The 114,087-nt window shown below is 73.3% G+C and carries 100 protein-coding genes, 2 tRNA genes and 1 pseudogene (1 of these 103 cut by a window edge); 61 read left to right on the top strand and 42 right to left on the bottom strand.

Annotated elements, in window-relative coordinates:
• The 7 genes and pseudogenes from ACFSJS_RS05440 to ACFSJS_RS05470 form a co-directional block, all read left to right on the top strand.
• Positions 1–252: pseudogene (locus tag ACFSJS_RS05440) on the top strand (hypothetical protein); the annotation flags it as partial.
• An 89-nt stretch (positions 253–341) separates the two neighbouring features.
• On the top strand, positions 342–1,211 hold the full coding sequence (locus tag ACFSJS_RS05445) for an SURF1 family protein (protein ID WP_380897304.1): 870 nt from the start codon (positions 342–344) through the stop codon (positions 1,209–1,211).
• 291 nt (positions 1,212–1,502) lie between these two features.
• Entirely contained in the window at positions 1,503–2,147 is a 645-nt protein-coding gene (locus ACFSJS_RS05450) for a Crp/Fnr family transcriptional regulator (protein WP_380897306.1), read from the top strand.
• A gap of 132 nt (positions 2,148–2,279) precedes the next feature.
• Positions 2,280–3,173, top strand: coding sequence for a hypothetical protein (locus ACFSJS_RS05455; protein ID WP_380897308.1), 894 nt, complete (start codon positions 2,280–2,282; stop codon positions 3,171–3,173).
• Positions 3,170–5,212 (top strand): hypothetical protein, encoded by a 2,043-nt coding sequence (locus tag ACFSJS_RS05460; RefSeq protein WP_380897310.1) that lies wholly within the window; start codon positions 3,170–3,172, stop codon positions 5,210–5,212. The genes ACFSJS_RS05455 and ACFSJS_RS05460 overlap by 4 nt, the downstream gene beginning before the upstream one ends.
• The gene (locus ACFSJS_RS05465; RefSeq protein WP_380897312.1) at positions 5,209–6,129 is read left to right on the top strand and encodes a hypothetical protein; all 921 of its coding nucleotides are present in this window, start codon (positions 5,209–5,211) and stop codon (positions 6,127–6,129) included. Before ACFSJS_RS05460 ends, ACFSJS_RS05465 begins: the two co-directional genes overlap by 4 nt.
• Positions 6,126–6,671: a Pycsar system effector family protein gene (locus ACFSJS_RS05470; RefSeq protein ID WP_465269790.1), complete on the top strand. Its 546-nt coding sequence runs from the start codon at positions 6,126–6,128 to the stop codon at positions 6,669–6,671. The genes ACFSJS_RS05465 and ACFSJS_RS05470 overlap by 4 nt, the downstream gene beginning before the upstream one ends.
• 124 nt (positions 6,672–6,795) lie before the next feature.
• On the opposite strand, the gene ACFSJS_RS05475 is transcribed toward ACFSJS_RS05470, so the two are convergent.
• Both ACFSJS_RS05475 and ACFSJS_RS05480 read right to left on the bottom strand, forming a co-directional pair.
• Positions 6,796–6,869: transfer RNA gene (locus ACFSJS_RS05475), tRNA-Pro, on the bottom strand.
• Between the two features lie 94 nt (positions 6,870–6,963).
• A complete protein-coding gene (locus ACFSJS_RS05480) occupies positions 6,964–7,905 on the bottom strand; it encodes a metallophosphoesterase (RefSeq protein ID WP_380897315.1) in 942 nt (313 codons plus the stop codon).
• A 107-nt stretch (positions 7,906–8,012) separates the two neighbouring features.
• On the opposite strand from ACFSJS_RS05480, the gene ACFSJS_RS05485 reads away from it, so the two are divergent.
• The gene (locus tag ACFSJS_RS05485) at positions 8,013–8,477 is read left to right on the top strand and encodes a GatB/YqeY domain-containing protein (RefSeq protein WP_380897318.1); all 465 of its coding nucleotides are present in this window, start codon (positions 8,013–8,015) and stop codon (positions 8,475–8,477) included.
• A 140-nt stretch (positions 8,478–8,617) separates the two neighbouring features.
• Here ACFSJS_RS05485 and ACFSJS_RS05490 read toward each other — a convergent pair whose 3' ends face one another.
• Positions 8,618–11,032: a transglycosylase domain-containing protein gene (locus ACFSJS_RS05490; RefSeq protein ID WP_380897321.1), complete on the bottom strand. Its 2,415-nt coding sequence runs from the start codon at positions 11,030–11,032 to the stop codon at positions 8,618–8,620.
• A gap of 397 nt (positions 11,033–11,429) precedes the next feature.
• On the opposite strand from ACFSJS_RS05490, the gene ACFSJS_RS05495 reads away from it, so the two are divergent.
• Positions 11,430–11,789: a WhiB family transcriptional regulator gene (locus ACFSJS_RS05495; protein ID WP_380897323.1), complete on the top strand. Its 360-nt coding sequence runs from the start codon at positions 11,430–11,432 to the stop codon at positions 11,787–11,789.
• A 283-nt stretch (positions 11,790–12,072) separates the two neighbouring features.
• On the opposite strand, the gene bagB is transcribed toward ACFSJS_RS05495, so the two are convergent.
• Entirely contained in the window at positions 12,073–13,383 is a 1,311-nt protein-coding gene (gene bagB, locus ACFSJS_RS05500; RefSeq protein WP_380897598.1) for an ATPase BagB, read from the bottom strand.
• A 71-nt stretch (positions 13,384–13,454) separates the two neighbouring features.
• Entirely contained in the window at positions 13,455–14,432 is a 978-nt protein-coding gene (gene bagA / locus ACFSJS_RS05505) for an ATPase BagA (RefSeq protein ID WP_380897325.1), read from the bottom strand.
• Positions 14,433–14,605: 173 nt separating this feature from the next.
• On the opposite strand from bagA, the gene ACFSJS_RS05510 reads away from it, so the two are divergent.
• The 4 genes from ACFSJS_RS05510 to ACFSJS_RS05525 all read left to right on the top strand — a co-directional run bounded on the left by ACFSJS_RS05510 (position 14,606) and on the right by ACFSJS_RS05525 (position 17,179).
• Positions 14,606–14,761, top strand: a complete 156-nt coding sequence (locus ACFSJS_RS05510; RefSeq protein ID WP_100202903.1) for a DUF4177 domain-containing protein — start codon at positions 14,606–14,608, stop codon at positions 14,759–14,761.
• A complete protein-coding gene (locus ACFSJS_RS05515; protein ID WP_380897327.1) occupies positions 14,758–15,252 on the top strand; it encodes a RidA family protein in 495 nt (164 codons plus the stop codon). The genes ACFSJS_RS05510 and ACFSJS_RS05515 overlap by 4 nt, the downstream gene beginning before the upstream one ends.
• Before the next feature lie 89 nt (positions 15,253–15,341).
• Positions 15,342–16,352 (top strand): NUDIX hydrolase, encoded by a 1,011-nt coding sequence (locus tag ACFSJS_RS05520; protein WP_380897329.1) that lies wholly within the window; start codon positions 15,342–15,344, stop codon positions 16,350–16,352.
• The gene (locus tag ACFSJS_RS05525) at positions 16,349–17,179 is read left to right on the top strand and encodes an MBL fold metallo-hydrolase (protein WP_380897331.1); all 831 of its coding nucleotides are present in this window, start codon (positions 16,349–16,351) and stop codon (positions 17,177–17,179) included. The genes ACFSJS_RS05520 and ACFSJS_RS05525 overlap by 4 nt, the downstream gene beginning before the upstream one ends.
• Positions 17,180–17,294: 115 nt before the next feature.
• Here the strand turns inward: ACFSJS_RS05525 and ACFSJS_RS05530 are convergent, their stop codons facing one another.
• Positions 17,295–17,969 (bottom strand): Crp/Fnr family transcriptional regulator, encoded by a 675-nt coding sequence (locus tag ACFSJS_RS05530; RefSeq protein WP_380897333.1) that lies wholly within the window; start codon positions 17,967–17,969, stop codon positions 17,295–17,297.
• A gap of 331 nt (positions 17,970–18,300) precedes the next feature.
• On the opposite strand from ACFSJS_RS05530, the gene nth reads away from it, so the two are divergent.
• Genes nth through ACFSJS_RS05545 form a run of 3 tightly spaced genes read left to right on the top strand, consistent with a single transcriptional unit; the run spans position 18,301 to position 21,189 of the window.
• Positions 18,301–19,212 (top strand): endonuclease III, encoded by a 912-nt coding sequence (nth, locus tag ACFSJS_RS05535; protein ID WP_380897335.1) that lies wholly within the window; start codon positions 18,301–18,303, stop codon positions 19,210–19,212.
• Positions 19,213–19,226: 14 nt separating this feature from the next.
• Entirely contained in the window at positions 19,227–19,976 is a 750-nt protein-coding gene (locus ACFSJS_RS05540; RefSeq protein ID WP_380897337.1) for an NUDIX hydrolase, read from the top strand.
• A gap of 13 nt (positions 19,977–19,989) precedes the next feature.
• Positions 19,990–21,189, top strand: coding sequence for a MarP family serine protease (locus ACFSJS_RS05545; RefSeq protein ID WP_380897339.1), 1,200 nt, complete (start codon positions 19,990–19,992; stop codon positions 21,187–21,189).
• Between the two features lie 240 nt (positions 21,190–21,429).
• Here the strand turns inward: ACFSJS_RS05545 and ACFSJS_RS05550 are convergent, their stop codons facing one another.
• The 5 genes from ACFSJS_RS05550 to ACFSJS_RS05570 form a co-directional block, all read right to left on the bottom strand.
• The gene (locus ACFSJS_RS05550; protein WP_380897341.1) at positions 21,430–21,624 is read right to left on the bottom strand and encodes a hypothetical protein; all 195 of its coding nucleotides are present in this window, start codon (positions 21,622–21,624) and stop codon (positions 21,430–21,432) included.
• Between the two features lie 149 nt (positions 21,625–21,773).
• Positions 21,774–22,730, bottom strand: coding sequence for an alpha/beta fold hydrolase (locus ACFSJS_RS05555; protein WP_380897343.1), 957 nt, complete (start codon positions 22,728–22,730; stop codon positions 21,774–21,776).
• A complete protein-coding gene (locus ACFSJS_RS05560) occupies positions 22,727–23,188 on the bottom strand; it encodes a phage holin family protein (RefSeq protein WP_380897346.1) in 462 nt (153 codons plus the stop codon). The genes ACFSJS_RS05555 and ACFSJS_RS05560 overlap by 4 nt, the downstream gene beginning before the upstream one ends.
• 219 nt (positions 23,189–23,407) lie before the next feature.
• The gene (gene acs / locus ACFSJS_RS05565) at positions 23,408–25,372 is read right to left on the bottom strand and encodes an acetate--CoA ligase (RefSeq protein WP_380897348.1); all 1,965 of its coding nucleotides are present in this window, start codon (positions 25,370–25,372) and stop codon (positions 23,408–23,410) included.
• 212 nt (positions 25,373–25,584) lie between these two features.
• A complete protein-coding gene (locus ACFSJS_RS05570; protein ID WP_380897349.1) occupies positions 25,585–28,101 on the bottom strand; it encodes a SulP family inorganic anion transporter in 2,517 nt (838 codons plus the stop codon).
• Between the two features lie 251 nt (positions 28,102–28,352).
• Here ACFSJS_RS05570 and ACFSJS_RS05575 point away from each other — a divergent pair, with 251 nt between their 5' ends.
• A complete protein-coding gene (locus ACFSJS_RS05575; protein ID WP_380897351.1) occupies positions 28,353–29,594 on the top strand; it encodes a polysaccharide deacetylase family protein in 1,242 nt (413 codons plus the stop codon).
• Positions 29,595–29,696: 102 nt separating this feature from the next.
• Here the strand turns inward: ACFSJS_RS05575 and ACFSJS_RS05580 are convergent, their stop codons facing one another.
• Positions 29,697–30,698, bottom strand: coding sequence for an ATP-binding protein (locus ACFSJS_RS05580; RefSeq protein ID WP_380897353.1), 1,002 nt, complete (start codon positions 30,696–30,698; stop codon positions 29,697–29,699).
• Between the two features lie 105 nt (positions 30,699–30,803).
• Between ACFSJS_RS05580 and ACFSJS_RS05585 the strand changes: the two genes are divergently transcribed.
• Entirely contained in the window at positions 30,804–31,658 is an 855-nt protein-coding gene (locus ACFSJS_RS05585; RefSeq protein WP_380897354.1) for a Fic family protein, read from the top strand.
• 420 nt (positions 31,659–32,078) lie between these two features.
• On the opposite strand, the gene ACFSJS_RS05590 is transcribed toward ACFSJS_RS05585, so the two are convergent.
• A complete protein-coding gene (locus ACFSJS_RS05590; RefSeq protein WP_380897355.1) occupies positions 32,079–32,936 on the bottom strand; it encodes an HAD family hydrolase in 858 nt (285 codons plus the stop codon).
• Between the two features lie 441 nt (positions 32,937–33,377).
• On the opposite strand from ACFSJS_RS05590, the gene ssd reads away from it, so the two are divergent.
• From ssd to ACFSJS_RS05625, 7 genes are all read left to right on the top strand, one after another.
• On the top strand, positions 33,378–34,481 hold the full coding sequence (gene ssd / locus ACFSJS_RS05595; protein WP_380897357.1) for a septum site-determining protein Ssd: 1,104 nt from the start codon (positions 33,378–33,380) through the stop codon (positions 34,479–34,481).
• Positions 34,478–35,719, top strand: coding sequence for a TadA family conjugal transfer-associated ATPase (locus ACFSJS_RS05600; protein WP_380897359.1), 1,242 nt, complete (start codon positions 34,478–34,480; stop codon positions 35,717–35,719). The genes ssd and ACFSJS_RS05600 overlap by 4 nt, the downstream gene beginning before the upstream one ends.
• Positions 35,720–35,778: 59 nt before the next feature.
• Positions 35,779–36,672 (top strand): type II secretion system F family protein, encoded by an 894-nt coding sequence (locus tag ACFSJS_RS05605; RefSeq protein ID WP_380897600.1) that lies wholly within the window; start codon positions 35,779–35,781, stop codon positions 36,670–36,672.
• Between the two features lie 434 nt (positions 36,673–37,106).
• Complete coding sequence (locus ACFSJS_RS05610; protein ID WP_380897361.1) at positions 37,107–37,547, top strand: type II secretion system F family protein; 441 nt, start codon at positions 37,107–37,109, stop codon at positions 37,545–37,547.
• Positions 37,548–37,665: 118 nt separating this feature from the next.
• Positions 37,666–37,899, top strand: coding sequence for a DUF4244 domain-containing protein (locus tag ACFSJS_RS05615; protein ID WP_380897364.1), 234 nt, complete (start codon positions 37,666–37,668; stop codon positions 37,897–37,899).
• A 64-nt stretch (positions 37,900–37,963) separates the two neighbouring features.
• The gene (locus ACFSJS_RS05620) at positions 37,964–38,278 is read left to right on the top strand and encodes a TadE family type IV pilus minor pilin (protein ID WP_380897366.1); all 315 of its coding nucleotides are present in this window, start codon (positions 37,964–37,966) and stop codon (positions 38,276–38,278) included.
• On the top strand, positions 38,262–38,690 hold the full coding sequence (locus tag ACFSJS_RS05625) for an Rv3654c family TadE-like protein (RefSeq protein ID WP_380897368.1): 429 nt from the start codon (positions 38,262–38,264) through the stop codon (positions 38,688–38,690). Before ACFSJS_RS05620 ends, ACFSJS_RS05625 begins: the two co-directional genes overlap by 17 nt.
• Here ACFSJS_RS05625 and ACFSJS_RS05630 read toward each other — a convergent pair.
• On the bottom strand, positions 38,614–41,025 hold the full coding sequence (locus tag ACFSJS_RS05630; protein WP_380897370.1) for a DEAD/DEAH box helicase: 2,412 nt from the start codon (positions 41,023–41,025) through the stop codon (positions 38,614–38,616). The genes ACFSJS_RS05625 and ACFSJS_RS05630 overlap by 77 nt on opposite strands.
• Before the next feature lie 211 nt (positions 41,026–41,236).
• Between ACFSJS_RS05630 and bldG the strand changes: the two genes are divergently transcribed.
• The 6 genes from bldG (at position 41,237) to ACFSJS_RS05660 (ending at position 47,936) form a co-directional block, all read left to right on the top strand.
• Complete coding sequence (bldG, locus tag ACFSJS_RS05635) at positions 41,237–41,578, top strand: anti-sigma factor antagonist BldG (protein WP_093657489.1); 342 nt, start codon at positions 41,237–41,239, stop codon at positions 41,576–41,578.
• A 136-nt stretch (positions 41,579–41,714) separates the two neighbouring features.
• Entirely contained in the window at positions 41,715–42,143 is a 429-nt protein-coding gene (locus ACFSJS_RS05640; RefSeq protein ID WP_380897372.1) for an ATP-binding protein, read from the top strand.
• Between the two features lie 538 nt (positions 42,144–42,681).
• Complete coding sequence (locus ACFSJS_RS05645) at positions 42,682–45,132, top strand: sodium-translocating pyrophosphatase (RefSeq protein ID WP_380897374.1); 2,451 nt, start codon at positions 42,682–42,684, stop codon at positions 45,130–45,132.
• Positions 45,133–45,340: 208 nt separating this feature from the next.
• A complete protein-coding gene (locus ACFSJS_RS05650) occupies positions 45,341–45,922 on the top strand; it encodes a small secreted protein (protein WP_380897376.1) in 582 nt (193 codons plus the stop codon).
• A 78-nt stretch (positions 45,923–46,000) separates the two neighbouring features.
• The gene (locus ACFSJS_RS05655; RefSeq protein ID WP_380897378.1) at positions 46,001–47,596 is read left to right on the top strand and encodes a DUF7059 domain-containing protein; all 1,596 of its coding nucleotides are present in this window, start codon (positions 46,001–46,003) and stop codon (positions 47,594–47,596) included.
• A 142-nt stretch (positions 47,597–47,738) separates the two neighbouring features.
• Positions 47,739–47,936: a hypothetical protein gene (locus tag ACFSJS_RS05660; RefSeq protein ID WP_380897380.1), complete on the top strand. Its 198-nt coding sequence runs from the start codon at positions 47,739–47,741 to the stop codon at positions 47,934–47,936.
• A gap of 91 nt (positions 47,937–48,027) precedes the next feature.
• Here ACFSJS_RS05660 and ACFSJS_RS05665 read toward each other — a convergent pair whose 3' ends face one another.
• From ACFSJS_RS05665 to ACFSJS_RS05675, 3 genes are all read right to left on the bottom strand, one after another.
• Positions 48,028–48,273: a TM2 domain-containing protein gene (locus tag ACFSJS_RS05665; RefSeq protein WP_380897382.1), complete on the bottom strand. Its 246-nt coding sequence runs from the start codon at positions 48,271–48,273 to the stop codon at positions 48,028–48,030.
• A 256-nt stretch (positions 48,274–48,529) separates the two neighbouring features.
• Entirely contained in the window at positions 48,530–48,937 is a 408-nt protein-coding gene (locus ACFSJS_RS05670; protein WP_380897602.1) for a DUF2752 domain-containing protein, read from the bottom strand.
• Between the two features lie 54 nt (positions 48,938–48,991).
• Positions 48,992–49,408: a TM2 domain-containing protein gene (locus ACFSJS_RS05675; protein ID WP_380897385.1), complete on the bottom strand. Its 417-nt coding sequence runs from the start codon at positions 49,406–49,408 to the stop codon at positions 48,992–48,994.
• A gap of 327 nt (positions 49,409–49,735) precedes the next feature.
• On the opposite strand from ACFSJS_RS05675, the gene topA reads away from it, so the two are divergent.
• The 5 genes from topA to ACFSJS_RS05700 all read left to right on the top strand — a co-directional run bounded on the left by topA (position 49,736) and on the right by ACFSJS_RS05700 (position 59,384).
• Entirely contained in the window at positions 49,736–52,579 is a 2,844-nt protein-coding gene (topA, locus tag ACFSJS_RS05680; RefSeq protein ID WP_380897387.1) for a type I DNA topoisomerase, read from the top strand.
• A 204-nt stretch (positions 52,580–52,783) separates the two neighbouring features.
• Complete coding sequence (tmk, locus tag ACFSJS_RS05685; protein WP_380897389.1) at positions 52,784–56,092, top strand: dTMP kinase; 3,309 nt, start codon at positions 52,784–52,786, stop codon at positions 56,090–56,092.
• Positions 56,093–56,267: 175 nt separating this feature from the next.
• Entirely contained in the window at positions 56,268–57,476 is a 1,209-nt protein-coding gene (locus tag ACFSJS_RS05690; RefSeq protein ID WP_380897391.1) for a DNA polymerase III subunit delta', read from the top strand.
• 153 nt (positions 57,477–57,629) lie between these two features.
• On the top strand, positions 57,630–59,234 hold the full coding sequence (locus tag ACFSJS_RS05695) for an alpha/beta hydrolase (protein WP_380897393.1): 1,605 nt from the start codon (positions 57,630–57,632) through the stop codon (positions 59,232–59,234).
• A gap of 76 nt (positions 59,235–59,310) precedes the next feature.
• Positions 59,311–59,384 (top strand) — tRNA-Thr (locus tag ACFSJS_RS05700).
• A 48-nt stretch (positions 59,385–59,432) separates the two neighbouring features.
• Here the strand turns inward: ACFSJS_RS05700 and ACFSJS_RS05705 are convergent.
• From ACFSJS_RS05705 to ACFSJS_RS05755, 11 genes are all read right to left on the bottom strand, one after another.
• Positions 59,433–60,803 carry a tyrosine-type recombinase/integrase gene (locus ACFSJS_RS05705; RefSeq protein ID WP_380897395.1) on the bottom strand — a complete coding sequence of 457 codons (1,371 nt, stop codon included), beginning with the start codon at positions 60,801–60,803 and terminating at the stop codon, positions 59,433–59,435.
• Between the two features lie 75 nt (positions 60,804–60,878).
• The gene (locus tag ACFSJS_RS05710) at positions 60,879–61,079 is read right to left on the bottom strand and encodes a helix-turn-helix domain-containing protein (protein ID WP_380897397.1); all 201 of its coding nucleotides are present in this window, start codon (positions 61,077–61,079) and stop codon (positions 60,879–60,881) included.
• Between the two features lie 152 nt (positions 61,080–61,231).
• Complete coding sequence (locus ACFSJS_RS05715) at positions 61,232–62,482, bottom strand: DUF3631 domain-containing protein (protein WP_380897399.1); 1,251 nt, start codon at positions 62,480–62,482, stop codon at positions 61,232–61,234.
• Positions 62,479–62,829 (bottom strand): hypothetical protein, encoded by a 351-nt coding sequence (locus ACFSJS_RS05720; protein WP_380897402.1) that lies wholly within the window; start codon positions 62,827–62,829, stop codon positions 62,479–62,481. The genes ACFSJS_RS05715 and ACFSJS_RS05720 overlap by 4 nt, the downstream gene beginning before the upstream one ends.
• A complete protein-coding gene (locus ACFSJS_RS05725) occupies positions 62,826–63,731 on the bottom strand; it encodes a bifunctional DNA primase/polymerase (protein WP_380897404.1) in 906 nt (301 codons plus the stop codon). The genes ACFSJS_RS05720 and ACFSJS_RS05725 overlap by 4 nt, the downstream gene beginning before the upstream one ends.
• A gap of 90 nt (positions 63,732–63,821) precedes the next feature.
• Positions 63,822–64,118: a hypothetical protein gene (locus ACFSJS_RS05730; protein ID WP_380897406.1), complete on the bottom strand. Its 297-nt coding sequence runs from the start codon at positions 64,116–64,118 to the stop codon at positions 63,822–63,824.
• Positions 64,119–64,348: 230 nt separating this feature from the next.
• Positions 64,349–66,457, bottom strand: coding sequence for a hypothetical protein (locus tag ACFSJS_RS05735; protein WP_380897604.1), 2,109 nt, complete (start codon positions 66,455–66,457; stop codon positions 64,349–64,351).
• A 2-nt stretch (positions 66,458–66,459) separates the two neighbouring features.
• A complete protein-coding gene (locus tag ACFSJS_RS05740) occupies positions 66,460–68,028 on the bottom strand; it encodes a hypothetical protein (RefSeq protein WP_380897408.1) in 1,569 nt (522 codons plus the stop codon).
• Positions 68,029–68,182: 154 nt separating this feature from the next.
• Entirely contained in the window at positions 68,183–69,211 is a 1,029-nt protein-coding gene (locus ACFSJS_RS05745; protein ID WP_380897410.1) for a DUF2637 domain-containing protein, read from the bottom strand.
• Positions 69,208–69,486 (bottom strand): DUF6303 family protein, encoded by a 279-nt coding sequence (locus ACFSJS_RS05750; RefSeq protein WP_380897412.1) that lies wholly within the window; start codon positions 69,484–69,486, stop codon positions 69,208–69,210. The genes ACFSJS_RS05745 and ACFSJS_RS05750 overlap by 4 nt, the downstream gene beginning before the upstream one ends.
• Positions 69,486–69,749, bottom strand: a complete 264-nt coding sequence (locus ACFSJS_RS05755; protein WP_380897413.1) for a DUF6284 family protein — start codon at positions 69,747–69,749, stop codon at positions 69,486–69,488. Before ACFSJS_RS05755 ends, ACFSJS_RS05750 begins: the two co-directional genes overlap by 1 nt.
• A gap of 563 nt (positions 69,750–70,312) precedes the next feature.
• Here ACFSJS_RS05755 and ACFSJS_RS05760 point away from each other — a divergent pair.
• Positions 70,313–71,107 (top strand): GntR family transcriptional regulator, encoded by a 795-nt coding sequence (locus ACFSJS_RS05760; protein WP_380897415.1) that lies wholly within the window; start codon positions 70,313–70,315, stop codon positions 71,105–71,107.
• On the top strand, positions 71,104–71,763 hold the full coding sequence (locus ACFSJS_RS05765; RefSeq protein WP_380897417.1) for a YdcF family protein: 660 nt from the start codon (positions 71,104–71,106) through the stop codon (positions 71,761–71,763). Before ACFSJS_RS05760 ends, ACFSJS_RS05765 begins: the two co-directional genes overlap by 4 nt.
• A 542-nt stretch (positions 71,764–72,305) precedes the next feature.
• On the opposite strand, the gene ACFSJS_RS05770 is transcribed toward ACFSJS_RS05765, so the two are convergent.
• The 4 genes from ACFSJS_RS05770 to ACFSJS_RS05785 form a co-directional block, all read right to left on the bottom strand.
• Positions 72,306–76,076: an NACHT domain-containing protein gene (locus tag ACFSJS_RS05770; protein WP_380897419.1), complete on the bottom strand. Its 3,771-nt coding sequence runs from the start codon at positions 76,074–76,076 to the stop codon at positions 72,306–72,308.
• A gap of 1,789 nt (positions 76,077–77,865) precedes the next feature.
• Positions 77,866–80,292, bottom strand: coding sequence for a SpoIIE family protein phosphatase (locus ACFSJS_RS05775; protein ID WP_380897421.1), 2,427 nt, complete (start codon positions 80,290–80,292; stop codon positions 77,866–77,868).
• A 128-nt stretch (positions 80,293–80,420) separates the two neighbouring features.
• Positions 80,421–80,861 (bottom strand): DUF2267 domain-containing protein, encoded by a 441-nt coding sequence (locus tag ACFSJS_RS05780; RefSeq protein ID WP_380897422.1) that lies wholly within the window; start codon positions 80,859–80,861, stop codon positions 80,421–80,423.
• A 254-nt stretch (positions 80,862–81,115) separates the two neighbouring features.
• A complete protein-coding gene (locus ACFSJS_RS05785; RefSeq protein WP_380897424.1) occupies positions 81,116–81,835 on the bottom strand; it encodes a class I SAM-dependent methyltransferase in 720 nt (239 codons plus the stop codon).
• 189 nt (positions 81,836–82,024) lie between these two features.
• Between ACFSJS_RS05785 and ACFSJS_RS05790 the strand changes: the two genes are divergently transcribed.
• Positions 82,025–82,693 carry a lytic polysaccharide monooxygenase auxiliary activity family 9 protein gene (locus ACFSJS_RS05790; RefSeq protein WP_380897426.1) on the top strand — a complete coding sequence of 223 codons (669 nt, stop codon included), beginning with the start codon at positions 82,025–82,027 and terminating at the stop codon, positions 82,691–82,693.
• Between the two features lie 174 nt (positions 82,694–82,867).
• The gene (locus ACFSJS_RS05795; protein ID WP_380897428.1) at positions 82,868–84,343 is read left to right on the top strand and encodes a DUF6882 domain-containing protein; all 1,476 of its coding nucleotides are present in this window, start codon (positions 82,868–82,870) and stop codon (positions 84,341–84,343) included.
• A gap of 41 nt (positions 84,344–84,384) precedes the next feature.
• Here the strand turns inward: ACFSJS_RS05795 and ACFSJS_RS05800 are convergent, their stop codons facing one another.
• Positions 84,385–85,740 (bottom strand): PP2C family protein-serine/threonine phosphatase, encoded by a 1,356-nt coding sequence (locus tag ACFSJS_RS05800; protein ID WP_380897430.1) that lies wholly within the window; start codon positions 85,738–85,740, stop codon positions 84,385–84,387.
• A gap of 285 nt (positions 85,741–86,025) precedes the next feature.
• Between ACFSJS_RS05800 and ACFSJS_RS05805 the strand changes: the two genes are divergently transcribed.
• A complete protein-coding gene (locus ACFSJS_RS05805; protein WP_380897432.1) occupies positions 86,026–86,706 on the top strand; it encodes an enoyl-CoA hydratase-related protein in 681 nt (226 codons plus the stop codon).
• A 28-nt stretch (positions 86,707–86,734) separates the two neighbouring features.
• Here the strand turns inward: ACFSJS_RS05805 and ACFSJS_RS05810 are convergent, their stop codons facing one another.
• Positions 86,735–87,079 carry a MerR family transcriptional regulator gene (locus tag ACFSJS_RS05810; protein ID WP_380897434.1) on the bottom strand — a complete coding sequence of 115 codons (345 nt, stop codon included), beginning with the start codon at positions 87,077–87,079 and terminating at the stop codon, positions 86,735–86,737.
• 142 nt (positions 87,080–87,221) lie between these two features.
• Between ACFSJS_RS05810 and ACFSJS_RS05815 the strand changes: the two genes are divergently transcribed.
• The gene (locus ACFSJS_RS05815; RefSeq protein WP_380897436.1) at positions 87,222–88,025 is read left to right on the top strand and encodes an aminotransferase class IV family protein; all 804 of its coding nucleotides are present in this window, start codon (positions 87,222–87,224) and stop codon (positions 88,023–88,025) included.
• Between the two features lie 221 nt (positions 88,026–88,246).
• On the opposite strand, the gene ACFSJS_RS05820 is transcribed toward ACFSJS_RS05815, so the two are convergent.
• The 4 genes from ACFSJS_RS05820 to ACFSJS_RS05835 form a co-directional block, all read right to left on the bottom strand.
• Complete coding sequence (locus ACFSJS_RS05820) at positions 88,247–89,317, bottom strand: serine hydrolase domain-containing protein (protein ID WP_380897437.1); 1,071 nt, start codon at positions 89,315–89,317, stop codon at positions 88,247–88,249.
• A 5-nt stretch (positions 89,318–89,322) separates the two neighbouring features.
• The gene (locus ACFSJS_RS05825) at positions 89,323–90,261 is read right to left on the bottom strand and encodes a DUF6895 family protein (RefSeq protein WP_380897439.1); all 939 of its coding nucleotides are present in this window, start codon (positions 90,259–90,261) and stop codon (positions 89,323–89,325) included.
• On the bottom strand, positions 90,258–91,109 hold the full coding sequence (locus tag ACFSJS_RS05830; protein ID WP_380897441.1) for a hypothetical protein: 852 nt from the start codon (positions 91,107–91,109) through the stop codon (positions 90,258–90,260). Before ACFSJS_RS05830 ends, ACFSJS_RS05825 begins: the two co-directional genes overlap by 4 nt.
• A 106-nt stretch (positions 91,110–91,215) precedes the next feature.
• A complete protein-coding gene (locus tag ACFSJS_RS05835; RefSeq protein WP_380897443.1) occupies positions 91,216–91,401 on the bottom strand; it encodes a hypothetical protein in 186 nt (61 codons plus the stop codon).
• Between the two features lie 545 nt (positions 91,402–91,946).
• On the opposite strand from ACFSJS_RS05835, the gene ACFSJS_RS05840 reads away from it, so the two are divergent.
• The gene (locus ACFSJS_RS05840) at positions 91,947–92,666 is read left to right on the top strand and encodes an SRPBCC family protein (RefSeq protein ID WP_380897445.1); all 720 of its coding nucleotides are present in this window, start codon (positions 91,947–91,949) and stop codon (positions 92,664–92,666) included.
• A 121-nt stretch (positions 92,667–92,787) separates the two neighbouring features.
• Here the strand turns inward: ACFSJS_RS05840 and mreB are convergent, their stop codons facing one another.
• Positions 92,788–93,816 (bottom strand): rod shape-determining protein MreB, encoded by a 1,029-nt coding sequence (gene mreB / locus ACFSJS_RS05845; protein WP_380897447.1) that lies wholly within the window; start codon positions 93,814–93,816, stop codon positions 92,788–92,790.
• A gap of 168 nt (positions 93,817–93,984) precedes the next feature.
• Positions 93,985–95,907, bottom strand: coding sequence for an ABC transporter ATP-binding protein (locus tag ACFSJS_RS05850; RefSeq protein ID WP_380897449.1), 1,923 nt, complete (start codon positions 95,905–95,907; stop codon positions 93,985–93,987).
• A gap of 252 nt (positions 95,908–96,159) precedes the next feature.
• Between ACFSJS_RS05850 and ACFSJS_RS05855 the strand changes: the two genes are divergently transcribed.
• Together ACFSJS_RS05855 and ACFSJS_RS05860 are read left to right on the top strand one after the other, a co-directional pair.
• Entirely contained in the window at positions 96,160–96,522 is a 363-nt protein-coding gene (locus ACFSJS_RS05855; RefSeq protein ID WP_380897451.1) for an ArsR/SmtB family transcription factor, read from the top strand.
• A gap of 255 nt (positions 96,523–96,777) precedes the next feature.
• Positions 96,778–97,017 (top strand): DUF397 domain-containing protein, encoded by a 240-nt coding sequence (locus ACFSJS_RS05860; RefSeq protein ID WP_155071457.1) that lies wholly within the window; start codon positions 96,778–96,780, stop codon positions 97,015–97,017.
• On the opposite strand, the gene ACFSJS_RS05865 is transcribed toward ACFSJS_RS05860, so the two are convergent.
• Entirely contained in the window at positions 97,004–97,594 is a 591-nt protein-coding gene (locus tag ACFSJS_RS05865; protein ID WP_380897454.1) for an ATP-binding protein, read from the bottom strand. The genes ACFSJS_RS05860 and ACFSJS_RS05865 overlap by 14 nt on opposite strands.
• A 347-nt stretch (positions 97,595–97,941) precedes the next feature.
• Between ACFSJS_RS05865 and ACFSJS_RS05870 the strand changes: the two genes are divergently transcribed.
• The 4 genes from ACFSJS_RS05870 to ACFSJS_RS05885 all read left to right on the top strand — a co-directional run bounded on the left by ACFSJS_RS05870 (position 97,942) and on the right by ACFSJS_RS05885 (position 102,206).
• Complete coding sequence (locus ACFSJS_RS05870; protein WP_380897457.1) at positions 97,942–98,781, top strand: helix-turn-helix domain-containing protein; 840 nt, start codon at positions 97,942–97,944, stop codon at positions 98,779–98,781.
• Between the two features lie 121 nt (positions 98,782–98,902).
• Positions 98,903–99,466, top strand: a complete 564-nt coding sequence (locus ACFSJS_RS05875) for a DinB family protein (protein ID WP_380897459.1) — start codon at positions 98,903–98,905, stop codon at positions 99,464–99,466.
• Positions 99,467–99,608: 142 nt separating this feature from the next.
• Entirely contained in the window at positions 99,609–100,250 is a 642-nt protein-coding gene (locus ACFSJS_RS05880) for a PadR family transcriptional regulator (RefSeq protein WP_380897461.1), read from the top strand.
• Between the two features lie 336 nt (positions 100,251–100,586).
• A complete protein-coding gene (locus ACFSJS_RS05885; protein WP_380897605.1) occupies positions 100,587–102,206 on the top strand; it encodes a threonine/serine exporter family protein in 1,620 nt (539 codons plus the stop codon).
• A gap of 129 nt (positions 102,207–102,335) precedes the next feature.
• Here ACFSJS_RS05885 and ACFSJS_RS05890 read toward each other — a convergent pair whose 3' ends face one another.
• The gene (locus ACFSJS_RS05890; RefSeq protein WP_380897463.1) at positions 102,336–102,830 is read right to left on the bottom strand and encodes an inorganic diphosphatase; all 495 of its coding nucleotides are present in this window, start codon (positions 102,828–102,830) and stop codon (positions 102,336–102,338) included.
• A 122-nt stretch (positions 102,831–102,952) separates the two neighbouring features.
• Here ACFSJS_RS05890 and dacB point away from each other — a divergent pair, with 122 nt between their 5' ends.
• The 12 genes from dacB to ACFSJS_RS05950 form a co-directional block, all read left to right on the top strand.
• Positions 102,953–104,446: a D-alanyl-D-alanine carboxypeptidase/D-alanyl-D-alanine endopeptidase gene (gene dacB, locus ACFSJS_RS05895; RefSeq protein WP_380897465.1), complete on the top strand. Its 1,494-nt coding sequence runs from the start codon at positions 102,953–102,955 to the stop codon at positions 104,444–104,446.
• Positions 104,447–104,641: 195 nt separating this feature from the next.
• Positions 104,642–105,784 (top strand): zinc-dependent metalloprotease, encoded by a 1,143-nt coding sequence (locus tag ACFSJS_RS05900; RefSeq protein WP_380897467.1) that lies wholly within the window; start codon positions 104,642–104,644, stop codon positions 105,782–105,784.
• Positions 105,785–105,923: 139 nt separating this feature from the next.
• The gene (gene tilS / locus ACFSJS_RS05905) at positions 105,924–107,063 is read left to right on the top strand and encodes a tRNA lysidine(34) synthetase TilS (protein ID WP_380897470.1); all 1,140 of its coding nucleotides are present in this window, start codon (positions 105,924–105,926) and stop codon (positions 107,061–107,063) included.
• A 36-nt stretch (positions 107,064–107,099) separates the two neighbouring features.
• Positions 107,100–107,639 carry a hypoxanthine phosphoribosyltransferase gene (gene hpt / locus ACFSJS_RS05910; RefSeq protein WP_380897607.1) on the top strand — a complete coding sequence of 180 codons (540 nt, stop codon included), beginning with the start codon at positions 107,100–107,102 and terminating at the stop codon, positions 107,637–107,639.
• A 276-nt stretch (positions 107,640–107,915) separates the two neighbouring features.
• A complete protein-coding gene (ftsH, locus tag ACFSJS_RS05915) occupies positions 107,916–109,958 on the top strand; it encodes an ATP-dependent zinc metalloprotease FtsH (RefSeq protein WP_380897472.1) in 2,043 nt (680 codons plus the stop codon).
• A 134-nt stretch (positions 109,959–110,092) separates the two neighbouring features.
• Positions 110,093–110,698 carry a GTP cyclohydrolase I FolE gene (gene folE, locus ACFSJS_RS05920; RefSeq protein ID WP_380897474.1) on the top strand — a complete coding sequence of 202 codons (606 nt, stop codon included), beginning with the start codon at positions 110,093–110,095 and terminating at the stop codon, positions 110,696–110,698.
• Positions 110,699–110,751: 53 nt separating this feature from the next.
• A complete protein-coding gene (gene folP / locus ACFSJS_RS05925) occupies positions 110,752–111,618 on the top strand; it encodes a dihydropteroate synthase (RefSeq protein WP_380897476.1) in 867 nt (288 codons plus the stop codon).
• Positions 111,615–112,133 carry a nuclear transport factor 2 family protein gene (locus tag ACFSJS_RS05930; RefSeq protein WP_380897478.1) on the top strand — a complete coding sequence of 173 codons (519 nt, stop codon included), beginning with the start codon at positions 111,615–111,617 and terminating at the stop codon, positions 112,131–112,133. Before folP ends, ACFSJS_RS05930 begins: the two co-directional genes overlap by 4 nt.
• A 207-nt stretch (positions 112,134–112,340) precedes the next feature.
• Positions 112,341–112,700, top strand: a complete 360-nt coding sequence (gene folB, locus ACFSJS_RS05935) for a dihydroneopterin aldolase (RefSeq protein WP_380897481.1) — start codon at positions 112,341–112,343, stop codon at positions 112,698–112,700.
• Complete coding sequence (gene folK / locus ACFSJS_RS05940; protein WP_380897483.1) at positions 112,697–113,293, top strand: 2-amino-4-hydroxy-6-hydroxymethyldihydropteridine diphosphokinase; 597 nt, start codon at positions 112,697–112,699, stop codon at positions 113,291–113,293. The genes folB and folK overlap by 4 nt, the downstream gene beginning before the upstream one ends.
• Before the next feature lie 197 nt (positions 113,294–113,490).
• Positions 113,491–113,976: a DUF3180 domain-containing protein gene (locus ACFSJS_RS05945; RefSeq protein WP_380897485.1), complete on the top strand. Its 486-nt coding sequence runs from the start codon at positions 113,491–113,493 to the stop codon at positions 113,974–113,976.
• 92 nt (positions 113,977–114,068) lie between these two features.
• Positions 114,069–114,087: the 5' end (the start) of an amidase family protein gene (locus tag ACFSJS_RS05950; RefSeq protein ID WP_380897609.1), read on the top strand. 1,205 nt of this gene lie beyond the right edge of the window; only the first 19 of its 1,224 coding nucleotides appear in the window; its start codon is at positions 114,069–114,071; its stop codon lies off the right edge, out of view.

Here is a 114,087-nt window from a genome sequence, read left to right on the forward strand (position 1 = left end):
CCGACCGGTGCGGGCGGCGCCACCGGTTCCGGCGGCGGGGAGGCCGGCGAGGGAGGCGACATCGCCGAGGAGCCCCCGGCGAGCGGCCCCAGCCCCCAGCTCCTGTACGACGGCCCCCCGGGCGGCTCTCCGGCGACCTCGGTGGTCCTGCGCTACGTGCCGGCGGCCGGGGAGCCCCGGATCGGCAACGTCGAGATCGCGGGCGCCTGCGCGGGGACGGTCTACCGCACCGGCCCGATCATGGTGCCGTGACGCCTCGCCGGGCACCGCTGCGGTGACGGCGCGCGGACGCGGCGGGGGCGGATGGGGTGCCCCCGCCGCGTCCCCGTACCGTTGAGGGCGTGTACCGGTTCCTGCTGACACCGCGCTGGTGGGCGATCAACGTCTTCGTACTGCTGTCGATCCCCGTCTGCCTGGTCATGGGCAGCTGGCAGCTGGCGCGCTTCGAGGACCGAGTCGACTCCCACCAGGCGCGGCAGGAGCACTCCGCGGGCGCCGCCGCCTCGCAGGCCAGGCCGTTGGACGACCTGCTGCCCCTCACCGAGGACACCGTCGGGCGTCCCGCCCGGATCACCGGGCGCTACGACACCGAGCACCGGTTCCTGGTGCCCGGCCGCCGCGTCGACGGCCGGGACGGCTTCCACGTCCTCGGCCTGCTGCTCACCGGCGACGGCCGCGCCGTGCCCGTCGTGCGCGGCTGGCTGCCCGGTGAGGCCGACCCCTCCCGGGTCCCCGCGCCGCCCGGCGGCGAGGTCACCGTCACCGGCCTGGTCCAGGCCCCCGAGAGCGAGAGCTCCCCGGGCGCCCACGCCGGCGTGCTGCCGGAGGGGCAGGTCGGCATCATCAGCGCGGCCACGCTGGTCAACCTGGTGCCCTACGAGGTCCACGACGTGTGGATCACCGCCCTGCGGCCGCAGGCGCCGATGAAGGCGGTGCCGGCCGTCGCGCCGGAGGGCGCCGGACTGGATCTGAAGGCGTTCCAGAACCTGGGCTACACCGCGCAGTGGTTCGTCTTCGCGGGCTTCGTGCTCTTCATGTGGTACCGGCTCTTCCGCCGGGAGGCGGAGGCCGCGCGGGACCGCGCACTGGGCATCGCACCGGAGCCCGGTCCGGGCCCGGGCCCGGGGTACGCCTCGGGGCCCGCCCGCGGCACCTCCGGCGCCCCGGGCCCGGAGACCTCCCGGGAGACCGCCGGCGGATCCGCCCGCTGATCCCCCGCGGCGCCCGGGCACGGAGCCCGCCGTCTCCTTCCGACCCCTGACCGAGCCGCGGCAGCGGAGGGAGCCGCCGGCGTCCGCCGGCCCGGCGGACGGCGCACGTCTGCGTCCGCGCGAGCGGAGGGGACCCGGCCCGGTGGAGGGTTCACCGCCCGCAGCGGTCGTACCGGGGGCCGTGCCGCCGCAGGTTCTCGGTCAACGTCGGCAGGTGCGGGGTCCCGGCGGTCGCCGAGGGCGTACAACTTAGCCGGAGTGTGCCGACGGGACGGCTGCCAAGGGGGACCGGTGCTGTCAGAGGAAGCATGGCGCGAGTTGCGGGCCCAGGGACCCTCCCGTCGCTTCCGCGAGCGTGACGTCATGCTGCGCCAAGGTTCCCCCGGGACGTACCTGCTGGCACTCACCGACGGAATCGCCAAGGTCATCTGCCGGGAGACGGGTGGAGCCGTGACGTGGCTGGCCTTCCGAGGGCCGGGTGACCTGCTCGGCGAGGTGTCGGTCTTCCACGGCACCGCGCGCACGGCGGAAGTGGTCGCCCTCACTCCGTGCACGGCCGTCGTCCTGGACGCCCGGCGCTTCCGAAGGTTCGTGGAGGAGCGCGGACTGGTCATGGACCTCATGCGTCAGGCACTGACCAGGCTGCGGGAGTCCGACACCCATCGCACCGAACTCCTCACCCTGCCCCTGACCACGCGACTGGCCCGTGCCCTGCTGCGGTTGGCCGAGTTGAGCGGATGCGGGGCGGATTCCGGTCCCGTGCGGCTGAACGGACTGGCGCAGGAAGAGGTCGCCCAGGCCATCGGTGTGAGCCGCAATGCGGCCACCACCGGGCTGCAACGGCTGCGGGAGGCCGGTGTCGTCGAGACGGCGCGCAAGGTGATCGTCATCAAGGACGTCGGCACTCTCCGGCGCTGGGCCTCCGCGGAGCGGTAGACACCGCTGTGAGGCGCGTCACCCGGGTTCCGCCCTGTGCTGTGCACTCGGCCGAGTGATGCAGAGGGAGTCTCGGAGGCAGCCGCGTCGGCGGCACCGAGGAACGACTCGCGTCTCACCAGGAGTGCACACATGCCCGTTTCCGTACCCGTTCCGTATGCCGAGAGCCGGCCGCTTCCGCCGTACCGAGCGCTGTTCGCCGTGGACGCCAAGGACTTCACCGGTCTGCCCGCCGCCCAGCACGGCCCGGTCAGTCGGTTGATCCCTGAACTGGTCGACCAGGCTCTCGAACGCGCCGGGCTCCACGACCTGCGGGACGCCAAGAGGTTTCCGGCCAGCACGGGCGACGGAGTCGTGTTCGGTTTCGACCCCGCGTTCCTGCCCTTCGTGCTCTGGCCGTTCGTGCAGGTCCTGGACGAGACCCTGGGCGCGTACAACCGGCAGTCCGTGGGGCCTCGTGTCCGTCTTCGGGCCAGCGTCCACGTCGGACCGCTGCCCGATGCGGGGGAACCCGGCGACGGCAACGGAACCGCCCGCAACGACACGCACCGCCTCCTGGACTCGCGCCCGGTCAAGGCGATTCTCGCCGCCGCGAGCGAGCAGGTCACACACCTCGCTGCGATCATCTCCGACCGGGTGTACGAGGACGTGGTGCTCGGCGCGTACACCGGGCTGCACCCCGAACGCTGCATCGAGGTGCCGGCCACCGTCGAGGACAAGAACTTCGCACAACGAGCGTGGTTGTACGTCCCCTCGCCGTCCGGAAGCCTCGTGCGGGCCGGCGTTCCGGTGCGCGAGGAGTCCGGTCCGCCCTCCCCCGGGCAGGACGGACCGGAACGGTCGGGCGCGCGGTACCGGGGGAACACGCAGCACGTCGGTGAGGGCGCCGCCCTGATGGGGAACGTCGGAGGGGACTTCACCTACACGGGTCGCTCCACCTCCTATCGGGGCACCAATCAGCACTGGGGCAGCGGGGACAACGTCTCCGGGGACAAGCAGATCCAGGGGACCGGGGAGCGAGGATGAGCACGGCACGGAGCGTGTCGTCCGGCCCGGGCGGTGAACGGGTCCTCGAGGACACTGCCCGGGCCGGACAGCCGGAGTCCGGTTTCCGGGACAACCAGCAGTGGGTGGGGCAGGGCACGGCGTTCATGGGTGACGTGTACGGTGACGCCCACTTCCATGCCGCTGCCGCGACGGAGGAAGTGGTCAAGCCTCGTCTGCGTGAGGGTCCTTATCCAGCGGACGAGGTGTCCGGGAAGCTGTCCGGGTTCGTCGAGCCGCCCTCCCACGCGACATGCCGGAAAGCGCTGGACCGCCGGATCCTCCTCCTCAGGGCCGAAGACGGCACTGGTGCGAGTACGGCGGCATTCGCCCTGTTGGCGGAGCGACACGGAACAGCGGGCATCACCGGCCTGGACCCCATGGAGGACCCGGCGCGCTGGCGTCCCAAAGACGCACGCGGCTACCTGCTCCTGGGCCTTTCCCAGGACGCTGCGGACTCCCTCGGAGGAGTGGTGCTCAGGGGCCTGGCGGAGCTGCTGCGCCAAGCCGGAGCCCATCTGGTCGTCACGGTGGGCAGGGAGGTGGGATTGCCGGCCGAAACCTGCGCGTGGCAGGTGGTGCACGTTCCGCCACCGCCTTACGACGTGGCCGTGAACCGTCTGCGCACGATGGCGGGGGCGGGGGAACTCACTGGGGAACAGTTGTCCACTGCGCTGGGGCACCTGGCCTCCCGCGAGTTCGCCGACCACCTGCGTGCGCACCCCCTTCCCGGCGACAGCGTCGAACTCGCCGAGGAACTGCGTGAGGTGGCCGCATCGGGAGAACCCGCCGTCACTGTGCTGGAGCGGCTGCGGCTCGGCAGCGACTCGGCGGCCCGTGCCGCCCTGGACAAGGCACGTCACAGTGCGGACGCGGTCTCCCTCATCGCCGCTGTCGCTCTGCTGCATCGCCGGGACCGCACGGTGATCGAGCGGTTCGCGGCCGAACTCCGCCCCCTGCTGCACGAACGCGCGGGAGTGGGCCCGGCGGCGGATCAACCCGAGCGGTCTGATGTGCTCGGGCCGTCCTTGGAGGACCGGCTGACGGCCGTGGGCGCCGAACTCCTGCCGCCCGAATCCGGTACCGCGCGGCGATATCGCTACCCGGTTCGGCCGGTCGCATTCTCCGGCAGGCACCGGCCGGAAACGCTGCTCCGGCGGTTGTGGTTGGAGTACGAGGGCATGCCGGAGCTGCTGTGGCGGGCCCTCGAGGCGCTGCCCGCCCAGCCCGGTGTCGATATGGCGGCCGGCCGGGCGATCGGACGGGTGCTGAGGCACGCCACCGGCCCGAACGCATTGCGCCAGCTGGCTCCCTTCGCGGCCTCGGACAGGCGCTGGCAACGCCGCCTGGTCGCTTTTGCCCTCGGCGAGGTGGCCCAGCACACCGGACTGAGGAGCGCGGTGCAGGAGCAACTGCGCCAGTGGAGCCGGTCGCGGTCGGTCAGCATCCGGTGCACCGTCGCCGAAACCTGCGCGGGGAGCTACGGGTTGGCCCGGCCCACCACCGCCCTCGGGCTCCTGGACGCGGTCCTCGACGGGCCGGAGGGGGATGCGGAGCGGAACCTGCGGACCGCGGTCTCCTTTGCGCTCAGGGTGCTTCTCAGCGAGGAACCCAACCACGTCCGCGTCCTCGGCAAGGTGGGGGAGTGGCTGGCCTCGGAACACGGGACCCTGCGTCAGGCTCTCGCGGTGGACGTGATCGGGGAGATGGTCCGCGCGACACCTCCCCGGCCCGGCGGGTCCGGGCCCGGGAGGGTGAGCCTGGCCGATGTGCTGGGGGACCACCCCCAACAGGCCGTCCCCCTGGTCGCTCTCGCCCTCGACACCCCGGCCACCCATGACGTCGTGGCGGAGGGGTTGATCGCGATCGAGCAAGACCCTCGTATGCGTTGCCGGGCCGCCTTCACCCCCTTCCTGGCCGCGTTGTCCGGTGCAGCCCGGGGACGGCGTGGCTTTACCCGATTCATGCTGCGCCGCCATCGGAGCCGCGCAGCCGCCCCCTCGGAGAGGACCGCATCGTGAACGGACCCCTGATCGCACCGGTGACCTCCTCGCCCGTCCGGCGACTTCTGAAGTTCCGCTTCGGACCGGAGACGCAGCGGGCCATGGTGTTCCTGACGGAGCACGGCGATGATCGGCTGGAACCGCCTCGTGGAGGTGACTTCTGGGGTTATCCGCGTCCCGCCCTGCGCGAGGTGTGGCGCGGTGACTTCCTCAACGTCCTGTGGGTCTCGCTCGCGGAACGGAGGTGCTGGGTCGAGGTCCCCGCCCGTACGACGCGCTCGTCCTCCCATCCGGCGCCCCGTTACGAGATCGCCTGGAAGATCGGCAACCCTGTCGTCGCCGCACGGTACGGGGTGACGGAGGAAGATGTTCGGAGCCTGATCGCCCGGCACGCAGGGGCGGACGCGTCCCTGCCTGGAATCCCCGACCCGCTGAAGCAGCCGCCGCCGCGTCACGGAACCGTCCAGGTCGAGCCTCCCGGCCGGGCACGGGCGATCGAGGAAGCGGGCATCGTGTACTGGTTCCTCGATCCGCCGGCGGGGTTCCTGACCGGGCCGGGAAGCGAGACGGGGCCCGCTCTTCCGCCGGTCTTCGGGGAAGTCCACCAGGAGGCGTACCGCTTCTACCGCCAAGTGGTGGCGGGCGGACCGGCGGACTTGGTCGCCTTCTGGCTGCTGCAGCACCCCGAACAGGCCAGGGAGGTGCTCGATTGGACGGTGGCGCACAGGGACCTGCTCTCCGACCGGGATAGCTGGGAGAGGACCTTGGCGGCGACCCTCGGAGGACTCACGGAGGAGGACCGGAGCTTCGTCGGGGTGAACCTCGCGCGCGTTCTCAGCGACATCGGCGTACCGCAGGGGGAGGAAGTCCTGCGGCGGGTGGAACACGGCGTTCCCCACCGTGGCATGAGCAGTGCGCACGAGGAGTCCAGGTGAGGCCGCCCGCGGCATCCGATTCCCCCGGGGGCAGGAAGCCTCCGCCCGGTGCCCGGTGTTCCGGTCCGGACGACGAGACGTTCCTTTCGCGCGAGCTGATAGCGCAGAACCACCTGGAAATAGGCCGAGCCGATGGCAAAGCCGCTGTACTGCTCGCCACGAGCGGCTCGCTCCTCGGTCTGCTGGTGGTACGCCGCCCGGCCGGTTCCTCCTGGGGCCTCCCCCTTTGGTGGGTGGCGGCAGCCACCACGACCGGTGCTCTCCTGCTCCTGCTGATGGCGCTCTTTCCGCGCCGTGGGGCACGGATCGCGGGGAGCATCCGCGTCCTGTCCTACTACGGGGACGTGATGCAGGCACAGAGTCACGCGGAGTTGTGGGCGGGGCTTCGGCTGGGCAGCTCCGATCCACGGCTCCACCTGTTCCGGGCACTGACGGAAACCAGCCGGATCGCCCGGGCCAAGAACCGGTGCGTGCGCTGCGCCGTCCTCGTACTGCTGCCCGCGGTCGCCGCCGCCTTCCCCGTGCTGGTCCCTGTCGGCTGACGGGTTGTCCTGGGGCACCCCACTGCTGGGGGCCGGTTCCGGCAATGGCTCTCAGAAAGTCCGGAAACGGGTCAGGGACCCGACCCGCTGAGCGGATCAGGCCCCTGACCTGGTGTTTCTCGCGTCGGGGTGGCGGGATTTGAACCCACGACCTCTTCGTCCCGAACGAAGCGCGCTGCCAAGCTGCGCCACACCCCGGAGCAACGAGGACTACTTTAGCCCACGCCCGCTCTCAGGAGAAATCCGGTTTCACGGGGTGCGGCCGCCGGGGGCCGGAGGGGACCGAGCCGGGTCAGGGCCGCTCGATCAGGGTGAGCAGGGTGGCCTCCGGGGGACAGGCGAAACGGAACGGGGTGTAGCGGTTGGCGCCGCAGCCCGCCGAGACGTAGAGGTAGGAGCGGTGGCCGTCCACCTCGTGCCGGGACAGGCCGCTGGCCCGGTCGGTGTCCAGGTCGCAGTTGGTGACCAGGGCGCCGTAGAAGGGGATGCGGAGCTGGCCGCCGTGGGTGTGCCCGGCCAGGATCAGCGGGTAGCGGTCGGCGGTGAAGGCGTCCAGGACGCGCAGGTAGGGAGCGTGGACCACGGCGAGCGGGAGATCGGCGTCCTGGTCGGGGCCGCCGGCCACCTCGTCGTAGCGGTCGCGCTTGATGTGCGGGTCGTCCAGGCCGGTGAGGGCGATCTCCTCGCCGCCCTCGAGCTTGATGCGGCCCCGGGCGTTGGACAGTCCCACCCAGCCGGCCGCGTCGAAGGTGTCGCGCATGCCCTCCCACGGGTTGTGGATGGCGCCGACGGCCGGCGGGTTGCCGTTGAGCCCGTGGCGGCCGGTGGCCTTCTCCACCAGGTAGCGGGCGGGGTTGCGCAGCTTCGGGCCGTAGTAGTCGTTGGAGCCGAAGACGTACGCGCCGGGGAACTCCATCAGCGGGCCGAGCGCGTCCAGGAGCTCGGGGACGGCCTCCGGATCGGAGAGGTTGTCACCGGTGTTGACCACCAGGTCCGGGCGCAGGCCGGCCAGGGACTGGAGCCAGCGCCGCTTCCTGTTCTGACCGCTGACCATGTGGATGTCGGAGACCTGGAGCACGCGCAGCGGCCGCATCCCGCGCGGCAGGACGGGGACGGTGACGCGCCGGAGGCGGAACGAGCGGGGCTCGATCACCCCCGCGTAGACGAGGCAGGCCGCGCCGGCCGCGGTGACACCGAGGGGGACCGAGAGGGAGAGCGGGTATCGCGCACGCATGGGGACATGGTCGCAGATGCGCGGGGTGGGCGCGGAAGGGCGAACGGGCGGGCGCCGGCGGCGGAATGAGGTGGGCGCCAAGGGCCGCGTCCTGGCACACTTCCGGCATGACCACGCTCAAGACCCGGCTTCAGGACGACCTCACCGCGGCCATCAGGGCGCGCGACGAGCTGCGCTCCTCCACCCTCCGCCTCACGATCACCGCGATCCAGAAGGAGGAGGTGGCGGGCGAGAGCGCCCGCGAGCTGTCCGACGGGGAGGTCGAGAAGATCATCGCCCGCGAGGCCAAGAAGCGGCGCGAGGCGGCGGACGCCTTCGCCAAGGGCGGCCGCGCCGAGCAGGCCGAGCGGGAGCGGGCCGAGGGCGAGGTGCTCGCCGAGTACCTGCCCAAGCAGCTCACCGACGAGGAGCTGGACGCGCTGGTGGACGAGGCGGTGGCGGAGGCGAAGGCCGCCGGCGCCGAGGGGCCGAAGGCCATGGGCGCCGTGATGAAGATCGTGAACCCGAAGGTCGCCGGACGCGCGGAGGGCGGCCGGGTGGCCGCCGCCGTCAAGAAGCGCCTGGCGGGCTGACGGCCCCCCGGCGCCTCCGGGGCGGGGAGATGCGGAAGGGGCCCGACCGGCGAACGGTCGGGCCCCTTCGGTGTCCGCCGTACGGCGGCTCCGGTCCGGTGCGGGGAGCGGTTGCTGCGGCCCTGCACCCCGCGGGAGGGCTAGCGGGGGCCCCAGCCGCCGTCCTGGCCCTCCGTCCGCCAGCCTCCGTTGCCGTTGCCGTTGCCGCCGGAGGGCCAGCCGCCGGTGAGGACCCCGGTGGTGCCGCCCGTGGTGGCTCCGGTGGTGCCGCCCGTGGTGCCCGCGGTCGTCCCGCCGAGGGTGGCGCCGCCGGGGGTGCCGCCGCCGTCGCCGCCCATCGTGGTGGCTCCGCTCGGGCCGCCGTCGCCGCTTCCGCCGATGACGCCGGGCGGGAGGGTGATGCCGGGCGGACGGGACGTCCCGGGACGGCGGTCGCCGGGCTTGCCGTCGTCCCCGCCGCCGTCGCGGTTCTCGCCGCCGGTGTTGCCGCGCGGCACCTGGACGGGGTTGAAGGACTCGACGGCCTCGCCCTGCAGGGCGCCGGTCATCGCGGTCCGCCATATCGGTCCGGGCAGGCAGCCGCCGCAGACCTTGGGGTAGTACTGGCCGCCGATGGTGAGGTTGTACATCTCCTGCGGCTCGCCGACGTCGTCGCCGACCCAGACGGCGGTGGAGAGGTTCGGGGTGTAGCCGACGAACCAGGCGTCCTTGCGGCCGTCCGTGGTGCCCGTCTTGCCCGCGTTGTCACGGTCGGAGAGGCCGGCCCTGGTACCGGTGCCGTCCTCGACCACGCCCTTGAGCATCTGGTTGATGCTGTCGGCGGTGTGCTCGGACATCGCCCGCTCGCACGTCGTCCGGGGCACCGGCAGCTTCTTGCCGTCGGCGTCGGTGACCTCCTCGATCGCGATCGGCGAGCAGTACGTGCCGCGGTTGGCGAAGGTGGCGTACGCGGCGGCCATGGTCAGCGGGCTGATGTTCGGGCCGCCCAGGAGGATCGACGGCTTCTGCTCGACGGGGTTGCCGTCGCCGCTGTGGAGCCCCATCTTCGTGGCCATCTCCACGATGTTGCACAGCCCGATCCGCTGGCCCAGGTCGACGAAGTAGGTGTTGATCGACTTGCCGAGCGCACCGGACATGTCCCAGGTGCCCTTCTCGGACTCCAGCTCGTTCTGGACCTTCCACTCACCGGAGCCGTAGGGCTTGCCTCCGCAGACCGTGAAGTCCTCCTCCTGGAAGACGGTCCTCCAGTCGCTCCCGTAGGTGTGCGCGGGGCTGACGCCCTTCTCCAGGGCGGTGGCGGCGGTGATCGGCTTGAAGGTGGAGCCGACCTGGAAACCGAAGGTGCTGCCGCCCATGGCGTTGTCGACCGCGAGGTTGAGCAGGGTCTGGTTCTGGTTCTGGTCCAGGCCGTACGGGCGGCTCTGGGCCATGGAGAGGATCTTCCCCGTGCCGGGCTCGACCTGGACGACGGACGCGGCCACCGGGTCGTCCTCGTAGACCCGGCTGGTGGCGGCCTCGGCGGCGGCCTTCTGCGCCTTGGGCGAGAGCGTGGTGCGGACCGTCAGCCCGCCCCGCCTCCAGCGGGCCTTGCGCTCGTCCTCGGTCTTGCCGAAGGCCGGGTCGGTCTGGACGACCTTGCGGACGTAGTCGCAGAAGAAGCCGGCCTTGTCGGTGGCGGTGATGCAGCCGCTGCGGGGCTTGCTGACCTCGAGGCCGAGGTCCCGTGCCTTCGCCGCGGCGACCTCCTCCTTCGGGGCCGCCCCCGTCTCGGCCATGCGGTTGAGCACGATGTTGCGGCGCTTGAGGGCCCGGTCCGGGTGGTTGACCGGGTCGTAGTAGGTGGGGGACTGGACGAGGCCGGCGAGGAGGGCGGCCTCGTGGAGTTCGAGGTCGGCGGCGTTCTTGGAGAAGTAGCGCCGGGCGGCGGCCTCGATGCCGTAGGCCTGCTGGCCGAAGAACGTGATGTTGAGGTAGTTCTCCAGGATCTGGTCCTTGGTCAGCTCCTCCTCGACCTTGATCGCGTACTTCAGTTCCTGGATCTTGCGGCCGATGGTCTGTTGGGTGGCCTCGGCCACCTTCTGCTGGTCGTCGCCGGCCTGCTCCACGAAGACGTTCTTGACGTACTGCTGGGTGAGGGTGGAGCCGCCCTGGGCCACCCCGCCCTCCTGTGCGTTCTCGTTGAGGGCGCGCAGCACGCTCTTGAGGTCGATCGCGCCGTGCTGGTAGAAGCGGGAGTCCTCGATGGCGACGATCGCCTTCCGCATGATCGGGGCGATCTTGTCCAGCGGTACCACCGTGCGGTCGCGGTAGTAGTCGGTGGCGATGAGATTGCCCTCGGAGTCGAGGATCCGGTTCTTCTGGCTCAGCGGCGGGCGCTTGAAGTCGATGGGTATCTCGTCGAAGCTCTCGACGGTGCCCTTGGCGGCCAGGCCGAGGCCGCCGGCCACGGGCAGCGCGATGCCCGCCAGCACGGCTCCCGCGAGCACGCTGACGCCGAGGAATTTGGCGGCCTGCTGGGGCCCGGTGAGCCCGCCACCCGAGCGCTTGTTTGCCATGAGGGCAGCCTACGTTCTGAATCGCCGGACAGGTGAGCGTGTGTTCGCCTACGCTGTAACACGTCTGACGCGGTTCAACGGTTCCTTGTCAACTCCTAAGTCACTCCATCGGGTGTTGAGATGTGACCGAATTGCAACCGGGTGTCAGAAATCTGCCGAGTCAGCGGCGTTGAAGTTCCACCTAAATTACCCTGAATATCCGAAGAGTCCGAATTATTCTCGGGTCACTCCGTTGGGTGATCTGCCGGGCACCCATAGTCCGTTCGGGCCATTCAAGATTGGGCCCGTCGGGGGTGTTGTGCTCCGCCCCGCCTTCCGTAACGTCCTGCACGGGCAGCGGTGAATATGCCGTCTGCCGCCGTGGGGGAGCCTCGATTCGGGAGAGGACGGCGCCGGCATGAGCTGGGTTACCGACTGGAGTGCGCAGGCGGCCTGCCGCACTGCCGATCCGGATGAACTGTTCGTACAAGGAGCGGCCCAGAACCGGGCCAAGGCGGTCTGCACGGGGTGTCCGGTGCGCACGGAGTGCCTGGCCGACGCCCTGGACAACCGCGTGGAGTTCGGCGTCTGGGGAGGGATGACCGAGCGGGAGCGGAGAGCGCTGCTGCGCCGCCGCCCGACGGTCACCTCCTGGCGGCGGCTCCTGGAGACCGCACGCACCGAGTACGAGCGCAGCGCGGGCCTGGTGCCCGTGGAGATGGCCGCGCACGAGTACGACGCGCGGCGGTACAGCGACGACTACGCCGCGGCGGGCTGACCGGCGGGCCGCTCGGCCCGCCGTCGTGCCGTGCGTCCGCGCCGCCCCCGGCGGGGGCGCGGAGCGGAGTGCCGGAACGGTTCGCCGTGCCGGCGGACCGGTGAGCCTGAGCCCGCCCGGTCCGTACGGACGCCGTCCCGGCCCGGCGGACGGTGCCGGATGCGGTGTGTGCGGCCGAGCACGGCCGCAGGACCGCGGGGCGGCGCGGCGATCGCGGTGCGCCGCTACGGGTGCCGGCACGCCCGGCGGCCGCGGCACGCGGATCCACGGGCCGTCCGGCCGGTCAGGCGTCCGTCCCGGTGCCGGAGGGGTACTCCGCGAGCCGTTCGCCGATCTCGCGCAGCCCTTCCAGGTCGTGGACGTCACCGGGCAGCGCGGCGACCTCCACCACCGGCACCTCGGGGTGCAGCGCGGCGAAGCGCTCCCGCGTGCGCTGTTCGCGCGCTATCACGCGCATGCGCTCGGCGTGCAGCCTCAACAGGCCCGCAGCCAGCCGCTCGGCCGTGGCGGGGCCGTCGGAACCGAGGGAGTCGGGGAGACCGGCGGGGGAGCCGTCCTGGAGTTCCTCGGACCGGACGTCGGGCCCGGGGGGACCGTCGGCGGGGGAGCCGGCGTCGGGAGAAGTCCGCCCCTCACCACCCTTCCCGGTGTGATGATCCACAATGCCGTCGTCCTCAAGATTCTCCGCGGCGGCCAGCGCCCGCTCCGCTCCGAGGTGCGCCGCCTCGCTGCCGTGCGCCCGGTTCAGCACCAGTCCGGCCAACGGCATCCGGTCCGCGGCCAGCCGCTCGACGAAGTACGCCGCCTCCCGCAGCGCGTCCCGCTCCGGCGCCGCCACCACCAGGAACGCCGTGCCCGGGGCCTGGAGCAGCCGGTACGTGGCGTCGGCCCGGGTGCGGAACCCGCCGAACATCGTGTCCATCGCGGCCACGAACGTCTGCATGTCGCGCAGCAGCCCCTTGCCCAGCAGCTTGTCCAGCAGTCCGGTGAAGACGGACAGCCCGGACATGCCCAGGTTCACGAACTTCAGGCCCGCCCGGCCGCCCACCTTCGCCGGGGCCGTCAGGACCCGGATGAACCTGCCGTCCAGGAACGACCCCAGGCGCCCCGGCGCGTCCAGGAAGTCCAGGGCGGAGCGGCTGGGCGGGGTGTCGACGACGATGAGGTCCCACTCGTCCCCGGCGCGGAGCTGGCCCAGCTTCTCCATGGCCATGTACTCCTGCGTGCCCGCGAAGCCGGCCGACAGCGACTGGTAGAAGGGGTTCTCCAGGATGGCGCGGGCCCGCCCGGGGTCGGCGTGGGACTCGACGATCTCGTCGAAGGTCCGCTTCATGTCGAGCATCATCGCGTGCAGTTCGCCGCCCGCCGAGCCGTCCACGCCCTCCACCCGGCGCGGGGTGTTGTCCAGCTCGGTCAGGCCCATCGACTGCGCCAGCCGGCGGGCCGGGTCGATGGTGAGGACGACGACCTTCCGGCCGCGTTCGGCCGCCCGTACACCCAGGGCCGCCGCCGTCGTCGTCTTGCCGACGCCGCCCGCGCCGCAGCAGACCACGATGCGGGTGCCGGGGTCGTCGAGCAGCGCGTCGACGTCCAGCCCCGGCGCCGCCGCGGCGTCCTTCCTCCCGGTCCCCCCGGCCGTCCGCCGGGCCGCCGTCGTACGTGCCGTCACCTGGACACCCCCTGGTCGCGCAGTTCGCCCGCGAGCAGGTAGACGCCGGGCAGGTCGGCGCCGTCGGCGAGCAACTCCAGTTCGTGGACGGGCAGTCCCAGCCCGTCCACCTCGTCGCGCAGCTCGGCCTCCAGGGCCAGCCGCTCGGCGTGCTCACGGGCCTGCCGCAGAAGCGGGCCGACCAGCTGCTCCGCCCTGCCGCCGCGCCGCGCGCCGCCCAGGCCCGCACGGGAGAACGCCTTGGCGATCTCGCCGCGGGCCTCCTCGGCGGCCCGCACCGACCCCGGGTCCATCACCGCCGGACGCGTCATGTTGACGAACACCCGCCCCACCGGCAGCCCGGCGCCGCGCAGCTCGGCGACACCGTCCACGGTCTCCTGGACGGGCATCTCCTCCAGCAGGGTCACCAGGTGGACGGCCGTCTCCGGCGACTTGAGCACCCGCATCACGGCTTGGGCCTGGTTGTGGATCGGTCCGACCCGGGCCAACCCGGCCACCTGGTCGTTGACGCCGAGGAACCGGGCTATCCGGCCGGTGGGCGGCGCGTCCATGACCACCGCGTCGTAGACGAAACCGCCGCTGCGGGTGCGGCGCCGCACCGCCTCGCAGACCTTGCCGGTGAGCAGCACGTCGCGCACGCCGGGTGCGATGGTGGTGGCGAAGTCGATGGCGCCGATCCGCCTCAGGGCCCGTCCCGCACCGCCGAGTTTGTAGAACATCTGCAGGTAGTCCAGCAGGGCCTTCTCCGCGTCGACGGCCAGCGCGTACACCTCGCCGCCGCCCGGGCCGACCGCGATCCTGCGCTCCTCGTAGGGCAGGGCCTCGGTCTCGAAGAGCTGGGCCACGCCCTGCCGGCCCTCGACCTCCACCAGGAGCGTGCGCCGTCCCTCCTCCGCGAGGGCCAGCGCGAGTGCGGCGGCGACCGTCGTCTTCCCGGTCCCGCCCTTGCCGGTCACCACATGCAGCCTGCTCACCCTCCGGAGCCTAACCAGCGGGCCGGGGGAGTACGCGCGCGGATGGGCCGTGGAGGTGCCCCGGCGGCGGGACGGGCACGCGGGGTGGTGGGACGGGCACGCCGGACGGCGGGAGCGCGGGGAAGGCGGGGGGAAGGCGGGGGCGCCGCGGGAGAGCGGCTAAGGTCGGGCCCATGACCAAGTGGGAATACGCGACCGTACCGCTGCTCGTGCACGCGACCAAGCAGATCCTGGACACCTGGGGCGAGGACGGCTGGGAGCTCGTCCAGGTCGTCCCGGGCCCCAACCCCGAGCAGCTCGTGGCGTACCTGAAGCGGGAGAAGCAGTGAGCGGCGAGCCGGCCGCGGGCGACTTCGGCGGTTCCGTCCAGGCGAGGCTGGACGAGCTGGGCCTGACCCTGCCGGAGGTGGCCGCCCCGCTGGCCTCCTACGTCCCGGCGGTGCGCTCCGGCCCCTACGTCCACACCGCCGGTCAGCTCCCGCTGGTGGACGGCGAGCTGCCGGTGACGGGCAAGGTCGGGGCCGAGGTGACGGCGGAGGAGGCCAAGGAGCTGGCGGGCATCTGCGCGCTGAACGCCCTGGCGGCCGTGAAGTCGGTCGTCGGCGACCTGGACCGGATCGCCCGGGTCGTCAAGGTCACCGGCTTCGTCGCCTCCGCGCCGGACTTCACCGGCCAGCCCGGCGTGGTCAACGGCGCCAGCGAGCTGCTGGGACGGGTGCTGGGCGACAAGGGCGTGCACGCGCGCAGCGCGGTGGGCGTCTCGGTGCTGCCGATCGACGCACCGGTCGAGGTCGAGATCCAGGTCGAACTGGCGGACTGAGGCGCCGGACCGGGGCGGAGGCGAACGGGCCGGTGCGGTGTTCGAGGGGCGCACTCGAACATCGCAGCCCGCGGCCGTACGATCCGGCCATGCCGTCAACGCCGACGCCCCCGCCCCAGCCCGCCGCTCCGCCGCCGTCCCGGCCGTCCCCGGCGCCGTCGACCGCCGGCCGGAACGGGCAGTGGTACCCGCCCGAGTGGCCCGAGCGCATCCGCGCCCTGGCCGAAGGGCGGCTCACACCCGTGGCGCCGCGCCGGGCGGCCACCGTGATGCTGCTGCGCGACACCGGCGCGGGCCCGGTCGTCCACATGCTGCGCCGCCGCGCCTCCATGGCCTTCGCCGCCGGCGCGTACGCCTATCCGGGCGGCGGGGTCGACCCGCGCGACGAGAGCGACCGGCACGCCGTGGCGTGGGCGGGCCCCCCGCGCGAGGAGTGGGCACGACGGCTGGGGGTGGACGAGGCGGGCGCGCAGGCCGTGGTGTGCGCCGCGGTGCGCGAGACCTTCGAGGAGGCGGGCGTCCTGCTGGCCGGACCGGATCCGGAGACGGTCGTCGCCGACACCACCGGCGAGGACTGGGAGGCCGATCGGGCGGCCCTGGTCGCCCGCGAGCTGTCCTTCGCCGACTTCCTCGGCCGCCGCGGCCTGGTGCTCCGCAGCGACCTGCTGGGCGCCTGGGCGCGCTGGATCACCCCCGAGTTCGAGGCGCGCCGCTACGACACCTGGTTCTTCGTCGCCGCCCTCCCCGAGGGGCAGCGCACCCGCGACGTCTCCGGCGAGGCGGACCGCACGGTGTGGACGCGGCCCGCCGACGCGGCCGCCGCCTACGACCGGGGCGAACTGACGATGATGCCCCCGACCATCGCCACCCTGCGGCAGCTCGCCTCCCACCCCGACGCGGCCGCCGCGCTGGCCGCCGCCGGGGAGCGCGACCTGACACCGGTGCTGGCCCGCGCGCGGCTGGAGGACGACGGCGCCGGCGGGCAGCGGGTGGTGTTGAGCTGGCCGGGTCACGAGGAGTTCACCAAGCACGTGCCCGCGGGGGAGGCGGCGGCCGGGGGACGGCCGGCCGCGGAGGGCCGGAAGGGCGAGCGGGCATGACCGACGCGGCGGCACTTCCCGGGCAGCCGCGCGGCGGCGCGATCGACGGCACCGGCACCCCGCGGGCGCTGTGCGTGCTGGCCCCGAATGCCTCCCCGATGACGCTGGACGGCACCAACACCTGGATCGTCGCCGAGCCGGACTCGTCCCTGGCGGTCGTGGTCGACCCCGGCCCCCTGGACGAGGGGCACCTGCGCCACGTCGTCGAGACGGTCGAGCGGACGGGGCGGCGGGTGGCGCTGACACTGCTGACGCACGGCCACCCCGACCACGCCGAGGGCGCCGCGCGCTTCGCGGAGCTGACGGGCACGTCCGTGCGCGCGCTGGACCCGGCCCTGCGGCTGGGGGACGAGGGGCTGGCGGCCGGGGACGTGGTCACCACCGGCGGACTGGAGCTGCGGGTGGTGCCCACCCCGGGGCACACCGCGGACTCGCTCAGCTTCCACCTGCCCGCCGACGCCGCGGTGCTCACCGGCGACACCGTCCTCGGGCGCGGCACGACGGTGGTGGCGCACCCCGACGGGCGGCTGGGCGAGTACCTGGACTCGCTGCGGAGGCTGCGCTCCCTGACCGTGGACGACGGCGTGCACACGGTGCTGCCGGGGCACGGGCCGGTGCTGGACGACGCCCAGGGCGCGATCGAGTACTACCTGGCGCACCGCGCCAAGCGGCTCGCGCAGGTGGAGACGGCCGTCGAGAACGGCCACCGCACGGCGCCGGAGGTCGTGGCGCACGTCTACGCGGACGTGGACCGCTCGCTGTGGCCGGCGGCCGAGCTGTCGGTGCGCGCGCAGCTGGAGTACCTGGAGGAGCGCGGCCTGGTGTGAGGCCGCCGTGCCGTCCGGCCGCCCGGAGCCGGGCCGGGACCGGAGCCGGACCGGAGTGCCGGCGCGCCCCGGCCCGCCCCGGAGGCCTGGCGGGGCGCTCCGGGACGCCCGCGGTTCAGCGCGAGCGCTTCGCCAGCCGCTCCACGTCCAGCAGGATCACCGCACGGGCCTCCAGCCGCAGCCAGCCGCGGCTGGCGAAGTCCGCCAGGGCCTTGTTGACCGTCTCGCGGGAGGCGCCCACGAGCTGGGCCAGCTCCTCCTGGGTGAGGTCGTGCACCACGTGGATGCCCTCCTCCGACTGCACGCCGAAGCGGCGCGACAGGTCCAGCAGCGCCTTGGCGACGCGGCCGGGGACGTCGGAGAAGACCAGGTCGGACATCGAGTCGTTGGTGCGGCGCAGCCGGCGGGCGACGGCGCGCAGCAGCGCGGTGGCGACCTCGGGGCGGGCGTTGAGCCAGGGCTGGAGGTCGCCGTGGCCCAGGCCGAGCAGCTTGACCTCGGTCAGCGCCGTGGCCGTGGCGGTACGGGGGCCCGGGTCGAACAGGGACAGCTCGCCGATCAGCTCGCCGGGGCCGAGGACGGCCAGCATGTTCTCGCGGCCGTCGGGGGAGGTGCGGTGGAGCTTGACCTTGCCCTCGATGACGACGTAGAGCCGGTCACCGGGGTCGCCCTCGTGGAACAGGGCCTCGCCCCGGGCGAGCGTCGCCTCCGCCATGGAGGCACGCAGCTCGGCAGCCTGCTCGTCGTCAAGCGCCGCGAAGAGCGGGGCGCGCCGCAGAACGTCGTCCACGAGTTCTCTCCTTGTCCACCTGCCCACGGGTCTGTCGCCCCATGATGCCGGACGGTAAAACAGTGCGATCAATCACAAGTTTGACGCACCCGGGCCCCGGCGCGTGCGCCAGGGGGCCGATTGGGCCCCGAATCGGTGGTGGGCGGGGCGGATGCCGGTCCGCCCCCGTACGCTGGCCGGGTGGTCAACACGCCGGTGAGGCCGGACGGAAGGGGACGTACGGGTGTCGGTTTCCCGCAGCTCATCCCGTGATTCCGCTGAAGGCGAACGAGAGTCCGCCGAACGGGTGGCGGAGGGGGGACCCGGGGCGGAGGCGGGCTCCGAGGCGCCGGTGACGGCGCCGGCCGGCGGACGGTCCGGGCGGTCCGGGCGGTCCGAGGGGCGGGCCCGCGCCCGGAGCGCGGCCCGGGCCGACACCCCGGCAGGAGCGGGAGCAGGTCCCGCTCGGGGAGCGGGGTCGGGGAGGAAGAAGCCGGAGACGCGGCTGGGCATGGTCCGCCGGGCGCGGCGCATCAACCGCGAGCTGGCGGAGGTGTACTACTACGCGCATCCGGAACTGGACTTCGAGAACCCCTTCCAGCTGCTGGTCGCCACCGTCCTGTCGGCCCAGACCACCGACCTGCGGGTCAACCAGACCACCCCCGCCCTCTTCGCCGCCTACCCCACCCCCGAGGACCTGGCCGCGGCCGATCCCGAGCGGCTGGAGCAGCTGATCCGGCCCACCGGCTTCTTCCGCAACAAGGCCAGGTCGCTGCTCGGGCTCTCCGCGGCGCTGCGCGACCGTTTCGGCGGCGAGGTTCCGGACAACCTGGAGGACATGGTCTCCCTGCCCGGCGTCGGCCGCAAAACGGCCCACGTGGTCCTCGGCAACGCGTTCGGCAGGCCGGGGCTGACCGTGGACACCCACTTCGGCCGGCTGGTGCGCCGCTGGAAGCTCACCGGGCAGACCGACCCGGAGAAGGTCGAGGCCGAGATCGCCGAGATCATCCCCAAGAGCGAGTGGACGATGTTCTCGCACCGGGTGATCTTCCACGGGCGCCGCATCTGCCACTCCCGCAGGCCCGCCTGCGGCGCCTGCCCGATCGCGCACCTGTGCCCCTCGTACGGGGAGGGCGAGACGGACCCGGAGAAGGCGAGGAAGCTGCTGAAGTACGAGATGGGGGGCGCGCCCGGCCAGCGGCTCAAGCCGCCGGCGGACTACCCCGGGCCGCCCGCGCCCCCGCTGGGCGCGGAGCGGGACTGAGGCGTGGGGCGCGCATGAGGGACGCATCGAAGACCCCCGCGGGGCCCGCTGCCCGGCCGGCCACCGTCACCGTCACCGACCGCGGGCTGCCGCGCTGGCTGCGCCCGGTGGCCGACGCCGCCGCGACGATGCGGCCGCAGCAGCTCAGCCGCTTCCTGCCGCCGCAGGAGGGCGGACGGGAATCGGCCGTCCTGGTCCTCTTCGGGGGGCCGGGAGAGCACGGGAGCGCCGGAGGCCCCTCCGGCACCGGGGACGGCGGCCCCGAGCTGCTGCTGATGGAACGCGCCTCCAGTCTGCGCTCGCACGCCGGCCAGCCGTCCTTCCCCGGCGGTGCCCTCGACCCGGAGGACGGCGACCCCGGGGGCGACGGCCCGCTGCGGGCCGCCCTGCGGGAGGCCGAGGAGGAGACGGGCCTCGACCCGTCCGGGGTGCAGCTCTTCGGCCGCCTGCCGCGCGTCTACATCCCGGTGAGCGGATTCGTCGTCACGCCCGTGCTGGGGTGGTGGAGGGAGCCGAGCCCGGTCGCGCCGGTGGACCCGGCCGAGACGGCCCGGGTCTTCACCGTGCCCGTGGCGGACCTCGTCGATCCGGCGAACCGGGCGACCGTGGTGCACCCCAGCGGGTTCCGCGGTCCGTGCTTCCTCGTCGGGAACACGCTGGTCTGGGGCTTCACCGCCGGAATCATCGACCGCGTCCTGCACTTCGCCGGGTGGGAGCGGCCGTGGGACACGGACCGGCGCGTACCCCTGGACTGGAGCGCATGAGACGGTGGGCGACGTGAACGTGCTGGACATACTGCTCCTGCTCGCCGCCGTGTGGTTCGCGGTCATCGGTTACCGCCAGGGCTTCGTGGTGGGCGTGTTGTCGGTGGCCGGGTTCCTCGGCGGTGGGCTCGTCGCGGTCCACCTGCTCCCGGTCGTCTGGAACGAGGTCACCGACGGAACGCCGCCCGGCACGGTCGGCGCGGTCGCGGCGGTGGTCGTGGTGATCGTGTGCGCCTCGGTCGGCCAGGCGTTCACCACCCACCTGGGCAACCGGCTGCGCCGCCACATCACCTGGTCCCCGGCGCGAGCCCTGGACGCCACCGGCGGCGCGCTGGTGAACGTCGTGGCCATGCTGCTGGTCGCCTGGCTGATCGGTTCCGCCCTGGCCGGCACGACCCTGCCCACCCTCGCCCGGGAGGTGCGCGGTTCCACGGTGCTCCAGGGCGTCTCCCGGGCGCTGCCGGAGGACGCCGACACCTGGTTCACGGACTTCACCTCGGTGCTCGCGCGCAACGGGTTCCCGCAGGTCTTCTCGCCGTTCGCCAACGAGCCGATCACCTCCGTCGAACCGCCGGACCCGGCGCTGGCGGGCAGCCCGGCCGTGGACCGCGCCAAGCGGTCCATCGTCAAGGTGGTGGGCACGGCGCCCGATTGCGGCAAGGTGCTGGAGGGCACCGGCTTCGTCTTCGCCGACGGGCGCGTGATGACCAACGCGCACGTGGTCGGCGGGGTCGACGAGCCGACGGTGCAGATCGGCGGCGAGGGCAGGCTGTACGACGCCACGGTCGTCCTCTACGACTGGGAGCGCGACATCGCCGTGCTCGACGTCCCGTCACTCGACGCGCCCGCCCTGGAGTTCGTGGAGGACGACGCGGAGACCGGGGACGACGCGATCGTGGCCGGCTTCCCGGAGAACGGCGCGTTCGACGTCCGCTCCGCGCGCGTACGCGGCCGCATCCAGGCCACCGGCCCGGACATCTACCACCGCGGCACCGTCCGCCGGGACGTCTACTCCCTGCACGCCCTGGTCAGGCAGGGGAACTCCGGGGGGCCGCTGCTCACGCCGGACGGCAGGGTGTACGGCGTCATCTTCGCCAAGTCCCTGGAGGACGAGAACACCGGATACGCGCTCACGGGTGACGAGGTGCGCCAGGACGTCCTGCAGGGGCGCGCCGCCCGGGGGGCGGTGGACAGCCAGACCTGCGCGATGTGACGCCGGTGTGGTGCCCGCATCCCGCATCCCGCATCCCGCGGTCTGTGGACCGCGGTCCGGGTCTGCTCCGGCGGCTCGGTGGGAGCCGGGCCGGACGGCGGTCCGGGCGGATCGCCGGCCGGGGGACCGGTGGTGGGGTGTGCGGCGCGGTGCCGTGCGGCACCGCGCGGTGCCGCGTCGTACGGCGGTGTGTCGCGTGGTGCGGAACGGATCGCGCCGTGGTGCGGAGGTGCGGCCGCGTCAGCCGCGGGTATGCCTCAACCGTGCGCCGACCCAGCGGGCCCGGCGGCGCAGGATGTGGGGAATGCCGAGTTGGGGATCGCGGAGATCATGGGAAACCCGATGCTCCCGCGGGGCGCGCGGGGGCGAGCCCTGCGCGCTGTTCTGTTCCCGGATGTCGCGTGACACGTCACGGTAGTCGTGCGTCCAGCCCATACTCCGGACTCTGCCCCCGGCCCAAGGTCGGTAATCGCCCAATGGTCCGTCAATTGGCCTATGCGGGCGTCACGTGCGCATATCTTCGGTCCGGGCCGGGGGCCGGGGCGGAACCCGCCGCGGTCCGGCGGGGCCCGCCGCAGTGGTTCCTAGCGGTCCGGTTCGGGGTCCTTGAGCCAGTCGACGAGCTCCTTGGTGAAGGCCCCCGGATCCTCCTCGTGCGGGAAGTGGCCGAGCCCGTCGAAGAGGCGCCAGCGGTAGGGCGCCTCCACGTACTCGCCCGAGCCCGCCGCGCTGCGGGTGCGCATCACCGGGTCGAGGGAGCCGTGCAGGTGGAGGGTGGGGACGCGGACCGGGCGCTTCATGCGGCGGTTGAACTGGAACCCGTCCAGGCGCGCCAGCGAACGCACCAGCCAGCGGTACGGCTCGATCGAGCAGTGGGCGGTGGAGGGGATGCACATCGCCCGCCGGTAGACCCCGATCGCCTCGTCGTCCGGCGGCCGCCGGGGCCCGGACCACTCGCGCACCAGGCGGCCGACCAGTTCGCCGTCGTCCGCCGCCAGCCGCCGCTCGGGGATCCAGGGGCGCTGGAACCCCCAGACGTAGGAGCCGGCCGCGGTCTGCCGCAGGTCGCCCAGCATCGCCGCGCGCCAGCGGCGCGGGTGCGGCATCGAGGCGACGGCCAGACGCCGGATCAGCTTGGGCCGCATCACCGCGGCCGTCCACGCCAGGTAGCCGCCCAGGTCGTGGCCGACCAGCGCCGCGTCCGGCTCCCCCAGGGAGCGGATCACGCCGGTGACGTCGAGGGCGAGGTTGGCCGGGTCGTAGCCGCGGGGGGTGCGGTCGCTGCCGCCGACGCCCCGCAGGTCCATCGCGACCGCGCGGAAGCCGGCCTCGGCGAGGGCGGGGAGCTGGTGGCGCCAGGTCCACCAGAACTGCGGGAAGCCGTGCAGGAGCAGCACCAGCGGGCCGTCCCCCATCTCGGCGATGTGGAAGCGCGCGCCGTTGGCGGCGACGTCCCGGTGGGTCCAGGGGCCGTCCATCCGGACGACCGAGGAGGAGGAGCCGGGAGGAGTCGCGCCCGTCGTGCCTGTCATGCCCGTCATGTGGAAGAGCTTGACATGGCTTCCACTGCGGTGGGCTCCGCCCGCCCGACGGGGGCGGTCCTCGGGTGCGGCTTGACGCCGGAGAGCACGGCCGCCGACCGCTTGGCCGAGGAGATCGAGCGGCGCGGCGGCTCGATCTTGGAGAGCTTGGCCTTGGCCAGCAGCAGGAGCACCAGTGCGATCAGCAGGTAGACGGCTCCCACGATGGTGAACGACCAGGCGAGCCCGATCCCCAGGTTGTGGATGCCGTAGGCGGCGGCGAAGCTGAGCACCGGCAGGGAGAAGAGCGCCAGCGCACCCGCCGCGATGGCGGCGCCGCTGCCGATGGCACCGCGTTTGACGTCCTGCCGCAGCTCGGCCTTGGCCAGCGCGATCTCCTCGTGGACCAGTGCGGACAGCTCGGTGGTGGCCGCGGCGACCAACTGGCCGATGCTGCGGCCGTCGTCGGCTGGACTCATCGCTTGCTTCCTCTCGTCGTCGGCTACCGGTGAGTCTGCATCATGCCGGACCGCGGTCCCCGGCGTCGCACGCGACCGCGGCGAGCCGCCCGCGCGCCGGTTCCGCACGGATACGCGGCAGGGGCGTTCCGGCCACCGTCGGTGCGGTGGCCGGAACGCCCCTGCGTACCGCGCGGCCCGCGTACCGTCCGGGCGCGGACGGAGCGGGCCGGCACCGGATCAGTCCTCGCTGGAGGAGGCCCCCGGCAGCTTGGTCTGGATCAGCTCCATCACCGTGGAGTCGGTGAGGGTGGTGACGTCTCCCAGGGCGCGGTTCTCGGCGACGTCGCGCAGCAGGCGCCGCATGATCTTGCCGGAGCGGGTCTTGGGCAGCTCGTCGACCGGCAGGATGCGCTTGGGCTTGGCGATCGGGCCGAGGTGCTTGGCGACGTGGGCGCGCAGCTCGTCGGCCAGGCCCTCCTCCTCGGCGGCGTTGCCGCGCAGGATGACGAAGGCGCAGATGGCCTGCGTGGTCTGCGGGTCGGCGGCGCCCACGACCGCCGCCTCGGCGACCTTGGGGTGCGAGACGAGCGCGGACTCGACCTCGGTGGTGGAGATGTTGTGGCCGGAGACCAGCATCACGTCGTCCACCCGGCCCAGCAGCCAGATGTCGCCGTCGTCGTCCTTCTTGGCGCCGTCGCCCGCGAAGTAGCGGTTCTCGAAGCGCGACCAGTAGGTGTCCAGGTAGCGCTGGTCGTCACCCCAGATCGTCCGCAGCATCGACGGCCACGGCTCGGTCAGGACGAGGTAGCCGCCGGAGCCGTTGGGGACCTCGTTGGCGTCGTCGTCCACGACGGTGGCGGAGATGCCGGGCAGCGGCACCTGGGCCGAACCGGGCTTGGTCTCGGTGACACCCGGCAGCGGGCTGATCATGATGGCGCCGGTCTCGGTCTGCCACCAGGTGTCCACGACCGGGGTGCGGTCGCCGCCGATGGTGTGGCGGTACCAGACCCACGCCTCGGGGTTGATCGGCTCGCCGACCGAGCCCAGCACGCGCAGCGAGGACAGGTCGAACTTCGCCGGGATGTCGTCGCCCCACTTCATGCAGGTGCGGATGGCGGTCGGGGCGGTGTAGAGGATCGTGACCTTGTACTTCTCGACGATCTCCCACCAGCGGCCCCTGTGCGGGGTGTCGGGGGTGCCCTCGTACACGACCTGGGTGACGCCGTTGGCCAGCGGGCCGTAGACGATGTACGAGTGCCCGGTGACCCAGCCGACGTCGGCCGTGCACCAGTAGACGTCCGTCTCCGGCTTGAGGTCGAAGACGGCGTGGTGGGTGTAGGACGCCTGGGTGAGGTAGCCGCCGGAGGTGTGCAGGATGCCCTTGGGCTTACCGGTGGTGCCGGAGGTGTAGAGGATGAACAGCGGGTGCTCGGCCTCGAACGCCTCCGGGGTGTGCTGCTCGGGCTGGCGCTCCACCAGCTCGTGCCACCACACGTCGCGGCCCTCCGTCCAGGCCGTCTCCTCGCCGGTGCGGCGCACGACCAGGACGCTGCGGACGTTCTCGGTGCCGGGCCGGGAGAGGGCCTCGTCCACGGCGGGCTTGAGGGCGCTGGGCTTGCCGCGCCGGTAGCCGCCGTCGGAGGTGATGACGACCCGCGCGTCGGCGTCCTGGATGCGGGTGGCCAGCGCGTCGGCGGAGAAGCCGCCGAAGACCAGCGAGTGCGGGGCGCCGATGCGGGCGCAGGCCAGCATCGCCACGACCGTCTCGGGGATCATCGGCATGTAGATGGCGACCCGGTCGCCGGTTTGCACGCCCAGCTCGACGAGGGCGTTGGCGGCCTTGGAGACCTCCCGCTGGAGCTCGGCGTAGGTGATCGCGCGGGTGTCGCCGGGCTCGCCCTCGAAGTGGATGGCGACCCGGTCGCCGAGGCCGGCCTCGACGTGGCGGTCGACGCAGTTGTAGGCGACGTTGAGCCGGCCGTCCTTGAACCACTTGGCGAAGGGCGGGTTGGACCAGTCCAGCGTCTCGGTCGGCTCGGTCTCCCACGTCAGCCGGCGGGCCTGCTCGGCCCAGAAGCCCAGCCGGTCCGCTTTCGCCTTCTCGTACGCCTCCGCGGTGACGTTGGCGTTCGCCGCCAGTTCGGCGGGAGGCGCGAACCTCCGTTCCTCCTTGAGCAGGTTGGCCAGGCTCTCGTTGCTCACGACATCTCCCTTTCCCAGGGTGTCTGCTGTGTCCCGCGACATAGCAGACCAGCCCGAATGGCCTCTGACAAGACTTGTCTGCCAAGTGGTGTAGACCTTTTGCGCCCAGGGGTAGGCGCACGCCGCCGAGCGGCCGACGAGCGGTCGAAAGGTCGTCCACCCGCGCCTTTCCAGACCGCCGCCGGCCACTCCTGCCGGGGACGCCCGGTCGCTCAGACGGCCATCGCGTCGGGGCTCACGGGGGTGAAGACCGGTCCCCGGCCGCCGTCTGCCTCACCCGGGTGGTCCAGGACGTATGCCTGGGCCTCGCCGACGTGGAAGTACATCCCGTGCAGCTCCAGTGACCCCTCGGCCAGGCGCCGGGCCACGCACGGGTGGGACCGCAGGTGCTCCAGCTGCTGCACCACGTTCGCCAGGCAGAGCGCCTCCAGGGCGTCGGTCCCCTCCGCCTCCCGCTCGCGCCCGGCGATGCGCGGGCCCGGACCGGGCGACGCGGCCAGTCGCTCCAGGCTGGGGCGGCCGTGGAGGAGCCACCGGCTCAGGGAGGTGTCCCGGGAGCCGGCGCCGGCTCCCGCGTCCGGACCGGCGCCGCCCTGTGTGGCACCGGCTCCGGCGTCCTGCAAGGCCTGCATCGCCCCGCAGCCCGAGTGCCCGCAGACGGTGATCGACCCCACGCGCAGCACCTCCACGGCGTACTCGATCGCTGCGGCCACCGAGTCGTCGCTCGCCTCCGCACCGGGCGGGGGCACCAGGTTGCCGACGTTGCGGACGGTGAAGAGGTCGCCCGGTCCGCTGGAAGTGATCATGCTGGTCACCAGGCGGGAGTCGGCGCAGGTGAGGAAGAGCTGGGAGGGGCTCTGCCCCTCCCGGGCCAGCCGGGCCAGCTCCTCGCGGACCAGCGGGGCGGTGGTGCGCTGGAAGTTGCTCAGCCCGCCCAGGAGCTGTCCCCTGGCGGGACTGCTGCCCGGAGCGCCGGAGAGGGGAGGGCCCGCCGGGCGGCCGGAGCGGGGCCGGGTGCACTGGTGGTTGCGCCAGGGCGTCCACGGGGAGCAGCCGTGGACGGCCGGGGGTTCCTGCACGCAGGGCGCGGAGCGGCCGGTGATCTCCACGGTGCCGCCGTGCGCGGTGTGCGCGAGCTCCCAGTCGCGCAGCGTCTCGTACGCGGCATGGTCCGTGAAGGAACCGCCCAGCTCCACCACGGCCCGGCTCCCCTCGGGCACCTGGCCCAGCGCGCGGCTCAGCCGCGGTACCGCCAGGAAGGTAAGCGGGCCGCGCACCCGCACGCGGAGGGCGTCACCGCCCTCGTCCCGCTCGCAGGTGATCCGGGTGCGGGTCAGCCGGTGCAGGGCGACCGCCACCGCGACCGCGATGCCCATCCCCACGCCCTCCAGCACCCCGAAGAGCACCACGCCCGCGGCCGTCGCGGCGTACACCAGCACCTCGCGGTGCCTGGTGATGCTGCGGATGTGGACGATCTTGACCATCTGCACGCCGACCACCATCACCAGGGCGGCCAGGGTCGCCAGCGGGATCAGCTCCAGCAGGCCGATCAGCAGCCCGGAGGCGAGCACCACCCACACCCCGTGGAGGACGGTGGAGTTGCGGCTGACCGCTCCGGCCTGGATGTTGGCCGCCGTGCGCACCGCGACGCCGGTGACGGGCAGCCCTCCCAGGGCGCCGGAGACCATGTTGGCCAGGCCCTGGCCGCGCAGCTCCCTGTCCAGGTCGGGGCGGGGGATCCGCACGCCCGACAGGTGTTCGGGAAGGGTGCGGGCGACGGCCAGCTTGTCGGAGGCCACGGCGGACAGCAGTGATTCCACGCTGGCCACCAGGGTGACGGTGAGGACGGCGGCGAGCAGTCCCAGCACCGGCCCCTCGGGCAGCGAGGGCAGGGCGTGGCTGTGCCAGGAGGGCAGGTCGACGCGGGGCAGCCGCAGCCCGGCGAGTGCCGCCACCGCGGTGGACAGGGCCACCGCGGCCAGCGCGGCGGGGAACACCCGGCGGGTCAGCTCGCCGGCCCGGCCGCGCAGCCGGGGCCACAGCAGGACGACCGCCACCGTGACGGCGCCGACCGCCAGCGAGGCCGGACGGGGGTCGGTCAGCTGGCCGGGCAGGGCCAGGACGTTGGACACGGCGGAGCTCTCGGGGCTGCCGCCGAGGACGATGTGCAGCTGGGCGAGGGCGATCGTCACGCCGATGCCGCCGACCATGCCGTGCACGATCGCGGGGCTGACCACCAGCGCGGAACGCGCCGCGCGCAGCGTGGAGAGGCCGATCTGGGCGAGTCCGGCCAGGACGGTGATGGCGCAGGTGGTGCGCCATCCGTAGCGCTGGATCAGCTCGGCGACGACCACCGTCAGACCGGCGGCCGGACCGGTGACCTGGAGGGGCGCGCCGCCGAACCGCCCGGCGACGATGCCGCCGACCGCGGCGGCCACCAGTCCGGCCTGGAGGGGCGCCCCGGTGGCGAGCGCGATGCCCAGGGAGAGCGGCAGGGCGATGAGGAAGACGCAGACGGAGGCCGCCAGGTCGGCCGAGGCCATCGCCCCGGCGGGGCCGCCGTTGGACTTCGGGGGGCCGGACGGGGAGTCCCCCCGCCGGAGGCGCAGGGAGCGGCGCAGACGGCCGCCCGTCCGGAGGAAGCGGGAGGTACGGGTCGAGGGGGCGGACCGGCTGTCGTTGCCGGCGGGGTCGGCGTCAGGTGAACGGGCAGGGGCGCAGGCGGACATCTTCCGTCTCCGTCGCAGAGTTCCATCACGGTCCGTACTCACTCGGCTACGCCAAGTTTTGGTAAACGAATCGTAATGTCGCTTAAAGGATCAAGGAAGGGTTGCAGGGCAATTGGGCCCACTGTTCACACCTGGGGGTGAATAAGGCACGGGAACCGCCCGCTTCGCTTGCACCTCTCACCGTGCGTGTGAGGTTGGTCGCAGGCCGAACATGTCGGCCAAAAGTGAACGAACTGGGCGAGGTGGAGAACATGGACGCTGCAGGGAGGCTGACCAGAGGAGTCGCGGGAGCGGTCGCACTGGTCGCGGTGGCCGTCGGGTGCTCGGGCTCCCCGGACGGTGCGCGGACCGGCGCCGAGCAGGCGAACAAGGACGCCAGGCAGGGCAAGCAGGCCGGCAGGGTCCAGCTCATAGGCGACGGCTCGACCGCCTACATAGGCGCCCAGCCGAACCAGCCGGAGTTCCGGCGCCTCGAACCCGGGCAGAAGCCCCCGCAGTTCGTCGTCTTCTCCTGGGACGGCGCGGGCGAGGACAGCAAGAGGCTCTTCTCCCACTTCCGCGGGGTGAGCCAGAAGTACGACGCCTTCATGACGTTCTTCCTCAGCGGCGTCTACGTCCTCCCGGAGGACGAGGCGCACCGCTACGAACCGCCGGGCCGCCGTCGCGGCGCCTCCGACATCGGTTACCTCAAGGACGAGAACATACGCGCGACGCTGGAGCAGCTCCGCGGTGCCTGGCTGGAAGGACACGAGATAGGCACCCACTTCAACGGCCACTTCTGCGGCCCGGGCGGCGTCGGCAGCTGGACGCCCGAACAGTGGAAGAGCGAGATCCGGCAGGCCAAGTGGTTCGTGAAGAACTGGAAGACCACGACCGGCTGGAAGGGCGAGGAACCCCTGCCCTTCGACTACGACCGCGAACTGGTCGGGGGCCGGACCCCCTGCCTGGAGGGCCGCGAGAACCTCCTCGTCGCCGCCAGGGAGATGGGATTCCGCTACGACTCCTCGGGCAACGGAACCCAGGTCTGGCCCGACAAGGAGGGCGGTCTGTGGAACCTGCCGCTCCAGCAGGTCCCGATGCCCGGGCGTTCCTTCGAGACGCTCTCGATGGACTACAACTTCCTGGCCAACCAGTCCGGCACGGTCAACGGCGACCCGTCACAGCGCGAGGCGTGGGGGCGGCAGATGCGCGACGGCCTGCTGGCGGGCTTCGACCGGGCCTACCACGGCAACCGGGCACCCATGATCATCGGCAACCACTTCGAGGACTGGAACGGCGGCGTCTACATGAAGGCCGTCGAGGACGTCGTCAAGAAGGTCTGCCCCGTGAAGGACGTGCACTGCGTCTCCTTCCGGCAGCTCGTCGACTGGCTCGACGCCCAGGACCCGGAGGTTCTGGAGAAGCTGCGCACCCTCGGGGTCGGCGAGGCCCCGAAGGGCGGCTGGGAGAAGTTCCCGGCCACGGGCGGGAAGGGAGCGGCATCGGCCGCGTGACGGCGGTGGCGGCCCGGGGGGCCGCCGGGCCGGAGGCCTCCCGGGCCGGGCGGTGCGTGGGCCCGGCCCGGGAGGGGGCCGCCGCGGGGCGGGGAGCCGCCGTCAGGAGGACGACGGCGCCGGTGCGGTGTCCTCGCGGAGCACGAAGGCGGGGTCGACCTGGGCGGCGAGATCGGCACCCGTCCTCGCGTTGCCCCAGCTCTCGGCGTTCTTCAGGTGGAAGTGCACCATCTGCCGCGTGTAGCGCTCCCAGTCGCGCAGCTCGTACGAGGCGTCCACCGCCTCCCGCATCGCGCACAGCGCCTTGCGGTTGGCGTCCTCCAGCTCGTCGAAGGGGCGGGGGCGCCCCTTCTCCAGGGCCCGCACCCAGTCGGAGTGCCCGACGGTCACCAGCAGGTCGTCACCGGCCTCGGCCTGGAGGAAGTCCAGGTCGTCCGGGCCCTGCACCTTGTTGCCCACCACGCGCAGCTGGACGCCGTAGTCCCGGGCGTACTCCTTGTACTGCCGGTAGACGGCCACGCCCTTGCGGGTCGGCTCGGCCACCAGGAACGTCATGTCGAAGCGGGTGAACATCCCCGAGGCGAAGGAGTCCGAACCCGCCGTCATGTCGACGACCACGAACTCGTCCCGCCCGTCCACCAGGTGGTTCAGGCACAGCTCCACGGCACCGACCTTGGAGTGGTAGCAGGCCACGCCCAGGTCGGCCTCGGTGAAGGGGCCGGTGGCCAGCAACCGCACCTCCGAGCCCTCGGGGAGGCCGCCGGGCCGGACGCGGCGGGCGCAGGCGTCGTAGACCGGGTTGTCCTCGGTGATCCGCAGCAGCCGGGAGCCCTCCCCGGGCGGCGTCGTCTTGATCATCGTCTCGGCGGAGGCGATCCGCGGGTTGGCGCCGCGCAGGTAGTCCTTGATCAGGGGGAGGTGGGCGCCCATCGCGGGCAGGGCGGCCGCCTCCGCCTCGTCCAGACCCAGCGCGACGCCCAAGTGCTGGTTGATGTCGGCGTCCACGGCCAGGACGGGCGCGTGCTGGGCGGCGAGGTGACGGACGAACAGCGACGACAGCGTCGTCTTGCCGCTGCCGCCCTTTCCTACGAAAGCGATTTTCATGGTCGGAAGCGTAGCGGCGGCCCGGAGGCGCGCAGCGGGAGCGCGTGAAGAAGACCACTCGAACGTGGGGCCCGGGCGCCCGGCGGCGGTGCGTAGGGTCTAGGCATGCCTACGACTGCTGATCCCCTCGCCGCGCTGGGCGCGCTGCCCGGCGTCGCCGACTCCGTCGAATCGGTGCGCGGGGCCGTCGACCGGGTGTACGGGCACCGGGTCATGCGGCGCCGCAGCAGCGAGGTCACCGCCGAGGCCGTGCTGCGCGGGGCCAGGGCCTCGGCCGCCCTCGGCGGAGCCGACTGGCCGCTGGAGGAGGTGCGCAGGCGCAGCGACTTCGGGGCGGACGCCGAGGCGCGCACGGTCGGCGCCGCCCTGAGGGCGACGGCGGAGGCCGGCCACCTGCTGGACGTGTGGCGGCAGTCGCCGCTGCGGGTCCTGGCGAGGCTGCACCTGGTGGCGGCCGGCGGCGACCCGGCGGGGACCGGCCGGGAACCGTCCGCCTCGGCCGGGGACCGGGTGGGGCGGCCGCGCCTGGCGGGCGAGCCCGTGACGGAACCGCTGGCGGACGGACTGCCGCTGCCCGACGCCGCGGAGGTGTCGGCCCGGCTGGACGGTCTGGCGCAGGTCGTCGTGGCGGACACCTCCGCGCCCGCCCTGGTGACGGCGGCGGTGGTGCACGGCGAACTGATGGCGCTGCGGCCCTTCGGCACGCACAACGGGGTGGTCGCCCGGGCGGCCGGACGGATCGTCCTGATCGCCGGCGGCCTGGACCCGAAGTCCGTCTGCCCGGCGGAGGTCGGTCACGCCGAGCAGGGCGCCGACGCCTACCTCGAGGCGCTCCGGGGATACCTCTCCGGCACCCCGGAGGGGATGGCGGCGTGGATCGCCCACTGCGGCCGCGCGGTGGAGCTGGGGGCGCGTGAGAGCACGGCGGTCTGCGAGGCGCTGCAGCGCGGGGCGGCCTGAGCCGGGCGGGCCCGGTCGGGGGCGGCCCGGCACCGCCGTGCGCGGAAATGCGGCGGCACCGGCGTGGCGCCGGTGCCGTCGGCACATCCACCGGGTTACCAGGCGTGCATCCAGTGCGCCGTCATCAGGGGGGACATCGCCCGACCCTGGTGCGGCCGGCCCGGTCGCGGGTCTGCTGCGCGTGGGTTCCCGGTCTCCGTGCGGGGTCCGTGGGGCCTTCGCCTGTACCGGACTTCCCTTCCGGAAGCGGTCGGTTCAGGTCTCGCGGGCCTCTGATTCCTTTGTACTCCGCCCGACGGCGAAGCGGAACCTCTCCCCGCGATCCTTTGCTTTCCCTCTCAACTCCCCACTTTCCGGGCGTGCCGGACCTCCGGCGCGCCCGGCGGCGTCCGGAGCGGGGAGTCCGCGCGGTGGGCCGCGTCACGCACCCACCGCGCCGAGGCGGGTCCGGCGCCGGCTGGCGTACCAGACCAGCCCCGCCGTGGCCGCCGCCGCGCCGACGGCCACGGCCGCGGCGGCCACGGCGGGGCGCCCGGGCATGGAGAACGCGGGCAGCCGCTGCTTGAGGCGGACGGGGCGCTGGAAGGCGAGGACCGGCCAGCCCCGCGCCAGCGCCTCCCGGCGCAGCGCCCGGTCGGGGTTGACGGCGTGCGGGTGCCCGACCGCCTCCAGCATGGGGATGTCGGTGACGGAGTCGCTGTAGGCGTAGCAGCGCGAGAGGTCGTACCCCTCGGACGCGGCCAGTTCGCGCACCGCCTCGGCCTTCGTCGGACCGTAGGCGTAGTACTCCACCTCGCCGGTGAAGCGGCCGTCCTCGACGACCATGCGGGTCGCCACGACCCGGTCGGCGCCGATCAGCTCGCCGATCGGTTCGACCACCTCCGCGCCGGAGGTGCTCACGATCACGACGTCCCGGCCGGCGAGGTGGTGCTCCTCGATGAGGGAGGCGGCCTCGTCGTAGATGATCGGGTCGATGAGGTCGTGGATCGTCTCGGCGACGATCTCCCTGACCTGCTGGACGTTCCAGCCCCGGCACAGGGAGGACAGATAGGCGCGCATGCGCTCCATCTGGTCGTGGTCGGCGCCGCCCGCCAGGAAAACGAACTGCGTGTAGGCGGTGCGCAGCGCGGCGCGCCGGTTGATGAGCCCGCCCTGATAGAAGGACTTGCCGAAGGTGAGCGTGCTCGACTTCGCGATGACCGTCTTGTCCAGGTCGAAGAAGGCAGCGGTACGCGGCAGCGAGGGGTTTTCCACGGGGTGAGCATAGGCGCCCGCCATTCGGCGTAAGGTACGGCGCGTGGGTTTGCCTGAGAAGGCTCTCGGGTACACCATGGAAGTCACGGATCGTTCGCGACCGTGCTACCCCGGTCCGGCTCCTCCCCCCCCCCGAGTCGGCCGTGGAGACGACCCCCGCTCTCCCCCCCGGCGGGGGTCGTCGCATGTCCGGGGCCCTTTTCGGGGACCGGCCCCTTTCCGCCGCCCTTTTCCGTCTGCTGCGGCGGCGCGTCCCGCCCTTCCATGATCCGTCACGCTGCGTGGTCGTCAGGCTGCGTGTAGGCAGTCACCTGTTCGGGTGAGCAAGTTATTCACAACTGCCGAGTTGTCCACGTATTTGGGCCAAGATCATCGAGTTTTTCCGTTCCCCGGCACCGTGATTGAGCACGGCGTTCGCGGCGGTTCCGCGAACTGGAGAGCCGGAATCCGGAAGGGGTACGGGACGTGACCGGAAGCATCCTGGTCGTCACCGAGGACGAGAAACTGCTGGACGACCTGTTGCGCCTGTGCGCGGCGGCCGGCGCGGAGGCGGAGGTGGCGCACGGGGCGCCGCCGGATCCGGGGGCCTGGGAGAGCGCCCCGCTGGTGCTGGTGGGGGACGACCGGGCCGGCCCGATGTCCCGGGCGGCCCGGGTTCCCGCTCGCAGGGCGGGGGTGCTGCTCGTCGGCCGGGAGCAGGACGACCCCGACGTCTGGCGGCGCGGGCTGGGGATCGGGGCGGAGCACGTGGTGTTCCTGCCGGACGGCGAGCCCTGGCTGACCGGACGGATCGCCGATGCGGCCGAGGGCGCCGGGCGGCAGGCGCTGACCGTCGGCGTGCTGGGCGGCCGGGGCGGGGCGGGAGCCTCCACCCTGGCCTGCGCGCTGGCCGTCACGGCGGCGCGGGCGGGGCACCGCACGGTGCTCGTCGACGGCGATCCGCTCGGCGGAGGGCTGGACATCCTGCTCGGCGGCGAGCGGGCAGAGGGGCTGCGCTGGCCGGCGTTCGCCGACTCGCGCGGCCGGGTCGGGGGCGCGGCGCTGGAGGAATCCCTGCCGAGCCTGCACGGCCTGCGGGTGCTCAGCTGGGACAGGGGGGAGTGCGCGGCCGTACCGCCCGAGGCGGTGCGAGCCGTCCTGGGGGCCGCCCGGCGGCGCGGCGGAGTGGTCGTGGTGGACCTCCCGCGGCGGCTGGACGACGCGGCCGCCGAGGCACTGGTCCAACTGGACCTCGGCCTGCTGGTCGTCCCCGCCGAGCTGCGGGCGGTCGCGGCCGCGCAGCGGATGGCCTCCAGGGTGGGCCTGGTGCTGCGCGACCTGCGGGCCGTGGTGCGCGGCCGCACCGGCGCGGGCCTGGACGGCGGGGAGATCGCCCGGCTGCTCGGCCTGCGGCTCGCCGGTGAGCTCCCCGTCGAACACGGGCTCCTCGCGGCGGTGGAGGACGGGCGGCCGCCCGGCGCGGATCCGCGCGGCCCGCTGGCCCGCTTCTGCACGGAGTTCTGGGCGCGTGCCCTGCCCGAGGGCGGCGGAACGACCTCCTCCGGCGGCCGGGGGAGCGTGACCGCATGAGGGCGCGCACGGAAGCCGGGGAGGCTGTGGGGCTGCCGCCGGGCGGGGGAGCGCCGGATGCGGTCGTCCCGCGGCCGGGCGCGCCGCGGGCGCTGGTGGACGCGGTACGGCTGCGGCTGGCGGAGACGGGGTCCGAACCCACGCCGGCCCGGGTCGCGGCGGCGCTGCGGGCCCAGGGGCGTCTGCTGGGGGACAGCGCGGTACTGGGTGTCGTGGAGGCGCTGAGGTCGGAGATGGTCGGAGCCGGCCCCCTCGAACCGTTGCTGGCCGAACCGGACGTGACGGATGTGCTGGTGACCGGGCCGGACGCCGTCTGGGTGGACCGGGGCGCCGGGGTGGAGCGCACGGGGGTCCGCTTCCCCGACGCGGCCGCGGTCCGCAGACTGGCCCAGCGGCTGGCCACCTCGGCGGGACGGCGGCTGGACGACGCGCACCCCTGGGTGGACGCCCGGCTGCCGGACGGCACCCGGCTGCACGCGGTGCTGCCGCCGGTGGCGGTCGGCTGCACCTGCCTGTCCCTGCGGGTGGTGCGGCCGCGCGCCTTCGCCCTGCCGGAGCTGGTGGCGGCCGGCACGGTGCCGCCCGGTGGCGACCGGCTGCTGCGGGCCGTCCTGGGGGCCCGGTTGTCTTTCCTGGTCAGCGGCGGGACGGGCACGGGGAAGACCACCCTCCTGTCGACGCTGCTGGGACTGGTGGGGCCGGGTGAGCGGATCGTCCTGGCGGAGGACTCCGCCGAGCTGCGTCCGGAGCATCCGCACGTGGTACGGCTGGAGACACGCCCCGCCAACCAGGAGGGGACCGGCCGGGTGTCCCTGCGGGACCTGGTGCGGCAGGCCCTCCGGATGCGCCCGGACCGGCTCGTGGTCGGTGAGGTGCGCGGGCCGGAGGTGACGGACCTCCTGGCCGCGCTGAACACCGGCCATGAGGGCGGGTGCGGGACGGTGCACGCCAACGCCGCCGCCGACGTGCCCGCCCGTCTGGAGGCGCTGGGCGGTACGGCGGGCCTCGACCGGGCCGCGCTGCACAGTCAGCTCGCGGCGGCGCTGTCGGTGGTGCTCCACCTGGCCCGGGACCGCCGGGGCCGCCGACGGGTCGCCGAGGTCCACGTACTGGAGCAGGACGGGCACGGTCTGGTGGCGACGGTGCCCGCCGCGGTCTGGGGACCGCACGGCTTCGTCCGGGAACGGGGCTGGCCTCGGCTGGAGAGGTTGTGCGCGCGGGGTGGTGGTGCGCTGTGACGGCGGTCGGGTGCGGGCTCGGGTTCCACCTGGCGCTCCGGATCGGGAGCGGGCTCGGGATGCGGCCGGAGGTGCTCTACGCGGGATCGGTGTGCGCGGTGATGGCGTGTGCGGGTCTGGCGGGCCGGTTGCCGGGGCGCCCCGGAGAGGGCGTGCGACGGGCGCGGTTGCTGTGCGCGGACGGCGCCGAACCGCTGCCCGGCGGCGGTCGGCCCGGGAATCCGGTGGCGGAGGCCGTGGCGCGGCTGCGGCGCGGGCCCGGGGCCCGGGTGGGGCGCGAGGGCTGGTGTCTGGCGGGCGGGGCGTTGCTGGCCCTGCTGGGGGAGTCGGTGCTGCCGCTGCTGTTCGGCGCGGCGGCGGTACCCCTGCTGGGGCGCACGCTGCGGGGGCGGGAGCGGCGGCGGGCGGTGGAGTCGAGGGAGGCGGCCGTCATCGGTCTGTGCTCGGCCGTTGCCGGCGAGCTGCGGGCGGGCCGGACTCCCGAGGGTGCCCTGTCGGCGGCGGGCGTGTCCGGTTTCGGAGAGGGGGGAGCGGCGGTGCTGGCGGCGGCCCGCTTCGGTGGGGACGTGCCGGAGGCGTTGCGGCGGCTGGCCCGGCAGGAAGGGGCGGAGGGACTGCGCGGCGTCGCGGCGTGCTGGCAGGTCGCCGTGGACGGCGGGGCGGGGCTCGCGGCGGGACTGGACCGGGTCGCCGGTGCGCTGCGGGCGGAACGGGACCAGCGGGAGGAGCTGCGCGCACAGCTGGCGGGGCCGCGTTCCACGGCGCTGGTCCTGGCGCTGCTGCCGGTCTTCGGGCTGCTGCTGGGCGGTGCCATGGGAGCGCGGCCGCTGCAGGTGCTGCTGCACAGTCCCGCCGGCTGGGGCTGTCTGGCGGCCGCCGCGCTGCTGGAGTGGGCCGGGCTCGCGTGGGTGGCCCGGATCGTCGGGGCGGCGGAGGGCGGTGGGCGGGGGTGAGCCCCGGATCCGTCCACAGGCTGTGGACAGTGGGTGCGCCTCCCGTGGATCCGGCGTCCTGGCCCTGGCCGTTCCGGCCGGTCGTGTCGTCCGCCCTGTTCCTGGCGCTGACGGCCGTGTGCCTGGTGGGTGGGGCGGCGACGGTGGACCGGGCGCGCCGCCGCCGGAGGCTGGCGGGGCTGGTCGGCTCCCGTGTCCGTGCCCGGTGGCCGCTTCGGAGGCCCCGGTCGGGCCGGGGGTGGTCGCCGCAGGACGCGGTGGCGGTCCTCGGCGGCGCCGGCCTGGGGTTCGCCCTGGCCGGCGGCCCGGTCGGCTGCCTGCTCGGACCGGTCGCGGTGTACGGCCTCCGAGCGCTGCGGAGGCGGTGCGGCGGGGGGCCGGGTGCAGGGAGACAGCATATGAACAAAAAGGGAGAAATCGGTGATTCTCTGTCCATGGCGGAAGCGGCCGCACAGCTACCGGTCGTCGCCGAACTGCTGGCGGCCTGCCTCGCTGCAGGTTCGGGACCGCGCGAGGCGGCCGGCGCGGTGGGCGGCTCCATGGGGGGACCGCTCGGCGAACGGCTGGTACGGGCTTCGGCCGAACTGCGGCTCGGGGGCGAGCCGGCGGCCGTCTGGGGGCGGCTGGAGGAACTGCCCGAGGCGGCGGAGCTGGCCCGCTGTCTGGAGAGGGCCGGGACGACCGGAGTGCCCGCGGTGGAGCCGATGGGCCGACTGGCGGCCGAGTGCCGGGCCCGTCGGGCTCGGGCGGCCGCGGAGCGGACCCGGCGGGCCGCGGTCCGGGTCACGGCGCCGCTGGGGCTGTGCTTCCTGCCCGCCTTCCTGCTGGCGGGGGTGGCGCCCGTGGTCATCGGACTGGCGCGGTCGCTGCCGTGAACGGTGCCGGGGCCGGCGGGGACGCGGGAGCGGGGCGCGGTGGGGGTGAGGCGCGGGAAGCACGCGGAGCGACCCGGACGCGGGGACGGCGGAACGACGGAGGACGAGGAGAGGGACCATGTGGGACAGGACACGGACGCGGGTGCGGGCATGGGCGCGGGCGAGGACGCGCGGCATCGCGCTGCGGATGCGGGGCGGCGACGCACAGGCCGGGATGAGCACCGCGGAGTACGCGGTGGGCACGATCGCCGCCGCGGGGTTCGCGGCGGTGCTCTACAAGATCGTCACCAGCGGTCCGGTCGCCGAGGCGATGAGCGGGCTGATCGAGAGGGCGCTCGATGCGGGTTTCTGACGGCTCCCCGCCTTCCGCCTCCGGCACCGGAGCGGGTGGGAGAGGCGCGCGGGACAGGGGGTACGTGACCGCGGAGACCGCTGTGGTGGTGCCCTCCCTGGTGGCGCTGCTCGGGCTGCTGCTGTGGGGTGTGGCGGCGTCGGTCGCACAGATCCGCTGTGTGGACGCGGCGGGCGCGGGGGCACGTGCCGCGGCCCGGGACGAGCCGCCGGAGAGGATCCGGCAGGCGGTGCGGACGGTCGCACCGCGCGGGGCCGGGGTGGAGATGGCGCGCGAGGGCGATCTGGTGCGGGTACGGGTGACGGCGCGCGCAGCCGGCCCCGGACCGCTGGGCGTGGATCTGGCCGCGGAGGCGGTGGCCTATGCGGAACCGGAGTGACGCCGCGGCGCCCCGGTGGCGGGAGCGCGGACGGTCGCACGGGCCGGCGCATCGCCGCCACCGCGTCCGGACGGCCGCGCGGGAGCGTGGATCGGCCACGGTGTGGGCGGCCCTGTGCGGGATCGCCCTGTGCGCGGCGGCGGCGGGTGTCCTGGGCCTGGGGCAGGCGGTCGCCGTCCGCCACCGGGCCGGGGCGGCGGCGGACGCGGCGGCCCTGGCGGCCGCCGACCGCGCCCTGTGGGGCCCGGAGGACGCGTGTGCCACCGCCCGTCGGGTGGCCGGCGCGCAGCGGGCCCGGGTGGCGCGCTGCAGTGTGCGGGGCGCGGTCGCCGACGTCACGGTGCGGGTGGCGGCGGGCCCGTACGGGGCCCGGGCCCGGGCCCGGGCGGGGCCTGCCCCAGCAGCTCCGTGAGGAGCCGGACGGCGCCGCGCTTGTGCAGCGGATCGTTGCCGTTGCCGCACTTGGGCGACTGGATGCACGAGGGGCAGCCGTTGTCGCACTCGCAGGCGTCGATGGCCCGGCGGGTCGCGGTGAGCCACTCGCGGGCGGTACGGAAGGCGCGTTCGGCGAAGCCGGCCCCGCCGGGATGCCCGTCGTAGACGAAGACGGTCGGCAGGAGGGTGTCGGGGTGCAGGGGGACGGAGACCCCGCCGATGTCCCATCGGTCGCAGGTCGCGAACAGCGGCAGCATGCCGATGGAGGCGTGCTCGGCGGCGTGCAGGGCCCCCGGCAGCACGTCCGGCCCGATCCGGGCGGCGTCGAGCTGGTCCTCGGTGACCGTCCACCACACCGCGCGGGTGCGCAGGGTGCGCGGCGGCAGGTCGAGCCGGGACTCGCCGAGCACCTCCCCCGTGACGAGCTTGCGGCGCAGATAGGAGACGACCTGATTGGTGACCTCGACGGAGCCGAAGCACAGCCGGGCCTCGCCCCAGGGGATCTCGGTGTCGGTCTCCAGCACGGAGACGGCGGTGGTGTCCCGGGCCATGGTGGTCCAGGGCGGGGAGGCCTCCTCCACCAGGGCCACCGAGTCCTCCAGGTCCAGGTGCCGCACGACGTAGGTGCGGCCCTGGTGGAGGTGGACGGCACCCTCGTGGACAGCGGTGTGGGCGGCCCCGGCGTCCACCGTGCCCAGCAGCCGCCCGGTGCCCTCCTCCACCACCTGGACGGGCCGGCCGCCCCGGCCCCGGATGTCGGTGAGGTCGGCGGCCCGCTCGCGGCGGGTCCAGTACCAGCCCGTGCCCCGCCGGCGCAGCAGTCCGCGCCGCTCCAGCTGCGGTATCAGTTCGGGCACGGCCGGCCCGAACAGTTCGAGGTCCGCCTCCGTCAGCGGGGCCTCCGCGGCGGCGGCGCACAGGTGGGGGGCGAGGACGTAGGGGTTGTCCGGATCCAGGACGGTGGACTCCACGGGGCGCCGGAAGACCGCGTCGGGATGGTGGACGAGGTAGGTGTCCAGCGGGTCGTCGCGGGCCACCAGGACGGCCAGCGCGCCCTGGCCCGCCCGCCCGGCCCGCCCGGCCTGCTGCCACAGCGAGGCCCGGGTGCCGGGGTAGCCGGACAGCAGCACGGCGTCGAGACCGGAGACGTCGATGCCGAGTTCCAGGGCGGTGGTGGCGGCCAGTCCCAGCAGCCGCCCGGAGTGCAGGTCCCGTTCCAGGGCCCGGCGCTCCTCGGGCAGGTAGCCGCCGCGGTAGGCCGCGACCCGTCCGGCCAGTTCGCGGTCCACCTCGGCCAGCCGTTCCCGGGCGATCACCGAGACCAGCTCGGCCCCGCGCCGGGAGCGGACGAAGGCGACGGTCCGCACTCCGCGCACGGCCAGGTCGGTGAGCAGGTCGGCGGTCTCGGCGGTGGCCGTCCGCCGCACGGGGGCGCCGCGCTCGCCGCGCATCTCCGTCAGCGGCGGCTCCCACAGGGCGAAGACCACCTCGCCGCGCGGGGAGGCGTCGTCGGTGATCTCGGTGACGGGCACCCCGGTGAGGCGGGTCGCGGCCTCGCCCGGTTCCGCGGCGGTGGCCGAGGCCAGCAGGAAGACGGGGTCGGAGCCGTAGCGGGCGCACACCCGCCGCAGCCGGCGCAGTACCTGGGCGACGTGCGAGCCGAACACCCCGCGGTAGGTGTGGCACTCGTCGACCACCACGTAGCGCAGCGCACGCAGGAAGGAGGACCAGCGGGCGTGGGAGGGGAGCAGCCCGCGGTGCAGCATGTCGGGGTTGGTGAGCAGGTGGTTGGCGTACCGCCGCGCCCACTCGCGCTCCTCGGCCGGGGTGTCCCCGTCGAAGACCGCCGGACGCACCGCGTTCCCCAGCGGCGCGGCCAGCTCGCCCACCGCCCGCCGCTGGTCGGCGGCGAGCGCCTTGGTCGGGGCCAGGTACAGGGTGGTGGCGCCACGGCCGTTCGGGGCCTGCGAGCCGTCCAGCAGGGCGGAGAGCACCGGCGCCAGATACGCCAGGGACTTGCCCGAGGCCGTTCCGGTGGCGACGACCACCGACTCGCCCCGCAGGGCACGGTCGGCGGTGCGCGCCTGGTGCTCCCAGGGCCGGTCGACGCCCGCCGCCCGTATCGCGTCGATCACTTCCGGCCGAATCCGGTCCGGCCAGTCGGCATGACGGCCGCCCCGCGGGGGCAAGTGCTCCACATGGGTGATGCGTGCAGCCCTGTCCGCCCCTGCGGCAAGGCTTTCGAGGACCGTACGGGGAGACGGGGCCGGGGGGTGCGCGCCTGCCGACGCCGCGTGCTGATTGGTGGCCATCGGAATCGAGTGTGTCACCAGCGCGACGGACAATGCCCGCAAGGCGTCGTGCAGCTCCCCGGGTAAGTGATTGAATGCTGCTGCGGCTGCCGATCCGTCCTCTACCTTCGGCGGGGAGAAGATCCCCACCGCCGGTGGGGAGAACCCAATCCCTGCCCTCGGGGGAGACCCAGGGGGGCGGACCGCTCGATAGCAAGGTGCTGGAGGATCCGTGGACCTGTCCCTGTCGACCCGTACCGTCGGCGATCGCACGATCGTCTCGGTGGGTGGCGAGATCGATGTGTACACCGCGCCCAAGTTGCGTGAGCAACTGGTCGAGCTGGTGAACGACGGCAGCTACCACCTGGTCGTGGACATGGAGGGCGTCGACTTCCTCGACTCCACCGGCCTGGGTGTGCTCGTCGGCGGGCTCAAGCGGGTGCGTGCCCACGAGGGCTCGCTGCGCCTGGTCTGCAACCAGGAGCGCATTCTCAAGATCTTCCGCATCACCGGCCTGACCAAGGTGTTCCCCATCCACACCTCGGTCGACGAGGCCGTGGCGGCCACCGACTGAGAGTCCGTCCGGCCGCCCTCACCGGGCGGCCGCGGGGGTGCCGGGCCCACGGGAGTGCCGGCCCGGTACCCCTGGACGGCTCACGGCGCGGGCACCGCGCCACCGGGTGACCGCACGCACTACCGAGGGGGATCACATGGCCACCGTCGAACTGCGTTTCAGCGCGCTGCCGGAGCATGTGAGGACGGCCCGGCTGGTGGCGGCCGCCGTCGCGCGGCGCGCCGGCGTCGACGAGGCCGTACTCGACGAGGTACGCCTCGCGGTCGGTGAAGCGTGCAGCAGAGCCGTCGGACTCCACAACAGCCACGGTCTCGACACGCCCGTCCGGGTGGCGCTGACCGAGGACGAGAAGGCCTTCCGCATCGAGGTCGGCGACGACGCCCCGCACGTGGCGCACGGCTCCGCCCACGGCTCCCCGGCGGACGGGGCGGAACCCGGCGAGGAGGAGGACGACATGGGGCTCGCGGTGATCAGCGGTCTGGTGGACGACCTCGAGGTGACGTCGGACGGACACGGCGGCCTCATCAGAATGAGCTGGCCGACCGCCCCCGACTCCCCCGCATAGGCGCCCGGCACCCGCCTGCGCCGTCCGGTCCCGTACGGGCCCCTGCGTGTGTCAGGCCCGTGTGCGCCGCGGTCCCGGCGCCCCGCAGCCGACGCTTTCCCGCCTACCGGCCCCTGCCCGCCCCCCACCGCGGACGGGGGCCGGCACGCGTTCCGGTGCCCGCCTCGCCTGCCGGCCCCGTCCGTACCGCCGCCCCGCCCGCAGCCTTGAAACCTTCGGCGCCCCCGGCCGGAAGCGATCCGCTCCGGACTCGGCCGGCCGGCCTCCGACGGCCCCGTCCGTACCGCCGCCCCGCGCCCGCCGCTCCCGCCGCCCCGCGGCCGCTCCGGCGCCCTCCCGGCCCGCGGCGGATGAATTCCCTGGACCGTTCGGGGGAATCGTCGCCGGCCGCCGCTACTCGATCTCCCCGGGCGCGGAGCAATACCTACCACCGCATCCTGTCGCGGTCCGAGGCACCTCCCGGCGGACCGCCGCACCCGGGCACGGGACGCCTGAGCGTGCCTGCGCGCGCCCGTGTGCCGAACGTCAAGGAGGACGAATGGCGGGGCACCCCGTCCGGATCCCCTCAGCCGACCGGCTCCAACTGGCCGACGCCGCCCTGACCGGCGGCGACCGCGGCCTGCTCCTGGTCGTCGTGCTCGTTGCGGTGGCGGCCCTGGTGGTCGCCGTGGTGCTGGTGCGGCAGGTGCTCGCGGCCGACGAGGGAACCGACTCCATGAGGAGCATCGCGGCCGCCGTGCAGGAGGGCGCGAACGCCTACCTCGCACGGCAGCTGCGCACGCTCGCCGTGTTCGCCGCCCTGGTCTTCTTCCTGCTGATGCTGCTGCCGGCGGACGGCGTGGGGCAGAGGGTCGGCCGGTCCGTCTTCTTCCTGCTGGGGGCCGGCTTCTCGGCGGCCACCGGCTACATCGGCATGTGGCTGGCGGTGCGCAGCAACGTACGGGTCGCGGCCGCCGCGCGGGAGGCGACCCCGGCGGAGGGGGAGCCCGCCAGGGACCCGGCCGACGTCTCCCACCGGGCGATGAGGATCGCCTTCCGGACGGGCGGCGTCGTCGGGATGTTCACCGTCGGCCTCGGCCTGCTGGGGGCCGCTGCCGTGGTGCTCGTCTACGCCGCCGACGCCCCCAAGGTGCTGGAGGGCTTCGGCCTGGGGGCCGCCCTGATCGCGATGTTCATGAGGGTCGGCGGCGGCATCTTCACCAAGGCCGCCGACGTGGGCGCCGACCTCGTCGGCAAGGTCGAGCGGGGCATTCCCGAGGACGATCCGCGCAACGCGGCCACCATCGCCGACAACGTCGGCGACAACGTGGGCGACTGCGCGGGCATGGCTGCCGACCTCTTCGAGTCCTACGCCGTCACGCTGGTGGCCGCGCTCATCCTGGGCACGGCCGCCTTCGGCGATGCCGGTCTGGCCTTCCCGCTGCTCGTCCCGGCGATCGGCGTGGTCACCGCCGTCGTGGGCATCTTCGCGGTCGCCCCGCGCCGCGCCGACCGCAGCGGTATGACGGCCGTCAACCGGGGCTTCTTCGTCTCCGCGCTGATCTCGCTGGTCCTCGTCGCCGTCGTGGCGTTCGCCTACCTGCCGTCCGACTTCGGCGAGCTCGAGGGCGTCACCGATCCCGCCGTCGCCGGACACGACGGCGACCCGCGCGTCCTGGCGCTGGTCGCGGTCGCCATCGGCATCGTGCTCGCGGCGCTGATCCAGCAGCTCACCGGCTACTTCACCGAACCGGGCCGCAGGCCCGTGCGCGACATCGGCAGGACGTCGCTGACCGGCCCGGCCACCGTCGTCCTCTCCGGCGTCTTCGTCGGGCTGGAGTCCGCCGTCTACACGGCGCTGCTGATCGCGCTCGGCGTCTACGGCGCCTTCCTGCTGGGCGGCACCTCCGTCGTGCTGGCGCTGTTCGCCGTCGCGCTGGCCGGCACGGGCCTGCTCACCACCGTCGGCGTCATCGTGGCCATGGACACCTTCGGCCCGGTCTGCGACAACGCCCAGGGCATCGCGGAGATGTCCGGGGACGTCCGGGGGGCGGGCGCGCAGGTGCTCACCGACCTGGACGCCGTGGGCAACACCACCAAGGCCATCACCAAGGGCATCGCCATCGCCACCGCGGTGCTGGCCGCCACCGCCCTCTTCGGCTCCTACCGCGACGCGATCGCCGACGCGGTGGCGGACGTGGGGGCCCGGGCCGACGAGATGGGCCTGAGCCTGGACATCTCGCAGCCGAACAACCTGGTCGGCCTCCTCCTCGGTGTCTGCGTCGTCTTCCTCTTCTCCGGGCTGGCCATCAACGCGGTCTCGCGTTCGGCGGGTTCGGTGGTCTTCGAGGTGCGGCGGCAGTTCCGCGAACGGCCCGGAATCATGGACTACACCGAGAAGCCCGAGTACGGCCGCGTCGTGGACATCTGCACCAAGGACGCGCTGCGCGAGCTGACCACCCCCGGTCTGCTGGCCGTCATGGCACCCATCGCCGTCGGCTTCGCGCTCGGCGTCGGCGCGCTCGGCTCCTTCCTCGCCGGCGCCATCGGCGCGGGCACGCTGATGGCGGTCTTCCTCGCCAACTCCGGCGGCGCCTGGGACAACGCCAAGAAGCTCGTCGAGGACGGCTGGTACGGAGGCAAGGGCAGTGAGGCCCATGCCGCGACCGTCATCGGCGACACCGTCGGCGACCCGTTCAAGGACACCGCGGGCCCCTCGATCAACCCGCTGCTGAAGGTGATGAACCTGGTGGCGCTGCTGATCGCACCCGCGGTGGTGCAGCTCGGCCACGGCGACGACGCCGGTGTCGGGGTCCGGCTGGCCATCGCGTTCCTCGCGCTCGCGGTCGTCGTCGGCGCGGTGCGCTTCTCCAAGCGGCGCGGCATCGCGGTCGGCGACGGAAGCGGTGAGGACGACGGGAGCTCCGGCCGCGCCTCCGCCTCCGGGCCCCCGGGCCCCAAGGGGCCGCCCGGCTCGCCGGAACCGGGAGCTCCGGTGCCGGCCCCCTAGGCGGCCGGACCACGGCCGGACCACGACCGGACCACGGCCGGACGGAGGCGCGCGGCGGGTATCGGGCCAGGGCGGACCATGTGGGATGCGGCCGGACCAAACAGCGGCACAGCAGCGCAGAACATCCCATAACCACCCCTGGTGCACGGCCGGCTCCCCCCGTGCGTGTATGTTCCGGGCCGAACACCCACGAAGGGATCGGTCCGGAGTGAACAAGAAGCTTGCGGCTGTGCTGTCCGGCAGTGCGTTCCTCGTGCTCGCCCTGAGCGGATGCGGCGACGAGGGCAACGAGAAGGCGGAGAAGTGGGCCGGGCAGTACTGCGACTCGCTGCAGAAGCAGAACGCGCGCATAGCCGGCGCCAACCAGAAGCTCGACCGGATCGCCGAGGGCGACAGCTCCCCCGAGCAGATCAAGAAGACCGACACCGAGGCGTTCGGTGAACTCGCCGACGCCTTCAGGGACCTGTCGGACGGTGTGCGGAAGGCGGGCGCCCCGCCGGTCGAGGAGGGCGCCAGGCTCCAGAAGAACGCGGTCTCCAAGCTCGACGCGATGTCGACCGAGTACGCGGACCTCCAGGAGCGGGCCGAGAAGCTCGACACGGGGGACCAGGGGAAGTTCGCCGAGGGCCTCCAGGGCATCACCGACGAGATGGAGAAGCTGCCCGCGCAGGTCAACGCCGCCCTGGACGCCCTGCGCGCGTTCGGCGAGGAGGAGGCCCTGCGGGACGCCATATCGGGGCAGGAGGGCTGCCGGAAGCAGACGGAGTCGCCGTCCGCCTCGGCCGCGTGACGGCCGGCCGCACCACCGGGGCGCGCCCGGCCGGTGGCGGGGTGCCGTGTGCTGCTCCCGCCGCGTGACAATGGGGAGGTGAGTACGGACCGCCTCCCCACCCCCGGCCCCGCCCTTCCCCGGCTGCGCGACGCCCTCGTGGCCGCCGGCTTCACCCCCGACGGGCTGCTCGACCTGCTCGGCGCCCCCGCGTACGCGGCCCTCGCACGCAACGAGACCGTTCCCGCGCTGCGCGCCACGCGGGAGAGCGGACCGCTCCAGGCGCTGGTGCGGCTGTTCCTGCTGCAGCACCCGGTGCCGTACGGGCAGGCCCGCGCCGCGCTGCCCGTCGACGACGCCCTCGCCGACGGCTGGCTGCGCCCCGCCGGAGGGGACGCGGTGCGGGCGACGGTGGACGTGCGTCCCTACGGCGGTCCCGACGGGCAGAACTGGTGGATCGTCTCCGACCTCGGCTGCGCGGTGGGCGGCGCGGGCGGCATCCGCACCGCCGGCGACACCGGTGAGGCCGCCGCGCCGGAGGGCGGGGCGGACCCGGCCACCGGCGCGGCCGACCGCTCGCAGCTCGTCCTCGGGGTCGGCGGCGCCTCGACGACGCTGGCGGGCATCACCGTGCGCACCCCGGTGAGCCGTGCCCTGGACCTGGGCAGCGGCTCGGGCATCCAGGCGCTGCACGCGGCCCAGCACGCCGCCGGCGTCACCGCCACCGACCTCAACCCCCGCGCCCTGCGCTTCACCCGCCTCACCCTCGCCCTGTCCGGAGCGCCCGAGGCCGATCTGCGCCAGGGTTCGCTCTTCGATCCGGTCGAGGGCGAGCAGCCCTACGACCTGATCGTCTCCAATCCGCCCTTCGTCATCTCCCCCCGCCCCGCCGGCGGGGCCCGCCTCACCTACCGGGACGGCGGCATGGGCGGCGACGACCTGTGCCGCACCCTGGTGGAGCGCGCCGCCGACCACCTCGCCGAGGGCGGGTACTGCCAGCTGCTGGCCAACTGGCAGCACGTCGAGGGGCAGGACTGGCGGGAGCGGCTGTCCTCCTGGGTGCCGCGGGGCTGCGACGCGTGGATCGTGCAGCGCGAGGTGCAGGACGTCGCCCAGTACGCCGAGCTGTGGCTGCGCGACGGGGGCGACCACCTGGGCGATCCGGCGGTGTACGCCGCCCGGTACGACGCCTGGCTGGAGGAGTTCGAGGCGCGCGGCACCCAGGCCGTCGGCTTCGGCTGGATCACTCTGCGCAAGTCGGGCTCGGACCGCCCCTCGGTCGTCGCCGAGGAGTGGCCGCACCCCGTGGAGCAGCCCCTCGGGGACGCGGTGCGCGAGCACTTCGAGCGCCGGGACTTCCTGCGTGCCACGGACGACGCGGGCCTGCTGGCCACCCGGTTCGTGCTGGCCGACGAGGTGGTCCAGGAGCAGATCGGCAGGCCGGGCGCGGACGACCCCGAGTACGTGGTGCTGCGTCAGAACCGCGGTGTGCGGCGGGCGACGACGGTGGACACGGTCGGAGCGGGCTTCGCGGGCGTGTGCGACGGCTCGCTCCCGGCGGGCCGGATCCTCGACGCCATCGCGCAGCTGCTCGGTGAGGACCCGGTGGGGCTGCGCGACCGGACGCCGGAGTCGATCCGGCTGCTGGTCGAGCAGGGCTTCCTGCTGCCCGTGGCCGGCGGGCGGAGCGCGTAGGCGCGCCGGGCGTTCCGCCCGTCGGCGCGCCGGCGTGTTCGGCGCACCGGCAGCGTGCGCCGGGGGCGCGGGTTGTGCGGTTGTCCGGGAGCGTTCACCCGGCGTTCGTCCGGACGCCGCACGTGGGTGCCACCGTGCTGGCGTGGAAAGTGGACCCGCTGTCTTCGCCGGTGCGGCCTTCACCCTGTTCGGCGCCGGACTGCTGCTGTGGACGTCGGTCCGCACGCGGTTGCGCGAACCCGTGGCGGACGGGGTGAGCCCGCTCGCCGCGACCGTGCTCGCCTCGCTCTTCGGCGCGGCCTTCCTGGCCGCCGGGATCTGGACGCTCACCCGCCCCTAGACCCCGCCCGCCGCCCGTCCGGCCGCGGGCGGGGCGGGCCGCACCCGTGTTCCCGGCCCGGGGACCCGGACCGGGAACGGGTGGACGGCCGTCAGCCGCGCAGGACGCGACCCTGCTTGTCGGTGCGGGTGCTGCCGGTCAGGAAGAGGATGCCGTCGATCAGCGACCAGAAACCGAGGCCGCCGCAGGTCAGCAGCTGGGCGATCGCCATCCCGGTGTGGCCGGTGTAGAAGCGCCCGATGCCCAGGCCGCCCAGGAAGATCTGCAGCAGGCCGGCGGTGATCTTGGACTTGTCGGAGTACGGCTGGCCGTTGGGCGCGGTGCCGGTGAACGCCATGGATGGCTCCTTCGTGCGTGTTCTGGGGACAGACCGCGGCCCGCCGGCGAGCCGGCCGTGCCGTGGCGAAGTCCCAGACACGTGATCACCCGCAGGAGTTGTGTGTGATGTGCATCTGTGATGGAACGGTGATCGGACAGCGCTCCGGGAGGGCCGCACACCGCAGCCGAACGGGACGGAGGGATCATCTCCCGCACTCTGCGCGAACCCGCATGAAGGCGCCCGAGGGCGCCCCGGGCGGCGGCGGAGGGAGGGGTCAGCCGATCGCGTTCCGCAGGACCGCCCACACCACGGCGGTCCCCAGGATCGCCGTGGTGCCCCACCTCCCCGGGGACGGCCGGTAGCGCCGCCCCCGCAGGCCCTCGACGAGCCAGCGCCCGCCGAAGTACGCGGCGACCGGAACGCCCAGGGTCAGCAGCAGCGCGTTGTCGTGGAAGGCGGCCGCGAGGTCGCCGTGCATCAGGTCGTAGGCCATGCGCGTCCCGCCGCACGCCGGGCAGAGCAGACCGGTCAGCGCGTTGAGGGGGCAGCGCGGCAGCCACTGCCCGGCTTGGTGGGGATCGGTCCCCCACAGGTAGGCGGCCGCGGCCAGCCCGGCAGCGAGCGCGCCCAGCGGCGGCGCCGCCGGATGGGTGCGGACGGCGTGGGCGGCCCGCGCGAGGATCCCCGGCGGACCCGGCGGGCCGAGCGGGGCTGACGGGGCTTCGGACACGGCGCGTCAGCTCCGCAGCACGCGGCCCTGCGCGTCCGTCGGGCTGTCCTGCGTCAGCAGCATGATCCCGTCGATCAGCGACCAGATGCCGCAGCCTCCGCAGGTGAACAGCTGGCCGAGGGCGAGGCCGGTGTGGCCGGTGTAGAAGCGCCCGATGCCGAAGCTGCCCAGGAAGAGGGAGAGCACGCCCGCGACGACCTTGGACTTGTCGGAGTACGGTCGACCGTAGGGGTCGTAGCCGTACGGCGCGTTCGGGTCGCCGGTGTAGGCGCCCGGGGCGGCGGCCGGCGGAGCCTGGTGCGGGTAACCGTACGCGGGCTGGCCCGGATGTCCCGGCTGACCGGGCTGGCCCGGCTGGGCGTAGGGGTTGTGCTGCGGCTGCTGCGGTTGGCCGTAGGGGTTCTGCTGATAGGGGTCGGACATGGGAGGTTCCCCCGTGGTGAAGGTGCGGGACAGGCAGACGGCCACATCTTGCCAGCCGGTGCCGGGCGGCAGGAATGGTGGTTGTCGGGTTACCGTTCGAGTGGCGTTGCGGACTTTTCCCGTTTGACACGGGGGCGGGAGGTACCGTCACACTCCGCAGCGAGAGCGCGACCGCGGCGGCCGTCCGACCGCCGCACGGCCGCACACCCGTACGACCGCCGCACAGTCGTACGGCCACCGAGCGACCGGACGGCACGACCGTACGGCCGCGGCACCAGAGCCGACCCGACAGACCGGGACCACCGACCGGAGAAGAGCGAGAAGAAGTTGTCCCCGACCAGCGAGACCGCACACCGCGGGCGCCGACTCGTGATCGTCGAGTCGCCGGCCAAGGCCAAGACGATCAAGGGCTACCTCGGTCCTGGCTACGTGGTCGAGGCCAGCGTCGGGCACATCCGCGACCTGCCGAACGGTGCCGCCGAGGTCCCGGCCAAGTACAAGGGCGAGCCCTGGGCCCGGCTCGGCGTCGACGTCGACCACGACTTCGAGCCGCTGTACGTCGTCAACAGCGACAAGAAGGACCAGGTCAAGAAGCTCAAGCAGCTCCTGGCGGAGTCCGACGAGCTGTTCCTGGCCACCGACGAGGACCGCGAGGGCGAAGCCATCGCCTGGCACCTGCAGGAGGTGCTCAAGCCCAAGGTCCCGGTCCGCCGGATGGTCTTCAACGAGATCACCAAGGACGCCATCCGGGCCGCCGTCTCCAACACCCGCGAGCTGAACCAGCGCCTGGTCGACGCCCAGGAGACCCGCCGCATCCTCGACCGGCTCTACGGCTACGAGGTCTCGCCGGTGCTGTGGAAGAAGGTCATGCCCCGGCTCTCGGCGGGCCGCGTGCAGTCCGTCGCCACCCGCCTGGTCGTCGAGCGCGAGCGCGAGCGCATCGCGTTCCGCTCCGCCGAGTACTGGGACCTGACCGGCACCTTCGCCGCCGGCGGGGCCGCCGCGGGGGACCCGGCCTCCTTCACCGCCCGGCTGGCCGCGGTCGACGGCCGCCGCGTCGCGCAGGGCCGCGACTTCGGCCCCGACGGGCGGCTGAAGGGCGACGCGGGCGTCCTGCACCTGGACGAGTCCGCCGCCCGCGCGCTGGCCGCGGCCCTGGAGGGGGCCGACTTCGCCGTCCGCTCGGTGGAGTCCAAGCCCTACCGCCGCTCGCCCTACGCGCCCTTCCGCACCACCACCCTCCAGCAGGAGGCGAGCCGCAAGCTCGGTTTCGGTGCGAAGGTGACCATGCAGGTGGCCCAGAAGCTGTACGAGAACGGCTTCATCACCTACATGCGGACCGACTCCACCACCCTGTCCGACACCGCGATCGCCGCCGCCCGCGCCCAGGTCACCCAGCTCTACGGGGCCGACTACCTGCCCGACCGCCCCCGCACCTACGCGAGCAAGGTCAAGAACGCGCAGGAGGCGCACGAGGCGATCCGCCCCTCCGGGGACCGCTTCCGCACCCCGGCCGAGACGGGTCTGACCGGCGACCAGTTCAAGCTCTACGAGCTGATCTGGAAGCGGACGGTGGCCTCCCAGATGAAGGACGCCACCGGCCAGTCCGTCACCGTGAAGGTCGGCGGACGCAGCGCGGACGGCCGGGACGCGGAGTTCAGCGCCACCGGGAAGATCATCGACTTCCACGGCTTCCTCAAGGCGTACGTCGAGGGTGCCGACGACCCCGGTGCCGACCTCGACGACCGCGAGCGCCGGCTGCCCCAGGTCTCCGAGGGCGACCCGCTGGCCGCCACGGGGATGTCGGTGGACGGCCACGCCACCAAGCCCCCGGCCCGCTACACCGAGGCCACCTTGGTCAAGGAGCTGGAGGAGCGCGAGATCGGGCGCCCCTCGACGTACGCGTCGATCATCAGCACCATCCTCGACCGCGGCTACGTCTTCAAGAAGGGCACCGCGCTCGTCCCCTCCTTCCTCTCCTTCGCCGTGGTCGGTCTGCTGGAGAAGCACTTCGGCCGCCTGGTCGACTACGACTTCACCGCCAAGATGGAGGACGACCTCGACCGCATCGCCGCGGGCGAGGCCGACGCCGTGCCGTGGCTGCGCCGCTTCTACTTCGGCACCGACGAGCCGGGCGCCGGCGCGGCCGCCGCGGCCGACGCGGGCAACGGTGACGGCGACCACCTCGGCGGCCTCAAGGAGCTGGTCTCCGACCTCGGCGCGATCGACGCCCGCGGCGTCTCCTCCTTCCCCGTCGGCGAGGGCATCGTGCTGCGGGTGGGCCGCTACGGCCCGTACGTCGAGGAGCAGCCCAAGGCCGAGGGCGAGCCCGGCCGGCGGGCCGACGTGCCCGCCGACCTGCCGCCCGACGAGCTGACGGTGGAGTACGCCCGCGAGCTGCTGGAGCGCCCCAGCGGCGAGGTCGAGCTGGGCACCGACCCGGACACGGGCCGCACCGTCGTCGCCAAGGCGGGCCGCTACGGGCCGTACGTCACCGAGGTGCTGCCCGAGGGCACCCCGAAGACGGGCAAGAACGCCGTCAAACCGCGCACCGCCTCGCTGCTGAAGTCCATGTCGCTGGAGACCGTCACCCTCGACGACGCGCTGAGGCTGCTCTCCCTGCCGCGCGTGGTGGGCACCGACCCCAGGACGGGCGAGGAGATCACCGCCCAGAACGGCCGCTACGGCCCGTACCTGAAGAAGGGCACGGACTCGCGGTCGCTCCAGAGCGAGGAGCAGATCTTCACGATCACCCTGGAGGAGGCGCTGGCGATCTACGCGCAGCCCAAGCAGCGCGGCCGGGCCGCCGCCAAGCCGCCGCTGAAGGAGCTGGGCACCGACCCGACCAGCGAGCGCCCGGTGGTCGTCAAGGACGGCCGCTTCGGCCCGTACGTCACCGACGGCGAGACCAACGCCACGCTGCGCCGCGACGACGACGTGGAGACGATCACGCCGGAGCGCGCCTACGAGCTGCTCGCCGAGAAGCGTGCCAAGGGGCCGGCGAAGAAGACCGCGAAGAAGACGGCGGCCAAGAAGACCGCCGCCAAGAAGACCACCGCGAAGAAGACGGCGGCCAAGAAGACGGCGGCCAAGGCACCCGCGAAGGGGACCGCCGCGAAGAAGACGGCGGCCGCGAAGGCGGCGGACGGCCCCTCCGGTTCCGAGCGGTAGCGGCGGAGCGCCGGGCCCTGCGCACGCCGCGGGGCCCGGCCCGCGCCGTCGGCGCCGCGACACGCCGCACCGCGACACGCCGCACCGCGACACGCCGTACGGCGGTACGCGGTGCCCGTCCCGGCCCGCGTCCGCCCGGAGCACATCCGTCCGTTTGTTCGGCCGTTCCGCCGGTCCAGCGTCCCCGCCCGCTAGGCTGGCGGAATGACGCGTGCAGACCAGCCACCGGTCGTGACCCCCACCTCCGAAGCCCTGGCCGCGGACTCCCGCGAGCGCGCCGTGCGGGCCCTGCTGAGGCATGCACCCCTGCGGCGGCTGTGGAGCGCGCGGCTCGCCGGCGGTACGGGTGACGCCCTCGCGCTGCTCGTCCTGATCCTGCTGGTGCTCCAGGCGGCCGTCGTGGTGCCCGCCGGCGGGGGCGAACCGGTCCTCGGCGGCGGATACCGCGGAGCGGCCCTCGCCGTCACCGCCGTCCTGGCGGTGCGGATGCTGGCCACCCTGCTGTTCGGCGCGGTCCTGCTGGGCCCGCTCTCCTCGCTGACCGCCGACTCCTCCGGCGCCCTCGACCGCCGCTGGACCATGGTCGGGGCGGCCGGCCTGCGGCTGGCCCTGATGATCGTCGCGCCGCTGTGGATCGAGTGGACCCCCGACCAGGCGTTCGCGTTCCTGCTGGTCACCGCCTTCCTCGCTGGAGTCGCCGAGCGTTTCGGGGCCGTGGCCGAGGACAGCGCCGCCCCCCTGCTGCTGCCCGCCCCGCCCCCCGAGGGCGCCGCCGTACGCCCCCTGCCGGACCACCACGACGCGCTGCGCCGCCTGTGGCTGCGGACGGGCTTCGCCGCCGTCCCGCTGGCCGCCGCCGTGCTGGTCGCGGTCACCCTGGTGAGCAACCTGCTGGGCGCCGGCATCGAGTGGTTCACCACCCACCAGGCGGCGCTGGCGTCGTACGCGGCCGCCGGCCTGTTCGCCGCGGCGATCGCCCAGCTGTCCTTCCTGCACCTCCCCGGCGGCGGCACCCCGCGCCCCCGCTCCCCGCTGGAGGGCCTGCGCCGCCCCCGGCTCGGCCGGCCCGAGCGGGCCGACGGCGCCGAGGGCGCGGCGGCCGCGGGGGACAAGGGCGCCCGCAGGCCGGTGGACAAGGGCCGCACCGGCGCCGTCCCGCTCCTCGTCCCGGCCTGCGCCTGCGTCGCCGCCGCGATCGCCGCGGCCGTGGCGGTCGCCCCCCTGCACGCCGCCGACCTGGGCGGCGGCCCGGTCCTCTTCGGCCTGTTCGTCCTGGTGCTGACCGGCGGCACCGCGGCCGGCATCCGCCGCGCCCCCCGCACGCTGCCCGCCCTCTCCCGGCGGCGGCTGCTCGCCCTGTCGATCGCGCTGGCCGGTCTGGCGCTGCTCGCGGCCGGACTGGCCCCGGACACCACCACCGTCCTGCTGCTCCTCCTGCTCGCCGGCCTGGCGTCCGGAACCGCCGCGAACGCCGGCCACGTCCTGCTGGACGAGGAGACCGAGGAGACGCGCCGCGCCCGCATGACCGACCACCTCCACGCGGTGGTGCGGCTGGGCATCGCGCTGGCCGCCCTCGCGGCGCCCGTGCTGGCGGCCCTCATCGGCCCGCACCGCGTCGAGAACGGGGACTTCGTCTTCGCCCACGGCGGTGCCGCCTTCACCCTGATGCTGGTGGGCGCGCTGCTGCTGCCGGTGGCCGCGCTGATCCTGGTCCGCCTCGACGACCGGCAGGGCGTGCCCCTGCGGCGCGACCTGCGCGAGGCGTTCGGCGGCGGCGCCGAGCCGCGCCAGGCCCCGGCGGCGAGCGGTTTCTTCATCGCCCTGGAAGGCGGCGACGGCGCGGGCAAGTCCACCCAGGTCGAGGCGCTGGCCGAGTGGATCCGGGCCAAGGGCCACGAGGTCGTGGTCACCCGCGAGCCGGGCGCCACCCCGATCGGCAAGCGGCTGCGCTCGATCCTGCTGGACGTCTCCTCGGCCGGGCTGTCGCACCGCGCCGAGGCCCTGCTGTACGCGGCCGACCGCGCCGAGCACGTCGACTCGGTGGTGCGCCCGGCCCTGGAGCGCGGCGCCGTCGTCATCTCCGACCGCTACATCGACTCCTCCGTGGCCTACCAGGGCGCCGGCCGAGACCTGTCGCCCACCGAGATCGCCCGCATCTCCCGCTGGGCCACCGACGGGCTCGTACCGCACCTGACGGTGCTGCTGGACGTCTCGCCCGAGACCGCCCGGGAACGCTTCACCGAGGCGCCGGACCGGCTGGAGTCGGAGTCCGCCGAGTTCCACCGGCGGGTCCGCGCCGGCTTCCTGGCCCTGGCCGCCTCCGACCCCACCCGCTACCTGGTGGTCGACGCCGGCCTGGAGCCCGAGGCCGTCACCACCGCCGTGCGGCACCGGCTCGACCGGATGCTGCCGCTCTCCGAGGCGGAGATCGCAGCCCGCGAGGAGGCGCGCAGGAAGGCCGAGGAGGAGGCCCGGCGGCGTGCCGAGGAGGAGGCCGCGCGCAAGGCCGAGGAGGAGCGCCTGGAGCGCGAGCGCCAGGAGAGGCTCGCCCGGCTGCGCGCCGAGGAGGAGGAGCGCCGGCGCCGCGAGGAGGAGGAGGCCCGCCGCCGCGAGGAGCTGCGCCAGGCCGAGGAGGCCCGGCGCCGCGCCGAGGAGGCCCGTCGGCTGGCGGAGGAGGAGCGCGCCCGCCGCGAGGCCGAGGAACGTGCCCGCCGCGAGGAGCAGGAGCGCCTGCGCCGCCTGGCGGCGGAGGAGGCCCGGCTGCGCGCCGAGGCCGAGGAGCGCCGCCTGGAGAAGCAGCGCAAGGCGGAGGAGGCCCTGCTGCGCGCCGAGGCGGCCCGGAAGGCCGCCGAGGCCGGGGCCGCCCGGAGCGAGGAGCAGAGGATCTCGCTGCGCAAGGCCCCGGAGGGCCCCGGCGCCCCGGAGGGACCGGGAGCCCGGGGGAGCGCCGCGGGGACCGGCGGGGGAGCGGACGTCCGGCACCCGCTCCCCGAGGAGTCCGGCGGACGTGCCGCGGGCGCTCCCGCGGACGAGGAGGAGACCAGGGTCCTGCCGCAGGTCTCGCCGGACGCGGAGGACACCGTCACCCTGCCCCAGGTCCAGCCGCCCGTCCCCCCGGTCCCCCCCGTCCCGCCCGCCCCGCCCTCCGCGGCGCCCGGAGCCGCCCCCGAGGACGAGACCGCTGTCCTGCCGCAGGCCCGGCCCGCCGGGCCCGCCCCCGCGGGGGACCGCGGCGCGGGTCCGGCCGGGCGGACGCCGTCGTGGGCGCTCCGGCCGGAGGACCCCGGGACGGCCGCCCCGCCGCCCGGCGAGGAGCGCACGCGCGAGCTGCCGCAGGTCGACGAGCGGGGCCGCCCCCGCCGCCGCCCGGAGTGGGCGGAGGAGACGCCCATGGACGACCTTCCCACCCTCGCGGACGAACTGCTCGGTCCGCACCAGGAGCTCACCGGCGAGTCCGGGGGGTTCGACGAGGACGACGGCGGCCGGCGCGGCCGCCGGGGCCGCCGGGACTGACGCCGGCCGTGGCGCCGGGCGCCCCACGCGGGCGTCCCCGGCGCCGCTCCCCGGACCGTCCGCCGCCGGCCGGTCCGGCCGTGAGGCCCTGTCGGTGGCGTGAGGAACAATGGACGGCGCCGGACGACGGACGGCAACCGGACGCACGGCGCGCGGGAGGAGGGCACCGAGGGCCATGGCCGTATGGGACGACCTGATCGGTCAGGACAGGGTCACGGAGCAGCTCACCGCCGCCGCGCGCGACGCCGACGCCCACGTCGCGTCCGCCGCCTCCGGCGCCGGACCGGAGCTGTCCGGCTCGTCGATGACCCACGCCTGGCTGTTCACCGGCCCGCCCGGCTCCGGCCTGGCGACGGCCGCCCGCGCCTTCGCCGCCGCCCTGCAGTGCACCAGTCCCGACCGGGCACTGGGCGGCGCCCCCGGCTGCGGCTTCTGCGACGGCTGCCACACGGCCATGGTCGGCACCCACGCCGACGTCGAGGTGGTGCGCGCGGCCGGGCTCAGCACCGGCGTCGACGAGACCCGCGACCTGGTCCGCCGCGCCCAGCTCTCCCCGTCCGGCGGCCGCTGGCAGGTCGTCGTCCACGAGACGGCCGACCGGCTCACCGAGCAGGCCGCCAACGCCCTGCTGAAGGCCGTCGAGGAGCCCGCCCCCCGCACGGTGTGGCTGCTGTGCGCGCCCTCCGCCGACGACGTCCTGCCCACGATCCGCTCCCGCTGCCGCCACCTGGTGCTGCGCACGCCCCCGGTGGACGCCGTCGCCGACCTGCTGATCCGGCGCGACGGCGTCGAGCCGGAGCTCGCCCTGGCCGCCGCCCGCGCCACCCAGGGCCACGTCGAACGGGCCCGGCGGCTGGCCACCGACGAGCGGGCCCGCGCCCGCCGCGCCACCGTCCTCGCCCTCCCCACCCGCATCGCGGACGTCGGCGACGCCCTCAAGGCCGCGCAGCAGCTCGTGGAGGCGGCCGGCGAGGACGCCAAGGAGGCCGTCGAGGGGGCGGACGCCAGGGAGACGGAGGAGATGCGCGCCGCCCTGGGCGCCACCGAGGGCGGGCGGCTGCCGCGGGGCACGGCCGGGGTGATGAAGGACCTGGAGAAGCGGCAGAAGAGCCGCGCGACCCGTGCCCAGCGCGACTCCCTGGACCTCGCCCTGACCGACCTCACCTCCTTCTACCGCGACGTGCTGGCCCGGCAGCTCGGCTCCTCCGTCGCGATCGCCAACGAGGACGTGCGCGACGCCGTCGAGCGGATCGCCGCCACCACCCGTCCGGAGCAGACGCTGCGCCGCATGGAGGCCGTACTGGAGTGCCGCGGCGCCATCGAGCGCAACGTGGCGCCGCTGCTGGCCGTGGAGGCGATGACGCTCGCCCTGCGGGCCGGCTGAGCCGCACGCCCGCACGCCGCCCGGTCCCGCGTCCCGGCCCTCCGCCGCCCCGGGCCGGGGCGTCCTCCGGTCGGCCCCGCCGCCGCGGCGGCTCGCGGCACGGCACGGTGGCGCTCCGCTGCACCGGACCACCCTCCGTATACGCTCCCGAGCATGGACACCAGGCGCCTGCTCCGTACCGGTGGCATCGCATTCGCGACGGCCGCGCTGCTGCTGTCGGGCTGCTCCGGCCAGGACGGCTCCGGCCAGGAGAGCAACCCGGACGCCTCCCCGACGTCGCCCCGGTCCTCCGGCAGCCGCGCGGCGGACACCGCCAGGACGCTCGAACCGCTGCCCCGGCAGGTCCCCGCGGAGCTCAGGCCGTACTACGAGCAGAAGCTGGTCTGGAAGGAGTGCGACGTCGCCGGTTTCCAGTGCACCGAGCTGCGCGTGCCGCTGGACTACGGCAAGCCGGAGAAGTCCGAGGACCTCAGGCTCGCCGTGACCCGGAAGAAGGCCACCGGGCCGGGCGGCCGCCTGGGCAGCCTGCACGTCAACCCCGGGGGTCCGGGCGGCTCCGCGGTGGACTACGTCCAGACCGCGGCGGGCGTCGGCTACCCGGTCCCCGTGCGGGCCCGCTACGACATCGTGGGCATGGACCCGCGCGGCGTGGCGGGCAGCGAGCCCGTCGAGTGCCTGACGAACGAGGAGATGGACGCCTACGTCCGCACCGACGTCACCCCCGACGACCAAGGCGAGGTCGAGGAACTGGCCGCCGCGTTCGAGGAGTTCGCCAGGAGCTGCGAGAAGCGCGAGGGCAGACTGCTGGGCCACGTCTCCACCGTCGAGGCGGCCCGCGACCTGGACGTCCTGCGCGAGGCGCTCGGCGACGACAGGCTCACCTACGTCGGCGCCTCCTACGGGACCTTCCTCGGCGCCACCTACGCCGGGCTCTTCCCGCACCGCGTCGGGCGGCTGGTCCTGGACGGCGCGATGGACCCCTCGATCGGCTCGCGGCAGCTCAACCTCGACCAGACCGCCGGCTTCGAGACCGCCTTCAAGGCCTTCCTGAAGGACTGCGCCCGCCGTGAGGACTGCCCGCTGGGCAGCGGCGGCACCGGAGAGGCGGCGCGGCGCCTGGGCGACCTGCTCGAGGAGCTGGACGCCCGGCCGATCGGCACCGGCACCCCGCGCAGGCTGACCGAGTCGCTGGCCACCACCGGTGTGCTCAACGCCATGTACACCGAGTACTACTGGCCCAGGCTGCGCTCGGCGCTCGCCGCCGCCCGGAACGGCGACGGCGCGGAACTGCTGGCGCTGGCCGACGAGTACTACGACCGCGGGGCGGACGGCTCGTACGGCAACATCATGTACGCCAACCCCGCCGTGAACTGCCTCGACCTCCCGGCCCCCTACAAGGGCCCGGACGAGGCGGAGAAGGCCGTCGCCGACTTCCGCGAGGCATCCCCCGTCTTCGGCCGCAACTTCGCCTGGACGGCGCTGAGCTGCACCTACTGGCAGACCCCGCCCACCGGGGAGCCGCGGCGCATCGAGGCGAAGGGCGCCGGCCCGATCCTGGTGATCGGCACCACCCGCGACCCGGCCACCCCCTACCGGTGGGCCGAGGGCCTGGCGGAGCAGCTCTCCTCGGGCACCCTGCTGACGTACGACGGCGACGGCCACACCGCGTACGTGCGCGGCAGCGACTGCGTCGACTCGGCGGTCAACGACTACCTGCTCCGGGTCAGGGTGCCGAAGGACGGGACGCGGTGCTCGTGACCCGTCCCGCAACGCGGTACGAGGCACCCCCGGGCACTGTGTAGACTTGGGCGCGCTGCGGTTCGCCGCACGCACTGCCGCCTTAGCTCAGTCGGCCAGAGCGACGCACTCGTAATGCGTAGGTCAAGGGTTCGATTCCCTTAGGCGGCTCACTCCGGGAAGGGCCCAGGTCACCTCCGTGACCTGGGCCCTTCCGCGTTACCTGATCCTGCGGCGCCGCCGGGCGCGTGCCGCCTTGGTTGGGCTGGTCTCAGTTCTGGTCTCAGTCTGCGGCCAGAGAGCGTCACCCATGCGCCGTACGGCCTCCTGCGTGAGGGGCGTCGTGGCGTGCACGTAACGGCGGGTCACGCTGAGCTGAGAGTGGCCGAGGATCTCCATGATGGTCCGGATGTCCACCCCGAGCTCGTTCAGGATCGTGCCTGCGGTGTGACGGCTGTCGTGCGGCCGGGTGTCGCGGACGCCGGCCTCCTTCAGCAGATCCTTGAACTCCTGCCAGTCGTGCCGCGGGTCGATGGGGCGGCCGTCCGGGCGGGCGAACACCACGTCGTGCTCCTCCCAGAGCCCCCCGGCCGCGGCCCGCGCCTCCTCCTGCCGGGCGCGGTGCTCGACCAGGAGCGGGATCAGCGGCGGCGGGATGGGCACGATGCGGCGGCTCTTCTTGGTCTTGGGACGGGTGAAGACCAGCCCGCCGCCCTGCCGCTGCGGACACGTGCTGGCGTGCTTGGTGCACTTCGGCGGGCAGGGAGCCGGGCAGCCGCGCTTGTAGTGCTTGTGCACGGTACAGCCGGGCGGGCAGGGCTCGAAGCGGTGCAGCCGCTCGCCGCACCGGTGCGGGTCCTCGCAGCCGTGCCGCCACGTGAGCCGCTGGAGCTGCCACCACGTCTTCAGGTGCCCGGCCTCCAGGTCCACGTACGACCAGCGCAGCCCCAGAGCCTCGCCCTGCCGGATGCCCAGCCCTACGCCGATGGCCCAGCGCAGGGCGGTCGGCCGCTGGGCGGCGGCCCGGAGGAAGGCGCGTGCCTCCTCCTGGGTGAAGGGGTTGATCTCTTCCTCTTCCACGGTGGGCGGGTCCACGAGGGTGGCGACGTTGTGGCCGACCAGTTCACGGCGCTGTGCGATCTTCAGCGCGCGGGACAGGATGCGGTGCACCTTCAGCACGTGGGACGGGGCGTGTCCCTCGCGCAGCATGTCCGCGTACATCTGGTCCAGGTGCTCGGGCCGGAGCCGGTCCAGCCGGTGCCGGCCGACGCTCGGCACGATGTCGTTGCGGGTCTTCGACCAGTAGTCGTCCAGCGACCGCGGCTTGAGCTTGTGCACGGCGATCGTGCTCAGGTAGGTGTCCATCCACTGCGCCACAGTCGGGATGCGGCCCGCCTTGGGCGCCCGGCCGGCGTCCCGCAGCTTCTCCAGCTCCCTGACCTTCCGGCGTACCTCGGCCTCGGTCCTCGCCCTGCGATGGCGTCGGTCCGGGCTGCCGTCGCTCTTGACGCCCATCGTGACGCGGCCGTGCCACCACCCGTCACTGCCCAAGTAGATGGACGACTCCATGTTCGGCCTGCGGGGACTCAAGCGTGTTCCTCCCATGCGGAAGCGGGCAGGGGATCGCTCCCCGGCCCGCTTCGGTGTGCTGTGTTCTGCTGCTGGTCAGTTGGACTGCGGCGTCAGGCTCGCCACGTACCGTTCAAGGTCGTCCCGCCGGATGCGACGGCAGCGGCCCAGCTTGATGTACTTCAAGGCGCCGGCGGCCATCAGCTCGTAGACCGTGGAGCGGCCGACGGCCAGCGCCTCGGCGGCCTCCTCGGGCTTGTAGAGGAGCCGGGCGACGGGTGCGGCAGGGGTACTCACCGGTGATGCCTCCTCGTAAGTGCAAGAGCGGGGATGCCGGAGAACCGCGGGCGGTTTCTCCAGGACCGGTTACGTCGGTTACATCGGTTACGCCGCAGGTCAGGGACTCGTGCGGCGTAACCGATGCGCGGGATGTAACCGATACGGAGCGGCTACACGGGCAACCGGTCAGGTGCGTCTGCAACCGCGCCGTATCGGTTACGCGCCTCCGGTCCGGTTACGGTGTCCGCGCTGATCACAGCGGGTGTGGCGGGTGTTGTAACCGGTGTAACCGATGCCTCGGGAGGCGGCGGGCAGTAGCGGTTCCAGGCGTCGGTGAGGTCGTCGCGGTGGTAGCCCTTGGTGGGCTGACCTCCGATGCGCAGGGGGCGCGGCGCGATGGGCTTCCCCTTGGAGGTCATGTACTCCCGGAGCATGCGGGAGAGCCGACGCGGGTTGAGGGGCTGTCCGTCGAGGTCGCCCCAGGGCGACTCCTCCATGGAGTTGAGCAGGTGGAGGATCTCGACGGTGGAGACGGCGACTTCACCGGGGAAGACGTGGTCGCGCAGGTCGGTAAGGAGTTTGACGCCCAGGGAGGCGCGGTCGTCCTCGCTCACGGCGTTGACCAGCTCCACGCACGCGGCTCGGGCCCGCTCGGGCCACGTTCCCCCGGCGGCGTCCGCGATGGCGAGCAGCGGTTCCCACACGTCGGCCGGCCGGTCGGTGATCCCCTCCGGCATCTCGGGAAACACCCCGTCGACTCGGGACCGCACCTCTTTCGCCCAGACGGCGAGCCGATCGCGCAGCGCGTTCCCCTGCGGCTCGTGGATGCGGTGGCGGTACGGCTCGACCTTCTCCGTCCGTGCCCTGCGGCGCATCCGGATGACGACGGAGCGGGCCATGATGGTGTCGGGAAGATGCCCCAGCCCGGCCATGGCCACCGCGCAGTAGGAGGGGAAGGCCACCACGCTCTGCGTGCCGCCGTCCCCGATGCACCGGTAGGAGACGCCGGACCGGCGGTGCCCGGCGTTGATCAGGCCGCGCAGGTCCTCGTTGTCCTTGGCCTTGGGGCCGAAGACGGTGTCGATCTCATCGAACAGCACCACGGGCCTGCCCTTCTCGTCGGCGACCGCGCGGAAGAGGGCGGCGGGGCTGGCGTTCACCGCGTGCATCGGCTGCGGAACGAGGGTGCTGATCACCTCCAGCGCGCGGGTCTTTCCGCTGCCCGGTTCGGGGGAAAGGAAGGCGAGCCGGGGGGTGGAGTCGAAGGCGTCCAGCAGGTGCGCGTGGGCGTCCCACAGGGCCACCGCGACGTAGACGGCCTCGGTGGGGAAGGCGTTGAAGCGCCGGTGGAAGCGCTCGACGGCGTCCAGCAGCTCGGCTCCGTCGATGGCGGGCGCGCTGGTGGGCTGGGTGTCGGTCATGCGGCGGGCCTGCTTTCGGTGCGGTGGCGCAGGGGGCAGTTCTCGCGGTGGGCGGTGTGGGCGTCGATCAGGGCGAGGACCTGGCGGTGGCCGACAGCGCTGCGGTCGTGGCCGCACGCGCACCACGAGTAGGCAGTGGGCACGGCACCGCGGCCGGGTGCGGTGAGGTGCAGCCACGCCACGATGCGACGGCCGTCGCCACGGCGCGGGCCAGGACCAGAGCGGACGCCCTGACGGGCGGCGTCCTTCGGCTCGCCTCCGGGCTGCCGGGGCGCGGGCGGTGTGGCGGCGGCCGGCTGGTCGGGGGTGGGGAGGCTCTTCAGGCGGGCAGCAGCAGGGTGGCTCATGCGGTCCTCCGCTGCGGGTTGTGCGCGATGGACCAGTTCAGCCCGGAGCGCACGGTGGCGCGGCACTCGGCCGGCGATAGACCGGCCGCCTGCCCCGCTTCCTGAAGAGCCTCCTCCACCACATGCCGGGGGAGGTCGCCGGATGCGATGAAGCGTCCCAGGGCGCGGGCGGCGCGCAGCAGCGCGGCGTTGCGCCCGCCCTCGGCCGCCGTGGCGACGGCCGTCTTCTCGTTGCGCAGCGCCGCCTCGGCGTACCGGGTGGCCCAGGTCGTGGCCGCCACCGGCGCCACGGCCGGTGTGGTCCGGGGTGCGGGGCGCAGGGCGTCCCGCAGCCAGGTCGGCAGCGGCGCAACCGGGCGGTCGTCCTCGATCTCGTAGGGGCGGTCGTCGACGGCGGAGCCGGGGGCGACGACGTAGCCGCCCCACGCCCGGGTGTCGATCTTCGCCGCGAGCCTGCCCTTGGTGCTGGGCAGCCGCACCCCGGTCGGGGCGGTGAAATACAGATGCCGACCACCGCTCGCGGTCCGCACCATGAGCGTGTGGGGGACGGGCTGCCCGGCGCGCTCGCAGAGCGCCTTGAAGGAAGTCACGCCGTCAGGCGTTCCGTCCGGCTCCTCGGGCTTGGGCCGGTCGAGGTCGACCACGACCAGCCCGGACGGGCCGGTGGCCACCCCGATGCCGTACGGGCGCTGCGCCCACGCCTGCCGGATGCGGGCCTGGTCGATGGTGGCGCGCTGCTCGGGCTTCAAGTGTCCGTGCGCACACCGGCCGGTGCGCGGGCAGCGGGCCTCGGCGTGCCCGGCGGGAACCTTGCTGCCGGGGCGAAGGGGGAAGACGTGCCAGCCGCGCGCGGCGGCGGCCAGGGCGGCGGACAGCAGCGCGGAGCGTGCGTCATGGGTCATGCTGGAGACCTCCTGAGGTCTGTTGAGGACTGGGAGTGCCGGAGCGGGCCGCGCGATCTTTGGCGAGACGTGGGCGGCCCGCTCCGGGCCTCACTTGCCCTTGGGGCGGGCGAGTTGGAGGAAGGTGCCGATGCCGACCGGGCCCGCCAGGGTGCCCAGCAGGGCGGCGGTGCGGACGGCGAACTCGAACAGCGCCAGGGCGGCGGCGGCCAGGCCGATGAACCCGAACGCGACGGCCAACCCGACGGCGAGCGGCACCGCGTAGGTGGTGGCCCGGCGCCGCGGGGGCGGGGTGTGGACGATGACGACGGTGCGGTCGTCTAAGCGGTGGTAGAGGTCGGCGGGCAGGTGCGGGGCGAGGTGCCCCGGCGGCGTACGGTCGGTCATTTCGGCTCCCTTAATGAGCTGCGGGTCCGCATCACGTGGTGGTGCGGACCCGCTCGGGGTGGGTGTGTGTTTGTCGTCTCTCCTGTCGCGCGCCGTTGCTTGTCGTCTTCCTTGTCGTGTGGCTTGTCGCTTGTCCTGTCGCTTGTCGCCTTGCAGGTCACAAGCCGTTTTGCGGGCCTCCAGACCTGCGGAGCGGCCTGTGTTTTGGCGAGGTGACAAGCGACAAGTGATCAGCCCTCGGGCGGCTGCTCGGAGGCGTGGTGATGGTGGACGTAGCGGGCTTTGGTGCCGATGCCGACGCGTACGGCGGTGCCGTCCTCGGTCCAGCTCTTGAGCCAGCCGACGACGGTCTGTCGGGTGGTGCCGTGCTCGTCGGCCAGTGCGCGGGCGATGGCGGAGGCTCCGGTGCCCTTGGGGCCGGCAGCGAGCAGCAGCGCCAGTGCCGCTTCGCGGGCCGGGTTGTCCCCAGCCTTGAGGGCGGAGAGGTTCAGCCCGCCCGGTGCGGGCGGCTGCGGCTCGTCCGGTTCGGCCGCGCCTGTTTCGGGGGCGGTGGCGAACTGGGCGTCGATCTGCTCCCGGAAGCGCCGGGCGAGTTCCTCCTCGTCCGGTTCCGCGGTGGGCAGCTGCTCGCTGCGGAGCGCGGAGAGGTTCAGCCTGCTCGGCTGGTCGGCTTGCTGCCCGTGGCTGGTGGCGGCGGGAGTGCTGGGCTGGTCGCGCATCCAGGCGGTGCGGTCCGCATCCCAGCGCCGGGCGTAGGCGTCTCCGGCCGCTGTGGCGGATGGGGCGTCGAGGGTGGGGTGGCGGTCGGCGGTGGCGGCGGTGATGTCGCGGATCTGGTTGGGCAGGATCCGCCAGGACTTGAACAGTGCGGCCGGGGATTCGGGGGTGCCCAGGAATCCGGCGCCCTTGTAGGGGGCCTGGTCCACTCGCAGGCCGCGGGAGCCGGGGAACTGCTTGGCCAGGTCCATGCCCTCGGTCTCTCCGCCGGTGAGCGCGACGCGGACCTTGGCCTCCCGGCGGATCATCAGGTTGCCCAGCACCGCGCCGGTGGCGCCGAGCGCGGTCAGCACGGTGCGGATGCCCATGGCGCGGGCGATGCGGATCACTTCCAGGATCTTGGCCGCGAGCGTGCGCGAGGTGCGGTCGGTGGCGGCCAGGATCTCCGCACCTTCGTCGATCACGATGATGATCTGTGGGATGCGGTCGCTGATGGGCAGCAGGTCGGTGTTCGCCTGGGCCATCAGGTCCTGGTAGACGGTCTTGCGGTGCTTGGCGACTCGCACCGCCGTGTCCAGCATCAGGGCTGCTTCCTCGGGGGAGGCGGCCAGCCAGTCCACCCCGGGCCGCATCCCGTCGGCCGGTCGCCCGTCGTTGTCGAGGGTGGGGCGGACCCAGGGCAGGCCGGCCGATCCGGCGTTGAGGTCGATGACCCAGGTGAGCACGTCGGTGGCGCGGGCGAACCCGGCCAGGATGGTGTGGACCATGTTGGTCTTGCCCGACCCGGTGGGGCCGACGACCAGTGCGCACTGCTCGCGCAGGTAGACGCGGATCTCGTCCGCGTTGGTCCGCAACCCCCACGGAATGCCGGTCAGGACCGACAGCGGCCCGTAGTCGGTGGGGTAGGTGACCTCCTTCGCGAGCACGTTGACGGTGGTGACGTCGACCAGGACGCGGCCCTGGTCGATGCCGGGGGAGGCGGTTGCGGTGCAGCCGTGCGGCAGCCGGGCGTCCGCCGACAGCTTGGGGGCCTCCCGCGCGATGCGGTCGTAGGTGGCCCCGCCGGGTGGCAGGTCGGCGTCTAGGGTGAAGCCGGTGCCGGTGGGCCACATCTCCACCGCCCGCACCCGCACGGTGATGCCGCAGACCCGCTGGACCCGGTCGACCCATTCGGCGGCGATGGCCCGGCGTTCGGCGGACAGGTCGGCGGCGACCTGGCGTTCGGCGGCGGCGATGGCCTCCAGCTCTCGGGCCTCCTCGTGCAGCAGGGTGGCGCGGGCGGCGGCGCCGATGCCGACCCCGAGGGTGGCCAGCGAGCCCAGCGCCGTCCAGGACAGTGGAGTGGTGGCCATGGCCCAGGTGGTCCACCCTGCGCCGAGAAGCCAGGAGGCGGCCCGCATGCCGATGGTGCGGGCCGACAGGCGGTCGCGGAGGCTGGTGACGGTGTGGCCGATGGCTCCGGCCGCGCCGATGGCGAGCGCCCAGCCGGGCGGCATGCCGGCGGCGGTGCCGGTGGTGGCGACGGCGAGGCATCCGGTGGTGGCGGACAGGGCGCCGGTCACGGGTCCGTGACCGGCCGCCCAGTCCCACACCGGCCCCGTGGAGGCGGTGTTGGTGGCCATGGTCAGACGTTCCATCCCTTCTCGGCCTGGGGCCCGTTGCGCGGGTCCTCATGCCGGGCGATGTCCTGGGCGTGGACCTGGCGGAACAGCGGTCCCATGTCCTCGGCCACGGTGACGGCCGACATCAGCGCGCCGAACATGTCGTTGAAGCCGTCCGCCACCTCCTTCTCCAGCGGAAACTCGCCATCGGCGCGCTCGGCCAGGACCCGCATCACGTTCGCCACGCTCGTCAGCGCGGCCGGGAGCCCTTCGACCATGGCGAGGATCTCCATCGCGTTCTCGGGCTCGTAGCTCTGCGCCGCTGCCTCCATCTCGGCCGCGGCCTCCTCGAACCGGAAACCGGACATGCTCTCTCCCTCACTGGTTGTCGTGTCGGGTGCGGCAGGGACGGTGCCGGCCGGGCGCTCGGCGGTGTCCCCGACCTGCTCGCTGTCGTCCGCCTCCGCCGCGGTCTCCTCCGCCTGCTGCTGTTCGCGGATCGCCGCATCGCGGGCGGCGCGCTGCTCGGCGGCGGTGCGCGTCAGGCGGGCGTACAAGCGGCGGCCCGGGTACATCAGCCACGCCCAGCCCAGGTGGCGGCCGAGCGGGGTGGTGACCAGCCCAATCAGTCCGAGCGCTCCCGCCAGGAGCACTGCCAGCAGTCGACGGCCCTGGAACCGGGCCGCCGATCGCCACAGCGCCTTCCGGGCCCGCTGCCGGGCGGCGGCCGTGCGCACCGCCTCCCGCTGCCCGTCCAGGTGCCGGGCCGCCGCGCGGTCCCGCGCCGCACGGGCCCGGTCCACCGCCTTCCGGCGGGCGGCACTCGTTGCGCCCAGCGCCTTGGCCGCGGTCCGCCCGACCGGTCCCTTACCGGCCAGGGAGGTGGTGCGGGCCCGGTGCTTCGCAGCGCGGCGGGCATCGGCCACCGCGCGGCGCGCCCCGGTCGTCTCCGCCCGCCGCGAGGCCCGCGTCGGGGCCGCCGCGTGGGCCGCCTCCCGCACTGCCCGCGCCTGGGCCATCCGCCCACCGGCCCGGCCCGGCCGGGTGCCAGCACTGGCGGATACCGTGCGGGCCCTGGACAGCGATCCGGCCCGGCCCGAACCGGCAGCCCGGTGGGCGGCCTTGCCGCGGACACCGGCCGTGCCTGCCGTACCGGCCCCGCGCCCCGCGCCGTTCCTCTTGCTCAGGCTGGTCGGCCGCTTCTGCAGCGGCACCCGGCCGGTCCCGCCCCTGCGGGCACCGCGCACCCCCGGTGCCGCTCCGTTCCCAGTACGGACGGTGCCGGGGCGGGCGGCCCGCGCCGTACCGCGCTGGCCGCGCCGGGTACGCGCGGCGGCGGCCGTGCCGACGACGACCGCGCCCGTGGCGGCAACGGCCAGCGCCGCCGGTCCGCCGACCAGTGCGGCGGCCCCGAGCAGGGTGGCGGTGGTGTTCGTGCCGGTCACCGCGAGCGGCACGACCGGCCAACCGCCGGGCGTGTGGTCCACCTCGGCGGCCGGCGCGGGCGCCGACTGCTCGGGTACCTGCTGCGGCGGCGGTGCGTCCGGCGGGGCCTCGGGGCCCGCTACCGGCGTGAGAGTGGTGTCGGTCATGCTGAGTGCGCTCCTTTGCAGGGAGTTGCGGGCCCGGCCGAAGCTGTGGAAGGTGGACGGCCGGGCCCGCGCGATAGGGCAGGTGAAAACGGGCCGCTAAGGTCACGCATGCGCGAGTGGTGGAGGCGCTGTAGCGGGCGCTGGTGCAGCCGTATCAGGCCCTACCGGCCAGCGCGGTGCCGTTGATCGGCCGCGTGCCGCCGGCCGGGGTGGGCTGGTCGCGCAGTTCCTGGTAGCGGGCGGAGACCCAGCCGATCGACCAGCCGCACAGTTCGGCCGCGGCCCGCACCGGCAGCCCTTCGATGAACGCGGCGTGCACGATCCGGCGGGCCCGCTCCTCGGGCAGCTTCTCGTTCACGGGCCCACCGGCCAGCAGTGCGGCGCGTTCACGGCGCTCCCGCTCGGCTCGCTCGGCCTGCTCCCGGCGGGCGGCGGCTTCCCGCTCACGACGCTCGGCTTCACGGCGCTCGGCCGCCTCCCGCTCGCGGCGTTCACGCTCCCGCTGAGCCTGTTCACGCTCGCGCTGCACGCGCTCACGAGCCTCCCGCTCCGCCCGCTCGCGGGCCTCGGCCCGCTCCCGCTCCTCCCGCCGGGCCCGCTCCTCCCGCTCGGCCTGCTCGCGGGCGAGACGGGCCTCGTGTTCACGCTGTTCACGGGCGAGCATGGCGGCGTGCTCGCGCTCCTCCCGGGCCCGCCGCTCGGCCGCTTCCTCGCGCTCCCGGGCCGCCTGCTCGGCCCGCTCCCGTTCGGCGCGCTGCCGGACCTCCTGCGCTTCCTGGGCGGCGGCGATGGCGCGACGGTAGGCCAGCCCGGTCTCGGCGGTGACGATCAGCAGCAGCGGCGCCACCGCGTGCACCGCCACGCCCACCAGGTCTTTCTTCAACGCGGAGTCGGCCACGTTCAGCGCCAGGGTCATGGCGCCGGTCATCCACCGCAGCACCACCGGCCACCGCCCGCCGTGCCCGCCCAGGCGGGCCAGCACGGCGTCCAGACGGACCACGATGACGACCGCGGCGTCCACCACCAGCGGCAGGATCGGCGCGGTCCACCCCCACCCGGGCGGAGTGTGCTGGGCCATCAGCGGGGTGACGGTGAGGATGGAGTAGAGCATCGCTCCGGCCACGATCAGCCACGTCCCCACCGACAGGGCGCGCTCGGCTGAACGGATCTGAACGATGTTCATCCGGCCACCTCCCGCACCCTGGTCGCGGCGATCAGCAGCACCGGCGAGGCAGGGTCATCGTGGACTTCGCTGTCCTCCACCCACGTCCATTCGGCATCGTCGGTGAGCGTGTAGCCCAGCGCGTTCAAGGCGCGTGAACGCTCCGCCCGGGTGGGCACCGTGGTCCGGGTACCGAAGTCGTGGTCGGGCCAGGGCTCCCCGGTGTTGAGCAGGGCGACGTACAGGTGCCACCGGCCGCCGCGGGTGGCCAACTGCGCGGTGAACGTGCCGGCCATCAGGCCACCTCCGGCGAACCGGCGATGCCCTGGTTGGTCAGCGCCCGGCGGGCGGCCAGCACCCGGCGGCGGGCCCGGCGCAGGCGGCGGGCGTCCAGCTCGGACGGCACCCGGTCCAGCACTGTGATCTGCGCGTCCAGCAGCTCGACCTCGGCCGCGATGAGCGGCATCTCGGCGTCGATCGCGTCCAGTTCGGCGGCCGGCGGCTCCCCGTCGGCCAGGTCAGCAGCAGCCACCGTCCGGAGTGTCATGCTGTGCTTCATGGGTCGTGGATCCCTTCACAGAGAGACGGCCCAGCAGAGCGGCCCCGGTGTTGCACCACCGGGGCCGCGGCCGTAGAGCAGGAATATCCGGCTCCCCACGCCCCGCCCGTACAGCGCCGCGCAGTGCGCGGAACCGGACGGGCGGAGGAGGCAACCGGCCGCAGCGTCAACCGCTGCGGTGCCAGGTAGAGGGAGGACCGGGCTACCGCACAGACACCGCCGGCCGGTCCGTCACGGCGGTGCCCATCGAGGTCGTCGGAACATCAGAGCTCCTGTCGGTCGCAGGGAAAGGGACGTGCTGCAAGGGGGACCGTGTCCCCACCCTCCGGCCGTTGCTCGCGGTCACCGGGCCACCTCGCCAGTCGGGCCGAAGCCCTGTCCTCTGGCCTTGTCGGGCGGTCTTGCAGCGTGTCCGCCCTGCGTTTCGGAGCAGCACAAAGAAGGCCCTCCGAAACTCGCTGTCCTAGGACTGCGAGCCGCTGAGCAAGACGATGACGCACAGTCCCAGGACTGTCAACAGTCCTGGGACTGTGTTTCACTGGCGGTGTTGAGAGGAGTGCTACATGGCGCCCAAGTGGCGAGAACTCGCTGACCGACTGGCCGAAAAGATCAGGGCCGGTGAGTACGCCCCGGGAGATCAGCTACCGCAGATCAGGGAGCTGGTCGAAGCGGGTGAAGGCTCGAAGTCCACGGTCCACGCGGCCTACAAGGCGCTGGAGGCTGAGGGACTGGTCACGTCATCGCGCGGTCACGGCACCGTTGTGCGCCAGCGGGCACCGCTCAAGCGGCTCGGTATCGCGCGATACGACAAGGCCAAGTGGCGCGACGGCGACGAGGTGGCGTTCATCGCGGACCGGGTGGCGTCCGGGCGCGCGTACCGCCGGAACGAGCAGACGCAGACCGTCAGCCGGGTGAAAGCGCCGGCGATTGTCGCTGAGGCGCACGGCCTGCCGGAAGGCGCGGAGGTGTACGCCCGTGCCCGTGTGGTCAAGGAGGGCTCCCAGCCCACGCACACACTGACCAGCTACTACCGCCCCGAGCACGTCGAGGGAACACGCATCGTCGATCCGACACCGGGGCCCGCCGGCCGCGGCGGTGGCTTCCGCGTCCTGTACGACGCCGGATACGAGATCGACCACATGCAGGAGACGCTGTTCGCACGTGTCCCCACGGCGGAGGAAGCGCAGCTCCTCCAGCTCTCACCGGGCGAGTGGGTGGTGGAGCTCCACCGCACCACCTTCACCGCGGACGGGACCGTGGTGGAATTCGCGATCGGTGTCCACGCAGCAACGCGCTTCTCGTGGACATACGACTTCAAGGTGCCCGACTCGGCAAACGACGGAGGAGAGTCCAAGTGATCTCGGATCAGGCATGGGCGGACGCTCAACGCCTCTGGGACTTCCAGCAGATGGGACACGAGGTGCGCCCTTGCTCCGTCGCCATCGGCCTCGGCAGCCACGACCTCGGCGTGGCGGACACCACCGCGGACCTCTACCACCGCGGCATGGCGCCACTCATCGTCTTCACGGGCGCGACCAGCCGCACAACGCGCGACCGCATGCCGCGGGGCGAAGCCGAGCACTACCGCGAGCGAGCGGTAGAACTGGGCGTGCCGGCGGAAGCGATCCTCGTTGAGCCGCACGCCCGGAACACGGGGGAGAACATCCGCTTCTCACGCGCACTGCTCGAAGAGCACCGCATCCCCGTCTCGTCCGTCCTGCTGGTCAGCAAGCCGTACGAGGAACGGCGAGCCTACGCGACGGCCTGCAAGTTGTGGCCCGAAGTCGAGTGGGTGAGCGCGTCTGCCCGCATGTCCCTGACCGAATACGTCGACTCCATCCAGGACGCGCGCCTGGTAATCGACATGCTGGTCGGTGCTCAGCAGCGGCTCATGATCTATCCCGAGCATGGATTCATGACCGAACAGCATGTGCCTGACAACGTGGCCGCGGCGTATCAGCGGTTGCGAGAAGCAGGCTTCACGAGCCGGATCGTGCCGGATGTAGTTGCCTAAGGCTGACCAAGGAAGTGCCGATTGAACATGCATGACGGCCCCGGGTACCGAAAGCTGTCAAATGACGCTCTGGGTGACCGACGACGACTTTTGGCGGCCGACCGTACCGATCTGGGCGATCTCCGGTACAGGGCTGGGAGCGCGTCGTGAGCTGCTGAGTAACAACTTTCTCTACGAGTTCAAGAGCGGCTCGCTGTCGCTCGCCGCGCGCGGCCCGGCTCCCCGCCGGGCCTGCGCTCCTGTCTCCGCCCCGCTCCGCCCCGGCGTCCGCCGGCCGCGCACCAGCAGCACCACCATGGTTGCTGCCAAGGCTGGTCGGTGGCTGGGGGTCGGCTCCGACGGCTTTACGCACCTGCCCGGTCCGGGACCCGCGTCGAGCAAGCCCAGGGGGCCACTCGGACACATTGCGGGCAGGTCCACAGCCTGCCCGAGTTGCCCACCAGCGTACGGCCCCCTGGCCATGCCCGACCCCAGCCCGGGCAGGACACCGCCCAAACCCGCTCCGCCGACTCCTTTGGCGTGTCATTCCGTACTTGAACTGATCAGTCGAACCACTTCTCTTTATTCGCGGTCCGGAGTACAGGCCTGCTCTTCTTGGAGGTCTCCCGAAGTACATACTCGGCAGAGGCCAATAGAGAATCAGGCATCTGGTCAGATTTAACAATTGCCTTCTGGCATGTAGATCGCCAGGCACGTCGTTCTGCGCTTGCACTGGGCACCGAAAGCATGCGTTGAGTAAAGACACCTGGACCGTAGAACTTTTTAACGAAACGAAACATTTCGTCTTCTGCTACGGTCCCAGCAATACATCTGTCCCAAGCATACTCTACTACCTTGTGCGCCAAGATAGAGTGAACGGGTTCCGTGATTTTTTTCCGCAGGATTCTATCCTTTGAGGCCCCATCTGGAATCCTCCCGAAGAATACTGCTAGCATCCTGGAGGAGACCTTTGCGCTTCGGATCCAGCTCGCTGAACACTGCACTGGAGCCGGGTTCCGTTCAGTGATCAGAGGACTGTGGTTCGATAGGTTCGCAAGCCTTTCGAATGAAGCGTCAGGCAAGCTCTCTAGAACCTCTTCCATCGGATCCCACAGAGATACTAGGGAGTCAGGGCTAGCCCAGCAGTAGGCAGTGGCGAACCACAATTCTTTGTCCAGTTCACCGTCTGCTCCTTCTAGTTGCTCAAGCCACCAGTCAGCTTGTCCCGATCGCCTTTTAGCGTTTCGCACGCGATCACAAATAGACCGGTCACTATCGAATAGGTCGACGGCACCGTTCCCTCTTTCACCTCTCGCTCGCACCGCCCCGGACATCAATCCAATTAGAATCGAATTCCAGGTTTCTCCGAATTCTTTAGAGATGATGTCAGTGTACTGGCGCCATGGTTCCAGATTGATGCCAAAGTCAACCTCTTGCTCTGCCAACATGTTTGAAATATCACGCATGACTGCCAAGGGTTCTGTTTTTCGGAAAGCGCGACGCCGAAACGGACTAAGGATTCCTCGATGAACGTTATGCTGTCTGGCGTAATTCCAAAAGATTGGCAGCGTAGAGACCAAGGCATGCGCCAGCTCGCTAGCGCCAGTATAACTAGAATACTGGTCTGCAGAATTTAGAGCAGCCAAAATAACACCGCGGTGGTGTTCTTCCGGAATGAGCGAATTCTCCCAGTCAGATTTAAGCAGTGCAAGCAAAATTTGCATATCTTGCTCGCCGGCAAACAGCGTCTCATCTACTCCGTGAATAGCCGCCCATTTCGCCATCTCAATAAGAGATACTCGCGCAATCGTGTCAGCTTTCCGGTACTCCGACTCCCACGTTATCCTGAGGAGCTTCTTGTCTTCTTCTGATTGCTTACCAAGCAGCGCTGCAAGGGCCCGTGAACTCTCGTCAAGGGGGAACTTAAACAGCTGGGGCAGCAGCTTCTCCGTCAGATACGTGGACCCCGTTTTAGGAGAGAGAGAAAGATTAAAGGACGTTGAGCCCCACGGAGAACGGGAACGCTCTTGCTCTGCCAAATAGCTGGATCGAACACCGTAATAGTCAAATACTTTGTCGAGTACTCGCTCGGTCGCTATTTTCGAGTGCGCGAAGACCCAGTCCTGCAGAAGTGCGAGCGCAAGCGCGCGAGGATAGAACTTTCCTTGCATCTCTGGGTCATCACATAGAGAGCACATGCGTTCCGCGAGGTCTAGAAGTTCACCGCTAGTGAAGCATCCCGCAAAGAAACGAGTTACGTTCATCCAATAAGGATTACGCGCAATCCCATCAAACCTGTCAGGTTTGGTCCCATGTCCCATGCTTGTTGCCGGCACGTACGGTGCTGTGTCATAGAGGTAACGCGCAGCAAAGTACTCCCGAAGAGGCTGAACCTCGAACTCATACGTGCCTTCAACACGAGAAACCAGTGCGACTACTCGTTCGACCATCCCTGTCAATAGGGCGTCGAGAGTGTCTTCAGGCTCTTTACGCCGAACCAAGTAATCTCTGACGACTTGCCGAAGCTCTTCGACCCCAATACGTCCAGTAGTCCGGTCGTTCTCAGCTTTAGCATGCATGTAATAAGCGAGATGCTGATGAACGCTAATGAGCAAGGCTCGATGCTCGCGAACCACAGCGCTCTTCTCAACTTCACGGTTGAAGAACGACCCGATGTATGCGTCGTATAGCTCTGTCCTCTTGTCGGGAAGGCTAGGACCGCGATGGTAGATAAGACTGAGCAGGATCGAAAGCTGCATGGTGTTCTTAGCCAGCTCGGCCATGTGAGGCGCGGACATCTTCTGTTGCAAGGTTTGGCTGATCTCATTGATATCTACCTTGCGTAGGTTCCGAGCTCTCCCCCACTTTTCTGCATACTCGATTCTAAGTTTCGGGGGAATTGCGGCAAGCGTCAGATAGTCGAACTTTGATTGCGGGAAAGACGGGGCACCACTTACTGCAGTGGGACGGCTTGTTACGAGCACTTTTAGTCTCGAAGCAACCTGACGCAGCCGAGTCACAGCCGAACTGACTTCCTCCACCACTCGATGTCTGTCCTCGAGGTCAGCAACTTCGTCAAGAGCATCGAGAATAATGAGCACTGGCCGCGACTCGATGATGAAAGCCATATCGGCAACGTCAAAATCAAAGCCACCTGAATATTTCTCGATGTGAGCTGCGAGTGCTCCCTCTAGGGTTCTAGGCTTTGAGTGCTGAGCATGGGCGTTTCCTGACCATGGATCCTCGCCTTTAATCCAAAGAGCTAGGTCCCGAAGCTCGATCTTAAAAGGCAACATTACTGCGCTTTTCACGTGGTTCTGAGGAACGCGCCGCAAATCTTCTACCCTGTCTAGAATCCTCAGCCTCTGCAGCTGAGCAAGGTACTGCGATAGGGTTGACTTTCCCTGACCCGGAGCTCCTTCTAGAACGACACAAGGAATCTGATCTGTAAAGTCTGAATCCAGCAACAGATCCGCTGCCCCGCTAGATGCGCCTGCCTCTTTCAAAATATATGAAAGCTGAGCAGGGTCAATTTTGCGACCGGGGCTAAAATGGCCCATGTCAACAAACTGGCGCACCCGCTGGTATGCCTCTAGATAATCCTCGTCTTTAGACTCAGCAGAAATCCGTAGAAAGTGATCCACGTACCCGTTGAACAGCTTTGACACATCTTCGTTCCCGACCACGTGCGGAAGGGCAGGAACATCAATAAAGAGGTCCAGAAGTGGACTAGGGAGCAGCTCGGCCTGCTTGAATCGGATTGTTGAATCTTGTTCGGCCTGATGTGCAAAGTATGCATTCAGGGTCATGCGCCGACGACGCGATTCTTCCTTGTTCCCCAAGTTCTCCCAGAGAAGCCTCAGCATGTCAGCCCCAGTGAGAAGGGAAGGATACTGAAGCTTCAGGTTATAGTTATTGTCGAGTCGACGGTCCAGGTCGTCGCGCCACCAACAGATGGCCTCCATCGGTATATTCTTCGACATGTACTCGTCGACTTTATCAATGGATCCGCTGTCAAGATTTGCAGTAGGTGCTGCATTTGTGATCAATACGTATCGCGACGCCCCCCTTTCTTTGAGCTTGGAAATTTTTTCCTTCTCCCCCTCAAGGGCGTCTATGATCCATTTTGCCGGATTCCTTAGGGAGGCAGGGTTGTGGCTGAATTTTACTTGGAAAACCGTCTCTAGTCCGCCTCCTCGATGGGATGTGGCATCCCGACCGCCGTCAGCTTTCCCCACGGGAAAGCACTTGACGTTGTCATATTCAGTAAGAAGCAGGGACTGACATAGCATCTGGAAGCGCTGGTCCAGGAGTGTCTCGTATTTGTAGTCCATCGGCCCTCTCCCTGTAGCACCTACTGCTTGGGGCAGGGTACACGTAACTCGCCCCAGCGCGTGGACAGTTGGAGAAACCTGGTGGAACCAGATCCTTCTGCCCTTGGTGAGCACAACACGGCCTCAGGGACAGAAGCTCGATCATCAACGTCAGCTCACACCAACTGTGAACAGAACCGAGCTACCTGCACCGGCCGTGCTCCTCGGTCAAACAGAAGTGCTGTCTGACCAACCGATGAGACCCCAGCCACCACAGTGGCGTTAGTTCGGGATGAGGAGCAGCCATGCGCGTGCCTAGCCAGCGCTCTGGAGGGGAGGCTTCATAGGCTGCCGCTGTGAGTGACACATGTGGTACGGGACCTCTGTCGGACGACGAACGGGGTCAGCTTCGTGGGCTGCATCGGTCCTGTGCCCACGAACTGGATCAGTGGGCACTTTTGCAGGCAGTGACCCCGTACGGTCCTGTCTACATCTCCGTGGATCGGAAGCCGCTGCCAGGCACGGAGCAGTCCGCATAACAGCAGCTGTACGGCCAAGACGATCACCCACCCGACTGACATCACCAGCTGACATCAACACGCTCGGACACCGACGGACGAGCAGGGACAGTGACGGGTTCGGCAGCGAGGGCGCGGGCACGTTCCGGCTGTTGGCGATGAGGTGGAGCCGAACTCCCAAAGCGGTGGTCGGTGGCAGACCCGTGAGGTTCGACGTACTGACCGGCGTACGCCCGGATCGCCCGATGCCATCGGCCATGCGCCCTGCCCTACGTAGGCAAGGTGCTCCAGGCTGGATGCCCAGACTCAGGACGGACCAGTGGGAGGGGGAAAGGGCCGTGGGTGAGTGGAAGCAGGGCAAGTGTGGGTGGCCGACGGATCGAGGCAGCTGCCGCAACAAGACGATGAAGGGCACGTCGCGTTGCTACCGCCACCAAGGTGACTGGACGAAGCGCGGCCGGGCCGAGCTGAAGAAGAGGGCGAGCAAGCGCCGCAAGAAGTGAGCCGGAGTCGGGGTGAGTGTCTAACTGCGTGACAACGCCAGCGGACAACGGCGGACGAGCGCGAACGACTGCGGACCTCAACGCAGGTGAGAGGTGCAGCGGACCAAGGCGTCACCATCCTCGAAGTTGCTTCGGGACGAAGGGGGCCTGCTCACGCTTCGAAGCCGCCATCGGGAGGGTCGACGCTGAGGGGGTGGTTGGGCTGGTCTCAGTTCTGGTCTCGGTTCGCTGATGCTCCGGGGTGGTCCCCGTTCGTCCACCAGCGTCCGGCGAGCCGTTGGGCTGCGACGCTGTCCTCTGGGTGGATGCTGGCGGACGGTGGTGGATCAAAATCGGACAACTCGTAATGCGTAGGTCAAGGGTTCGATTCCCTTAGGCGGCTCACTCCGAAGGACCAGCCAGGAACGTTCCTGGCTGGTCCTTCGTCGTCCAGCGGATGCCGGTGGGACCGGTGTCGGGCCCGGTCCGCGTCCGGGCCCGGTGAGGGGGCCGCTACGGTGGGCGGCATGGGTGGGGGAACAGCGATGCGGATGCGGCCGTGTGTGTGGTGCGGCGAACCGGTACCGCGGCCGCGGAGCCGCTGGCGCAGACGGCGTTACTGCAGCAGGGCACACCGCCGCTGGAAACGCGCGCTGGATGCCGTCGCGAACTTCCTGGACCTCGCCCCATAGCCGGGACGTGACCGGCCGGGGCGCGGGGCCCGCACACCCCCCGGGGCGGGGGACGCAGGAGCCGCGGTCCTGCCCGCGGGCCAGGCGGGGCGGTGGCGGGGCGGCGGGCCCGCCGGGGTCAGGGCGGGGGCGGGGGTGCCTCGGGTGCCGCTTCCAGGGGCTGCTCGGTCCAGATGGTCTTGCCCGACGGGGTGTAGCGGCTGCCCCAGCGGCGGGCGAGCTGGGCGATGAGGAACAGGCCGCGCCCGCCCTCGTCGGTGAGCCGGGCGCGGCGCAGGTGGGGCTGGGTCTGGCTGGGGTCGGAGACCTCGCAGATCAGCGTCTTGTCCCGGATGAGCCGCAGCCCGATGGGCGGTCCGGCGTAGCGGATGGCGTTGGTGACCAGCTCGCTGACGATCAGTTCGGTGGTGAAGGCCGCCTCTTCCAGGCCCCACCTGGCCAGTTGGGCGGTGGCCAGCTCGCGGGCCCGGCCGACCACGGAGGGGTCCGCGGCGAACTGCCAGAAGGCGGTGGCGTCCCCGGGCAGGGCCTTGACCCGGGCCACCAGCAGCGCCACGTCGTCCGCCGGGGGCCCGGTCAGGACGCGGTCGAGCACGGTGCGCCCGATGGCGGCGGGGGAGCCGCCGGCCGCCACGGCGGCGGCCACCTCCTCCTCCGGCGACCGGTCCCGGCCCCCGGCGCCGTCCCCGGTCCGGGGCAGGAGCTCGGCGGTGCAGAAGACCAGGACGCCGCCCGGGCCGAGGCGCAGCCCGACGGGCTCGAAGGGCGCGCCGCCCACCCCCAGGACGGGGCCGGGCCTGAGGTCCACACGGCGGACGTGCCCTTCGGGGCTGGTCAGCACCGGCGGCGGGTGGCCGGCGCTGGCCATCGAGCACTCCCCGGTGACCGGGTCGTAGACGCAGTACAGGCAGGCGGTCCCGACCACGCCGGAGTCGTTCGTCTGCGGTTCGGTGGCGGCCAGCCGGACGGCCAGGTCGTCCAGGTGGGTGAGCAGCTCCTCCGGGGGGAGGTCCAGGTCGGCGAGGGTCTGCACGGCGGTGCGCAGCCTGCCCATGGCGGCCGTCGCGCCCAGTCCGTGCCCGGCCACGTCGCCGATGACGAAGGCGACCCGGGTGGAGGAGAGCCGGATGACGTCGTACCAGCAGCCACCGATCCCCGCGGCGGAGCTCGCCGGCACGTAGGCGCCGGCGGTCTCCGCCCCGCTGAACTGCGCGTCCGCCGGGGGCAGCAGGCTGCGCTGGAGGGTCTCCACGGTGCGCAGCTCCGAGGTGTAGCGCCGGGCGTTCTCCAGGCTCAGCGCGGCACGGGAGGCGATCTCCTCGATCAGCGGGACGTCGTCCTCGGCGAAGGGCTCCCGCTCCCCGGTGCGCCACAGGCCCAGGACGCCCAGCACACTGCCCCGGGCGTGCAGCGGGACGAACAGCGCGGAGGACGCCGGGGCGGGGAACTGCAGCCGGAGCCGCTCGGCGTCGGGCTTCAGCGCCTCGCGGCGCGCCCTCAGGTCGGGGGCGAGGACGGCCCGGCCCTCGCGGAGGTCCTCGCTCTCCACCTCCCTGGCCCGCACGGTCTCGCCGCGCTGGTAGGCGTCGGCGGGCCAGGTGCCGTCCGCCGACGCAACCGCGGTCCGGCGCAGCACCGTCCCGGGGACGAACCGGCCGGCCTCCCGGCCCTGGGACACCGCGTCGGACAGGTCCACGCTCGCCAGGTCCGCGAAGGCGGGGACGAGGACGCCGACCAGTTCCTCGGCGTTGCGGGTGACGTCCAGGGTGCGGCCCAGGCGCGTGGCGGCGGCGTACAGCAGGGCCAGCCGCCGCTGGGCCGCGTGCTGCTCGGTGATGCTGGTGAAGACGGCCGCGACACCGAGGACGCGGCCGTGGGGGTCACGGAGCCGGAAGGCCGACAGGGAGAGCGTCCGCTCCTCGCCGGGGGCGGCCAGCCGCCGCGCCGAGTGCTCCCAGCCGTTCAGCGGCTCGCCGGTCTCCAGCACCCGCGCCAGCCGCTCCTCGATCGCGGCGGCGTCCTGCGGCACGAGGAGGTCCGCGAGGCCCAGGCCGGGGGGCGGGCCCGTGCCCCGGCCCGGGGAGGACCCGTGGAGGCCCGGCCTGAGGTTGCCCTGCCGGGTCAGCAGGTCGGGCCCGTAGAGGACCAGCCCGATGTGCTCCTGGTCGAACAGGGCGCGGACCAGCGCCAGGTTCTCCGCCTCGTGCTCCGCGGCGGCCGCGGCGGCCACCAGGAACCGCTCCCGCCCCCCGGCGGGCAGCGGCACCACCACGACGTCCGCCGCGACGGCCGGGCCGTCGCGGCGGAGCAGGGCCGTGCGCAGCTCCCGCAGTTCCCCCGCGGCCCCGTCGAGCGGCCCGGTCCAGGCGCCGGGGTCGGCGGCGAGGTCCGTCATCGGCCGGCCGCGCAGCTCCCGGGCGGACAGGCCGGTCAGGGCCGTCGCCGCGGCCGTGCACCGCACCACGGTCCCGTCCCCGTCCAGGACGAGCACGGCCACGCCGCCCGGTGGCCGGCCGGCGCCGTGCGGAGGTGTGGACGGGTTCACTCGGCTGCCTCACCTCGGGGAGAGCGACGCTGCCCGGCCCATTCAACCCCGGCCGCGGTCCGCGCGCACGGCGGCGGCGCCGCGGGCGGGCGCCCTCGCGGTGGGCGCGCGGGCGGTGCGGCGCGCGGTCAGCCGGCCGGGACCGGCTCGGGCTCCAGCAGGGTGCGGACGCCGTGCGGCAGCTGGGCCAGGGCCCGCTCCAGCTGGCCGGGCGAGAGGTGCTCGCGCACGGCGGCGGTGACGGCGGGGACGACCCGCGGGACCGCCTCGGAGCTGATGAGGGCCTCCTGGGAGAAGCGGTTCGCGTAGGCGTCGCGGTCGTACTTGATCGGCACGGAGCTGGGGACCCAGCCCTCGTAGAAGGCGCCGCGCAGCAGCTCGGGGAGCTGGGCGGCGAAGTGGGCCGCGCCGTCGACGGTGAGCCTGTCGCGGAGGGTGTGGAGCCAGGTGCGCAGCACCCGGTTGGCGAGGTGCCGGTCCTCGGTCCCCAGGGCCTCCGCCACCGACTTCACCCAGATGTTCGCCGTGTGGATGACGTGCTCGAACTCGGCTGCGTGTGTCGCGGCCATGGCTGTGCCCCCTCGGACGGGTTCGCGGGCTGCGGGCGGCCGCCGCGCCGGGGCGCGTCACAGCCGCCCGTGTGGTGGAATGCGGCTTTCGTCCTGCGCTGACTCCAGGGTAGGCCGGTCCGGGCGGGCTCACACGTCGGGCGCCGCCGGCCTTCCGGCGCCGGGCGCGGAGGCGTGGTCGCGGTCCGCGGCGCCGACCGGGCGCATCGCCGCCGAGGGCCCGTTCGCGGTGGCCGGGGTCGCGCGCCGCGGGATCACGGCGACCGGTCCGGGCCGGGTCCGCCCGGCCCTGGCCGGTCCCCCGGCCGCGGGCTCCTCCCGCGGGCGCGCGCGGTGTCCTCCCCCGGCTCCCCGGGCTTGCGGTAGACCAGCAGGTACCGCCAGAACAGCAGCCTGCGGAGGGCGGCCCCGGGCAGCAGGACGGCAGCCTCCCGGCGCACCTCCGCCAGGGTCATCCCGGGCTGCCTCACCGGTGCCCGGGGGAGGGCGGGCCCGCCGTGGTCCGGGCGGAGGCGTTCGCGGGCGGCGACCGCGAGGCGGGCCGCGGCGTTGACCGGGACGGCGGCCAGGCTCCAGGCCCGGTCGGCCCCCGAAACCTCCCGGCGGCAGCCCAGGACGGCCAGGACGCCGCCGGGGGCCAGGGCGTCCCGCAGCGCCGCCACCGTGCCGAACGGCATGTGGTGGAGACTGGCCAGGCAGGAGACGAAGTCGTAGTGCCCGGCCGGCAGTCCGGTGCGGGTGGCGTCCGCCCGGCGGTACCGCGGCGCCGGACGTCCGGGCCGGTCCGCCGAGAGCGAGCGGGCGGCCTCGATCATCTCGGCGGACGGGTCGATCGCGTCCACCTCGATGCCCCGGTCCGCGAGCCGGCGGGCGAAGCCCCCGGTCCCGCAGCCGACGTCCAGCGCGGTGCGGCAGCCCGCCGGCACCCGGCGGAGCAGCAGCCGGTGGTAGTGGTCGTTGTGGTCGAAGGGCACGGAGCCGAGCATGGCAGAGGGCGGGACGGCGCGGGGCGGGCGGCGGAGGAGCGGCTCGGACGTGGATTTCTGTCGAATTCCTGTCGAACGTGTTTCGGTCGGGGAGCGGCGGGGGAACGCACCCATAACTTCTGGGAGCGCTCCCAGGGGCCACATCCCCTCACGCGAACACGAAAGCGAAGAGCCGCGATGAATTGTCATGAGCGCGTCTTACCGGGCCGCGGGCCGGCCCGTCTCCTCGTCGTCCTGGCCGCCCTGCTGCTGGGCATGCTGCCCTGGACCGGGACGGCCTCCGCCCACGGATCCGTCGTCGACCCCGCCTCCCGCAACTACGGCTGCTGGCTCCGCTGGGGCAGCGACTTCCAGAACCCGGCCATGGCGCAGCAGGACCCCATGTGCTGGCAGGCGTGGCAGGACGACACCAACGCCATGTGGAACTGGAACGGCCTGTACCGGGAGAACGTCGGCGGAAACCACCAGGCCTTCATCCCCGACGGGCAGCTGTGCAGCGCCGGCCGCACCGCGGACGGCCGCTACCGCTCCATGGACGTCCCCGGCCGGTGGCGGACCACCGGCGTCGGCACCGACTTCACCGTGCACCTGCACGACCAGGCCCGGCACGGTGCCGACTACCTCCGGATCTACGTCACCCGGCAGGGCTTCGACCCCACCACCGACGAACTGGGCTGGGGCGACCTGGAGCTGATCAAGACGACCGGCCGCTACGCCCCCACCTCGGACATCAGGGTCGGCGTCAGCGCCCCCGGCCGCAGCGGGCACCACGTCGTCTACACGATCTGGAAGGCCTCGCACGCCGACCAGGTCTACTACCTCTGCAGTGACGTGAACTTCCGCTGATCCCGCGGCGGAGCGGGGTGGGGGCCGGCCGGCCCCCACCCCGCTCCGCCGGCTCCCCGCCGCCTTCCCGGGCCCGTCCGCCCCCGCCGGTGACGGGGAGCGACACCGAGGGAACCACGAGGAGTCGTCCGGAGTCCCGTCGGGTGTACGCCACCCCCGACCCGGATAGGCACCATGACCACTCTCTCCGGTTCCTTCAGCGAAGAACTGCTGGCGCTCGCCCGTCCCCACCTCGCCTGGACCATCGAGCAGATCGACCTGTTCGACCGGCTCGTACCGCGCGGCCCGACCCGCTGCGACCTGGACGTCCCCGAACTGGGCCGGGCCGGGATGGCCCTGTCCGCGCAGCTCGTCGCGCGCTTCGCCGCCGACGGCACCTGGCTGTGGGCCTGGGCCGACAGGTCCACGGCCGACACGCCCGGAGCCGAGTCGGCCCAGAGGCTGCGCGAGATCGGCGAGCGCCACGGGGTGCGCGAGCTGACCACGCCCCTGCTCGACCTCAGCGGCTTCCCCGACCCCCGGCTGGCCGCCGACCACCTGTCGCTGGTCTGCATGGGCCTGCTCGACGGGCGCGGTGCCGCGGTCACCGCCGCCGACGACCGGAACCGCGCCTTCCTTGTCGTCGACGACCCCGCCGTCCCCCGTGCGGCCCCGCGGCCCGGGCGCCTGGTGCACGCGCTGCGCAACGGACCGGCGATGCTGCCCGGCCCGGCCCTGAAGGCCGTGCAGGGCTGGTTCGACCGGCACGGCATCGAGCTCCGGTACGGTCCCGGCACGGTGTGGGGCGTGCTGCCCGGCGGCGACCGGGTCGTGGTGTTCCTGGAGAACGGCGCGGTCACCTCGGTGGAGGTCACCGGGCCGGACGGCGGCGCACCGGTCTGCGCCTCCGCCCCCGAGCAGTACCTGGTCGACCCCCGCCCGGACCCGAAGGCCCCCAGCCGGCTCTTCCCGGCCGAGCTGCTGCCGGCCGTCACCCGCGAGATCTCCTTCTCGCTGCGCGACACCCGCGGCATGGTCGAGTACGCGGGCCGCCGACTGGGCTTCGACGGCCGCGCGCCGTCCTGGGACCGGGAGGCCGGGCGGCTGGTCTTCCCCGGCGGTGCGCTGGCCTGCCGTCCGCTGGGCCGGTACGACCTCGCGGAGCGCTGGTTCGAGTGGGCGCCGGGCACCGAGGACGTCCGCGCGGCGCTGCGGCGGGCGGCCGGTCTGCCGCCGGAGGCCCACCTGCCCGAACTCGCCGGCGGGCGGCTCGACCTGACCCCGTACACCGCTCCCGAATCCGTGGCCGTGGCCCTGGCGCGCACCGGGGCGCGGGCCGTCGGGCAGGTCTTCACCTCACTCGGCGGCCAGTTCCTGGCGGTCGCGGACGAGCGGCTGCCCGCGCCGGAGGTGAGCCCCGAGGCGGCCGCCGAGGAAGTGCGGGCGGGGGCGGTCTGGCTGCAGGGCCTCACCCCGCCCCAGGACCGCCCGCGGGTGATGCGGGAGGCGGCCGCGGCCTACTTCGAGCGGGCGGGCATGCAGGTCCGGCACCACGGCGGGCCGGACGTCCTCAGCGGTGTGTCGGGCCTGTACGAGGTGCGGGTGTTCTTCGCCCCCGACGGCACCGTCACGGACTCCACGTGGGGGACGCCGGCGGCGCCCCGGAGCTGACCGGGCGCGGTGCGACCCGGCGGCGGCCCCGGCGGCCGGGGTCAGGGCGCGGGGGAGCCGCCGGGGACGCGCAGGACGAGGACGGCCAGGTCGTCGTGGCCGTCGCTGGGATGGTGGTCGGCCAGGATCCGGCACAGCCTCTCCGGCGGCTCCCCCGCGTGGGCGACGGCGACCCGGGCCGTCTCGTCCAGGCACGCGTCGATGGGCCGGGCCGGGTGCTCCACCAGGCCGTCGGTGAAGAGCACCACGGTGGAGCCGCCCGGCAGCGGCCGGGAGTGGTCGGGCCGGGGCTGCGCGGGGTCGACGCCGAGAGGGATGCCGGGGTCGGCGTACAGGTACTCCGCGCGGCGGTCCGGGGTGAGCACCAGCGGCGGCAGGTGCCCCGCGGCGCTCCAGCGGATCGACCACTCCCGGCCCCTCGGCTCGATCCGGGCCAGGCAGGCGGTGGCGACGGAGCTGCCGGCGACCGCCTGCAGGGTGCGGTCGAGCTTGGCCAGGACCAGGGCGGGCGGGGTGCGCCGGTCGTAGAGCAGCGCGCGGAGCATGTTGCGGGTCTGGGCCATGGTGGCCGCGGCCTTCAGGTCGTGGCCGACGACGTCCCCGATGACGGCCGCGCACGCCTTGTCGGGCAGCAGGATGGCGTCGTACCAGTCGCCGCCGAGCTGTCCGGGGACGGTGGCGGGACGGTAGACGGCGGCGCCCTCGAAGGGGTGCAGGTCGGGCAGCCGCGGCAGCAGCAGCCGCTGGAAGGTCTCGGCACCGGAGCGGACCCGCTCGTACAGCCGGGCGTTCTCGACGGCCACGCCGGCCGCGCCCGCCAGCGCCACGGCGATGTCCTCGTCCTGGGAGTCGAAGGGCCGCCCGTCGCGCCGGTCCGTCAGGTACAGGTCGCCGTAGATCTGGCCGCGGACGCCGATCGCGACGCCGAGCAGGGTGCGCATCGGGGGGTGGCCGGGCGGGAAGCCCGAGGACTGGGGGTGGGAGGAGATGCCCTCCACCCGCAGCGGTTCGGGGTGGCGGATCAGGTGCCCGAGCAGCCCGTGGCCGCGGGGGAGGTCGGCGTCCGCGAGCGCGGCCTCCTCCTCCCGGCTGAGTCCCACGGGGATGAACCGGGCCAGCTTGTCGCCGTTCTCGTCCAGCACGCCGAGCGCGCCGTAGCGGGCGTCGACCAGCTCCATCGCCGTGGTGACGATGCGGTGCAGCACCACGGGCAGCTCCAGTTCCCGGCTGATCGCCATGACCGCGTCCAGCAGGCCCCGCAACCGCTCCTGGGCGAGGGTCAGGGTGTGGAGCTGCTCGTGGATCCGGTCGAGCTCGGTGCGCAGGTCCGGGGGCGGGCCGCCGGGCCGCGGACCGCCCCGGTGCGGCGGCTCCTCCCGCTGTGGCCCCTGCTCCATCGGATCTCCTCGTCGTGCCGCTCGCGTGCCGGCCGGCCCGGACCGGGTGCCTCCGGGCCGCTCCCGACGGCACGGGGGGCCGGCTCCCTCCCGGCGGTGGCGCCCACGGCACTCATGCTAAGTCCGTTTTGCCCTGTAGGTGCATCTTGGTGCGGCGGCGCCGGAGGTGGGCGGCGAAGGGCTGGGTAGTATGCCGCCCATATGGTTACTGGCCGGTAGTTTCTCGTCCGCGGGTGTGGCGTCCGTGGCGGGCGGCCGGTCCCGCGACGGCCCGAAGGAGCAGCGATGCCCACGCTCGACCGCCTCGACGACGTCTTCGTCCTCGATCTCGGGGACACCGAGAACCGCTTCCACCCGGACTGGCTGGCCTCGGTCGACGGCCTCCTGGACGAGGTAGAGAACGCCGGGGGAGCCCGCGCCCTGGTGACGGCGGCCACCGGCAAGTTCTTCTCCAACGGCCTCGACCTCGAATGGCTCATGGCCCACACCGACCGGGCCGCCGAGTACGCGGCGAGCGTCCAGGAGCTCTTCGCCCGGGTGCTGACCATGCCGCTGATCACCGTGGCCGCCCTCCAGGGCCACACCTTCGCGGCCGGCGCGATGCTCTCCCTGGCCCACGACTTCCGCGTGATGCGGGCTGACCGGGGCTTCTGGTGCCTGCCCGAGGCCGACATCCACATCCCCTTCACCCCCGGCATGTCCGCCCTCATCCAGGCCCGCCTGACCCCGCAGACCGCCCACGAGGCCATGACCACCGCCCGCCGCTACGGCGGTGCCGACGCCCTCGCCGCCGGGATCGTCGACCGCGCGGTGGAGGAGGGCGCCGTCCGCGACACCGCGCTGGAGATCGCCCGCTCCCTGACCGCCAAGGCGGGCCCGACCCTGGGCACGATCAAGGCCCGGATGTACGGCCCGGCCGTCGAGGCGCTGCGCGCGAAGGAGATTCCGCTCGGCTTCGGCGGCTGAGCCCCGCGGCCCGGACCGCGACGCCCTCTCAGGACCGCGCCAGGTAGGCGGCGAGGGCGTCGCGGCTGCGCCTCAGCTCGCCGATGCGCCTGTCCAGGGCCGCCAGCTCCGCCTCCAGGGCGGTCCGCAGCTCCGCGCACCAGTCGAAACCCGGCCCCTCGCCCCGGGCGCACGGCAGCACCGAGCGGATCACCCCGGTGGGCAGGCCCGCGTCCAGCAGGGCACGGATCTGCCGCACGGTGACCACCGAGTCCTCGTCGTAGTCGCGGTAGCCGTTCGGACCGCGCCGGGGTTCGAGCAGCCCCTGCTCCTCGTAGTACCGCAGCAGCCGCGCGCTGACCCCGGTGCGCCGCGACAGTTCCCCGATCAGCATCCGTCCCGCCCTGTGTGGGAGTTGACCTTCACATGGGTGTGAGGCCCTAGCGTCGGTTCCGCGAGCGGGCCCCGGGGCGCGGACCCACCGGACGCGCCGGGCCCGCCGCGCCGTCCACCCGAACCCGTATCCGGAGTGCAGCATGGTCTCTTTCGTCGCCCACCGCAACGGCCGGACGGCGTCCGCCGGGGAACTGGCGCCGCTCGCCTTCGCGGGGTACGCCCACTTCACCGCCGCGCAGGTGCGCGGCGGCCGCATCCGGGGGCTCGACCTCCACCTGGAGCGGCTGCGGTCCGCCTCGGTGGAGCTGTTCGGCCGGGCCCTGCCCGACGACCGGGTGCGCTCCCACCTGCGGGCGGCACTGGAAGCCGGCCCGGCCGACCTGTCGCTGACGGTCACGATGTACCCGGCGGCGGGCGAGTTCACCGCAGGGGAACCCGGCGCGGAACCGGAGGTGCTGGTCCGCACCGGGCCGCCCGCGTCCGGCCCGGACGGTCCGCTGGCCCTGGCGGTGGTCGAGCACGAGCGGTTCCTGCCGGGCGTGAAGTGCGTCGGCGAACCGGCCAAGACGTACTTCCTCCGCCGCTCCGCCGAGCAGGGCTTCGACGACGCCGCCTTCGTGGACCGCCGGGGCCGGATCGGCGAGGCGACGATCTGGAACCTGGCCTTCTGGGACGGCTCGGCGGTGGTGTGGCCCGAGGCCGAGGTGCTGAGCGGGGTGACGATGGGCATCCTCCGCCGGCAGCTGGACCGCCTCGGCGTCCCCCAGCGCGTCCGGGAGGTCACCCTCGCCGACCTGCCGGGGCTGGCCGGGGGCGTGGTCATGAACTCGTGGACGCCGGGTGTGGCGGTGCGCCGGATCGGTCCGGCGGTCCTGCCCGAGGCGCCGGACTTCGTGGACCTGCTGCACCGGGCCTACCGCGCCGAACCGCCCACCGCGCCGTGAACCCCACCGCGCCGTGAGCCCCGCCCCGTCCGGGCCCCGGCCCCGGACGGGGTCCCTCGACGAGGCGGCGCGGTTCCCGGCCACCGCGGCGAGGCCGCCCGGCCGGTGGCCGAACCCCCTCACGGTGGAGGAGCTGCGGCCGGTGCGGGACCACTGCGCCGCCCGGTTGCCCGCGGCGGTCCCCCGCATCGCCGGGCGGCCGTTCCGGGCGCCGGCGGGGGTCAGCGGGTGGGGAGTTCGGCCGTCAGGTCGCGCAGCACGCGGTGGGCGGTGCGGATGAAGGTGCCCCGCACGGTGGGCGTGGTGCTGGCCACCGCCGCCAGGGCGGTGCGGGCCGCGGGGCTGAAGCCGACGAACGAGGTGAAGCCGCGCGTGCCGCCCGAGTGGAACAGCAGCTCGAAGGTCCCGCCGTCGTGCGCCCGGTAGGTGCGCGCCTTCCACACCAGGCACACGCGGTCGCCGCCGGGGGCCACCGCCCGGGGCAGGAGGACCTCGCGCAGCGCGGTGCGCAGGGAGTCGCCGAGCTCCGGGGGCGGGCAGAGCAGCGCCTCCAGGTAGCGCTTCAGGTCGCGGGCGCTGGAGCGCAGCGCGCCGGCTCCCGGCAGGCCGGGGATCAGCCAGGGCGGGCGGGGGCGCCCGCGCAGGTGGCCGGTGGCCTGGGGGAGGGTGGGGTCGCAGGTGGTGTCGGCCAGCCCCATCGGCTCCAGCACCCGGGCGGCGAGCAGGTCCTCGTAGGAGGTGCCCGCCACGCCGGCCAGCAGGTGGCCCAGCAGCCCGACCCCGAAGTTGGAGTAGCGGACGCGGGTGCCGGGCGGGCGGCGCACGCGGGTGTGGCCGAGCGCGCGCAGCAGGTGCTCGGCGGTGAAGGCCCCGTAGGGGTTGGTGTACCAGCGGGGCAGCGCGGTCGGCAGCAGCCCCGGCGGCAGCGCGGGCAGCCCGGCGGTGTGGGTGGCCAGGTGGGCGAAGGTGATCCGGTCGCCGTGGCCCTCGGGCACGGCGGCCGGCGGGAGGTGCGCGGCGACGGGGTCGTCGAGGCGGACCTCGCCGCGGGCCGCCATCTCGGCCAGCAGCAGGGCGGTGAACGTCTTGGTGACCGAGCCGAGTTCGAAGCGGGTCGCGGCGCCCGCCCCCCGGCACAGCGTTCCCGAGTCGTCCGCGCGCAGCGCCACGACCGCCGCCGCGGGGGCGTCCGCGGCGGCGGCGACCGTCTCCAGGGGGAGGGAGAGGGCCGTCTCCTGCGCCGGCCCGGGAGTGGGCTCCGGTCCCGGCCGGGGGTCCGTCGCGGCGTCCACCCGGCTCACCGGCCGCCGGCGCGCGAGAGCGCCAGGGTGCCCGCGACGACCGCGACGATCGCGGTGTGGTGGTGCTCCCGGAACCGCTGGGCGGCGTCGCCCTCCACCGGCTTGCCGTCCCGGGGGACCAGCCCGTCCTCGTGCTGCACGGAGGCCAGCTCCTCCCACAGGCCCGCGTCGGAGTACGGCTCGCGCAGACAGCTTCCGACGATCATCAGCTCGGCGACGAGGTCCCACTCCTGGATCTCCCGCCACACGTCCAGCCAGACCGGCAGCCACAGCCGGAGGTACTCCTCGACGTGCTCCGGCAGGCCGCCGGGGCGCCCGCCCCAGTCGGTGAGGTGGAAGACGGAGTGCGTCACGCAGTACGCCGTCAGCCAGTCGATCGCCCACGGCTCCGGTGTGCTGCCGAGCCAGGTGTCGTCGGCGAGCCGCCGCCAGTCGACGCCGTCGCCGAGTCCGACCAGGTGCGCGGCGTTGGCGACGGCCAGCCGGCGGTTGGGGAGCTGCTCGGCGGCGCGGGGGGAGGCCAGCGACCGCAGGTGGGCGACGAGGGCGTCCATGCGCCGGTGCCGGTAGCCGGCGCGGACGAAGTGCGCGTACAGCTCCAGCGGGTCGGTCATCATCGTGTGGCGCAGCTGGCGTTCATAGAGCATGTCGCCGCCGCGCAGCTCCCACCAGGCGAAGTCCAGCAGTTCGCGGGCCGCCTTCGCCTCCTTCTCCGACGCCAGGCCCTCGCGCAGCACCAGGGAGGCGGCCAGGGCCATCTCGCCCAGCGGCTTGTAGACGCTGTCGGGGTCGGCCAGCTCGGCGGTGGTGCCGGGCGGCAGCGTGCCCAGCTCGCAGTGGCGGCGCAGCCAGCCGAGCGCCCGGGTGGCCAGCCGGTGCGCCGAGTGGGACACGGGTGCGGGAACCCGTGCCGCGGTCGTGGGGAACGTGTTCATGCGGTGGGCCCTCCCGGCCTCTCCGGGGTGTCGGGTGCGTCCGGTGCGCCGGGTCCGGCGGGCGGTCCGGGGACGCCCGGGGCCCCGGGCACGTCCGCCAGGCGGCGGGCGACCTCGGTGTCCAGCGCGGTGCGGGCGTCGCTGCCGCCGTGCAGCTCGATGTGGCGGACCACGGCCGCCACGTCCAGCGCGGGCCGGTCCCCCCGGTGCACGGCGAGGGCGAGCCAGCGCACCAGGCGGGCCGCGGTCGGGTGGTCGCGGCGCAGCATCGCCCGGCCGGTGCCCCGGGCCAGGTCGCGGGTTCGGCGCAGTGCGGCGGCGTGGACCGGGCCGTCGACGCCGGGCAGGGCGAGGGGGGAGAGCTGCGCCATGCGCAGGGACCAGGCCCGCCAGGCGCCGTCCGCTCCTCCCGGTCCCGGGCCGGGGCGCGGCTCCGGGGCCGTCAGGCCGCGGTCGCCGGCCGCCGGCCGCGCGGGGACGCCGAGGGCGGCCGGCAGGTCCTCCGGTGAGCCGCCGGTGTACCGGGCGAGGAGGTGCGCGGTCGTCCGGTCGCGCCAGACCGCCTCGGGTGCGGCGTCGGGAGCGGGCGGGAAGACCCGGAAGGACTCGGTCACCGCCTGGACGTCGTCGGGGCCGAAGGGTGCGCCGGCCAGCAGCGCGGGGGCGAACACGTCGGGCCCCAGCACCCGTACGGCGGCCAGTGCCGCCTTGGGGTCCGGAGCCTGCTCCACCTGGCGGGCCACCACCACCGCGTCCCCGGCACCCCGCAGGGCGCCGAGGACGCGGCCGGCCAGACTCTCCACCGCCGCGGCGTACTCCGTGCGCGGTGAGGCGTCCGGGTTCGGCATCAGTGACCTACCTCTCTGGTTCGGTCTGTCATGCTATGCCGTTTCTATCTTTTCTTTTGATATATGTGCGTTTTGTCGCGTGCCGCCGCCTGGGCGGCGGCACGGCTCACTTCTCCTTGGGGTCCTTGGGGGAGAGCAGGATCAGCGCGAGCAGGAGCCCGGCCGCCTCCGGGGCCCACACGGGAGCGCCGCTGACCGGCTCCTCGCGCGGACCCATCAGGTCGGCGACCGCGTCGCGCTCGGCCGGAGCGGCCGGGGTGAGGCTGGTGGTCTTCGTCGCGAACGTGAGCATCTGATTCCTCCTCGGTGTGATGCTCTGTACCTTCACCGCTCCTACGAGCGGCGTCGGCCTCGACGTTACGAAGGACTGCTCAAACGCGCATGTGGTCGTTTGATCGCGGTTGCGAATATCCGTTCCCTGTGCGTCCTCCGTTCCGGGCCCGCTGACCGTGCGCGACGCCCCCCGGGGCCCGCCGGTCCGTCCGGTTCGGGGGACGGAACGGCCGCCCCTGATTCACCCGTTCGGCGGAGGCGGGGAGAGGCAGGCGGGCGGCGCCGGGTCGCCGGGACGGCGGCGGGCGGAGCGGCGGACCGGCCCCGCCCCCGGAGGCCCCGCGGCCGGGGCGGGACCGCGGCGGAACGGCGCCGCCCGCTCCGTCCGGCGCGACCCGCCGGCGGTGCGTCCGCGGACCCGGCGGTAACCCGAACGGAGTCCGAGCGCAGGACAGCGCGGGCGGGCGGCCGGAGCCTGGCTGTGTAGGGGTAGGCCCGGACGGGACGAGGGCGCCCGGCCGGTCGCACGACCGCGGCCGGTGCCCTGCTCGCAGGAGGTGCCGGATGCCGCAGGTGCGGGTGTACGTGTCCATACCGCTGCCGGTCGAGGAGGTGTTCGGGTACCTGGCCGACGGGTGCAACCTGGCCGCCTGGCACTCGGGGGCGATGTCGGTGCGCCCGGCGTGGCCGGGCGGCCCCGGCGGGGAGGGGGGTGACGGGGAGGGCGGGGGGCCCGGGGCGGTGTACCGCTACCGCTTCCCGGGGCGCCGCCGCGAGTGCGTGCTGCGCCGGGTGGTCCACGAGCCCCCCTCCCGGGTGAGCTTCGCCGGGCAGCGCATGTGGACGCCGCTGGGCTGCCAGGTGCCCCGGTTCGACTTCCGGCTGTGGCCCTGGGAGGGCGGCGGCTGCCGGGTGGAGGTGGGGGTGGACTGCTCCCTGGGCGGTGCGATGCTGCTGCTGTGGCCGGTGGTGGCCTTCGGCTGGCGGCGCGATCTCCCGGCGGACGCGCGGGCGCTGTACGAGCGGCTGGCCGGCGCGGGCGGGCAGGAGGAGGCGCAGGCCGCCGTGACCGAGGCGCGGCGGACGGCCGGCGGTGGCCCGACCGGACGGGACCCGCAGCGGTCCCCCGCCGGGGCGGCGGGGCCGGGCACCGGGCCCGGCATCGGCACCGAGCCCGGTTTCGGCACCGTCGAGCCCGCCTGGCGGCGGGCCGCCCCGGCGCCGGAACCGGCCCGTCCGTCCCGGCCGGTGCGCCGCTTCCGACTCCCGGCCCTGCACGGCTGACCCGGCAGCCCCCGCACCGGTCCGCCGGCGACGGCCCCCTACCACCGCGGCGGGCCGGCGCGGGGCACCCGCGGAGTGCGCGGGGGCCGGCGCCGCGCGCCGGCCGGCCGGGGACGGTCCGTCAGCGGTTGAGCGGGTCGCGGTGGAGCAGCCGCACCCGTCCCTCCAGCATCGCGCCCAGCCCCTCCACCGCGCAGACGGCGGGCTGCTCGGCGACGTGCACCGGCATCCCGGTGGCCTGGCGCAGCATCGAGTCCAGCCCCGGCAGCAGCGCGCTGCCGCCGACCAGCATGACCCCCCGGTCCGCGAGGTCGGCGACCAGGTCCGGCTGGCACTGGCGCAGCACGCCGCGGATGGCGTCCACCATCGCGGTCAGCGGGGGCCGGATGGCGGCGCGCACGCTCTCGGTGTCCACGCACACCGTGCGGAACAGCCCGGTGGACACGTCCCGGCCGTACACCTCGGCCTCGGACTGCTCGGGCGGCGCCACGGAGAGCGCCAGGTGGAGGGGGTGGACGGCCTGGTGGGGGAGCATCAGCTCGTGCTGGTTGCGCAGGTGCTGGACGACGGCCCGGTCGATGATCTCGCCGCCCACGGGAACGGTCTCGGCGGCGACGATCGAACCCAGCGAGAGGACCGCGACGTGGGAGCTGGACGCTCCGCACATCACGATCATCGTGGCCTCGGGCTCCTCCACCGGCAGCCCGGAGCCCACGGCGGCGGCGATGAGGCTGTCCACCAGCTCCACCCGCCGCGCCCCCATGCCGGTGAGCGTCTCGACGGCGGCGCGCTGGACGAGCGGCTCGGCGTCGTGCGGCACGCACACGGCGGCGCGCAGCATCGGCTTGCGCCGCCAGGCCCGGCGGATGCGGTCGCCGATCAGGGCGCGCAGCATCCGCCGGGCCATGTCGATGTCGACCACCGTCCCGTTGGAGACCGGGCGGACGACCCGGATGTGGTCGGGGGTGCGGCCCACCATCCGCTCGGCCGGGGCGCCGACCGCGATCAGGGCGCCGGAGCGGGTGTTGACGGCGACCGCGGACGGGGCGTCCACGATGACGCCGAACCGTTTGAGGTAGACCCGGGTCCTGGCCGCGCCGAGGTCGACGGCTACGGTACAGCGGCGCAGTTGCTCAAGGCTGACGGTCACAGCGGCATCTCCCCGTGGTGGCGTGGTCGGACCGCCGGAGAGACGGCCCCGATCCTCATGGTGGGGGCCGCGCCGCGCCCCCGCGCGCTGGACTGATCCGGACGGGCGAGACGGCGGCCCGCGGCCGGACGCCCGAGTTCCGTTCCGTTCCGGGAAGATGATGGCCGGTCAGGAGCTGCCGGCCGGTTCGGACGCCCTGCTGACGGCCTCTCCGGCCGCCCCGCCGCCCTCCCCGCCGCCGAACTGGGTGCGGTGCAGTTCCAGGTACCGGCCGCCCGCCGCCAGCAGCTCCTCGTGGGTGCCGCGCTCGACGATCCGGCCGTCCTCGACGACCAGGATCAGGTCGGCGGCCCGGACCGTGGAGAGCCGGTGGGCGATCACCACGGAGGTGCGGCCGCGCAGCGCCTCGGCCAGCGCCTCCTGGACGGCGGCCTCGGAGGTGGTGTCCAGGTGGGCGGTGGCCTCGTCCAGGACCACCACCTCCGGCCGGGCCAGCAGCAGCCGCGCGATGGTCAGCCGCTGGCGCTCGCCGCCGGAGAGGCGGTAGCCGCGCTCGCCGACGACCGTGTCCAGCCCGTCGGGCAGGGAGGCGATCAGCCGGTCCAGCCGGGCCCGGCGCAGCACGTCCCACAGCTCCTCCTCGCCGGCGTCGGGGCGGGCGAACAGCAGGTTGGCGCGGATCGACTCGTGGAAGAGGTGGCCGTCCTGGGTCACCATGCCGAGCGTGGCCCGCAGGGAGCGGAAGGTCAGGTCCCGTACGTCGACGCCGCCGATCCGCACCGCGCCGCCGTCCACGTCGTACAGCCGCGGCAGCAGCTGGGCGATGGTGGACTTGCCCGCGCCGGAGGAGCCGACCAGCGCCACCATCTGCCCGGGTTCGGCGCGGAAGGACACCCCGTGCAGCACCTGTTCGCCGCCGCGGGAGTCGAGGACGGCGACCTCCTCCAGGGAGGCCAGGGAGACCTTCTCGGCCGACGGGTAGGCAAAGTCCACGCCGTCGAACTCGACCGGGACCGGGCCGTCGGGCACCGCGCGGGCGCCGGGCCGCTCCTCGATCAGGGGCTTGAGGTCCAGCACCTCGAAGACCCGCTGGAAGCTGACCAGCGCGCCCATCACCTCCACCCGCGCCCCGGCCAGCGCGGTCAGCGGGGCGTAGAGCCGGGTGAGCAGCAGGGCCAGGGACACCACCGCGCCGGCGTCCAGGCTCCCGCGCAGCGCGAACCAGCCGCCCAGTCCGTAGACCAGGGCGAGCGCCAGGGCGGAGACGGCGGTCAGGGAGGTGATGAAGACGTGCTGGACCATGGCGGTGCGCACCCCGATGTCGCGGACGCGCCGGGCCCGCACCGCGAACTCCCCCGACTCCTCCTCGGGGCGCCCGAAGAGCTTGACCAGGGTGGCGCCGGGCGCGGAGAAGCGCTCGGTCATCTGCGTGCCCATGGCCGCGTTGTGGGCGGCGGCCTCCCGCGAGAGCCGGGCCAGCCGGGCGCCCATCCGCCGCGCGGGCAGCAGGAAGACCGGCAGCAGCACCAGGGCGAGCAGAGTGACCTGCCAGGAGAGCCGCACCATCACCACCAGCGTCAGCAGCAGCGTGACGGTGTTGCCCACCACCGAGGAGAGGGTGTTGCTGAAGGCGCGCTGGGCGCCGATGACGTCGTTGTTCAACCTGCTGACCAGCGCACCGGTGCGGGTGCGGGTGAAGAAGGCGATCGGCATCCGCTGGACGTGGTCGAAGACGGCCGTGCGCAACCGGAGGATCAGGTCCTCGCCGATCCGCGCCGACAGCCACCGCGTCAGCAGCCCGAGCGCCGCCTCGGCCACCGCGATGGCCGCGATCAGGGCGGCCAGCCGTCCGACCGTCCCGGCCGCCGCGCCGCCGACGATCGCGTCGACGACCCGGCCCGCGAGCAGCGGGGTGGCCACGGCCAGCACCGCCGAGGCCGTGCTGAGCAGCAGGAAGAGCGCCAGACGGCGCCGGTGGGGGCGGGCGAAGCCCGCGATGCGGCGCAGGACGGCCCGGGAGAAGGGCGGCTGCTCCTGTGGTGCGTGGCGCGTCTGGTACAGCGCGTGCCAGGCGGTGGTCTCCATGTTCACGGGGGCTCCTCGGGTCCGGTGGTCGCGGTGTGGACGCTATGAGCTCAAGCCGGCTTGAGGTCAAGGGCGGGCCGGAGCGGCGCACGGCCCGTTCAGCCCGCGGGACAGGGTTCCGCTGGGGGTGTCCGCCGGGGGATCATTCGGGGGACCACCGACACCGAAGCGGACTGGGAGCGGCCCGGCGCCGCGGCCCGACGGCACCGGCCTCCCCCACTCCGCGACCCACCGACCATGGGCTTGCCTGGGGGAAACATGACTGCCATCGGCGTACCCGAGGAGCGGCTCCGCGAGGACCGGCTCTTCTCCGCGCTGGCCAATCCGACGCGGCGGGAGGTGCTGCGGCTGCTCCGGGTGGAGGGGCCGCAGTCCGTGCAGCGGCTGGCCGACCACTTCGACATGCGGCGGCCGAGCCTCTCGGAGCACCTGAAGGTGCTGCGGGAGGCCGGACTCGTCAGCGAGCGCCGCAAGGGGCGGGAGAGGCACTACCGGCTGGAGGCCGGACCGCTCAGCGAGGTGCGGGACTGGCTCGGGCCCTACGAGCGGTTCTGGCCCGAGGCGGTGGAGGACCTGCACGGCCTGCCGGACCACGGGGAGGCCGGTGGCGCCGGTGCGTGAGCGGCGGGGTGCCGCACGCGCGGCCCGGTGACGGCGGGCGGCCCGGCGGAAGCCGCCGGGGCGCCCGCTCCGCGGGGCCCGCGGTCCCGCGCCGGGCGCGGGGCGACCGGCTCCCGACACGTTGTCATGACCCTGTGACGCGTTGTCGTGCACGTGCATCGGCACGTGCATCCGCACGTGAACGGCGTTATGATCCGGGTCAGTCGACCGTTCCAGACCCTGACCGCACCCGACCGCACCGTCCGGGAGAGTCCGATGCCCCACGCGTACAACGGCATGGCAGCCAGGGACCTCCACGGGGTCGTCTGGCAGAAGAGCAGACACAGCAACTCGCAGGGAGCCTGCGTGGAGTTCGCCAAGCTGCCCGGCGGCGACGTGGCCGTACGGAACTCGCGCTATCCGGACGGCCCCGCGCTGGTCTACACCCCGGCCGAGGTCGAGGCGATGCTGCTCGGCGCCAAGGACGGCGAGTTCGACCACCTCATACAGGACTGACGCCCGAACCCCGCTCCGGGTTCAGTCGGAAGAGCGCCCACACCACTTTTCCGGGCTCGGGGTCCTCCATGGGGCGCCAGCCCCAGTCGTCGCTGAAGGACTCGACGAGGAACAGGCCGCGCCCCGACTCCGGGGCGTCCTCGGTGAAGGCGTCCAGGAGGTCCGCCCGGAGGGCGCCGACCGGGCACGCCGCCGCGTCCAGGCCGAAGTCGGCGAAGTCGGGGGCCTTGGCGACGGGCGCGTTCCTGCTGGGATCCCGCACGGCGCACACCAGCCGGCCGGACCAGTGCATCAGGTGGAGCCGCACCGGCGGATCGAGGACCTGGCCGGGGGCGGCACCGGGCACCCCGTGCCGCAGGGCGTTGGTCACCAGCTCCGAGACCACCAGGGCCACGGTGTCGAAGTGGCCGCCCAGCCGCCAGTGCGCCAGGACGCTCCGGGTGAACTCACGGGCCGTCTTCACGGCTTCGTAGCGGGGCCGCAGGGCGCAGGAGGCCGACCCGGAGAGCGCGTCGGGGTCGAGCGGCGGGAAGCCATGCCATAACCGGTCGAGCACGGTCGGTCCTTCGGTCCCCATGACGAGACACTCCTGGCTTTACGGCGGTCATGGCCCTGTCGGACCCCGTCAGCGGTGGTGCTCCGTTTCGCGTTCCGCTCGTTGCGCTGCGTCGGTGGATCGTGGGCATGGTCAAGTGCCCTGATCGCGCGTGCACTTGTGCCGTCCCCATGGTTCCCAATGCCCACAGCAGATGCAAGGGCAGATGCACGTGCACGCGTGACTTTCGATTGTGTGTAACCACATGGGCACACACCGAAGGCATTGGTGGCAGACTGCCCCTTGTGGCGGGGGTGGAGAGCTGAACGCAAACAGGAGCATTTCCGGTGAAAAACGGAGTGAACGGGGCGAACGGGTCGAGTGGGTCCATGGTGCGCCGCATCCTGCTCGGTTCCCAGCTGCGGCGGCTCCGCGAGGCCCGCGGAGTCACCCGTGAGGCGGCCGGATATTCCATCCGGGCCTCCGAATCGAAGATCAGCCGCATGGAGTTGGGACGGGTGAGCTTCAAGGCGCGGGACGTGGCGGACCTGCTGACGCTGTACGGCATCACCGACGAGGCGGAGCGCGAGCCGCTCCTCAGCCTCGCCCGCGAGTCCAGCGTCGCGGGCTGGTGGCACACCTACAGCGACGTGCTGCCCAACTGGTTCCAGACGTACGTCGGGCTGGAGGGCGCCGCCTCCCACATCGGCGTGTACGAGGTGCAGTTCGTCTCCGGGCTGCTCCAGACGGAGGCGTACGCCAGGGCGGTCGTCACCAGCGGCCACCGCACCGGCCTGTCGGCGGACGAGGTGGACCGCCGCGTCGCCCTGCGCCTGGAGCGGCAGAAGCTGCTGCTGTCGGACCAGGCGCCGCGGTTCCGCTGCGTGCTGGACGAGGCCGCGCTGCGCCGCCCCTACGGCGGACGGGAGGTGATGGACGCTCAGCTGGCGCACCTGGCGGAGCTCTCCGAACTCCCGCACATCACCCTCCAGGTGATGCCGTTCGACACCGGCGGGCACCCGGCCGAGAGCGGGGCCTTCACCCTGCTGCGCTTCCCGGAGTCCGAGATCTCGGACATCGTCTACCTGGAGCACCTCACCAGCGCCCTCTACGTCGACAAGCCGGAGGAGGTCGCCCAGTACGAGCACGTGCTCGACCGCCTGCTGGAGGACAGCCTCAGCCCGGAGCGCACCCGCGACCTGCTGCGGGACATCCGCCGCTCGTCCTGAGCGCCGCCCGGCCCGCACACCCCGAACCCTTGAGGACAGTAGTCGTCCTCAAGGGTCCGTAGCGTCTGTCGTGTCGAAGGGGCCGGTCCGGTCCCGCCGCACCGACGGACGAGGAGTCCCCATGCCTGTTGTGGTCGCCACCGAAGCCCCCGGCGACGAGCGCGGAGCCCTGCTCGCCTACCTGGAGGCCCAGCGCGGCGGCATCCGCCGCGCCCTCCACGGGCTCACCGACGAGCAGGCGCGCGCCAAGCCGACCGCGAGCGCCTTCTCCCTGGCCGGCATCCTCAAGCACGTCGCGGTGGGCGAGCGCGGTGCGCTGCGCATGATGCGGGGGGAGCCGTTCGACTTCCAGGAGCAGGCGGGGGAGTGGGAGGACAGCCTGAGCGTCCGGGAGGACGAGACGGTCGAGCCGCTGCTGGAGTCCTACGCGCGGGCGGCGCGCGAGACCGAGGAGGCGGTGGCGGCCCTGCCCTCCCTCGACGAGACCTTCGAGGCCCCCCGGGTGCCCTGGGACGAGGGCGGGCGGCGCTCCTGGCGGTGGGGGCTGCTCCACCTGATCGAGGAGACCGCCCGGCACGCGGGCCACGCCGACATCATCCGCGAGACGATCGACGGCAAGGGCGCCTTCGACCTGGTCTTCGAGACAGGCGCGATGCCCGAGCCGGACTGGTCCTCGGCGGGGTGACCCGCGGGGCACCCGTCCGCGGCCTCCTCCGGCGCCGGGCGTGATCGCCCGCCGCCGTCCGTCTACGCTGGACGGCGGCGGGCGAGACCGCGGCGCGGGAGGCCGCGGACGGAGCCGCCCGGTGAGGCCCGGAAGGGGAGCGATGTCGGCGATCCGGCTGCTGGTGCTGGGCGCGGTGCGCCAGCACGGGCGAGCCCACGGCTACCAGGTCCGCAACGACCTGGAGTTCTGGGGCGCCCACGAGTGGTCCAACGCCAAGCCGGGATCGATCTACCACGCGCTCAAGCAGATGGCCCGCCAGGGGCTGCTGGTCGTCCGCGGGACGGCGCCCAGCACGGCCGGCGGACCGCCGCGCACGGAGTACGAGCTGACGGACGCGGGAGAGGCCGAGTACCACCGGCTGCTGCGCTGGGCGCTCCTGGCGCACGACGAGAAGCCGGACGTGCTCACGGCCGGGGTCGGCTTCATCGTGGACCTGCCCCGGCAGGAGGCGGTCGAGCTGCTCCGGCGGCGGGTGGCCGCCCTGGAGGAGTGGGCCGCCGAGGTCAGGAAAGACTGGACGCCGAAGGGGGCCCCGGAGGAGTGGGGCCACATCGGCGAGGTGATGAGGCTGTGGGTGCACACCGCGGCCAGCGGGGCCGAGTGGACCCGCGGACTGATCGAGCGCCTGGAGAACGGCGCGTACGTGATGGCGGGCGAGGGCGAGCGCTCGGTCGAGGTGCTGACCGAGGGAGCCCCCGCCCCGTTCACCGCCGGCGCCGGGTCCGCGCCGCCCGGACGGTGAGCGGATCCCTGCCCGCGGCCGCGCCCGGGAGGGGCCGGCGCCCTTCGGCGCGGATCCGGAGCTGAAGCGCATCTCACACCGGAAGAGGCTCCTCCGCGCCCTTCCCCGGGCACCGGGGAGCCCTATCCTCACTGACAGGAACGGACATTTCCCACCAGCGTTCGGGAACTTCCCTGTCTTGGACGAGACGGCCGGAGGAGTGAGGAGCAGACGGACTTGGCCCCGGAGACGACCAGGAAGAGCACGGCGACCGACAGCCTTCGCCCCGAGGACCGCGGGAACCCCGCGGAGGAGATCCGGACACGCAGCGCCTTCGCCCCTCCCTCCGGAGTGCCGATGTCGCCCCCGCAGGGGGAGGACGACCACCCCACCTCCGAGTTCGCCGTCCCCGAGGGCCTGAGCAGTCCCGCACCGCCCGTCGAGGAGGAGCACCCCACCTCGGAGTTCGCCCTGCCCGAGGGCGTGCGCAAGCCGGCCTCGCCGGAGCCCGGCTCCGCCTTCACCCCGCCCGACGGCATCCCGGTGATCAGCAGCCTGGTGCGGCCCGGAGCCCCCTGGCAGGACCGGATGCGCACCATGGTCCGGCTGCCGATGGGCGAGCGCCCCGTGCCCGAGCGACCCCGGCGCACCGACGAGGGGGACAGCGAGACCGGACCGTCGGCACCGCGCGTCCTCGACCTGACGCTGCGCATCGGCGAGCTGCTGCTCGCCGGCGGCGAGGGCGCCGAGGACGTCGAGGCGGCCATGTTCGGGGTGGCGCACGCCTACGGGCTGGACCGCTGCGAGCCCACGGTCACCTTCACCCTGCTGTCGATCACCTACCAGCCCTCGCTGGTGGACGACCCCATCACGCTCAGCCGGACCGTGCGGCGCCGCGGCACCGACTACAACCGGCTGGCCGCGGTCTTCCGCCTGGTCGTGGACATCACCGACGGCGACGTCACGCTGGAGGAGGCGTACGGCCGCCTGGCCGAGATACGCCGCAACCGCCACCCCTACTCCAAGGGCACCCTCACCGTCGCCAGCGGTCTGCTGGCCGGCGCCGCGTCCACCCTGGTCGGCGGCGGCTGGCTGGTGTTCCTCCTGGCGGCGGTGGGAGCGATGCTCGGCGACCGGCTCGCCTGGCTCTCCTCCCGGCGCGGGCTGCCGGAGTTCTACCACTTCGTGGCCGCCGCGGTGCCGCCCGCGGCGGTCGGGGTGGCGGTCGAGCTGTTCGCCGACGACCTCGGCCTGGTGATCAGGGCGTCCGCGGTCGTCACCGGGGGCCTGTTCCCGCTGATCCCCGGTAGAGCCCTGGTGGCGGCCGTCCACGACGGGCTGACGGGTTTCTACATCACCGCCTCGGCCCGGCTGCTGGAGGTCGTCTACCTGGTGGTCGGCATCGTCTGCGGCGTGCTGCTGGTGCTCTACGTCGGCTCCGAGCTGGGGGCCGGGTACATCAGCCCGGAGGGCCTGGACCTGCGGACCCGGCCGCTCGTCCAGCTCGGGGCGGCCATGCTGCTGGCGCTGGCCTTCTGCGTGCTGCTCCAGCAGGAGCGGTCCACCGTGCTGCTGGCCACCCTCAACGGCGGCGTCGCCTGGCTGGTCTACGGCGCGATGGCCGACGTCGGGCGCGTCGAGCCGGTCGCGGCGACCGCGGCGGCGGCCGGCCTGGTGGGTCTGTTCGGGCAGCTGATGTCGCGCTACCAGTTCGTCTCGGCGCTGCCCTACGTCACCGCCGCGATCGGCCCGCTGCTGCCCGGTAGCGCGATCTACTTCGGGCTGATCGGCATCGCGCAGGGCCACCTGGACCAGGGCCTGGCGAACCTCTCCAGGGCCGCGGCGCTGGCGCTGGCCATCGCCATCGGCGTGAACCTGGGGAACGAGCTGGCGCGCCTGTTCATCAAGGCGCCGGACCGGGAGGTCCCGCTGCCGCTGACGGGCCGCCGCGCGGCCAAGCGCACCCGCGGCTTCTGACGGCCGCCGCACGGCGCGGTGCCCCGGTCCTCCGCACCCGGAAGGGCGCGGAGGACCGGGGCACCGGCGCGGGACCGCGGGCCCGCCGGAGCGGAGCGCCGGGCCGCGGGGGAACCGCGGGTCAGCGGCTCAGTGGGAGCCGCCCGACTCCTCGAGGCGCTTGATCGACGCCGTCACCTCGGCCTCGGCCTCGGCGCGGCCGACCCAGTCGGCGCCCTCGACGGACTTGCCGGGCTCCAGGTCCTTGTAGACCTCGAAGAAGTGCTGGATCTCCAGCCGGTCGAACTCGCTCACGTGGTGGATGTCCTGCAGGTGCTCCACGCGCGGGTCGGACGCCGGCACGCACAGCAGCTTGTCGTCGCCGCCGGCCTCGTCCGTCATGCGGAACATGCCGATCGCCCGGCACCGGATGATGCAGCCCGGGAAGGTCGGCTCCTCCAGCAGCACCAGCGCGTCCAGGGGGTCTCCGTCCTCACCCAGGGTGTTGTCGACGAAGCCGTAGTCGGCCGGGTACACGGTGGAGGTGAACAGGTGGCGGTCGAGCCGGATGCGACCGGTCTCGTGGTCCACCTCGTACTTGTTCCGCGACCCCTTCGGGATCTCGATGACGACGTCGAACTCCAAGGGAGACTCCTCCGTATGCTTCAGCACTCGTCAGTGGCCCGGGGGATTCCCCCGGAGAGCGGCGATGTGGTGGTTAAGTGTCCCTCACGCAGGTGTGTGCTCGCGAAAGGGGCTGGTCCGAGGTGCGGGACACGTGGCGGGTGGCGGTCGGTTCCGCCGCCGTCGGACTCGCGGTCGCCGTGGCGGCGGTGGCCGTCACGGGACCGTGGGACTCGGGTCAGCGTACGGCCGAACGGGTCCGCGCCGCCTCCTGGGTCCAGGGTGGCGGCCCGGGGCACGGCGGGGCGGGCCTCCCGGGGGGCCCCGCGCCCGCGCCCAGCGCCCCCGAGGTGCTGACGGCGCTCGGGGCCGCCCCGGGCGGCGGGCGGGCCGCCGGAGGGGACGTGGCGGAGGGCGCCGGCGGGGACGGTGCCGCCCCGGGCCGCGGCGAGGCGCCCCCGCCGACCCGCACCGCCCTCACCGACACCCTGGAGCCGCTGCTGGAGGACGGCGCCCTGGGCACCCTGCGCACCGCCTCGGTGGTGGACGTGGTCACCGGACGGCAGCTGTACGGGTCGAACTCCGGCCGGGCGGTCGTCCCGGCCTCCACGGTCAAGGTCGCCACGGCGGTCGCCGCCCTGTCGGCCGTCGGACCGGAGCACCGCATCCCCACCCGCGTGGTGTGGGAGGCCGAGCGGAAGCGGATCTTCCTTGTCGGCGGCGGCGACACCACGCTCACCCGCGCCCAACTGCGGCGGCTGGCCGACACCACCGCCCGGGAGCTGGCCGGACGGGGCGTGAAGGAGGTCTCCCTCGCCTACGACACCTCGCTCTACAGCGGCCCCGAGCGCCATCCGATCGGCGTGAACGACAACCTCGCACCGGTCACCCCGCTGATGGTGGAGGCCGGCCGCCTCGACGACAGCACCCACGGCCCCGCCCCGCGCTCCGCCGACCCGGCCGCCGACGCCGCCGGGCTCTTCGCCGAGCGGCTGCGCAACCGGGGCGTCGACGTGGGCGCCCCGGTCGCGCGCCGGGTCCCCGGGCGCTCCGGAGGGGGTGTCGAGGAGCTGGCCGTCCACCGCTCCGCTCCGCTGTCGGAGCTGGTCGAGCGGATGCTGGCGGACAGCGACAACGACCTCGCCGAGGCGCTGGCCCGGCAGACCGCGATCGCGCGCGGCGAGCCCGCGAGCTTCGAGGGGGTGCGGCGCGCGGTGCGGGACGAGCTCGCCGGACAGGGCAGGCGGCTGCACCTGAAGGGGGTCCGCTTCGCCGACGGCAGCGGGCTCGACCGGGCCGACAGGGTCTCCGCCGAGCTGCTGACCGGGCTGCTGGCGCTGGCCGCCGACCCCGGCCGGCCCGAGCTGCGGCCGGTGCTGACCGGCCTGCCCGTCGCCCGCTTCACCGGCACCCTCGGCGGCCGCTACGACGAGGAGGCCACCCGCAACGGCGCGGGCGTGGTCCGCGCCAAGACCGGCACCCTGACCGGGGTCAACACGCTGGCGGGCACGGTCGTGGACGCCGACGGCAGGCTGCTGGCCTTCGCCTTCACCGCCTCGGGCACCACGGACCGGCAGGGCGCCCACGCCGCCCTGGACCGCCTCGCCTCGGCCCTGGCCAACTGCGGCTGCCGCTGACCCCGGGCCCCGCACGCCCGCGCCCCTCCCGCGCGCCCCTCCCGCGCGCCGCTTTGTCCGCCCCGTCCGCCCCGGCGGCCGGCCTCCCGGTCCGGCACGGGCATCGCCCCCCGGTCCGGTGGGCACCCCTGCCCCGTGGCCGGTGCTCCCCGCGGTCCGCTCCCGTTCGGCGGCACCGGCACGTACGGTGAAGTCATGACGAGCCTCGGTGGTGTGGAGATGGTCGACTGGAATCTCGCGGCGGCGACCGCGACCCGGCTCGTGAGGCCGGGCCCCGACGTGAGCCGCGAGGAGGCGCGGGAGGCCGTCGCCGAGCTGCGCCGGCACGCCTCCGCGTCCGAGGAGCACGTGCGCGGCTTCACGCGGATGGTGCCCGACGGGGCCGCGGACACCCCCGTGCTCGTCGTGGACCGCCCCGGCTGGATCCGGGCCAACGTGGCCGGGTTCCGGGAGCTGCTGTCGCCCCTGCTGGACAAGGTGCAGGCGCGGCGCGGCAACGGCCCCGGCGGCGCGGTGCTCGGCGTGGTCGGCGGCAAGGTCACCGGCGTCGAGGTCGGGATGCTGCTGTCGTTCATGGCCTCGCGCGTGCTGGGCCAGTACGAGACGTTCGCGCCGCCCGGCCGCGACCTGCCCGGCGGCCCCGGGCAGGGCGGCGGGCGGCTGCTGCTGGTCGCGCCGAACATCGTGCACGTGGAGCGCGAGCTGGACGTCGATCCGCACGACTTCCGGCTGTGGGTGTGCCTGCACGAGGAGACGCACCGCACCCAGTTCTCCGCCGTGCCGTGGCTGCGCGACCACATCGAGGGCGAGATCCACGCCTTCCTCGGGGAGACCGACGTCGACCCCTCCACGCTGCTGGAGCGGCTGCGCGAGGCCGTGCAGTCGATGTCCGGCGGCTCCCGCCCCTGGGCGGACGGCGCCGGGGAGGACGCGGACGGGGGCGGGCGCAGTCTCGTCGAGCTGGTGCAGACCCCGGCCCAGCGGGAGGTCCTGGGACGGATCACCGCCGTGATGTCCCTGCTGGAGGGGCACGCGGACTACGTGATGGACGGCGTCGGGCCCCAGGTGGTGCCCACCGTCGCCGAGATCCGGGAGAAGTTCCAAAAGCGCCGCGCCGCCGGTGCCGGCCGCCTCGACCTGGCGCTGCGCAGGCTGCTGGGGCTGGACGCCAAGCTGCGGCAGTACCGCGACGGCGAGCGGTTCGTGCGCGCCGTGGTGCAGGAGGTGGGCATGGAGGGCTTCAACCGGGTGTGGACGTCGCCCAACACCCTGCCGACCAAGGCGGAGATCACCAGGCCGGCGGAGTGGATCGCGAGGGTGCACCGGAAAGCGGACTGATGACCGCCGAACGCCGAGACAATCACTCTTGCGAGGGACCGTGAGCGACGGGCGCGCGTGCGATGCTCAGGGATGCAACTCTTCTCTGTCACCATCTACGCACGCAGCGTAGCCACGTCTCCCGAGGAAGTGAACGGACATGGGTCCCCACCCCGCGGTCGCAGCGATACGCCTGGCAGTACGCCGTACCCTCCACGACGTGCTCCGCGACGCCGCAGGCGGCGCCCGGAGCGCACCGGACGGCACCGGGCGGCCTCCGCTCGTGCTCGTCGCCTGCTCCGGCGGCGCCGACTCCATGGCGCTCGCCTCCGCCCTCGCCTTCGAAGCCCCCCGCCTCGGCCTGCGCGCCGGGGGCGTCACCGTCGACCACGGGCTCCAGCCCGGCTCCGCGGACCGGGCCCGCGAGGTGGTCTCCCGCCTCGCCGCCCTCTCCCTCGAACCGGCCGAGGCCGTCACCGTGACCGTCGGCCGGGCCGGCGGCCCCGAGGCGGCCGCCCGCACCGCCCGCTACACCGCCCTCGACGAGGCCGCCGAACGCCTCGGCGCCGCCGCCGTCCTGCTCGGCCACACCCGCGACGACCAGGCCGAGACGGTGCTGCTCGGCCTCGCCCGCGGCTCCGGCACCCGCTCGCTGTCCGGGATGGCCGCCGTCTCCGGCTCGCCCACCGGCGGCCCGGGGGCCGGACGCCGCTACCGGCGGCCGTTCCTCGCCGTGGACCGGCAGACCACCCGCAAGGCGTGCATGGTCCAGTCGCTGCCCGTCTGGGACGATCCGCACAACGCCGACCCCGCCTTCACCCGCTCCCGGGTCCGGCACGACGCCCTGCCCGCACTGGAGAAGGCCCTGGGCAAGGGCGTGGTGGAGGCCCTGGCCCGCACCGCCCAGCTCTCCCGCGACGACGCCGACGCCCTCGACGCCTGGGCGCTCGACGCCGAGCGCGCGGTCCGCGTGGCCCCGCCGGCCCCCTCCCCGGCGCCCCGCGGCCCCGCGGAGGGGGAGGAGGGGACATCTGTCGCACACGTCACAACGGACGCCGGAGCGGACACCGGTGCCGTGCTCGACGTCCCCGGCCTCCACGCCCTTCCGCCCGCCGTGCGCCGCCGGGTGCTGCGCCGGGCGGCCGTCGCCGCCGGGTCTCCGGCGGGTTCGCTGTTCGCCCGCCACATCGAGGAGATCGACCGGCTGATCACCGACTGGCACGGCCAGCGGGCGGTCAACCTGCCCGGCCGGGTGGCCGCCCGGCGGCAGGGTGGCACACTGGTCATCCGGCAAGTGTGATCCTCGACCGAGAGCAGCAGGGTGGACGACAAGGACATGGGCGCCGACCTCAAGTCGGTGCTCATCACCAAGGAAGAGATCGACGCGAAGCTGGCCGAGCTGGCGGAGAAGATCGACGCGGAGTACGAGGGCAAGGACCTGCTCCTGGTCGGGGTCCTCAAGGGCGCGGTGATGGTCATGGCCGACCTCGCCCGGGCCCTGTCCTCGCCGGTCACCATGGACTGGATGGCGGTGTCGTCCTACGGCGCGGGCACCCAGTCCTCCGGCGTGGTCCGCATCCTCAAGGACCTGGACACCGACATCCAGGGGCGCCACGTCCTGATCGTCGAGGACATCATCGACTCCGGCCTGACGCTGTCCTGGCTGCTGACGAACCTCGGCTCGCGCGGCCCGGCCTCGCTGAACGTGTGCACCCTGCTCCGCAAGCCGGACGCGGCCAAGGTGGACATCGACGTCAAGTGGGTCGGCTTCGACATCCCCAACGAGTTCGTCGTCGGCTACGGCCTCGACTACGCCGAGAAGTACCGCAACCTCCCCTTCGTGGGCACCCTGGCACCGCACGTCTACGGGGGCTGAGCCCGCGGGGCGGAGCCGGGCGGGCGGTACGGGAACGCCCGGGGCCCCTCCGGCGTTGGAACGGGCGGACGGTGCGCGGCCGGCCGCCCGTCATCGGCCCGTCCCGACAGTGCTTCGGGCGGCCATCCTGGGGTACCGTCCGAAGGTCAGTCTGTTGCGGCAGTCTGTTCAGCAGGCCGAGCAAGCCGGAGTAATACACCGTACGCACGGCGGCCTTCCCGAGGTCGCGGTGCCTCACTGTGGCAGGAGGGACGGGGCGCACGCCGCCCCGTGTGGATGGACGTGAAGCGCTACTTCCGTGGTCCCGTCATGTGGATCGTGCTGGCCGCCCTCGCCGTGGTCGTGTTGATGAACGTCGTCGGCTCGTCCGGCGGCTACAAGACGGTGGACACCGGCCAGGTCGTACAGGCGATCAACGAGAACAAAGTCAGGTCCGCCGAGCTGACGACCGGCGACGAGCAGGCCGTCAAGGTCGAGCTCAGGGACGGCGTCAAGATCGAGGGCAGCGACAAGATCAAGGCGAGCTACATCGACGAGCAGGGCGTCGATCTGGCCAAGCAGCTGCAGTCCAAGTACCAGGACGGGCAGATCAAGGACGGTTACACCGTCTCGCCGCAGAAGCAGAACGCCTTCGTCGGGATGCTGCTCTCCCTGCTGCCGTTCGTGCTGATCGTGATCGTCTTCCTGTTCCTGATGAACCAGATGCAGGGCGGCGGCTCCCGGGTGATGAACTTCGGGAAGTCGAAGGCGAAGCTGATCACCAAGGACACCCCCAAGACGACCTTCGCCGACGTCGCGGGCTCGGACGAGGCGGTCGAGGAACTCCAGGAGATCAAGGAGTTCCTCCAGGAGCCCGCCAAGTTCCAGGCCGTCGGCGCCAAGATCCCCAAGGGCGTGCTGCTCTACGGCCCGCCCGGCACCGGCAAGACGCTGCTCGCGCGCGCCGTCGCGGGCGAGGCGGGCGTCCCGTTCTACTCGATCTCCGGCTCCGACTTCGTCGAGATGTTCGTCGGTGTCGGCGCCTCCCGCGTCCGCGACCTGTTCGAGCAGGCCAAGGCGAACGCCCCGGCGATCGTCTTCGTCGACGAGATCGACGCCGTCGGCCGCCACCGCGGCGCCGGCATGGGCGGCGGTCACGACGAGCGCGAGCAGACGCTGAACCAGCTGCTGGTCGAGATGGACGGCTTCGACGTCAAGGGCGGCGTCATCCTGATCGCCGCCACCAACCGTCCGGACATCCTCGACCCGGCGCTGCTGCGCCCGGGCCGCTTCGACCGGCAGATCGCGGTGGACCGGCCCGACATGCAGGGCCGCCTGGAGATCCTCAAGGTCCACGCCAAGGGCAAGCCCATGGGGCCCGACGTCGACCTGGCCGCGGTGGCCCGCCGCACCCCGGGCTTCACCGGCGCGGACCTGTCCAACGTGCTCAACGAGGCCGCGCTGCTCACCGCGCGCAGCGACAAGAAGCTGATCGACAACCACTTCCTGGACGAGGCGATCGACCGCGTCGTGGCCGGACCGCAGAAGCGGACCCGGATCATGAGCGACAAGGAGAAGAAGATCACCGCGTACCACGAGGGCGGTCACGCCCTGGTCGCGGCGGCCTCGCCGAACTCCGACCCCGTCCACAAGATCACGATCCTCTCCCGGGGCCGGGCGCTGGGCTACACCATGGTCCTGCCCGACGAGGACAAGTACTCCACGACGCGCAACGAGATGCTCGACCAGCTCGCGTACATGCTGGGCGGGCGCGCGGCCGAGGAGCTGGTCTTCCACGACCCGACCACCGGTGCCGCCAACGACATCGAGAAGGCGACGGCCACCGCCCGCGCCATGGTCACCCAGTACGGCATGACCGAGCGGCTGGGCGCGATCAAGTTCGGCTCCGACCACTCCGAGCCCTTCCTGGGCAAGGAGATGGGCCACCAGCGCGACTACTCCGAGGAGGTCGCCGGGCTGGTGGACGAGGAGGTCAAGAAGCTGATCGAGGCCGCGCACAACGAGGCGTGGGAGATCCTCGTCGAGAACCGGGACGTCCTGGACAACCTGGTGCTGGCGCTGCTGGAGAAGGAGACCCTGGGCAAGGAGGAGATCGCGGAGATCTTCCGCCCGGTGGTCAAGCGTCCCCCGCGGCCGGCCTGGACGGGCTCCTCGCGCCGCACGCCCTCCACCCGGCCGCCGGTGTCCACGCCCAAGGAGCTGGCCATGGCCAACGGCTCCCAGGGGGTCCCGGAGAAGGGCAAGGAGATCGGTCCGACCGAGTCGGTGATCACCAAGGAGACGCCGCTGCCGACCGACGAGCCCCGCTCGGAGGGCTGACCGCCCGGCTCGGAGCCGGCCGCCCCTCGACGGCGGCGGCCGCCCGGGCCCCCGGAATGCCCGCCGCGCCCCTCCGGTTTACTACCGGAGGGGCGCGGCTGCTTCTGCTGCCCACGTTCGAGAGGTGAGAGCACATGATCGACCCGGTGACGCTGGACGGCGAGACCTCCGTCGGCGAGTTCGACGAGAAGCGCGCCGAGAACGCGGTACGCGAACTGCTCATCGCGGTCGGTGAGGACCCCGACCGCGAGGGACTGCGCGAGACCCCGGCCCGGGTGGCGCGCGCCTACAAGGAGATATTCGCCGGTCTGCGGCAGCGTCCCGAGGACGTCCTGACCACCACCTTCGACCTGGGCCACGACGAGATGGTGCTGGTGAAGGACATCGAGCTGCTGTCCTCCTGCGAGCACCACCTGCTGCCCTTCCACGGCGTGGCGCACGTCGGCTACATCCCGGCCACCTCGGGCAAGATCACCGGCCTCTCCAAGCTCGCCCGGCTGGTCGAGGTCTACGCCCGCCGCCCCCAGGTCCAGGAGCGGCTGACCACCCAGATCGCCGACTCCCTGATGAAGATCCTGGAGGCCCGCGGCGTGATCGTCGTCATCGAGTGCGAGCACATGTGCATGACGGTCCGCGGCGTCCGCAAGCCCGGCGCCAAGACCATCACCTCCGCCGTCCGCGGCCAGCTGCGCGACTCCGCCACGCGCGCCGAGGCGATGAGTCTGATCATGGCCGGCTGAGGCCGCGCGGAGCGGTGGCCGGCGGCGCGGGCCGAGCGCCTACGCTGGAGCACATGAACAGCTTGCGCGCGCTCCGCGGAGAAGTGGCCGGACTGCCCTCGTGGGACCGCTGCGCGGTCATGGGCGTGGTGAACGTCACCCCCGACTCCTTCTCCGACGGCGGCCGCTGGTTCGACACCGACGCCGCGGTCAAGCGCGGCCTGGACCTGGTCGCCCAGGGCGCGGACCTGGTCGACGTCGGCGGCGAGTCCACCCGCCCCGGCGCCACCCGCGTGGACGAGGCCGAGGAGCTGCGCCGGGTGATCCCGGTGGTGCGGGGGCTGGCCGAGGAGGGCGTGGTGGTCAGCGTGGACACCATGCGGGCCTCCGTCGCCGAGCAGGCGGTCGCCGCCGGGGCGCGGATGGTCAACGACGTCAGCGGCGGGCGCGCGGACCCGCGCATGGTTCCGGTGGTGGCCGGGGCCGAAGTCCCCTTCGTGGTGATGCACTGGCGGGGCCAGAGCGTCGACATGAACGACCGGGCCGTCTACGGCGACACCGTCGCCGAGGTCGTGGCCGAACTGCGCGGCAGCCTGGAACGGGCGACAGCCGGCGGCATCGCGCCGGAACGGATCGTCGTCGACCCCGGGCTGGGCTTCGCCAAGATGGCCGAGCACGACCTGGCACTGGTGGACGCCACCACCCGGCTGGCCCGGGAGCTGGGACGCCCGGTGCTGGTTGCGGCCTCCCGGAAGCGCTTCCTGGGCCGGGTGCTGGCCGGCGGGGACGGCACCGTGCCGCCCGCCAGGGAGCGGGACGCGGCCACGGCCGCCGTCTCGGCGCTGGCGGCGCGCGAGGGGGCCTGGGCGGTACGCGTCCACGAGGTTCGGGCGAGCGCCGACGCGGTACGCGTGGCACGAGCCCTTGAGGAGGACCGTTGAGCAAGGACGCCCGCACGGACGTCGAGGACGTCGAGGCGGCGAACGCGGCGCTGTACGAGGCCGTGGAGCGCGGCGACCTCGACGCGCTGGCCGACCGCTGGCTCGGGGACGGGATCAGCGTCGTGCACCCCGGCTGGCCGGTGCTCAGCGGCCGCGACGAGGTGCTGCGCTCGTACGCCCTGATCATGGCGAACACCGAGTACGTCCAGTTCTTCCTGACCGACGTGGAGGTCTCGGTGATGGGCGACACCGCCGTGGTGACCTGCACCGAGAACATCCTCAGCGGCGGTCCCGCCGAGGAGGACGGCTCCGCCGGCCCCCTGATCGGCGGGCTGGTGGTCGCCACGAACGTCTTCCGCAGGGCCGAGGACGGCCACTGGCGGATCTGGGCCCACCACGGCTCCCCGGTGCTCGTCGAGGAGGACGAGGAGGACGGGGCGCCCGAGGGCGGCATCGACGGCGTCGACGGCTCCGGCCCCGACGGGATCGACGGCGAGGGCGGCACCCTGCTCTGAGGGGCCCGGGAACCGGTCTGAGAGAGTGGACCGGCGGCGGTGCGCCGGCCGGACGTCCCGGAGGCCGGGGCGCGTACCGGAGGATGGACGGGACGCCGGGGGCGGCGGCCGCACCCGTACAGTCGTACGACCGGCCGACCGCCGTGCGGTCGTACGGGTGCACGACCGGCCGGCCGGCCGGTCGGTGACGACGGGAAGCGAGGGCGCATGGACCGTGTCGCGCTGCACGGACTGAAGGTCCGTGGGCATCACGGGGTGTTCGAGTGGGAACGGGAGCAGGGTCAGACCTTCGTCGTGGACCTGGTGCTCGGCCTGGACACCCGCCCGGCGGCGGCCGGCGACGACCTGGGCAGGACCGTGGACTACGGCGCGGTCGCCGAGGACGTCGCCCGGATCGTCGGGGGCGAACCGGTGGCCCTGATCGAGACCCTGGCCCAGCGGATCGCCGACCGGTGCCTGGCACACGAGGCGGTCCGGGAGGTGGAGGTCGTCGTCCACAAGCCCCAGGCCCCGGTCACCGTCCCGTTCGACGACGTGACCATCACCATCAAGCGGAGCCGCGTATGACGCCGAACAGCGACCCGACCGTCCAGCCGGTGCCCGCCTCGGTGGTGCACCAGGTGGACGCCGCCGACGTGACCCTGCACAACCCCCAGCGCGCCGTCATCGCCGTCGGCGGCAATCTGGGCAACCGCCTGGAGACCCTCCAGGGCGCGGTGGACGCGCTGGAGGAGACCCCCGGGGTGCGGGTCAAGGCGGTCTCGCCGGTGTACGAGACCGAGCCGTGGGGAGTGGAGGCGGGGACGCAGCCCGCCTACCTCAACGCCGTCGTCCTGGTGAGGACGACCCTGCCGCCCGCCTCGCTGCTGGAGCGCGCCCAGGCCATCGAGGAGGCCTTCGAGCGGGTGCGCGACGAGCGCTGGGGCCCGCGGACGCTGGACGTGGACATCCTCGCCTACCAGGACGTCGTCTCCGACGACCCCGTGCTGACCCTGCCGCACCCGCGCGCCCACGAGCGCGCCTTCGTCCTGGTGCCGTGGCGGGACGTGGAACCGGACGCCGAGGTCCCCGGCCGCGGTCCGGTGGCGGAACTGCTCGCCGGCCTCGGCCGGGAGGGCGTGGTGCTCCGCGAGGACCTGGAGCTGCGGCTGCCCGAGTGACCGCCCGAGTGACTGCCCGGGCGACTGCCCGGGCGACCGCCCGGGCGACCGGGCCCGGGCGGCGGCCGGCACCGCCGCCGCCCGGCCCCGCTCCGCCGAGTTCGTATCCGTTCCGACACCGGCACCGCCGCCGTCCCGGCGGCGGTGCCCCAGTGACGTGGCCCGTCCGACGTGGCCCGAGTGACGTGGGGAGCCCCGTGAGGGAAGTACGCATCAGGACGCTGGTCGGTCTCTTCGCCCTCGCGGTGGTGCTGTCCTGGGCGGGGGCCAGGCTGTGGAACGCGCTGGGCACCCTGCCCGCCGTGCCCGTCGCCGCCCCCGTCGTGCTCGCCGGGATCGCCGCCGTCCTGGCGGCCACCGCCCTGTCGCTGCGGTCCCGGCTGCGCGCCCAGCGCGAGCGCCGGCCCGGCGCCAAGGGCGTGGAACCGCTGATGGCCGCCCGCGCCGTCGTCTTCGGCCAGGCCAGCGCGCTGGTGGCCGCCCTGGTGGCGGGCGCGTACGGCGGCACCGGCCTGTACCTGTTCACCACCGCCCTGGACGTGGCGGCCCGGCGCGACCAGGCGGTCTACGCCGGCCTGTCGGTGCTGGCGGGCGCGGCGGTGGTGGCCGCGGCCGTCTTCCTCCAGCGGGTGTGCCGGATCCCGGAGGACGACGACGAGCCCCCGGCGGCGGCAGCGGCATAGGGCGGCACGGGGGAGCCCCGCCCGGCGGGCCCGGGGGAGGCACGGTGGACGAGGAGGTCTACGCGGCGCTGCCGGCGGCGGCGGTCGCCCGGATGGTGGCGCGGCGCGAGG

It is taken from the genome of Streptomyces desertarenae, from assembly GCF_042681365.1.
In the GTDB taxonomy this organism is placed as follows: Bacteria; Actinomycetota; Actinomycetes; order Streptomycetales; family Streptomycetaceae; genus Streptomyces; species Streptomyces desertarenae.

Coding starts and splice junctions, on each gene's coding strand:
- ACFSJS_RS05455 (WP_380897308.1), top strand. CDS start 2,280: ATGCCCGTTTCCGTACCCGTTCCGTATGCCGAGAGCCGGCCGCTTCCG.
- ACFSJS_RS05460 (WP_380897310.1), top strand. CDS start 3,170: ATGAGCACGGCACGGAGCGTGTCGTCCGGCCCGGGCGGTGAACGGGTC.
- ACFSJS_RS05610 (WP_380897361.1), top strand. CDS start 37,107: ATGGCGGAAGCGGCCGCACAGCTACCGGTCGTCGCCGAACTGCTGGCG.
- ACFSJS_RS05520 (WP_380897329.1), top strand. CDS start 15,342: ATGCCGTCAACGCCGACGCCCCCGCCCCAGCCCGCCGCTCCGCCGCCG.
- ACFSJS_RS05720 (WP_380897402.1), bottom strand. CDS start 62,829: ATGAGCCACCCTGCTGCTGCCCGCCTGAAGAGCCTCCCCACCCCCGAC.
- ACFSJS_RS05725 (WP_380897404.1), bottom strand. CDS start 63,731: ATGACCCATGACGCACGCTCCGCGCTGCTGTCCGCCGCCCTGGCCGCC.
- ACFSJS_RS05860 (WP_155071457.1), top strand. CDS start 96,778: ATGCCCCACGCGTACAACGGCATGGCAGCCAGGGACCTCCACGGGGTC.
- hpt (WP_380897607.1), top strand. CDS start 107,100: ATGGGCGCCGACCTCAAGTCGGTGCTCATCACCAAGGAAGAGATCGAC.
- ACFSJS_RS05800 (WP_380897430.1), bottom strand. CDS start 85,740: ATGGAGCAGGGGCCACAGCGGGAGGAGCCGCCGCACCGGGGCGGTCCG.
- ACFSJS_RS05600 (WP_380897359.1), top strand. CDS start 34,478: ATGAGGGCGCGCACGGAAGCCGGGGAGGCTGTGGGGCTGCCGCCGGGC.
- tmk (WP_380897389.1), top strand. CDS start 52,784: ATGACGCGTGCAGACCAGCCACCGGTCGTGACCCCCACCTCCGAAGCC.
- ACFSJS_RS05770 (WP_380897419.1), bottom strand. CDS start 76,076: ATGGACTACAAATACGAGACACTCCTGGACCAGCGCTTCCAGATGCTA.
- ACFSJS_RS05735 (WP_380897604.1), bottom strand. CDS start 66,457: ATGGCCACCAACACCGCCTCCACGGGGCCGGTGTGGGACTGGGCGGCC.
- tilS (WP_380897470.1), top strand. CDS start 105,924: ATGGGTCCCCACCCCGCGGTCGCAGCGATACGCCTGGCAGTACGCCGT.
- ACFSJS_RS05885 (WP_380897605.1), top strand. CDS start 100,587: ATGTCGCCCCCGCAGGGGGAGGACGACCACCCCACCTCCGAGTTCGCC.
- ACFSJS_RS05780 (WP_380897422.1), bottom strand. CDS start 80,861: ATGGCCGCGACACACGCAGCCGAGTTCGAGCACGTCATCCACACGGCG.
- folE (WP_380897474.1), top strand. CDS start 110,093: ATGATCGACCCGGTGACGCTGGACGGCGAGACCTCCGTCGGCGAGTTC.
- ACFSJS_RS05795 (WP_380897428.1), top strand. CDS start 82,868: ATGACCACTCTCTCCGGTTCCTTCAGCGAAGAACTGCTGGCGCTCGCC.
- ACFSJS_RS05745 (WP_380897410.1), bottom strand. CDS start 69,211: ATGAACATCGTTCAGATCCGTTCAGCCGAGCGCGCCCTGTCGGTGGGG.
- ACFSJS_RS05695 (WP_380897393.1), top strand. CDS start 57,630: ATGGACACCAGGCGCCTGCTCCGTACCGGTGGCATCGCATTCGCGACG.
- ACFSJS_RS05485 (WP_380897318.1), top strand. CDS start 8,013: ATGACCACGCTCAAGACCCGGCTTCAGGACGACCTCACCGCGGCCATC.
- ACFSJS_RS05900 (WP_380897467.1), top strand. CDS start 104,642: ATGACGAGCCTCGGTGGTGTGGAGATGGTCGACTGGAATCTCGCGGCG.
- ACFSJS_RS05755 (WP_380897413.1), bottom strand. CDS start 69,749: ATGAAGCACAGCATGACACTCCGGACGGTGGCTGCTGCTGACCTGGCC.
- ACFSJS_RS05675 (WP_380897385.1), bottom strand. CDS start 49,408: ATGTCCGACCCCTATCAGCAGAACCCCTACGGCCAACCGCAGCAGCCG.
- ACFSJS_RS05835 (WP_380897443.1), bottom strand. CDS start 91,401: ATGCTCACGTTCGCGACGAAGACCACCAGCCTCACCCCGGCCGCTCCG.
- ACFSJS_RS05690 (WP_380897391.1), top strand. CDS start 56,268: ATGGCCGTATGGGACGACCTGATCGGTCAGGACAGGGTCACGGAGCAG.
- ACFSJS_RS05615 (WP_380897364.1), top strand. CDS start 37,666: ATGTGGGACAGGACACGGACGCGGGTGCGGGCATGGGCGCGGGCGAGG.
- ACFSJS_RS05790 (WP_380897426.1), top strand. CDS start 82,025: ATGAATTGTCATGAGCGCGTCTTACCGGGCCGCGGGCCGGCCCGTCTC.
- ACFSJS_RS05550 (WP_380897341.1), bottom strand. CDS start 21,624: ATGGGCTGGACGCACGACTACCGTGACGTGTCACGCGACATCCGGGAA.
- folK (WP_380897483.1), top strand. CDS start 112,697: ATGACGCCGAACAGCGACCCGACCGTCCAGCCGGTGCCCGCCTCGGTG.
- ACFSJS_RS05560 (WP_380897346.1), bottom strand. CDS start 23,188: ATGAGTCCAGCCGACGACGGCCGCAGCATCGGCCAGTTGGTCGCCGCG.
- ACFSJS_RS05525 (WP_380897331.1), top strand. CDS start 16,349: ATGACCGACGCGGCGGCACTTCCCGGGCAGCCGCGCGGCGGCGCGATC.
- ACFSJS_RS05480 (WP_380897315.1), bottom strand. CDS start 7,905: ATGCGTGCGCGATACCCGCTCTCCCTCTCGGTCCCCCTCGGTGTCACC.
- folP (WP_380897476.1), top strand. CDS start 110,752: ATGAACAGCTTGCGCGCGCTCCGCGGAGAAGTGGCCGGACTGCCCTCG.
- ACFSJS_RS05865 (WP_380897454.1), bottom strand. CDS start 97,594: ATGGGGACCGAAGGACCGACCGTGCTCGACCGGTTATGGCATGGCTTC.
- ACFSJS_RS05625 (WP_380897368.1), top strand. CDS start 38,262: ATGCGGAACCGGAGTGACGCCGCGGCGCCCCGGTGGCGGGAGCGCGGA.
- ACFSJS_RS05570 (WP_380897349.1), bottom strand. CDS start 28,101: ATGTCCGCCTGCGCCCCTGCCCGTTCACCTGACGCCGACCCCGCCGGC.
- ACFSJS_RS05575 (WP_380897351.1), top strand. CDS start 28,353: ATGGACGCTGCAGGGAGGCTGACCAGAGGAGTCGCGGGAGCGGTCGCA.
- ACFSJS_RS05875 (WP_380897459.1), top strand. CDS start 98,903: ATGCCTGTTGTGGTCGCCACCGAAGCCCCCGGCGACGAGCGCGGAGCC.
- ACFSJS_RS05810 (WP_380897434.1), bottom strand. CDS start 87,079: ATGCTGATCGGGGAACTGTCGCGGCGCACCGGGGTCAGCGCGCGGCTG.
- ACFSJS_RS05830 (WP_380897441.1), bottom strand. CDS start 91,109: ATGCCGAACCCGGACGCCTCACCGCGCACGGAGTACGCCGCGGCGGTG.
- ACFSJS_RS05665 (WP_380897382.1), bottom strand. CDS start 48,273: ATGGCGTTCACCGGCACCGCGCCCAACGGCCAGCCGTACTCCGACAAG.
- ACFSJS_RS05805 (WP_380897432.1), top strand. CDS start 86,026: ATGCCCACGCTCGACCGCCTCGACGACGTCTTCGTCCTCGATCTCGGG.
- ACFSJS_RS05870 (WP_380897457.1), top strand. CDS start 97,942: ATGGTGCGCCGCATCCTGCTCGGTTCCCAGCTGCGGCGGCTCCGCGAG.
- ACFSJS_RS05540 (WP_380897337.1), top strand. CDS start 19,227: ATGAGGGACGCATCGAAGACCCCCGCGGGGCCCGCTGCCCGGCCGGCC.
- ACFSJS_RS05825 (WP_380897439.1), bottom strand. CDS start 90,261: ATGAACACGTTCCCCACGACCGCGGCACGGGTTCCCGCACCCGTGTCC.
- ACFSJS_RS05815 (WP_380897436.1), top strand. CDS start 87,222: ATGGTCTCTTTCGTCGCCCACCGCAACGGCCGGACGGCGTCCGCCGGG.
- ACFSJS_RS05580 (WP_380897353.1), bottom strand. CDS start 30,698: ATGAAAATCGCTTTCGTAGGAAAGGGCGGCAGCGGCAAGACGACGCTG.
- ACFSJS_RS05740 (WP_380897408.1), bottom strand. CDS start 68,028: ATGACCGACACCACTCTCACGCCGGTAGCGGGCCCCGAGGCCCCGCCG.
- ACFSJS_RS05585 (WP_380897354.1), top strand. CDS start 30,804: ATGCCTACGACTGCTGATCCCCTCGCCGCGCTGGGCGCGCTGCCCGGC.
- ACFSJS_RS05760 (WP_380897415.1), top strand. CDS start 70,313: ATGGCGCCCAAGTGGCGAGAACTCGCTGACCGACTGGCCGAAAAGATC.
- ACFSJS_RS05640 (WP_380897372.1), top strand. CDS start 41,715: ATGGCCACCGTCGAACTGCGTTTCAGCGCGCTGCCGGAGCATGTGAGG.
- ACFSJS_RS05645 (WP_380897374.1), top strand. CDS start 42,682: ATGGCGGGGCACCCCGTCCGGATCCCCTCAGCCGACCGGCTCCAACTG.
- ACFSJS_RS05855 (WP_380897451.1), top strand. CDS start 96,160: ATGACTGCCATCGGCGTACCCGAGGAGCGGCTCCGCGAGGACCGGCTC.
- ACFSJS_RS05495 (WP_380897323.1), top strand. CDS start 11,430: ATGAGCTGGGTTACCGACTGGAGTGCGCAGGCGGCCTGCCGCACTGCC.
- ACFSJS_RS05555 (WP_380897343.1), bottom strand. CDS start 22,730: ATGACGGGCATGACAGGCACGACGGGCGCGACTCCTCCCGGCTCCTCC.
- ACFSJS_RS05840 (WP_380897445.1), top strand. CDS start 91,947: ATGCCGCAGGTGCGGGTGTACGTGTCCATACCGCTGCCGGTCGAGGAG.
- ACFSJS_RS05490 (WP_380897321.1), bottom strand. CDS start 11,032: ATGGCAAACAAGCGCTCGGGTGGCGGGCTCACCGGGCCCCAGCAGGCC.
- ACFSJS_RS05715 (WP_380897399.1), bottom strand. CDS start 62,482: ATGACCGACACCCAGCCCACCAGCGCGCCCGCCATCGACGGAGCCGAG.
- ftsH (WP_380897472.1), top strand. CDS start 107,916: ATGGACGTGAAGCGCTACTTCCGTGGTCCCGTCATGTGGATCGTGCTG.
- ACFSJS_RS05605 (WP_380897600.1), top strand. CDS start 35,779: ATGCGGCCGGAGGTGCTCTACGCGGGATCGGTGTGCGCGGTGATGGCG.
- ACFSJS_RS05590 (WP_380897355.1), bottom strand. CDS start 32,936: ATGGCGGGCGCCTATGCTCACCCCGTGGAAAACCCCTCGCTGCCGCGT.
- ACFSJS_RS05630 (WP_380897370.1), bottom strand. CDS start 41,025: ATGGCCACCAATCAGCACGCGGCGTCGGCAGGCGCGCACCCCCCGGCC.
- ACFSJS_RS05510 (WP_100202903.1), top strand. CDS start 14,606: ATGACCAAGTGGGAATACGCGACCGTACCGCTGCTCGTGCACGCGACC.
- ACFSJS_RS05880 (WP_380897461.1), top strand. CDS start 99,609: ATGTCGGCGATCCGGCTGCTGGTGCTGGGCGCGGTGCGCCAGCACGGG.
- ACFSJS_RS05730 (WP_380897406.1), bottom strand. CDS start 64,118: ATGACCGACCGTACGCCGCCGGGGCACCTCGCCCCGCACCTGCCCGCC.
- folB (WP_380897481.1), top strand. CDS start 112,341: ATGGACCGTGTCGCGCTGCACGGACTGAAGGTCCGTGGGCATCACGGG.
- ACFSJS_RS05750 (WP_380897412.1), bottom strand. CDS start 69,486: ATGGCCGGCACGTTCACCGCGCAGTTGGCCACCCGCGGCGGCCGGTGG.